At 43.4% G+C, this 115,343-nt stretch carries 73 protein-coding genes (2 of these 73 only partly in view); 26 read left to right on the top strand and 47 right to left on the bottom strand.

Annotation, left to right across the window (positions count from 1 at the left end):
• The 13 genes from K6V30_RS04645 to K6V30_RS04585 form a co-directional block, all read right to left on the bottom strand.
• Positions 1-776: the 5' portion of an undecaprenyl-diphosphate phosphatase gene (locus tag K6V30_RS04645; protein ID WP_055269311.1), read on the bottom strand. 79 nt of this gene lie to the left of the window's left edge; the window shows 776 of its 855 coding nt (coding positions 1-776); the start codon lies at positions 774-776; the stop codon falls past the left edge of the window.
• A gap of 2 nt (positions 777-778) precedes the next feature.
• Positions 779-1,021 (bottom strand): DUF3098 domain-containing protein, encoded by a 243-nt coding sequence (locus tag K6V30_RS04640; RefSeq protein WP_055269310.1) that lies wholly within the window; start codon positions 1,019-1,021, stop codon positions 779-781.
• 49 nt (positions 1,022-1,070) lie between these two features.
• Entirely contained in the window at positions 1,071-1,952 is an 882-nt protein-coding gene (locus K6V30_RS04635) for a cell division protein FtsX (RefSeq protein ID WP_010535955.1), read from the bottom strand.
• Between the two features lie 3 nt (positions 1,953-1,955).
• A complete protein-coding gene (locus tag K6V30_RS04630; RefSeq protein ID WP_010535954.1) occupies positions 1,956-2,855 on the bottom strand; it encodes a methyltransferase domain-containing protein in 900 nt (299 codons plus the stop codon).
• A gap of 1,240 nt (positions 2,856-4,095) precedes the next feature.
• On the bottom strand, positions 4,096-5,868 hold the full coding sequence (locus K6V30_RS04625) for an RHS repeat domain-containing protein (protein WP_055269309.1): 1,773 nt from the start codon (positions 5,866-5,868) through the stop codon (positions 4,096-4,098).
• Positions 5,869-6,088: 220 nt separating this feature from the next.
• Complete coding sequence (locus tag K6V30_RS04620) at positions 6,089-6,811, bottom strand: hypothetical protein (protein ID WP_109115110.1); 723 nt, start codon at positions 6,809-6,811, stop codon at positions 6,089-6,091.
• A 179-nt stretch (positions 6,812-6,990) separates the two neighbouring features.
• Positions 6,991-13,125, bottom strand: coding sequence for an FG-GAP-like repeat-containing protein (locus K6V30_RS04615; protein ID WP_081030804.1), 6,135 nt, complete (start codon positions 13,123-13,125; stop codon positions 6,991-6,993).
• Between the two features lie 2 nt (positions 13,126-13,127).
• Positions 13,128-13,817, bottom strand: coding sequence for a hypothetical protein (locus tag K6V30_RS04610; RefSeq protein ID WP_010535951.1), 690 nt, complete (start codon positions 13,815-13,817; stop codon positions 13,128-13,130).
• A 103-nt stretch (positions 13,818-13,920) separates the two neighbouring features.
• The gene (locus tag K6V30_RS04605) at positions 13,921-14,016 is read right to left on the bottom strand and encodes a smalltalk protein (protein ID WP_149931992.1); all 96 of its coding nucleotides are present in this window, start codon (positions 14,014-14,016) and stop codon (positions 13,921-13,923) included.
• A 5-nt stretch (positions 14,017-14,021) separates the two neighbouring features.
• The gene (locus tag K6V30_RS04600; RefSeq protein ID WP_010535949.1) at positions 14,022-14,537 is read right to left on the bottom strand and encodes an N-acetylmuramoyl-L-alanine amidase; all 516 of its coding nucleotides are present in this window, start codon (positions 14,535-14,537) and stop codon (positions 14,022-14,024) included.
• Positions 14,538-14,707: 170 nt separating this feature from the next.
• Positions 14,708-15,202 (bottom strand): HU family DNA-binding protein, encoded by a 495-nt coding sequence (locus tag K6V30_RS04595; RefSeq protein WP_022301302.1) that lies wholly within the window; start codon positions 15,200-15,202, stop codon positions 14,708-14,710.
• Between the two features lie 179 nt (positions 15,203-15,381).
• Positions 15,382-16,440 (bottom strand): DUF4373 domain-containing protein, encoded by a 1,059-nt coding sequence (locus tag K6V30_RS04590; protein WP_022301303.1) that lies wholly within the window; start codon positions 16,438-16,440, stop codon positions 15,382-15,384.
• A 60-nt stretch (positions 16,441-16,500) separates the two neighbouring features.
• The gene (locus K6V30_RS04585; protein ID WP_070101318.1) at positions 16,501-16,821 is read right to left on the bottom strand and encodes a hypothetical protein; all 321 of its coding nucleotides are present in this window, start codon (positions 16,819-16,821) and stop codon (positions 16,501-16,503) included.
• Between the two features lie 440 nt (positions 16,822-17,261).
• Between K6V30_RS04585 and K6V30_RS04580 the strand changes: the two genes are divergently transcribed.
• Positions 17,262-17,972, top strand: coding sequence for a helix-turn-helix domain-containing protein (locus K6V30_RS04580; protein ID WP_010535945.1), 711 nt, complete (start codon positions 17,262-17,264; stop codon positions 17,970-17,972).
• Between the two features lie 127 nt (positions 17,973-18,099).
• Here the strand turns inward: K6V30_RS04580 and miaB are convergent, their stop codons facing one another.
• Complete coding sequence (gene miaB / locus K6V30_RS04575; RefSeq protein WP_055269305.1) at positions 18,100-19,467, bottom strand: tRNA (N6-isopentenyl adenosine(37)-C2)-methylthiotransferase MiaB; 1,368 nt, start codon at positions 19,465-19,467, stop codon at positions 18,100-18,102.
• Positions 19,468-19,801: 334 nt separating this feature from the next.
• Here miaB and K6V30_RS04570 point away from each other — a divergent pair, with 334 nt between their 5' ends.
• From K6V30_RS04570 to K6V30_RS04560, 3 genes are all read left to right on the top strand, one after another.
• Entirely contained in the window at positions 19,802-20,269 is a 468-nt protein-coding gene (locus tag K6V30_RS04570) for a hypothetical protein (protein WP_055269304.1), read from the top strand.
• A gap of 103 nt (positions 20,270-20,372) precedes the next feature.
• Positions 20,373-21,872, top strand: a complete 1,500-nt coding sequence (locus K6V30_RS04565; RefSeq protein WP_010535942.1) for a butyryl-CoA:acetate CoA transferase — start codon at positions 20,373-20,375, stop codon at positions 21,870-21,872.
• 3 nt (positions 21,873-21,875) lie between these two features.
• Positions 21,876-22,601 carry an energy transducer TonB gene (locus K6V30_RS04560; RefSeq protein WP_055269303.1) on the top strand — a complete coding sequence of 242 codons (726 nt, stop codon included), beginning with the start codon at positions 21,876-21,878 and terminating at the stop codon, positions 22,599-22,601.
• 109 nt (positions 22,602-22,710) lie between these two features.
• Here K6V30_RS04560 and K6V30_RS04555 read toward each other — a convergent pair whose 3' ends face one another.
• The 7 genes from K6V30_RS04555 to K6V30_RS04525 all read right to left on the bottom strand — a co-directional run bounded on the left by K6V30_RS04555 (position 22,711) and on the right by K6V30_RS04525 (position 29,928).
• The gene (locus K6V30_RS04555) at positions 22,711-23,358 is read right to left on the bottom strand and encodes a hypothetical protein (protein WP_081030803.1); all 648 of its coding nucleotides are present in this window, start codon (positions 23,356-23,358) and stop codon (positions 22,711-22,713) included.
• Complete coding sequence (locus K6V30_RS04550; RefSeq protein ID WP_055269302.1) at positions 23,359-23,949, bottom strand: RNA polymerase sigma factor; 591 nt, start codon at positions 23,947-23,949, stop codon at positions 23,359-23,361.
• Complete coding sequence (locus K6V30_RS04545) at positions 23,946-25,286, bottom strand: hypothetical protein (RefSeq protein ID WP_055269301.1); 1,341 nt, start codon at positions 25,284-25,286, stop codon at positions 23,946-23,948. The genes K6V30_RS04550 and K6V30_RS04545 overlap by 4 nt, the downstream gene beginning before the upstream one ends.
• Positions 25,287-25,307: 21 nt before the next feature.
• Entirely contained in the window at positions 25,308-26,489 is a 1,182-nt protein-coding gene (locus K6V30_RS04540) for a hypothetical protein (RefSeq protein WP_010535937.1), read from the bottom strand.
• A gap of 148 nt (positions 26,490-26,637) precedes the next feature.
• Positions 26,638-28,038 (bottom strand): D-alanyl-D-alanine carboxypeptidase/D-alanyl-D-alanine endopeptidase, encoded by a 1,401-nt coding sequence (gene dacB, locus K6V30_RS04535; RefSeq protein WP_022301305.1) that lies wholly within the window; start codon positions 28,036-28,038, stop codon positions 26,638-26,640.
• Between the two features lie 139 nt (positions 28,039-28,177).
• A complete protein-coding gene (lpdA, locus tag K6V30_RS04530) occupies positions 28,178-29,521 on the bottom strand; it encodes a dihydrolipoyl dehydrogenase (RefSeq protein WP_010535935.1) in 1,344 nt (447 codons plus the stop codon).
• A gap of 11 nt (positions 29,522-29,532) precedes the next feature.
• Entirely contained in the window at positions 29,533-29,928 is a 396-nt protein-coding gene (locus tag K6V30_RS04525) for a PH domain-containing protein (RefSeq protein WP_010535934.1), read from the bottom strand.
• A gap of 106 nt (positions 29,929-30,034) precedes the next feature.
• On the opposite strand from K6V30_RS04525, the gene nadB reads away from it, so the two are divergent.
• Both nadB and K6V30_RS04515 read left to right on the top strand, forming a co-directional pair.
• On the top strand, positions 30,035-31,606 hold the full coding sequence (gene nadB, locus K6V30_RS04520; RefSeq protein WP_010535933.1) for an L-aspartate oxidase: 1,572 nt from the start codon (positions 30,035-30,037) through the stop codon (positions 31,604-31,606).
• 2 nt (positions 31,607-31,608) lie between these two features.
• Entirely contained in the window at positions 31,609-31,884 is a 276-nt protein-coding gene (locus K6V30_RS04515; protein WP_029425154.1) for a DUF4884 domain-containing protein, read from the top strand.
• An 81-nt stretch (positions 31,885-31,965) separates the two neighbouring features.
• On the opposite strand, the gene rbr is transcribed toward K6V30_RS04515, so the two are convergent.
• Complete coding sequence (rbr, locus tag K6V30_RS04510) at positions 31,966-32,544, bottom strand: rubrerythrin (protein WP_010535931.1); 579 nt, start codon at positions 32,542-32,544, stop codon at positions 31,966-31,968.
• 245 nt (positions 32,545-32,789) lie between these two features.
• Here rbr and K6V30_RS04505 point away from each other — a divergent pair, with 245 nt between their 5' ends.
• A complete protein-coding gene (locus K6V30_RS04505; RefSeq protein ID WP_010535930.1) occupies positions 32,790-34,469 on the top strand; it encodes a SulP family inorganic anion transporter in 1,680 nt (559 codons plus the stop codon).
• Positions 34,470-34,720: 251 nt separating this feature from the next.
• Here K6V30_RS04505 and K6V30_RS04500 read toward each other — a convergent pair whose 3' ends face one another.
• On the bottom strand, positions 34,721-35,851 hold the full coding sequence (locus K6V30_RS04500; RefSeq protein ID WP_055269300.1) for an acyltransferase family protein: 1,131 nt from the start codon (positions 35,849-35,851) through the stop codon (positions 34,721-34,723).
• A 260-nt stretch (positions 35,852-36,111) separates the two neighbouring features.
• On the opposite strand from K6V30_RS04500, the gene K6V30_RS04495 reads away from it, so the two are divergent.
• Both K6V30_RS04495 and K6V30_RS04490 read left to right on the top strand, forming a co-directional pair.
• Positions 36,112-37,545, top strand: coding sequence for a sialate O-acetylesterase (locus tag K6V30_RS04495; protein ID WP_055269299.1), 1,434 nt, complete (start codon positions 36,112-36,114; stop codon positions 37,543-37,545).
• Positions 37,546-38,406: 861 nt separating this feature from the next.
• Positions 38,407-38,739, top strand: a complete 333-nt coding sequence (locus K6V30_RS04490; RefSeq protein WP_029425153.1) for a hypothetical protein — start codon at positions 38,407-38,409, stop codon at positions 38,737-38,739.
• Between the two features lie 238 nt (positions 38,740-38,977).
• Here the strand turns inward: K6V30_RS04490 and K6V30_RS04485 are convergent, their stop codons facing one another.
• From K6V30_RS04485 to K6V30_RS04475, 3 genes are all read right to left on the bottom strand, one after another.
• The gene (locus tag K6V30_RS04485) at positions 38,978-42,862 is read right to left on the bottom strand and encodes a TIM-barrel domain-containing protein (RefSeq protein WP_055269298.1); all 3,885 of its coding nucleotides are present in this window, start codon (positions 42,860-42,862) and stop codon (positions 38,978-38,980) included.
• A 291-nt stretch (positions 42,863-43,153) separates the two neighbouring features.
• Positions 43,154-43,927, bottom strand: coding sequence for a radical SAM protein (locus K6V30_RS04480; RefSeq protein ID WP_010535925.1), 774 nt, complete (start codon positions 43,925-43,927; stop codon positions 43,154-43,156).
• Positions 43,928-44,007: 80 nt separating this feature from the next.
• A complete protein-coding gene (locus tag K6V30_RS04475; RefSeq protein WP_055269297.1) occupies positions 44,008-46,056 on the bottom strand; it encodes a helix-hairpin-helix domain-containing protein in 2,049 nt (682 codons plus the stop codon).
• A 145-nt stretch (positions 46,057-46,201) separates the two neighbouring features.
• Here K6V30_RS04475 and K6V30_RS04470 point away from each other — a divergent pair, with 145 nt between their 5' ends.
• A complete protein-coding gene (locus K6V30_RS04470) occupies positions 46,202-46,777 on the top strand; it encodes a DUF4294 domain-containing protein (protein WP_010535923.1) in 576 nt (191 codons plus the stop codon).
• A 391-nt stretch (positions 46,778-47,168) separates the two neighbouring features.
• Here the strand turns inward: K6V30_RS04470 and K6V30_RS04465 are convergent, their stop codons facing one another.
• Positions 47,169-47,696, bottom strand: a complete 528-nt coding sequence (locus tag K6V30_RS04465; RefSeq protein ID WP_055269296.1) for an RNA methyltransferase — start codon at positions 47,694-47,696, stop codon at positions 47,169-47,171.
• Positions 47,697-48,186: 490 nt separating this feature from the next.
• Here K6V30_RS04465 and nadA point away from each other — a divergent pair, with 490 nt between their 5' ends.
• Positions 48,187-49,125, top strand: a complete 939-nt coding sequence (gene nadA / locus K6V30_RS04460; RefSeq protein WP_055269295.1) for a quinolinate synthase NadA — start codon at positions 48,187-48,189, stop codon at positions 49,123-49,125.
• A 155-nt stretch (positions 49,126-49,280) separates the two neighbouring features.
• Here nadA and K6V30_RS04455 read toward each other — a convergent pair whose 3' ends face one another.
• The 9 genes from K6V30_RS04455 to K6V30_RS04415 all read right to left on the bottom strand — a co-directional run bounded on the left by K6V30_RS04455 (position 49,281) and on the right by K6V30_RS04415 (position 66,603).
• Complete coding sequence (locus tag K6V30_RS04455; protein ID WP_055269294.1) at positions 49,281-51,305, bottom strand: glycoside hydrolase family 97 protein; 2,025 nt, start codon at positions 51,303-51,305, stop codon at positions 49,281-49,283.
• Positions 51,306-51,339: 34 nt separating this feature from the next.
• Complete coding sequence (locus tag K6V30_RS04450; RefSeq protein ID WP_022301313.1) at positions 51,340-52,017, bottom strand: SGNH/GDSL hydrolase family protein; 678 nt, start codon at positions 52,015-52,017, stop codon at positions 51,340-51,342.
• Positions 52,018-52,271: 254 nt separating this feature from the next.
• Positions 52,272-54,815 (bottom strand): glycoside hydrolase family 3 C-terminal domain-containing protein, encoded by a 2,544-nt coding sequence (locus K6V30_RS04445; RefSeq protein ID WP_022301314.1) that lies wholly within the window; start codon positions 54,813-54,815, stop codon positions 52,272-52,274.
• Between the two features lie 21 nt (positions 54,816-54,836).
• On the bottom strand, positions 54,837-55,787 hold the full coding sequence (locus K6V30_RS04440) for a BT_3044 domain-containing protein (protein WP_022301315.1): 951 nt from the start codon (positions 55,785-55,787) through the stop codon (positions 54,837-54,839).
• A gap of 30 nt (positions 55,788-55,817) precedes the next feature.
• Positions 55,818-57,821, bottom strand: coding sequence for a RagB/SusD family nutrient uptake outer membrane protein (locus K6V30_RS04435; protein ID WP_055269293.1), 2,004 nt, complete (start codon positions 57,819-57,821; stop codon positions 55,818-55,820).
• Positions 57,822-57,826: 5 nt separating this feature from the next.
• Positions 57,827-60,949, bottom strand: a complete 3,123-nt coding sequence (locus tag K6V30_RS04430) for a SusC/RagA family TonB-linked outer membrane protein (protein ID WP_010535914.1) — start codon at positions 60,947-60,949, stop codon at positions 57,827-57,829.
• A gap of 29 nt (positions 60,950-60,978) precedes the next feature.
• Positions 60,979-62,352, bottom strand: a complete 1,374-nt coding sequence (locus K6V30_RS04425) for an IPT/TIG domain-containing protein (RefSeq protein WP_010535913.1) — start codon at positions 62,350-62,352, stop codon at positions 60,979-60,981.
• 19 nt (positions 62,353-62,371) lie between these two features.
• On the bottom strand, positions 62,372-63,733 hold the full coding sequence (locus K6V30_RS04420) for a DUF4998 domain-containing protein (protein ID WP_022301317.1): 1,362 nt from the start codon (positions 63,731-63,733) through the stop codon (positions 62,372-62,374).
• A 440-nt stretch (positions 63,734-64,173) separates the two neighbouring features.
• Complete coding sequence (locus K6V30_RS04415) at positions 64,174-66,603, bottom strand: glycoside hydrolase family 95 protein (RefSeq protein WP_055269292.1); 2,430 nt, start codon at positions 66,601-66,603, stop codon at positions 64,174-64,176.
• A gap of 177 nt (positions 66,604-66,780) precedes the next feature.
• On the opposite strand from K6V30_RS04415, the gene K6V30_RS04410 reads away from it, so the two are divergent.
• From K6V30_RS04410 to K6V30_RS04380, 7 genes are all read left to right on the top strand, one after another.
• Positions 66,781-70,812 (top strand): hybrid sensor histidine kinase/response regulator transcription factor, encoded by a 4,032-nt coding sequence (locus tag K6V30_RS04410; protein WP_055269291.1) that lies wholly within the window; start codon positions 66,781-66,783, stop codon positions 70,810-70,812.
• 178 nt (positions 70,813-70,990) lie between these two features.
• Complete coding sequence (locus K6V30_RS04405; RefSeq protein WP_022301320.1) at positions 70,991-73,012, top strand: alpha-galactosidase; 2,022 nt, start codon at positions 70,991-70,993, stop codon at positions 73,010-73,012.
• Between the two features lie 7 nt (positions 73,013-73,019).
• Complete coding sequence (locus tag K6V30_RS04400; RefSeq protein WP_055269322.1) at positions 73,020-74,966, top strand: sialate O-acetylesterase; 1,947 nt, start codon at positions 73,020-73,022, stop codon at positions 74,964-74,966.
• 24 nt (positions 74,967-74,990) lie between these two features.
• Positions 74,991-77,147: an alpha-galactosidase gene (locus K6V30_RS04395; RefSeq protein WP_022301322.1), complete on the top strand. Its 2,157-nt coding sequence runs from the start codon at positions 74,991-74,993 to the stop codon at positions 77,145-77,147.
• Positions 77,148-77,187: 40 nt separating this feature from the next.
• Positions 77,188-79,395 (top strand): GH92 family glycosyl hydrolase, encoded by a 2,208-nt coding sequence (locus K6V30_RS04390; protein WP_055269290.1) that lies wholly within the window; start codon positions 77,188-77,190, stop codon positions 79,393-79,395.
• A gap of 50 nt (positions 79,396-79,445) precedes the next feature.
• Positions 79,446-81,716, top strand: a complete 2,271-nt coding sequence (locus tag K6V30_RS04385) for a glycoside hydrolase family 3 N-terminal domain-containing protein (protein WP_055269289.1) — start codon at positions 79,446-79,448, stop codon at positions 81,714-81,716.
• A gap of 9 nt (positions 81,717-81,725) precedes the next feature.
• The gene (locus K6V30_RS04380) at positions 81,726-83,171 is read left to right on the top strand and encodes a glycoside hydrolase family 30 protein (protein WP_055269321.1); all 1,446 of its coding nucleotides are present in this window, start codon (positions 81,726-81,728) and stop codon (positions 83,169-83,171) included.
• Positions 83,172-83,310: 139 nt separating this feature from the next.
• On the opposite strand, the gene K6V30_RS04375 is transcribed toward K6V30_RS04380, so the two are convergent.
• From K6V30_RS04375 to leuS, 4 genes are all read right to left on the bottom strand, one after another.
• Positions 83,311-84,153, bottom strand: a complete 843-nt coding sequence (locus K6V30_RS04375; RefSeq protein ID WP_055269288.1) for an OmpA/MotB family protein — start codon at positions 84,151-84,153, stop codon at positions 83,311-83,313.
• 161 nt (positions 84,154-84,314) lie between these two features.
• Complete coding sequence (locus tag K6V30_RS04370; protein WP_010535902.1) at positions 84,315-84,896, bottom strand: non-canonical purine NTP diphosphatase; 582 nt, start codon at positions 84,894-84,896, stop codon at positions 84,315-84,317.
• 46 nt (positions 84,897-84,942) lie between these two features.
• Complete coding sequence (locus K6V30_RS04365) at positions 84,943-85,860, bottom strand: YitT family protein (RefSeq protein WP_008767390.1); 918 nt, start codon at positions 85,858-85,860, stop codon at positions 84,943-84,945.
• A 146-nt stretch (positions 85,861-86,006) separates the two neighbouring features.
• Positions 86,007-88,841 carry a leucine--tRNA ligase gene (leuS, locus tag K6V30_RS04360; RefSeq protein ID WP_055269287.1) on the bottom strand — a complete coding sequence of 945 codons (2,835 nt, stop codon included), beginning with the start codon at positions 88,839-88,841 and terminating at the stop codon, positions 86,007-86,009.
• Positions 88,842-89,769: 928 nt separating this feature from the next.
• Here leuS and K6V30_RS04355 point away from each other — a divergent pair.
• The 4 genes from K6V30_RS04355 to K6V30_RS04340 all read left to right on the top strand — a co-directional run bounded on the left by K6V30_RS04355 (position 89,770) and on the right by K6V30_RS04340 (position 95,903).
• Positions 89,770-91,518 (top strand): hypothetical protein, encoded by a 1,749-nt coding sequence (locus tag K6V30_RS04355; protein ID WP_055269286.1) that lies wholly within the window; start codon positions 89,770-89,772, stop codon positions 91,516-91,518.
• A gap of 21 nt (positions 91,519-91,539) precedes the next feature.
• A complete protein-coding gene (locus K6V30_RS04350) occupies positions 91,540-93,474 on the top strand; it encodes a heparinase II/III domain-containing protein (RefSeq protein WP_055269285.1) in 1,935 nt (644 codons plus the stop codon).
• Positions 93,475-93,505: 31 nt separating this feature from the next.
• Positions 93,506-94,945: a sialate O-acetylesterase gene (locus tag K6V30_RS04345; protein WP_055269284.1), complete on the top strand. Its 1,440-nt coding sequence runs from the start codon at positions 93,506-93,508 to the stop codon at positions 94,943-94,945.
• Between the two features lie 82 nt (positions 94,946-95,027).
• Positions 95,028-95,903: a DMT family transporter gene (locus tag K6V30_RS04340; protein WP_055269283.1), complete on the top strand. Its 876-nt coding sequence runs from the start codon at positions 95,028-95,030 to the stop codon at positions 95,901-95,903.
• Positions 95,904-96,057: 154 nt separating this feature from the next.
• Here K6V30_RS04340 and K6V30_RS04335 read toward each other — a convergent pair whose 3' ends face one another.
• A complete protein-coding gene (locus tag K6V30_RS04335) occupies positions 96,058-98,406 on the bottom strand; it encodes a glycosyl hydrolase 115 family protein (protein ID WP_055269282.1) in 2,349 nt (782 codons plus the stop codon).
• A 28-nt stretch (positions 98,407-98,434) separates the two neighbouring features.
• Positions 98,435-100,807 (bottom strand): glycoside hydrolase family 2 TIM barrel-domain containing protein, encoded by a 2,373-nt coding sequence (locus K6V30_RS04330; protein WP_081030807.1) that lies wholly within the window; start codon positions 100,805-100,807, stop codon positions 98,435-98,437.
• Between the two features lie 215 nt (positions 100,808-101,022).
• Between K6V30_RS04330 and K6V30_RS04325 the strand changes: the two genes are divergently transcribed.
• Positions 101,023-101,892, top strand: coding sequence for an AraC family transcriptional regulator (locus K6V30_RS04325; RefSeq protein ID WP_055269320.1), 870 nt, complete (start codon positions 101,023-101,025; stop codon positions 101,890-101,892).
• A 363-nt stretch (positions 101,893-102,255) separates the two neighbouring features.
• Positions 102,256-104,844 carry a DNA mismatch repair protein MutS gene (gene mutS / locus K6V30_RS04320; RefSeq protein WP_032836622.1) on the top strand — a complete coding sequence of 863 codons (2,589 nt, stop codon included), beginning with the start codon at positions 102,256-102,258 and terminating at the stop codon, positions 104,842-104,844.
• A 52-nt stretch (positions 104,845-104,896) separates the two neighbouring features.
• Here mutS and K6V30_RS04315 read toward each other — a convergent pair whose 3' ends face one another.
• The 5 genes from K6V30_RS04315 to ychF all read right to left on the bottom strand — a co-directional run bounded on the left by K6V30_RS04315 (position 104,897) and on the right by ychF (position 110,639).
• A complete protein-coding gene (locus tag K6V30_RS04315) occupies positions 104,897-106,978 on the bottom strand; it encodes a discoidin domain-containing protein (RefSeq protein WP_055269280.1) in 2,082 nt (693 codons plus the stop codon).
• A 21-nt stretch (positions 106,979-106,999) separates the two neighbouring features.
• The gene (locus K6V30_RS04310; protein ID WP_010535891.1) at positions 107,000-107,644 is read right to left on the bottom strand and encodes a chloramphenicol acetyltransferase; all 645 of its coding nucleotides are present in this window, start codon (positions 107,642-107,644) and stop codon (positions 107,000-107,002) included.
• The gene (gene lgt, locus K6V30_RS04305) at positions 107,641-108,486 is read right to left on the bottom strand and encodes a prolipoprotein diacylglyceryl transferase (RefSeq protein WP_010535890.1); all 846 of its coding nucleotides are present in this window, start codon (positions 108,484-108,486) and stop codon (positions 107,641-107,643) included. Before lgt ends, K6V30_RS04310 begins: the two co-directional genes overlap by 4 nt.
• 27 nt (positions 108,487-108,513) lie before the next feature.
• The gene (locus tag K6V30_RS04300; protein WP_055269279.1) at positions 108,514-109,425 is read right to left on the bottom strand and encodes a ketopantoate reductase family protein; all 912 of its coding nucleotides are present in this window, start codon (positions 109,423-109,425) and stop codon (positions 108,514-108,516) included.
• A 110-nt stretch (positions 109,426-109,535) separates the two neighbouring features.
• Entirely contained in the window at positions 109,536-110,639 is a 1,104-nt protein-coding gene (gene ychF / locus K6V30_RS04295; RefSeq protein ID WP_010535888.1) for a redox-regulated ATPase YchF, read from the bottom strand.
• Positions 110,640-111,005: 366 nt separating this feature from the next.
• Between ychF and K6V30_RS04290 the strand changes: the two genes are divergently transcribed.
• Both K6V30_RS04290 and K6V30_RS04285 read left to right on the top strand, forming a co-directional pair.
• On the top strand, positions 111,006-111,176 hold the full coding sequence (locus K6V30_RS04290; protein WP_155520381.1) for a hypothetical protein: 171 nt from the start codon (positions 111,006-111,008) through the stop codon (positions 111,174-111,176).
• A 206-nt stretch (positions 111,177-111,382) separates the two neighbouring features.
• On the top strand, positions 111,383-115,343 hold the 5' portion of the coding sequence (locus K6V30_RS04285; RefSeq protein WP_055269277.1) for a hybrid sensor histidine kinase/response regulator transcription factor. The gene runs 119 nt beyond the window's last position; only the first 3,961 of its 4,080 coding nucleotides appear in the window; the start codon lies at positions 111,383-111,385; its stop codon lies off the right edge, out of view.

Below are 115,343 nucleotides of genomic sequence, written 5' to 3'. Positions count from 1 at the left end.
GCCTTAAAGCCATATTTTGTCACAAAGCTTATAAAGAACTTGATAGCCAGCAAAGCCACGACAAAAGCCACGACATTGCCAATGATAAGTGCCGGCATATTATTGAACAGAATTTCCGTACCACCGTCGAGGAAGAGTTTCAGCACCTTATATCCGGTTGCCGCAAACATGGTCGGTACTGCCAGGAAGAACGAAAATTCGGCGGCATCCTTACGTGTCAGTTTCTGCGCCATACCTCCTACAATGGTAGCCATGGAGCGGGATACCCCCGGTATCATGGCTATGCACTGAAACAAACCGATGTTGAACGCTTTTCTTTCCGTCAATACCGTATCTTCCTTTCCTTGCGAAAATATCTTGTCGCAAAACAGCATGAATATGCCTCCGATAACCAGCATCACAGCCACTATCACTACACTTTCCAGCATCTCGTCTATTTTATCGCTAAATAAGAAACCCAGCACGGCAGCAGGGATGAAAGCGACCAATAACTTCCAATAGAAATCAAATTTGTGCAGAAAGCGCTTGATGGCAGGTGTATTCTCCGGCACCGGTGCATGGTTCAACCGGAAGAAACGTTTCCAATAAAGGCAAACTACCGAAAGAATCGCACCAAACTGAATGATAACCGTGAACGCCTTTACAAATTCCGTACTTTCTACGCCCAATACGTTTTGCGCTATAATCATGTGCCCGGTAGAAGAAACCGGAAGAAACTCTGTCAACCCTTCTACAATAGCAATAATAATCGTCTCAAATGTCGTTAAATCCCCCATCTTTATTCTTCTGTTTTTTGTGTTTTAGGTTTACGCAACACTGCGTATATCATTGATAAAAAACCAAACAGGCAAACCACAGGTGCCACCTTGATTCTGCGTACACTGAAAATATCCGGTTCAAAAACCGTTTCGGACGATGTAGGGCCCGTCATCAATAGAAATCCAATAATGACAATCCCCATTCCTATTGCGAGCAAGATAAAGTTCACTTTATCGAAGGCAAATTTCTGTTTGTCAGACATAAGCTTATTTTGTTACAAGTTACTAAATTCCCAACTATATGTTATTCTCCTAAATATAATACAGCGTGTTGGCTCTCATCCTCAGATATTTATTGATAGAGAGGTAAGCGCACAGCCAGGTTATGATCACCCCGAACACCAATACGCTGCCGCATACAATCAGCATGACTTCCGGAGTAATCACCTGAATCAGCTCCTGCTCATAGGTCACCGCCCAATAGGCAGTCCCCATCAATATGGCATCGGCAAGCATACCCGCCAATATCCCGCTCCACACGTTTCTACGCAGGAAGGGCCCCCGTATAAATCCCCAACTGGCACCCACCAGTTTCATGGTATGAATAAGGAATCGTTTGGAATAGATGGCAAGTCGTATTGTATTGTTGATCAAAGCGAAGGAAATGAAGGTGAGCACCACCGCCAGTGCCAGCAGCACAAGGCTGATATTCCGTATATTTTCATTAACGGCATCAATCAGCTCTTTCCGGTAGAGCACATCCTGTATATTGGAATTCTTCTTTATCAGTTTTTCTATCTTCGCAATGCTGTCGGAATTGGCATAATCGGAGTGTAGCTTGATTTCAAGTGAGGCCGTGAAAGGGTTATATCCGAGAAATTCTTCGGGGTCTGTCCCCATCGCTTCTGTCTGTTCTTTGAGCGCCTGCTTCTTGGAGATGTATTCGGACTGCTTCACAAAAGGTTCCTGATTCAGCTTCTTCTGAAGTTTCAGAATATCCGCCTCTTTCATGTCATCACTGATGAGAATGGAGAAACTGATATTCTCGCGCACGTACACAGACATGTTGTGCGCCGTGAGCACAAAGAACACGACCAGTCCCAACAGCAATAACACCAATGTCGTACTGATACTGGACGTTATAAATTGCATGTCGAACAGTGACTTCGACTTATATCTGTTTTTATTTCCCATGCGCTATCTTTTTTTCCGGAATACGTAAATCATCGAACTGCTCCGTTCTTTCCGTCCCAAAGTACTGAACCAGGCAAGCGTCCCTACATACATCCCTTTAAGGAAACTGCACGAACTGCCGCGATGTTTCTCACTCAGCATCGACACATAAAACGCATCAAACGGCATCGGATGACGCGCCGCCATTATGAAACCATGGCGGGAAGCTAATTGCTGAATAGTGCCGGGAGTGAAATGCCAGAGATGGCGGGGGACATCGTATGCCGCCCAATACTCTCCGTAACGTTCCGCATCGTAAGAGGAACAGTTGGGTACCGCCACAATGAGCATCCCTTTTTCTGTCAGCAACTCACGAAGCATCTCCCATGTCTCATTGAGATGTTCCAGATGCTCCATCACATGCCAGAGGGTGATCACATCGAAACTGCCGGGAGCAAACTCCTGCAAAGCTGATTCAGGCTTTACGTCCAAATCGAAATGCTCTTTGGCAAAAGCACGCGCCTGCGGACTTTTCTCCACTGCCTCCACTTTCCAGCCACGGCCAACCATAGCGTCGGCAAAATAACCGGTTCCCGTACCTATATCAAGCAAACGCCCTCTTTTTCGGTGTGCCTCTCTGGCTACCAGACGCGCCTTGCGGCCCAGCATATAGGAACGTACGTAATGGTAAATGGTATTCATCGCGCCCTTGCGCGTATCAGTGTGGGAGATGTAATCGGGAGTCTCATAATACTTGCCTATTTCTGCTTCTACCGGCACACCTTGCGTGAACGTAAATCCGCAGTCTTCACACGAACACAGCTCAAACTGTTCGCCCGAAGCATAAAAATCCGTACAAGTCATGACGCGTTTCAAGTGCGTACTGCCACACACCGGACAAGCATTTATAATGAGTTTCTCCATTAATTTCTAAGCAAAATTAAGTGCTGCCCCGATTCACAAGACAACACTATTCCCGAATTTGGTGCAAAGAAACAAATAAAAAGTGACGTAACGGGCTTTCGTTAAGTACTTTTAATAATATAACGTTACTCTGACACTTATTTCAAAGTGTACTCCCAAACGGGGAGATGAAATGAAATGTGAAGCAACTTCCCGCAATCAGAACAAAACTTCTTAGTACATGAAAAATGGATAGGAATCATTGTGCAGAATCAGAAATATACAACACAAGTACGGGCTGAACTGGAAAAACGGAAGGAATCACAGTCTGCATATTTTCAAATCACACATATTTTACGTTATAAGAATCAACAAGACAGAAAATAAGGATAAAACATGAAAATAGAACGCATGTGTCACGTCTCAAGTATCAATCTAACATTCTCAGTCCATCCCACAATTGACAATATCCAGAGCAAAACAAACATCCAAAGTACCTTTTATTCTGTTCCTTTAAATGAAGCGAAATGTTTCTCACCGACCAACGAGTCGTTCCTTTAAAACCAACAAGGTGTTTCTTTAAATGAAACGCCTCCTAACATTGCTAGTTATCATGCATATTTCACCTATCTATATCCAAAAACAAGATCATTTATGCATATTCTTGCAGTGTTTTATGCAGTATTTTTTCTATTAGAATGGATTCAAACAATCTTCTTTCAATGATAATCTTAAAAATAGGACATAACTCATTCATGTACATCTTCCTAATCTGCCAGCTATTTGATTGCGCATAAAATTTATTTAATTAACTCTTGTTTCAACCATATCGGCTGTATCATTATTATTGATAAGAAATTCATAAATAGATTTATTATCTCGATAAACAATCCTTTTACTCAAACTTTGAATGATTAAACTATCCATGTGATTAATGTATGCTCTTCTTACTTTTTTACTACTATGAAACCATGCGGATCGAAAAATCAATAACGAAGTATCTCTTTTATCAATATATACCGAGTCTGCATAATTATTAGCATTATAATAGCAACAAAGTTTTATAGGTTCATTTGTTGTATTGACAAGTGATATACTCGTTAATTGGATGCAACTCATTAGAGTTAAAACTAATATAAGATAAAAAAATACTTTCATTTCCAATTTGTGCTGATTATCAATAATTGTTTCGCAAATAAAGCATATATTTCTCATAAAAAAAAGGAGGAGAATAAAATTAATTTCCTTCTCCTCCTTATTCTTACTTATAATAAGAACTTCTCCAAGGAATCTTCATCATTCTATTTCTATACTCGTCAGCTTTGTATTCTAATGTCCCTTTTGTTGTGTATACATTGTCCATCGGGTCAAAGAATCCATATTGACTGTATTCTTGAATGGTGCGTCCATAAAAGTTGGCCCATCCCATTTGATTTTGTTGTTGTATATGATAATTCTCATGGAAACGAGTACCTTCTTCGTCGTTTCTAGAATTAACATACATATTCCTACCTAATGTGATTCCACCACCTTTCATGAGTAATGTTGATAATCCTCCACCTCTATATAATCCTTCGGCACCATAGGACTTTTCAACTTTATACGGAGCACCAAATATCACATCCATCGCAATGCTTCTACTAACGCCACTGATAGCTCCCCCAACAGCATCCTGCCAAATCCGATCCGGGTCTTTATATGCGATAGCATTCACCACACCGGAAGTAAGCCCCGTAGCAGTTCCTCTCATTGAATTATAGCCTATTTCAGCCAAACTGTTTGCAAGCTTACCACCATTTACCCCCTTAAAGGTAGGAATTACAATACCAATAGCAGAGCCACCTATGACAGAATAAATATCACTCCAATTCATATCATTTCCAAATATAGCATTGGTCGCCGCAGTATTGGCTACACCGCTAAGCATATTATACCCAACAGAGTTTCCAAAAGTACCTAAAGCCGACAAACTTCCAACAGCACCGAAACCGCCACCAATTGCACCACCAACTGCACCGACACCTACGGACTTCCAAAAATTTCCACTATTCCATGGCTGCCCACTTATCAAGGTTGATACTGAGTAAGTAACCGCTGATGCTCCTGCTCCGATAACAGCTCCCCAACAAATACCATCCAATATTGCTCCTACCGGACCAAGAAAAATGCTAAAGAAAAACTCACCATTCTCATCAACATAGCACAACGGACTATTCATACAGTAACTGTACCGATTGAAAGCCTGCGTGAAATCCAGTATTTGCACATAAGGGTCAGGAGTCAAGAAATGCCCTAACACCGGATCATACAACCGGGCATTCATATTAATCACCCCGAACATTTCCAAATGCTCGTGCCCTGTATAGCCTCTGCCCAACAGTAATTTCGGAGCTGTACCAATAGTGTAAGCCTTTTGCGTCGAAGGATTACGTCTACATCCCCAGGCATCGAAATTGTTTTCTTCCACAATGTTACCCTGTGCATCTGCGATTTGCAAAACACTACCTAAATAGTCACGATGAATGAAGTAAACCGATGATGTGTCACCTTTCTTCATCAACACAGCAGAAGCGTCATAATACCCCCCACCAAGATAAAGACGTTCATGCATACCTGTACTGTCAACATCCAGTTCATAGTTGCCACCAAGATAGTAACGGGTCAGCAGATTCCGGGAATTGTCAGAATATTGCATCCGTATGCGGTCATGATTGGCATTATAAGTCAAAACAGCTTTTTGCGTGCCACGTGCGATGACAGAAGGACGCTCGGCAGCGGTATATGTAATATCAATACCGTAATTAATACGATCTTCCGATAAAGGAGCCAGTCCCGTCACTGCATAAGGACGGTTAGGATTTGTATACACCAATTCTCCCGCATCACCTTTCTGACGAATATTACCACAATTGTCATATTTCACCACTTTATCCCCAAAAGTGGAAAGGCGGTTTAAGGCATCATAACCAAAGCTCTCGACCAGACTTCTTGTTACAATTGAACGAATAACTGCGCCGCATTCCTCCAGTGACATTTTTTCAACATTCAAGATGAGATCTATCCAAGGGGCGACTTTAGTCGTGCAATCGTTCTAGCCAAATAACTATTCTGTTGTCAAGCCACTACCTTTAGAAACGACAGAAAAACAAACAAAATATACAATATCATTCAGCATGAAAACAAAGTTTCTTCATGCCAAGATAATACTAAAAGCCCCCAATAGCCAACGAATACCAGAGTAAAAACACTCATTATTATTCGCTCATTGAAATTCCACTTTCATGAAGCCCTATCATTTGTCTAAAATTATCAGCAAACTCAAGATAAGACTTTAGTCCATTATTATTAACTATGTGAGCCTCTCCATTCTCTTCCGATAATTTTTTTAATATATCTATCTCATAATCTTCAAGGTAAGAAGAAGCAGAAAGTTTTTTAATGAATTCATCTATGCATTCCAAAGCGCGCTTGTTATTACCATTCAGATAATGAAATATTGGTAATAAGTAGCCATCTCCTTGACTATATTTACCTATTTCCAAACCATAAATCAATTCTGTTCTATCTGACAGTAAATCAAGATAAGGAAAACCGTAGTTAATAATGGCATCAGCCATACTGTTCGCCTCTTTTGTCACGTCTTCATTATCAGAAAAGCGCCATTCCCTATAAGAATTTTCCGGCATCAAATAGCCAAGAGCAGATCCAACCATAAGACCAACATATTCTGGATATTTTGTTTTTTCCAAATTCCTTAGATGTAATTCCAATTTGTTGACATCCTTATATATAACACCAATAGAAGGATTCAAATATCGGACATGCTTCTCTCCATACGTAGCAATGCCAAATCCTATATTTTGAATAATATCCTCATCAGCCATTCTCACAAAATAGTCATACCCCCTTTTTTTAAATCCATATTTAACTAAACGCTCATTTAATATAGATTTAATTTTTGTCATTTGTTCTTTCATATCAATTATCTAATAAAATATTACAAATATAATTATTTTTTTCAATATCATGGAAGATTATATACAAAACTTATATACTTCCATTTATTATTTACACTCAGCCAGAAGTTCTTTGCAAATAACAACAAACAAATAAGCCTTTACATTTCACAAAAAAGTATCTGACCGAGTATAGGATATTAGAAATAGTGTTTTACTATTATTACATAGTTACCTGTATATGGTATTCCTATGTTATTCTGAAAATGAGGAACTTGCAAAGCATTTCGTCCAACAGGCGTGAATTGTGGATGATTAAAAATCATTTTAGGAAGATTAATTTTCTGATTAGGAGTAAACCCTGCACTAGCACCATTTTTAACTTCAAACAAATGTAACTTACCATCTAGCTCACCAGCAAAATCAAACCTATTACGCACCATAATAGTTTTACCATTAGAAAGAGTATGAGGTAAATCCACGCTAACTTCTGTCTGATATACAGTTCCACCATCTTCTACAAACTCTTTCATAGCTTCTTTTACACCGAGTTGCCCTTTATTATAAGAACTCATAGAAGTGCCATTCATGTTATTAAGTAAAGGATCATCCGGTAATGATTGGAGTACATTACTAGGAGAAAGAGACAAAGCTTCAGGATGCTCAATCACATTTATCGGTGTATTCTTCAACGAGAATGCATTTCTTCCTTGAGCAATATCTTGTCCAGACCATACATTCTGACCTTTAACAAACGACATACCACCGCCAATCAATCCACCTGTGACGGACCCCGCTACAGCACCATTCAATGCCCCCTTAAATCCATTAGACCAAGCATCACCAATATTTCCTCCGCCCATTAATGTATTTCCGGAACCAAGGACGAAACCTGATGTCCCACCACCAACGAACCCCCCAATAGCTCCTCCGATAAATCCGCCACCAGCGAATGCACCTCCCGTAACTGCACCAATAGCACCCGCTGCACCACCAACAGCAAAATACCCAAGCCCCTGCCAAACATTATCAATACTATCCCAATGAGTAGCTACATTGATTACTCCACCAATAACAGCCGCAGCCACAACCCACCAAAACTCACCATTCTCATCAACATAGCACAACGGACTATTCATACAATAACTGTACCGATTGAAAGCCTGAGTGAAATCCAGCATTTGCACATAAGGATCAGGAGTCAAGAAACGCCCTAACACCGGATCATACAACCGGGCATTCATATTAATCACTCCGAACATTTCCAAATGCTCGTGCCCCGTATAGCCTCTGCCCAGCAGTAATTTCGGAGCTGCACCAATAGCGTAAGCCTTTAGCGTTGAAGGATTACGTCTACATCCCCAGGCATCGAAATTGTTTTCTTCCACAATGTTACCCTGTGCATCTGCGATTTGCAAAACACTACCTAAATAGTCACGATGAATGAAGTAAACCAATGATGTGTCTCCTTTCTTCATCAACACAGCAGAAGCGTCATAATACCCCCCACCAAGATAAAGACGTTCATGCACACCTGTACTGTCAACATCCAGTTCATAATTATCACCAAGATAGTAACGGGTCAACAGATTCCGAGAATTATCGGAATATTGCATACGTATACGATCATGATTGGCATTATATGTCAATACAGCTTTTTGTATGCCGTGGGTAATGATGGAAGGACGCTCAGCAGCGGTATATACGATATCAAGATGGGACTTAACAGGGCTTTCTGCCAAAGGAGTCAACCCCGTCACTGCATAAGGATGGTTAGGATTCGTATACATTAATTCTCCAGCATTACCTTTCTGACGAATATTACCAAGGTTATCATATTCCACTATTTTCCCTCCATAACTAGTAAGGCGGTTTAAGGCATCATAACCAAAGTTCTCAGCTAGATTTCTTTTTGTATCGATACGACTCTCCAAGTTACCATTCGAGGCATTGAAATGATAGCTGTAATCGAAAAGGACAGAACCGTCAGCCCGAGTAATGCTACGCTTCACAGGTAATCCCCAATCATTGAAAGTATAACTGCGTTGCATTCCTCCGGAAGTAAGCTTCGTCAGTTGACCTTGCGGATTCTCTTCATCGTGGCGATAAACTATTGTACCATCTGCCAGACGGACTTCCGTCAGGAAACCATTTCGATAGATAAGCTGTTCGGTAGCCAAAGTACCGTTTTGCGATGTATAAGAAACAGAAGCCGGCATTCCATCATCTGTATAGGCATATGTTTTCTGCAACCATTTTCCGTCGGGAGCCTCTTCACGCTGTATTTTCAACCTTCCATATTCATCGTAGGTATTGAGCAGAGCACTGCCATTATTTGATACAGCCGAAAGCAACACATTTTCTGTATCATCATAAGTATAAACAGTAGTCAAATCCAGTGTCGTTTGCTTCGTAAGGCGACCATAGCAGTCATACTCTGTCGTTATCTCACGACCGTCTGCATCCGTTTCCTTACAGATGTTTCCCGCATCGTCATAAGCTGTACGTCTGATTCCCGCACTTGGATCTTTGATAGCGATTCTGCGACCGTACTTATCATAATAGAAACGAGTCTGAACATCTCCCGGAGCCACCGCAAGCACTGGTTGTCCATCAGGACGATAATAATAGACAATACTTCCTGCAGCATCCGTAGTTTGCGTCATCAGTCCCATTACATCATACTTGCGGATACGACGAATACCATTTTCAATAACAGTATCGGTCAAAGCACCGTAAGCGCATGAGTCTACTTTTCCGGATGCATAGTGTATAGAAGTACGACGACCGAACTTATCATACGTATAATCGTTCCAACGTGAAGGCACATTGCCTGTAGTGGGCAGCGATTCTTTTTCTAGCAGACCAGTTTTGGTATTGTATACCTTATCCGTTTTCATTTCCTGACCATCAAAGCGAATCTGTGATATACGAATTTCCCGTTGTAAAAAGTCATAATACGTTTTAGACACAGGTTTTCCGGTCTCAACAGTAGTTATTACATACAATCCCGGCTCTCCTTCTTTGCTCCATGCAGCTGATGTCTGTTTTACACTGCCATCCGGATTATGGGTTCCTACAAGGTTCCCCCAATCGTCATATACATAGCGGGTAGCACGTCCTTTATGGTCAGTACTACTCTGTAAAAAACCGGTTTCCGGATCATAAACATAATCGGTAAACAGTCCCATAGAAGTACTGTCTCTCAATAAATGTCCGTCCAAACTATAAACAAATTCTTTCGACAACCAATTTGTTGATTCATAAGAACATTGCTCCTGTTTAGTCAATTGCAGACGATCGTTATACTCACAGAGTTCTTGAGAAGTAATATTCCCATTGAAAAAATTAGTCTTTCTTACAGGCAAGTACCGATCGTCGTAGTCCGTTCTTACTTCCTGAAAGATGATTGAGTCATTACGGGAACTCTTCGTATGGGCATAATACGGAAGTCCCAATAGATACAGATCACTCATATCTACATTCTGATAACCATATGACTTCTTTTCCGTATTATGAGCATCATAGGAGATAGATGCACCAACTACTTGACCATAATTATTATATTCATACGCAGTACTCTTTTCCTTCTTGTTGAGAGCATCCTTTACCGTCTCCCTCTCTAATTTCAGGAGCACTGTCTTATCTTGCGCCTTTTCTAACACATATTTGCGTACAATTGTATCGGTAGGAGTTTCTTTTCTCACTTCGGCACTCAGCAACTCCGGATCAAACACGGAAGTCATTGTGCGTTTATTCACGATGTCTTCTGTCTCTATTTTCCTAAAACCACGAAAACCTAAACCCGTCCGGTGAAATACGGCATTCGTATAATTATAATATTCCCACGAAAGCTGCTCATTCCCTTTCATCTTCTTCAGCCATCCCGACACATACAAATGGGGAGTCATTACAGTATACGGATATCTGACATATCCCAACGATGCGTCCGGAGTACTCACATAGCGACTCTCAGGCACTTTCACAATATCCATGTAATAATGATTCGAAGTAACTCCGTAGCTATCGGTCAGGTCGTGCAACATACGCGCCTCCGACTCATTATGTGTATAATCATACACATGAAGTTTCTCATTGTCCACGCAAATCAGACTTCCCGACCAGTAATAAGATTTAGCCACATTAGCCATAGCAAACTGTGCCGACAGATTATCCATTTGCAATGAGGAACGTATATTAGGAGTCTGACTAATCTTTCCATTCACATTCAGATAAAGATCTATTTTTCCACGCACGTTACGCAACAAGTCCGGCCGGCCGTCGCTGTCTACATCTATCAGCATAAAGTTATCTCCCACTGTCTCGTAGAAACTGTAGAACAACTCCTCTGTATGCACCTTGAATCCCGGATTACTATCACTGTAAAATGAATTTCCGGTAGATATCAGAAACTTCCATTGTTTGCCGTTTTCCACATTCCAGTCAAAGACAACCAAATCCCGTTCGGTCACACTTGGATCTACCATACATTCCTGTCCGGAGGAGTGTACATAATGCTTGTATCCAGCCGCACTGGTGCTTTTCAAATTGCTTTCACTATTACATGCGCCATGACAGATACCGTCTCCCAAATGCTTGAATCCTTCCTTGCAATGTACACGGCGGGGCCCCAGAATAATATCCATATTCCCGTCACCATTCATGTCCGCCACCATCAGTTCTCTATCTTTGATAGTAGGACTTTCAAAGTTGAAGTACATGATATTGATAGCACTCGAATATGCCAGTTGCCTGAACCCGTCTCCGGTAAACTCATATACATAAAGACCGTTTATGTTAATCAAACAGATATCCGTTTTGCCATCACCGTTATAATCCATAGGGATCATTCGATCGGAATACAATGCTTTGTTGTCCGTCTGATACAGTGTAAAGTCGAAACATTCTCCGTCGTAAATAGCCTTTCGGCCATTCAGGTCGACCAGTAAGGCGCGTGACAGATATTTGTTTCGATCCGAATCATGACAACTGGATATAGCCAGCAACTCCGTTTTACCATCACCATTGAAGTCACCAAAAAGCACTTGGCGTTCGTGCACATATCCACCCCATTCCGAATATACGTAGTCTGAATGACGATTGGGATCAACGTCGTTTCCATAAACAGAAGCCACCAGCCTATCCGTACCGTTTTCTTCATAATAATTCACTTTTACCGGGACTTCCAGACCATCTCCGTTTACATCAGCCGCAACTAATTGCTTAAAACCCTTTCCAGCCGTAAAAACTACGGGAGAAACTGGATAATCGGATAAATCTTTATATATAAGCAAATGCTGGTCTTCACTATACTCGCCATAAAATACCGGATACGAGATCAGTCCGTCACTCTTTGATGTCCGGCTGAACTTGCCGCGCGACAAGGCAAGAGACCTGTAAGAACTGCCTCCCTGAGCAGAGTTCGGAAAATACCGTTCCAAATAAATAGTATTTCCGCTTAAAAACTCGATGCTCCGTCCGTCACCATACTTGAAAGATAAAGGAGCAAGTTTGCGGCTTTCGGTCTCACAATCCAACTGTACGGGCAGATTCACTCCCCTGTTTTGATAAGAAAGTCGATAACGACGCCACAGCCTACCTTTATAATAAGACTCTACCTTTTCTAACAGACGGCTATATTTAAGTGGCTTTCCGTCAGCATAACGCGTGATATCATCAGTCACATTCCGATAGGTAAATATAACAGAGTCATTATATACTCCTCCAGTTTCACCATACATTATCTTGCTAATATAGGACATATTATCCACTTGCATATATTCGTATTTTATAGACTGTCCTTTGCGATTTACACAGGAAGTCATCACATAGCTGAAAGGAGCCTGCGGAAAAGTCTTGAACAGGACAGTGTTTCCATCCGGATAGCGAGTTTCCAATGCGCCATCTGCCAATTTCTTCACTTTGACAAATCCCTGTTCGGATTGCCAGGTATCCGTGCTTTTCTTCATCAGTCGCATACCATCCAGCATTAATTTATCTTCTGAAGTAGACAACGGGGTAGCTTTTCCATCATAATAAATGCTACCGCTAACATGGTTGATAGCAGACAACCCTCCAATAGTCCATCCATACCCTAGTGCGCTTTCATTCTGCTGGCTGTTATAGCTAAATGACAGTTGCGGCTGAAAACCATCCGGGGCGGAATGAACATTTATAGGTACCTGATAGGTAACGGCACCTGTCGGACTTAAAGCATACTGAACAGGGATTTTTCCCACATCCGTATTATCCTCAGACACAGATGTATGCGCTTGCATTGGTAGAGTCACTAATAGCCCTGCCACTATAATCCTTATTTTTGATATTATATTCATAATTATTTCGTTTTGATAGTTTTTATTCGATTTCCTGACTGATCGTATTGGTATTGTATCGGACAGGTATTAATTTCTTCAGGTTTCATATCCGGTTCTTCCGGGATACCTGAACTTAGATCTGCTATAATAGTCGTTTTAATCTTTCCGTTCCGCACCGACCCATTGCTTCCCTTATATCCGGCAGCTATAAGAAAATAAGTGCCTGCCGGAAGATTAGGGATATGGAGATATGCCGCTCCGTGCGAAGCATATTCGGGAATACCCGCTTCATCAAAGTCATAAGTATCTCCTCTATCAAACATAGCTACAGTGTACATTGCATCGCTATTGTAACCCCATTCGGACTCATCACCCGGGTGGAGCGGAGCTACCAAAAATAAAGTGGTAAATGCAGTTTCCGAATCCCAGTTATGAATTCTAATATCGCCACTCGCAGTCGTTTGTAGCCTATAATACACTGCACACCCATCAGTAATCTCATATGACCCCGTTCTCGGTGAAAAATACCGGTATTGCCCATAAGCAGGCTCACTCGTATTTCGCGTATCAGTAAAAGATGACTGCCCCGCAGATAAAGTCACAGGTATTGCGTCAAGAAATCCAATTCCATTCTTTGGGGGACTTTGAGCAAATAATCCGGAATAAATGAGAGATGCCATCACTATAAAGAATATAATTCGTTTCTTCATTGTTATCTATTTATTTTAATAATTAATGTATAATGATCCCCGCTACACGAGAGCGTCGCACACTTTCGTGGCGGGGAACTGAGTATCTTGACTCAAGCTATTTTCAAAGATTCATCGCATTAGCCCCCAACACGCCTGCCACAGCCGACGCTATCGCGATAACCACCTTCAGGATCATGTCCCATACAGATTTCTTCATTGCCATCATTTACCTCCTTTCTCGTTCTTTAAATAGTTTAGTTTACTCTGTGTTTCTACCGTACCTTCTGCCACAAGTTCTTTAAATTCCTCTTCAGCATCAAAGCACGGACACGCTTTCATCCACTCTTCCGGCTCTATCTCCCCGTTACCGTTCTTATCCGGCGAGAGATCCCGGTGCCCACACACCCGGCAGTCCGGAAACTTCTCAAGCAGCTGATGTACAAGTAGCCGAAGTGCAGCACGCTGTTCCGGAGTCCGGGTATCTGCCGGGCGTCCCCGGCAGTCCAGACCACCTTCATAGCAGATTCCGATACTGTTTGCATTGAAGCCTTTCACGTGTGCACCGATACGTTCGACAGGGCGGGTGAGATGCACCGTTCCGTCTTTGCGGATGTAATAGTGATAGCCTGTTCCGTTGAAACCGCGGCGGCGGTGCATCAGGTCGAGAGCCTCCGGAGAGAGCATACGATTCCCCTGCGTGGCGGAACAATGCACCACGATCAAATTGATAGTTCTCATGTGAATTGATAATTTATCAGACAGTTAAGTCATTATTTTTAGTTAAGTCGTTGTCTTAGTTAAGTCACTGCCTTAGTCTAATTGTTGTTTCTAGTTAAGTCGTTGTTTCTAAAAATTCATAATGCAGTATAGTCTAGTCATCCGTTATGTGTGTTGCGTGTGGCGGTTCGTTATACTGTCGGATCCGGTGCTTCCTCATCGCCATCGTCGGGATTCGGGTCCGGATTTACTTCTCCACCCGGAGCGGCAGCATCAGCAAGATCGAAGCGCATACATTTCACCCCTGTCACCATGGAGCGGGTGGCTACGCTATGATCCAGATTCTTGGTAGTGCAGGGTTGGAAACGAACTGTGAGCGATGCTTGGGAGGCAGACACTTCTTTAGCGGTTTCGACACCCCTGCCACCCGCTATCATCACTATCCGGAAGGTGCCGAGCCCCTCAAGTGTCACGGTCTGAGAAGATTGCAGATGCCGGGTCAGGACGGTAATCAAGTTATCGATGGTGTTCTTTACATCTCCCCGGGAAAGGGATGAGTATTCAGCAATCTCTTCGGCTATGGTCGATGTACCGACATTACCGGTACGGACCACTCTTGGGTAGAATAATTTTTTACCACTTTTACTTACCACACTCGATTGGTACGGTTTGTATAATACAGTCATAATTGTAATAGTTTTTGTTGTTAATAAAATTGTGTTATGTTGTCCTCAAGCTTAATGACACTACAAAGATAAGGGAATGGTTTTACATGAAGAAATTATTTTCAAAAACCGTCTTAAACAAATGAATATTTTTATTTAATGCATTATATATCAAATATTTAAACTCATCAACTATCGTCCTACCGATTCATCACACTTAGCAAATACCGTCCCGGCATCTTGATTTTTCCACAACTGTCACGCAACGCACAAAATCCTTTCCAGACAGGTCCTCCGATTGCCCCAAAGTTGCTTTTTCGGATGATTGCGTACTGTTCCATAGGAGGTATCCCGTAGAGGCGCATGTTGTAAAGTAATCCATCATAGTTTCGCCCGATACCATCAGTGGGAGGTTGCAGTTCGGAGAGGGTTTCGTTGGTCCATTCCCGACGTTTGGACGGAAGGGGCGCCTCCGTGTTCTTTTCGAGAAAATTTTCCTCCTTTCCTCCTTCCTTCCCTCCTCTTTCTTCTTTTTCCTTTTCTTCTTCTCCTTTCGGGTTTCCGCTTTCCGTATTCCCGCACTCCGCCTCGGGAGAGGAAGGAGAGGGGGAATCTTTTCTATTCTTTGCTACGCTATGCTCTGCTATGCTATTCTGTGCTATGCTATGTGTACCGGATGTTACATTTTCGGGGATAAACGATCCATTTTCAGCCCTGTTAACATTTACTTCCAATTCGTCCGATCCCCCTTGTTCATCGGCAGTAACGGATGATTCCATGCTTGTTTCATTAACAGAATTTACAGTTTCACGGGGTTGGCTACTCCGGTTGCCCGCTCCGTTTTTCCCGGACGGACGAGCAAGCAGTTCTTCGCTTATCAGGCAATAGGCAGGGTCGAGATGCGAAACATTTCTGCGCTTGGTGCTGAAAAGGTACTGACGCTGTATATCGGCAGAGGTCAGAATGCCATACTTGGCATGGAGCGCAGCGTCGAATATTCCGTACTCCACGGCTAAGGAGACAATGCGCCTGATATCATCACTGGTTTTCTCGTATAGATTGGACGACAGATCTTCGTAGAAAAGCGCGTCGGCACACACATAATAACCTTCGCCCGAATAGATATAGGAAAGTACCTCTATCAGTACGGAAAGCGAAGCGTCACCTTCGCGCTTCATGATACGACGCACCAGGCGGTCGTGTATAAAATCGGTATTAAGGGGAAAATAGTCTAGTCCCTGTTTTTTTATTCGTGGCATATCAGCGAGTTTTAAATTGTTATACTTGTACCTATTACTTGTTACTTATCACTTTTCTCCTCATTCTCTCATCGCTTCTTCTTCCCGTTGCTTCTTACATTTCTGCAAGACGCTCGCCCTTACTACCTGCATGGCGTGAAGAATGAGTTCAGTTCTCTTTTCAGGATCTTCCGTACGGGTGATCACCGGATAGTTGGTACGTTCATTTACATACTGTGTATCTTCTTTCTTTTGGTAGTAGATACGGCTTCTTTCCTTGCGGCAATCTTTGCAGTAGCGGTCGAAACATTGCCGGCGTTTGTTGAAGTAAAAAGCATCCAAAGGGAGCTTGCGTTTGCATTGTCCGCAGTAGTGAGCGGTGGCGTTTTCTAAGTTATTCATGTTATCCATAATCAAAATATTACATAATGTTGACGGTGTGTATGTTTGTATGTTCCCCTATAACAGCTATTTAGAATGATACCGGTCAATTTGCCGGCAAGTACCGGTCAGGCTATTGGCCGGTACCGGTCAAGCTGCCGAATGGTACCCTCCGACAGGTTGGCAAGTACCATTCATCCAGGCGATGTGTACCTTGTCTAAGAGCTATTGAAAACAGCCATTTTACAATTTTCTATAAAATTCTCCTTCATATTCATAGTTATTACCTAATTTATGCCTATTTTTGAAACATATTAAATTTTAAATCGTCACAAATATAATACATGTTTTATATATAAAACAAATAGTTTTTAAAATTAAGAATGTTAAAACAATAAATAAACTGAGGATCAATATAATATAAACATTATTCACACCACTAAAAATATAACAAGAATAATATGGATACATTTCTAGATGTTTCGGGAATAGTAAAGCGCGCCAAGCAGGCGCTCAACTTTAAAAAGGATAGTGAACTGGCCAGTTACTTAGGTGTTTCACGTGCAACATTATCCAACTGGTGCGCCAGAAACCGGATTGACTTTCATCTGCTGCTCAACAAAATGAGAGATGTAGACCTTAATTGGCTGCTGGTTGGGAAGGGTACCCCCAGACATCGAACCAAGTTCTGTGAAAGCGATTTAGTAAGCGGCGAGGTTCAGATGATTCACAATCCTAAAACAGCAGAAGCAATGGATGACCGCAGCGTTACCCTATATGATATTACAGCTGCTGCCAACCTGAAAACGTTGCTCACCAACAAGCAACAATATATGGTAGGAAAGATACAGATCCCAAGCATTCCCCTATGCGACGGAGCCGTTTATATCAGCGGCGACAGTATGTATCCGATATTGAAATCGGGAGACATTGTAGGGTTTAAAGAGATCAACAGTTTCAGCAATCTCATTTACGGTGAAATGTACCTGGTTTCGTTTACGATCGAAGGGGATGAGTACCTGGCAGTGAAATATGTGAACCGCTCGGAAAAGGAGGGATACCTCAAGCTGGTAAGCTACAACGCTCATCACGACCCAATGGATATCCCCTTCAGCACCATCAACGCAATGGCAATCGTGAAGTTCTCCATCCGCAGGCACATGATGATGTAGTTTGACAACCACTCTCCGGTTCTCCCCAAATAATATTATTTAGGCACGGATTTCACGGATTAACACGGTTTCAATAAACTAAAGCCGTGTAATCCGTGAAATCCGTGCCTAAATAGAGAATGATATACTAGACTTCTTCGCCTTTCAACGTAGCCGAACTAGCCTCGGTCACCCGTACATTGACAAAATCACCGATACGATGCGTACCTCTGTCGAACACCACCACACGATTCTGCTCCGTCCGGCCAAACAACTGATCGCGCGAACGCTTGGAAACACCTTCTACCAATACTTCATACGTCTTTCCGATACAGCGCTGGTTGGACTCTGCGGACAGACGGTTCTGCAAAGCGATAATCTCATTCAGGCGACGGACTTTCACATCTTCGGGCACATTATCTTCGAGATGCTTCGAAGCATACGTCCCCGGACGTTCAGAATATTTAAACATAAAGGCGGCATCGTAGCCACATTCTTCCATCAAAGAAAGCGAGAGCTGATGATCTTCTTCCGTTTCGGAATGGAAGCCCGAGAAGATATCGGTTGTCAGGCCGCAATCGGGAACGATACGTTTGATAGCGGCTACCCGGTCCAGATACCACTCACGGGTATATTTGCGGTTCATCAGTTTCAAGATGCGGGAGCTGCCGCTCTGCACGGGGAGGTGGATATGCTTGCACACGTTCGGTACCCGGGCAATTACTTCCAGCGTTTCGTCGCTCATATCCTTCGGATGGGAAGTCGTGAAACGGACACGTACACCCGGAGCAGCTTCAGCTACGGTACGAAGCAACATCGGGAAGGTAACGATTTCACCGGTCGGCTTCTCAAACCGGTAAGAGTTTACGTTCTGTCCCAGCAGGGTAACTTCTTTGTAGCCCTTCACCACAAGATCCGCCACCTCATTCAGAATGCTCTCTACATCACGGCTGCGTTCGCGTCCGCGGGTATAAGGCACGATACAGTAGGTGCAGAAGTTATTGCAGCCGCGCATGATGGACACAAATCCGGAAATGTGATTGCCGCAGATACGCGAAGGAATCACATCACGGTAGGTCTCAGTCGTCGAAAGGTCTACATTGATCGCTTTCTCTCCGGCTTCTACCGCCGCAATCAGTTCGGGCAGCGTCAAGTAAGCATCGGGGCCCACCACCAGGTCGACATGATGATTCGTAATCAGGTCATCCTTCACCCGTTCGGCCATACAGCCCAACACACCTACAATCAGATTCTTCTTCTTTTTCTTCAGTGAGTGGAAAAACTCCAGACGGTTCAGAATCTTCTGCTCCGCATTGTCGCGGATCGAACAGGTATTCATAAACACAGCATCGGCTTCTTCGAGCGTTTCGGCTACCGAATAGCCTGCCATCTGCATTACCGAAGCAATCACCTCACTGTCTGCCACGTTCATCTGGCAGCCATAAGTTTCGATAAACAACTTCTTGTTGTCATCAGCAGTTGCGGATTTAAAGTCCGCTCCCGTTAATTCGTTCATATTCAAATCTCGTTTTAAATTTGTCCGCAAAGATACGGCTTCGAATTCAATAAGTGGTAAAATGGTACGAAAATAACGCAAAAACTTGTAGTTCAGGCATTATTTTGGTAATTAATGTTAATGGAATAAACATTTGAGGGGCATATCCTTGCTAAATTTAATTTTATTTTTCACATTTGTGCAATGAAAGAAACATTAGATTTTTTCATAGTTAAGGTTTAGGTTAAAAAAATTAAGGGGAGCTGTGAAGCTGCCCTTTTTTCATAACAAAATGTTAGCTCGAATCAGATTTATTGCCTACCTTTGGCGGATAACTATTTAGAAGTGAAACAGAATGGAAGATTTTTTGAAATTTCTCTTGATAGCAGGTGTCATCCTCGTGGGAATATTCAAAGAGGTGAGCAAAAATAACAAGTCGAAAAAGACTCAGAATAAACGCCCCGTCCCACCCACACCATCTCCGGTCGAAGTAGATCCCGATGCTACTCCCATACCCGAATTTTGGGGGAGAGGCAGCAAGGTTTTGGACGATTTCCTCCAATCACTTCCGGTGGAACAGCCCGCTCCCAAACCGGCTCCCAAACCGACACCCAAACCGACACCCAAGAAGAAAAAAGAAGAAATATCTGTAGCCGCATCCATAGCGAACAGTTCCGCACAAGATAAACGAAACACGAAGCAAGGTTCTCATTATGATCATCCCGAAACGGACAACAGCAACCAGGAAGATTTTTCAATCCATTCTGCAGAAGAAGCCCGACGCGCTATTATCTGGGGAGAAATCCTGCAACGCAAGTATTAAGTAATGAACTTTCCAGATTACCGGTAATGAGTTTTTAAGTATTTTGAACATTGAGTATTAACTAACAAATATCAACCGCATTTAACGCGAAATTATACTATTTATGTCATTCAATCGTATTTCGGCAGCAGAAGCTGCAAGCCTGATCAAACATGGCTACAACATCGGTCTGAGCGGATTTACTCCGGCAGGAACGGCAAAGGCTGTTACAGCTGAACTCGCAAAAATTGCAGAAGCAGAACATGCCAAGGGAAACCCATTTCAAGTAGGAATTTTCACAGGTGCATCTACCGGAGAATCTTGCGACGGCGTTATGTCACGTGCAAAAGCGATCCGCTACCGCGCTCCTTATACCACCAACTCCGACTTCCGTAAAGCCGTGAACAACGGGGAGATCGCCTACAACGACATTCACCTGTCACAAATGGCACAGGAAGTACGTTATGGCTTTATGGGCAAGGTAAACGTAGCAATCATCGAAGCCTGTGAGCTGACTCCGGACGGAAAGATTTATCTGACCGCTGCCGGTGGTATCTCTCCGACTATCTGCCGCCTTGCCGACCAGATCATCGTTGAATTGAACGCCGCACACAGCAAATCCTGCATGGGTCTGCATGACGTGTACGAACCGCTCGACCCGCCTTACCGCCGCGAAATTCCTATCTACAAACCGAGTGACCGCATCGGATTGCCTTATATCCAGGTAGACCCGAAGAAGATTGTAGGTGTAGTAGAAACCAACTGGCCGGACGAAGCACGTTCATTCGCTGCCGCCGATCCGTTGACTGACAAAATCGGCCAGAACGTTGCCGACTTCCTTGCTGCCGACATGAAGCGCGGCATCATCCCGTCTACCTTCCTTCCTTTGCAATCGGGAGTGGGAAACATTGCGAACGCTGTACTCGGTGCACTGGGACGTGACAAAACGATTCCTGCTTTCGAAATGTATACGGAGGTGATCCAGAACTCTGTGATCGGTCTGATCCGTGAAGGACGTATCAAGTTTGGCAGTGCTTGTTCGCTGACTGTAACTAATGACTGTCTGGAAGGTATCTACAATGATATGGACTTCTTCCGTGACAAGCTGGTTCTCCGTCCGTCGGAAATCTCAAACAATCCGGAAGTGGTACGCCGACTCGGCATTATCTCTATCAATACGGCAATCGAAGTCGATCTGTACGGAAACGTAAACTCTACTCATATCGGCGGTACAAAGATGATGAACGGTATCGGCGGCTCGGGAGACTTCACCCGCAACGCTTATATCTCAATCTTCACTTGTCCGTCTGTGGCTAAGGAAGGAAAAATCAGTGCTATCGTACCGATGGTGTCCCACCTCGACCACAGCGAACACTCTGTGAACATCATCATCACCGAGCAAGGTGTAGCCGATCTTCGTGGCAAAAGCCCGAAAGAACGCGCACAGGCTATCATCGAAAACTGTGCACACCCGGACTACAAACAGTTACTTTGGGATTATCTCAAACTGGCAGGCGGCAAAGCACAAACTCCGCACGCTATTCAGGCTGCACTTGGCATGCACGCCGAACTGGCCAAAAGTGGGGATATGAAGAATACGAATTGGGCTGAATATGCCAGATAAAGCATGAAACGTCTGTCATTCATACTTTCATTCGTCGTTTGTATTTGCGTTGCAAATACAAACGACGTTTTTGCACAAAAAAGGGAATTTCAGCAGTTCACAGGTAAGGTAATCAATCTGAAAGGAGAACCTGTGCGCAATGTCAGTATCTATATTCCGGGAGCTGACAGAAGCACCTCTTCCGATATAAATGGAGGCTTTTCTATTGAAGCCAAACATAAAGAGACGCTCCATTTCTCACATATAGGTATGAAAGATGTGCTGTTACAATTGAATAAAGATTTTCCATCGGAACTTTTTGTGCGAATGGAGCCGGACACTTTTCAAATTCATAATATATTTATTCGAAAAAAGCAAGTTATTAAGGTGAAGCCCGAAGATATGCCTGAGCAAACGCTCATTAATGTTATAATCAACAATCCCGACTTCCCGGGAGGATTAAGCGGGCTCGATGAATTTATCAAGAAAAACATACAATACCCGGAAGAAGCTTTTCAGGCAGGAGAAGAGGGACAAGTCACCGTAGAATTTACTATCGACGTAAACGGATATGTCAGCGATGCAAAAGTTACCAAAAGCGTATCTGCCAGCTTAGATAAAGAAGCATTACGCATCATCGAATCGATGCCACGATGGAAACCGGGTATGCAACTTGGGCGTCCTGTAGCAGTCTGTATGTCTGTTCCTATAAACTTTGTCATTGAGCAAGATTACCAAGTCACTGATTGAGCAAAAGCCGGCAAACAGAAACATGGACCTATAGAGCTCCTTTTACCTCTTAAGCCATCCCCCCTCCGGACCTAAATAATATCTACATCATCCCTCCAACAGGAAAACACTATTTGCACGGAACAGTTGCCAACAAATGAAACGGATAGTTGCCTTCGGCAACCGTCATTCCGTTTGCAGCATAACATTCACTATCCGGGTCCGGCAGATTTCGTTGTTGCTGTAAGAACTCGATAGAGATAAAAGCAGGTTCTGATTCCCGTTCTATTCGATCCGACTCGACACGCTCTCCCGGAAGTTTTGTATCCTTAGATCTTGGGACAGCTTGCGAAGCGACCAAAGATTGGGAAGGCACTTTTACCTCCCGATAAACGGTATCCACCCGCTCATGCACAATGATCACCGTATCTGTTACAGCAAGCCTGTCCGTAGCGGTCTCCCGACTATCCGGGGTATTGGAAACACCATAACCAATGATACACCCCAGCAAACAGGCAGCTACCAACCACCAGGGAGAAATCCCCGAACGTTTTCCATATTTATGCTTCTCCCCGAGAACGCCCCTGCCGAATGGCTTCTGCTTCACTTCCATCTTTTCGCCTTTCTGCCTTTCTTTAAGAGTCCGTGCAAAGACAGAATAAGGAACCGGAGGCTGGGCAGACTTTTCCTGCTCATACTGCTCTTTAGCAGAGCGAATCAACTGTTGCATCTCCTGCGATTCTTCCAATCTTTCTAAATCATCACTTTTCATATTCATCTATTTTTGGGGATTATAATCTGATAAAGAACGCTGCAATACTTTCAAAGTATAATATAAGCGAGATTTTACTGTACCTTCCGGACAACACAGGACTTGGGCAATCTCCTGTACCGGAAGTTCTTCCTCATAACGGAGCGTATATGCCGCCCGTTGTTCGTCTGTCAATCCTGCAAGCGCTTTCTTCAACTGCCGGTCGAAAACCTGCCGATCATGCACAGCCTCAAACTCAGGTGAAGAGCAACTATCTTCTTCATTCGTATACGACTGTTGCAAACGGTACTCGTCTACTATGTCACGGTGGCGGTACTCATTTTTGCAAAGATTATATGCCATCGAAAAAGCCCATGTAGAAAACTGCTTTCCATGCTGATAACTACCTCTGGCTTCATAAATCCGGAGAAACAACTCTTGCAGGAAATCGTCTGCCAATGCTCTGTCCGCCGACAGCATCCGTATAAAGAAACCTTTGAAGCGGGGAGCATAGCGACAATAAAGCTCTTCGAATGCTTTCTCGTTGTCTCTGAATACAAAGCGTTCCATCAGCTGTTCATCTGTTTCGTCGCGTTTGAAAGAACTGAATAATGTCATGGTTCCACTGGATCAATTAGTTGCTGGTATTCCTCTTTAATACTGTTAACAGTAACCGTAGTAGTTCCCTGTTTTATCATATTCTTTATACGATCAGCAACTGCCTTCATTAACTTATTAAACTCAGCTCTCTCCACACTCACAATCTCGTCCTCTTCTCTTCTATCTAAAATTCCCTGTAACAAGTGCCGCAACTTTATTGCTTGATTCTTATCGCCACTTGCATCGTAAAAGCGCAAAAGCGGAGAAAGAGATACGATGTAATTTTTTGAATAATTAATGCCGGAAAAATAGACCGAGGAATTTTGAACCAAAGGTTGCCGCAAACAGTCCAACAAATATTTCTGCTCATAATTCTTCCGAATCACAGCTAAGTTATCATAAGGTTTTGTAGAATATCGAAATACTAGTCCTTCCGAGTAAAGGCTGTCTTTCAGTTCTTTCAAATACGAAGTTGAGGTAAACTGCGGATAATATACCGGACGGTTTTTCTTAACAGTCAGATACCATGCGCCCGGATTATTTCTTCCTTTCCACTTAGGAGAAGTTTCCGAATCCCATGAACATGATTTAGATTTTCCACCTGCCATTGTTTTCCAATCAGGAAGTTCTTCCGAATCCATTCCTATCTCTCTCCAAAATTCACTTTCTGAAGAAGGATGATTAAAATCGTCCGCATCTACAATCTGAACATTCTTAAAAAGTCCTGCCCCATATTGAAGCAGATAATGATAACATAAAGTAGCATAAGCACCAGAAACAAATATTGCATTTTCCTGCAATCCGACAAGTTCATTATAACAGTAAGACAAAAGATCATGAGAATATAAACCGCTAGAGTACCACTCTTTACATATTTCCTTTATTTTATCTGTCTGACCTGCACGCTGACAACGTATAATATCATTCACATAATCGAGTTCACTTGTACGCTTCAAAGAAAAAAGCTTTTGCAGAAGAACCTCTTCCTTCTTTTTATCCTTTGCTTGATCCAGCAAACGCTGGTAACAAAATCGGGTATCGGGCACACACTTCTGCATTTTTCTGAAAGCTTTGTGGCGTTCTTTATCCAGCTTCTGCTTCTGTAGTGAATCCGTTTCTTCCCAATATTCGGCATCACATGCAGACAAATAGTTTTCCCATGCCCGCACATCTTTCTTATCCTTCATCACTTCTGCTTTCCAACCTTCTTTTTGAGCTTGATACCAGTCTTTTCCTAACGGGAAAGGCATTCTTTCGAGCAAACGAACTTCTAATAGCTCTGTCTCAACAGACTGAGCAAACAAAGCCTGCCCAAAACTTACCAACAGGAATAATATATAAATGAATTGTTTCACAATCTTTTTAATGGGGATAGTTTAGAAATTAATACTTTTCAGATAACGCTCACGCACTTCATCACTATAATAATCTGCTTTCTTAACGATAGATTCCAGCAAAGAATAAAGCTTATCATAATGAGTCACATCACCAGACTCCTTATAAAACTGAAGAAGAGATTTGAAAGCCGGTACATAATAGATGCTAAGCATTTTTACTCCTTTAAGATCAAGACAAACATCTGTCAGTGTCTCCGGATAAAACGTTTCATATAAGTAATCCAATAAATAGGTATTCTCGAAATTACGACGCATGACAGCCAGATTATCATAAGGTTTGGAAGAATATCTCATTAATAGCCCTTCACCATATAAATGGTCTTTCAATAAATTCTTCACAGCTTCGTTGGTTGAAACAGAGATATAAATGGGACGTTTGGTATATTTGGCAATATGTTCTATGCGTTTTTTCATTTCATTGGCAAATGTCATTGTTGGAGTTTTACTTTTATAAAACTCCGGATCAGCATCTTTGAATTCCGGTATGCCCAGTTCCTCTGTCAGCTCATTCATTGAGAACGGAGTAAGCATCAAAGCAGAGAAGATCACTTTCTTATCGTTAAACAATCCCTTTCCATATTGAAGCAGATAACTTGCAAACAACGTCCAATTAGCATCAGTAAATATTAACGCATCTTTTTCTGCAGAAATCAATTCATTATAGGTATAATTCAAAGACTGGAGAGGGTACGTACCTGATTGATACCATCGGATAGAAACATCCTTCAACCTATTCTTATTATGAAAGGACAGAGCCATATAAGTAGGATAATGCATAACAGCATCAGGCCACTTATCCATGATTTCATCGAAACTCATATCACTTTTACTAAAAGGCAAAATCATATTTTGTATCAAAGCATAAGTAGCAGTATTAGGTATGTATTTCTTCACTTTGACCATCATTTCATTGATTTCCTTTTCGATGCTATCGCCGGGAGTAAGCGATTTGAGTGTTTGGATCGTTCGTACATAGCGCATCCATGCTTTCTCATCTTTTGGATTTTCATCGGTGTGCTGTTTCCACTCGCGGGCCTGATTCTGAATCACAGAAATTTGAGACGCAATAGAGTCTGGCACCCAGACCGCTTTTTTTTGAGAATAAATCTGTTCGCCGTAAAAACACAGCATAATAAGTAACAGATATTTGATAGCTTTCATTGTTTACTCTTTTATTTAATTCAACATTGCTTAATTAGAACCGTTCTGACAAAGCATACACGCCAATAAAGCAAACGTTCAAATAAAAGAGCATTATTTTAAGCAGGTATTCACTTTTTCTATCAACAGCCTTTTTCATTTACCGGAATTAACGCCCGATAATGACCTCGCAAACCTTATCCTGAAAAGCCCTTGCCTTAGCTGCCGAAAGCACATTCTGATTCATAATAGCAAAAGCCACTTCATGTCCGTTCTTCATCTTCAGATATCCGGCAAGCGCGTTGATAGCAGTAAATGAGCCGGTCTTTGCATGGACATTTCTGAATGCGGAAGTATTCTTCATTCTGTTTTTCAACGTTCCATCTATCCCGGCAACAGGAAGAGACTTATACAGTTTCTGAAAAACATCTGTTTGCGAATAAGCATATTTCAAGAAATCGACCAACAGGGCGGGAGAGAGGTAATTATAATTAGACAGTCCGCAACCGTCCGCAATCTTATAGTCCTTCGGATCGTGTCCAAGTTTACGGATCAGCTTCATAATTTCGACAATACCATCTTCCGCCGTCACATGTTTCTTTCCGGTGGCTTGTGACGCAATACGGCAAAGCATCGCTTCCGCATTCAGATTATCACTTTCCTTCATCAACTGGTTCAGCACTTTCTGTACCGGAGTCTCCCAACGAGCCATTTGTTCAACTCCATCCGCCGGTAATTCAGTAAAACCATACGATTCGGGGACTACGATTCCTTTCGCACGGAGACGTTCCAGAAAGGCATGCATAAAGAAACTTCCTGAATCATAGACGTTTACCAGATCCTTCCTAAACGTAGAAACATTCCCTGTTACGGTCAGATTATTCCCGTTAGTCAGCCAATCTCTCGATAACGAATACTTTCCGGCAGAAGGAGTACGTGTCTTGGTCCGATTCGTCATTGTATAATAAGAAGATGCCGGCTTGCAGGATATACTCGCCGTATCTCCTTGCTGGGAACCGGGAACTACCGTCACCTCTACAGCACCCTTACAGAACATCAATGGAGATAAATAAGGCTGATAAGCCTCCGGAGTATCATCCCATGCCCATCCATGTCCCCAATAAAGAGAGTCTTTCATCGAAACATCACCATATACCTGTCCGCTGATGACCGAAAAAGGGAAGGTGATTACTTCTTCTATCAATGAATCCATCATCAGACTATCAAATTCCGGATCGAATCCGCCGACAACGTACAGGTTGCCCTGCAACGTGTCATGTTCTATCACGCCATCATACCATACTTCCGTACAGAAAGGATTGTCCGCGTCGGAACGGGAGAGCGCCGTAACAGCAGTCAGCAACTTCATGGTAGAAGCCGGACGGGAAAGTTTCGTATCATGATAGGTATAGAGGGATTTCTTTGCCGTCAGGTCATATACGGATATGCCGACTTCGGACGCTTCGGGAAGCATTTTCCGAACCAGAGAATCTATTTGGGAAAGATTTGCCTGTCCCCACAAGGGAAGAAGGCATACTGACAAAACAGCTAATAAAAGACTTTTCTTCATGCTAAACAATTTATGGCAATAAAGGTGGTCCTTTTCCATAACCACCCCTATATGCCCTGGCTTTTGCCGTCAGGAGCTATCAGCACATAATGAAGAATCCCCCCGTGCCTGATAACTTGCGGCAAAACCGATGCAACCATTATAACGCTTCCCTGAAAATCTCCCCTACCGTAGGATGAGGGAAAACGATCTTTTTCCATGCGGCAGCAGTCAGCCCAAGCTCGATAGCTGTTCCGGCAAGTGTGATAATCTCCGAAGCAGGATTACCCAGTACGTGTGCACCAATCACCCGTTCCTGTTCGTCCAGCAGTACCTTGCAAACCCCGTTCACTCCTTCATTCTCTGCAACGAAACGACCGGAATAAGCCATCGGAAGTTTCACTACCTGATAAGTAATGCCTTTTGATGAGGCCGATTCTTCCGTCTCACCGACTCCGGCAATTTCCGGATTTGTATAGACCACTCCCGGAATAGCGCGATAACTCATAGCGTCTTCTTTACCCAGAATAGTATGCACAGCCACTTCCGCTTCACGAACAGCTGTATGAGCCAGCAAAGAGAACCCTGTCAGATCACCGCAAACATAGACACCGGGCAATGAAGTCTGCATCTTCTCATTGACCCTGATAGCACCACGCCCGGTTTTATCCGGATTCAGATTTTCAAGTCCGAAACCTTTTGTCACGGGACGACGTCCGACGCTCATCAATAGTTTCTCTGCCGTAACACTACCATTTCCTTCCGAATTCTCATACGAAACCACCGCACCTTCTTCCGTCTGTGATAAAGCGACAACTTTAGTGCTGAGCAAAAACTTAACACCCCGCTTCGCATAATCGGCACGGAGCAGGCCGGACAGTTCTTTATCCATTCCCCCCAGAATCTCATCCATCATCTCTACCACCGTCACTTGCACACCCAGGCTATTAAAGAATGACGCAAATTCCATACCGATTACTCCACCACCGACAATAACCAGAGAAGCAGGCAGTTCCTTACTATCCAGCGCATCCCGATGTGTCCAGTAATTCACCGTTTCCACACCGGGAACAGGAGGGATAAAAGTTTCGGAACCCGTACACAGTATCAGATTTTCCGTTTCATAGGTTTCTTCACCGCAGCGAACAGTGTTCTTATCTATGATCTGTGCCTCTCCCGTCACCATCGTTACATTATTGGAAGTCAGCTTCGCTTTGACACCCAATACCAACTTGCGCACTACTTTGCTTTTACGGGCAATGATTTTAGGCAAATCGAAGGAAACTTCGGAAACATTCACCGCATATTTCGAGGCATGCCGCGCACTGTCATAAGTCTTGGCCGAATACAACAATGTTTTTGTCGGGATACATCCTTCATTCAGGCAGACACCGCCCAGACTGTTTTTCTCGATCAGCAATACGCTCAAACCGGCTTTACCGGCAGTTTCGGCAGCTGTATATCCTGCGGGACCGCCACCGATGATAATAACTTGGTATTTCATAGATATAGAATTTATTGTTCCATTTTCTTTTTAATCAACTCCACAAATTCATGTTCCTTGACAGGCATTACCGAGGCAAACTTCCCGTTTCCATACTCTATCAACACATAGTTCGTCACCGAAAACTTTCCGAACTTCATGGAATGATACTTCCTGATAGCGGTAATTTCGGCAATGGGGATTACTTTTTTACGGATAAACCGTCCCATAGATATCTCCAGATTGCCATCGGCAGACACGGTATAAACCGTATGAATAATCTGTTCGATCACTACAATAAGCAGAAGCATCAACAGCACTGCCGGCAAGATATATTTACACCACAAAGCGCCGACGGCATTTACAGTAAGCACCAGCAACAGAAAATAGTGGTACCAGGCAATGCGGGCATGAAAAATTCGATTCATTTTGTCAATTTTTTGCCTGCAAGGTAGCAATTTTATGAATTAGTGACAACGAAAAGAACAACGAAGTAACTTATTTTGTAGCTTTGCGGTGAGAAATAACAAAACTATGGTAAGAAAATTCGATTTCCTCGTTATCGGCTCCGGAATTGCCGGTATGAGTTTTGCGCTCAAAGTAGCGCACAAAGGTAAAGTTGCTCTTATCTGTAAAAGCGGGCTGGAAGAAGCCAATACGTACTTCGCCCAAGGAGGGGTGGCGTCTGTCACCAACCTTCTGGTAGATAATTTCGACAAACACATTGAAGACACGATGATTGCAGGAGACTGGATCAGTGACCGTGAAGCAGTAGAAAAAGTAGTGCGCGAAGCGCCTGCGCAAATTGAAGAACTTATCAAGTGGGGGGTAGACTTCGACAAAAACGAGAAAGGCGAATTTGACTTGCACCGCGAAGGAGGGCATTCCGAATTCCGCATTCTTCACCATAAAGATAATACGGGAGCAGAAATTCAGGACAGCCTGATCAAAGCCGTACAGCGGCATCCGAACATCGAAGTGATTGAGAACCAGTTTGCCGTTGAAATCCTGACACAGCATCACTTGGGAGTGACCGTTACCCGCCAGACACCGGACATCAAATGTTACGGTGCTTACATCCTCGACCCGAAAACCGGAAAAGTAGATACATACCTCGCCAAAGTGACTTTAATGGCCACCGGTGGAGTAGGGGCCGTTTATAAAACAACCACCAACCCGCTGGTCGCTACCGGAGACGGTATCGCCATGGTCTATCGCGCCAAAGGCACGGTAAAGGACATGGAGTTCGTACAATTTCACCCTACCGCCCTCTATCATCCGGGCGACCGCCCTTCTTTCCTGATTACGGAAGCAATGCGCGGCTACGGTGGTGTACTCCGTACAATGGACGGCAAAGAATTCATGCAGAAATATGATCCACGTCTTTCACTTGCCCCGCGTGATATCGTCGCCCGTGCCATCGACAACGAAATGAAAAACCGGGGAGACGACCACGTCTATCTGGACGTTACCCACAAAGACCCGGAAGAAACAAAGAAACATTTCCCCAATATCTACGAGAAATGCCTCAGCCTGGGTATCGACATCACCAAGGACTATATCCCGGTAGCTCCGGCTGCCCATTATCTTTGCGGCGGTATCCTCGTAGACCTGAACGGGCAATCTTCCATCGAACGCCTTTATGCCGTGGGAGAATGCTCTTGCACCGGACTTCACGGCGGCAACCGTCTGGCTTCCAACTCACTGATCGAAGCTGTCGTATATGCCGATGCCGCCGCCAAACATAGCCTGGAAGTGGTAGACCAGTATGCTTACAACGAAGCTATCCCCGAATGGAACGATGAGGGAACACGCTCACCGGAAGAAATGGTCCTGATCACACAAAGCATGAAAGAAGTCAACCAGATTATGAGTACCTACGTAGGTATTGTCCGCAGTGATCTTCGTCTGAAGCGTGCCTGGGACCGACTGGATATTATCTACGAAGAGACTGAAAGTTTGTTCAAACGCAGCGTAGCTTCCAGAGAGATCTGCGAATTGCGTAATATGGTCAATGTTGGCTATCTGATTATGCGCCAGGCAATGGAACGCAAAGAAAGCCGCGGATTACATTATACGATTGATTATCCACATGCAAAAAAGTAATCGTGAAAACACTAACTAAACTATTTATTCTTTTAATCATTATGGCAGGGATATCTTCCTGCTATCCTCCCAGTATTCCTTTGAAACAAGGAAAAGCGGAAAATAATGAAACTTACAAAATCAGTTATCTGTTCGAGCATGACGGAGTCAAAGTCTATCGCTTTACGGATAGGGGAAACGATGTATACTTTACGACAAAAGGCGATGTGACCAGCATCAAAAACGATTCTACGGCTGAAAGGACTGTAACGTTCCACAAAGAAGATACTGTCAGATAAAAGACAAGTTTCTAACCATAAAAAAAATGCCGCTTGCAGAATTTCCGCAAGTGGCATTTTTTTATCTAATAAACGCTTCTATTAATAGTTTTCTTTCTTCACTTCGAAATATGCTTGCGGATGCAGACATGCCGGGCAAACTTCAGGAGCTTCCTTACCGATTTCGATATAACCGCAGTTACGGCACTGCCATACTACTTCGCCTTCTTTAGCGAATACAGTCATATTTTCGATGTTGTTCACGAAAGCCAGATATCTTTCTTCATGACCTTTCTCAGCGATTGAGATATTACGATACATAGCAGCAATCATCGGGAAACCTTCCTGTTCTGCTACATCTGCGAAGTGAGGGTAATCCAGTGACCATTCTTCGTGTTCGCCGGCAGCGGCAGCGCGAAGATTTTCGAGTGTATTGCCGATCACACCAGCCGGATAGCTGGCAGTAATTTCAACCATGCCACCTTCCAGGAACTTGAACATACGTTTTGCGTGTTCCTTTTCCTGATCAGCTGTTTCTGTGAAGATTGCTGAAATTTGTTCGTAACCTTCCTTCTTTGCAACACTTGCAAAATAAGTGTAACGCATTCTTGCCTGTGATTCTCCCGCGAATGAAGTCAACAGATTTTTCTCTGTCTGGGTTCCTTTGATACTCTTAGTCATAATTCTATTATATTTTAAAATTGGTTATTACCAAACGTAACTTGTCGTACTACTTATAACGCAAATATAAGAGATTTGTTCGTAATAAGTCTCCTTTTCTTAATGAATAAAAACTATCAACTCATAGACAAAACCTATCAACAATCAAATAGCATGTTGCTAAACATACTTATCTCGATTATTTTATGTAATTTTGCAACCTCTACTTTACAAAATAGCAAAAGCACATGTAACAATTCACAGAAATGAAGTTATTTGAATTTAAACCCAAATTGGTTTCTTGTTTAAAGAATTATTCGAAAGAAACGTTTATGGCAGACCTGATGGCAGGTGTCATCGTCGGTATCGTGGCACTTCCGTTAGCTATTGCCTTCGGTATTGCTTCGGGAGTATCGCCCGAAAAAGGTATTATCACCGCTATCATTGCCGGATTCATCATCTCTCTGATGGGAGGAAGCAAGGTCCAGATCGGCGGACCGACAGGAGCTTTTATCGTTATCATCTACGGCATCATCCAGCAATATGGTGAAGCCGGACTGATTGTAGCTACACTTATGGCAGGTATCATCCTGATACTGTTAGGTGTATTCAAACTCGGAGCGGTCATCAAGTTTATTCCGTATCCCATCATTGTCGGTTTCACCAGTGGTATCGCCGTTACTATTTTCACTACGCAGATCGCCGATATCTTCGGATTGTCCTTCGGAGGTGAAAAGGTACCGGGGGATTTTATCGGGAAATGGATGATTTATTTCCACCATTTCGACACAATAAACTGGTGGAATACAATTGTCAGCATTGTCAGTATCATTATTATAGCGATTACTCCCCGGTTCTCCAAAAAAATTCCCGGTTCGCTGATCGCCATTGTAGTGGTGACACTTGCCGTTTATCTGATGAAGACCTATGGCGGAATCGACTGCATCCAGACTATCGGTGACCGGTTTACTATCAAGTCGGAGTTGCCCGATGCTGTAGTGCCTGCCCTCAACTGGGAAGCTATCAGAGAATTGTTTCCGGTAGCTATTACCATCGCTGTGCTGGGAGCTATCGAATCTTTGTTATCCGCCACCGTAGCGGACGGTGTGATCGGCGACCGCCACGACTCCAACACGGAACTTATCGCACAGGGAGCCGCCAACATCGTAGCTCCTTTGTTCGGAGGTATTCCCGCTACCGGAGCGATTGCCCGCACAATGACCAACATCAACAACGGAGGTAAAACTCCCATTGCCGGAATTATCCATGCAGTAGTACTGTTGCTGATTCTTCTGTTCCTGATGCCGCTGGCTCAATACATTCCGATGGCATGTCTGGCCGGAGTACTGGTGATTGTATCTTATAATATGAGCGGATGGAGAGTCTTCAAGGCATTACTGAAAAATCCAAAATCGGATGTTACCGTATTGCTGATCACTTTCTTCCTTACCGTTATCTTCGATTTGACAGTCGCCATCGAAATAGGATTGATCATTGCCTGTGTCCTCTTCATGAAACGTGTCATGGAGACTACAGAAATCTCCGTAATCACAGACGAAATCGACCCGAACAAGGAATCGGATATTGCCGTGAATGAAGAGAACATCATCATCCCCAAAGGGGTGGAAGTGTATGAAATCAACGGGCCTTATTTCTTCGGCATCGCCACAAAGTTTGAAGAAACCATGTCGCAACTGGGCGACCGCCCGGATGTGCGTATCATCCGTATGCGTAAAATACCGTTCATCGATTCTACCGGTATCCACAACCTGACTACGCTATGCGAAATGTCAAAGAGGGAAAAGACGACCGTCATCCTTTCCGGAGTCAATGAAAAGGTACACAAAGTACTGGAAAAATCAGGATTCTATGAATTGCTGGGAAAAGAGAACATTTGTCCGAATATCTATGTAGCACTGGACAGAGCCAAAGAAGTGATGCAGTAAAAAACGACAGATAATAAAATAAAGAAAGAGCCATTTTAAACCTGATGACCGGGTTAAATGGCTCTTTTTATTTGAGGGGGTGTCAAGTTATAAGCTGCACAATCAGGTTCGTTTATAAGACGGACCTTCTCTAATAATACATCCCGGAATGAGAATATACTAAAATTCTATTCCATAAAAATGTATTCGCCCGATTTATCCGCTAATGCAACCCGACACCCAGCTGTCTTTTTTGTATACCCATTACTTCATCAGACTTTTAAAAACAGACCACGTTTATACATCATTCTCAACAGGAAGAAAAGAATCAGATAATTAGCAAACGTGAGCCATACGGGATAATAATCTCCTATATATTGTTTCAGCCCGTAGCTAACCGAATCAGCCATACAACGGAAGTTTACCACTTCACCCAGCAGGTAAGCCGTGATAGAGTTCATGCCGTATATTTTCAGCCAGTTCAGCCCACGGCTGTGTCCTTTATAGTCAATCCAGTAATAAAACAGGGCCATCAGCAAAAAGCAATAACCACCGGACAGCAACGTCATGCTACCTGTCCACAAACGTTTGATGACGGGCATCTGCAAACTCCAGAGCATCGCCAGCCCTATCAGAAGCACTCCAACGACCGACAATACCTGTACCACCCTTTTACGGTCCGCCTTTCCTTCTTTCATTATTTTTCCGGCAAAGGCTCCGAGCATGACAGTCACTCCGAATGTCAGGCTGCTCCATATCCATGTGTAATTGTAATAGGGTGAAAAGCTCCAGGTTCCGTCTTCATTCCAATAGACGCCATCTCTGAAGCGACCCAATACCCATCTGTCTACCTGCTCCGCAAAGTTTCCCGCCGGTGTAAAGTCACCCAAAAATGTCATAGGAATCCAGTACACGAAAAGCAACAATAAGGTTATTCCTATCTGCCACTTGAACGAAAAATGCAACTGGATGACTGCCGCAATAAGATAGCCGACAGCAATAGACTGCAAAGTGTTTGAATAGAGATAAATATGCTTGCCATCCAGTCCCAGCAGATTTCCCTGAACAATCATCCCAAATACAAACAGCAGAAATACCCGTTTCAGAATCCTCCGGTAGACAGGCCGGTAACTGCCGGAAGTCCCGATGTACTTAGACAGTGAAAACGGCATCGAAGCTCCTGTCATAAACAGGAACAACGGCATCACAAGGTCCCAGAAACGAAACCCTTCCCACACTTCATGGTCAAACTGATAAAGGATATCATTGAGAAATGGCAGATTCAACTGTCGCACCAATGCTGCAAACACCGGCTGAAAAAAGACAAGAAGAAATAAATCAAAACCGCGAAGAATATCCAGAGAAGCAAGTCTGGATGTGTTATTCTCTGATTTTTTACTCATAGTATTAATATATTATTCAAATAGTATCCCAGGAAACATGAACTGTAACGCATCTTAATACAAATGTATTCAAAACTTCTTTCTCCGGCAAGCCTATGGGGAAGGAAATTGAACCAGTGGAAGAGAAGCAAGATTTGAATAAATCGACCAAAATCTGTCAGAGAATGACTAAATAGTATTATTCCATATTCAAATTAGATTGTAATTTTGTCCCATACCTAATGAAGTATTTATCAAATTCTAATTAATGAAACAATAGTATGAAAAAACATTTCCTGATTTTTACACTTTCTCTTTTATTCTTTTCACTTGCACAAGGCAAAGTGAGGCTTCCTGCCATGATGGGAGATCACATGGTACTCCAACAAAACAGTTCTGTCAAACTATGGGGATGGGCAGACGGTAAAAAAGTGACTGTCACTACTTCCTGGAACAACCGGACTTACAAGGTAACACCAGACAAGGACGGGGCCTGGCTGGTCAAGGTCGACACTCCTGCCGGAAGTTACACGCCTTATTCCATCACGATCAGTGACGGCACTCGCACCACTCTATCAGATATATTAATAGGGGAAGTATGGATATGCTCCGGTCAGTCCAATATGGAAATGACTATGAAAGGAAATATGGGGCAACCTATCGACCATTCGTTAGAAACCCTTCTGAATGCAGGCAACTATCGCGACCGTATCCGTTTTATCACCGTTCCCAGAACAAAAGGAGTGAAAGAACGGGCAGACTTCGAAGGAGCAAAATGGGAAGTTTCTTCGCCCGAAACAACGATGGATTGTAGTGCCGCGGGTTACTTCTTCGCCAAACAATTGACTGAAACGCTCCATCTCCCTGTAGGACTGGTCATCAATAGCTGGGGAGGTTCACGGATTGAGGCATGGATGACGGAAGAAACGCTGGCTTCTGTGGAAGGTGCAAACATAGAAGCTGCCAAAAATCCCAAACTGGATACGAACAGCCGGCTACAATGCCTGTATAATATTATGTTATTGCCCGTGAAAAACTATACAGCACGTGGTTTCCTTTGGTATCAAGGAGAATCGAATATATTCAACTATCAGCTCTACGCCCCGATGATGACAGCAATGGTTCAGCTCTGGAGAAATGTATGGGAAGCACCGGATATGCCTTTTTATTATGTCCAGATTGCCCCGCACAAATACGGAAACAGCCGGAACATAAATTCCGCCTTATTGCAGGAAGCACAAATGAAAGCATTGAAGACTATTCCCAACTCCGGAATGATTCCTACAATAGATGTCGGCGACGAGTTCTGCATTCATCCTCCTCAGAAAAACGTAGTAGGACTTCGATTGGCTAATCTCGCACTGACCAAAACATACGGTCTCCATAAATTACCATCTACCGGACCGATGATGACAAAGGTAGAATATTCCGGCAATAAAGCCATTGTTACACTTGACAATGCTCCCTACGGACTTGCACCGGGCAACTGTGAATTGGAAGGTTTTGAGATTGCAGGAGCCGATAAGAAGTTTTATCCGGCAAAAGCACGAATTGCAGGCCGCACAAGAAACGTAGAGGTATGGAGTGACCAAGTTACCCAACCGGTAGCCGTTCGATATGCTTTCCGCAATTATGTTGACCATATCACCTTACGTAATACGTTGGGTATAGCTGCTTTCCCATTCCGGACGGATACATGGGATGATGTAAAATAAGAACTCTCCGGAACGCCTCCAATAACCTGTGACATTTTTGTCTTTATCTTAAGTATTATACAGGGAAAAACAAAAATGTCACAGAGCTACTAATCAATTATTTATCCCTCAAAAGTCCTCTTTTTTAAGAGAAGTTCACAAAAAACTATAGGACGTTTTTATCTTTCTCTATGAGAAAACTGCACTTTTCCTGTAACAAACAAGATATCAGCACATTAATTACTTATTCCTGGATAGTATCTATTTTTACTTAAGCAATCATTCAGACAGACTTGTGCAACTGATTGATTACACTTCTGCAACACGACAGTTACACAAGTGCATCACATGAATAGATGAAGAAGAAATGACTAAATAGATAAGGAGAAATCATTAATTCATACGGAAGAAACAAGTAAATCGTCCTCATGATTTCGCTCAATGAACCATAAAGTTTTGCCCGCTATTGCAGTAAAATTGAAATGAGAATCAATTAATTGAATGACACCGACTATCATTTCTCTTTATTATTACACCCAAATTATAAAACAATATTATTTGCTTTACAAATATTTATTACTACTTTTGTCACATGCTTACTTTCGCTTGTAGAAAGAAAGCTTTTAAATTTTGTATTGAGAACGGTTATTTATTGCACTCACCATAGAATCCACTAATTTTATCCACGAGTGACAATGAGTGACGGGTCTCGCGCACAATTGTATATAAACTTTGTTATATACCAAATTGGGCGTGGGACTATCACTTATGTCGTGGAAGGGTCGTAGTGGATACCTATGGTGGCATAAGTAGATAGTTTCCACGTCCTCTTTTTTATAAATCACGCACCAACAGGAAACTGATGCGGCAACCTGACAAAACATGCAATCAGATTTCAAAAAGGACATTATTCGGTTAATGCAATCCACTAAACTCCTTCAGTCTCCACTCTCCGAATTATCGGAAGAAGAAAAAGGAATTGCTTATAACCTGTTGAACCGTTTGGTTGACGGAGCTGTCGATGAAAATTATACCATGCTGGACTATATGCAGATGGCACGTCTTTATTATAATCTTGGGGAACTAAGTAACAATTTATTTGGAGAACAAGACAACCCGCATTATAAAAAAGCTATTCAATATTTAGCCAAAGGAGGTATTGACCTGAGTATGAATAAATGGCTGGAACTAATCAGTTTGCGTGCAATTGAATAAAGATTATTATCCAAGAGAATAGATGATGCTCACTCCCCCAAGAAGAGATGTTCAATACATTTATTAATAAAAGAGACCATTCAATAATCCTAACCAGATTAAATATGTGGAGGTAGCAGACTGAAGGACTGCTTGTGAAAGTACTCCTTCCCGTCTGTCTCTCAAAGAGGATGCCCACAGTTTCCCCACAGGCATCCTCTTTTTATTTTATATATCAATGCTTTACATGAAGCACATTTTAAAATGAATGCATCCTCAGTCGCTTATCAACCAGCATTCCGTCTTTCAAAGTCAGTTCAAACTTCACTTTCCGTTTCGCTTTCAGTTTCAGTATGAACAAATCTTCCGAACCTTCGAGTGATTCCTGTTTTCCCATATTGACGAAAGTAGGATAGAGAGATTTCACGCCATTCGTATGCAATCGGTCGTAAGTCAGGTTCTCCATGGCTTTCATGTTCAACGGTTCCACACCTACAAATTCATAGTCATTCTGGTCGTAAGGCAGAGCAAAACTAAGGGCATTCACCGACTTCAGCTCATTGCCTTTCACACGGATTTCAACGATTTCGTCCTTTTGATACAGCTTCTTCGGAGTACTGATGGACAGAGAACCCGATACTTTCTCCGTAGCTTTCCTGTCGACACCACCGTCAAGTTGAGTGGCCACGACAGAAATGTCATAGGCATCTATCAAGTCATTCAGGTTGATGTCTCCCTTGCTGATGTATCCTTCGAAGTCCGAATCTCCGCGACGCAGGCCCGTGTAGTTCATATACGAAATCAGGTCGTTGCGGTCGATCTTGCCATCATTGTTGATGTCTCCTTGCAGATAACTTGCCGTTCCCGGTACTTTGAATACATACAGCTCACGACCGGAACCATAATTGCCTACACCTGCCGTAATGCTGAGTTTGATGTAACGTGCCGTAGGATGAGCGGTAAACTCAAAGACTTTCACGTCAGCATCCCGCTTCCAGTCGAATGCTCCGGCTTCCGTCCAGTGTTCCTTGTCCATGCTGTAAGATACGGAACCTTTCAGCAGTGTACCGTTTCCGGCATCCGTACGTGGCAGATAATGGAATTTATCCAGTTGGTTAACCGTTTTGAGGTCGATAATCAAATCGAACGGAACTGCACTTACATTATACTTCGTGTGCCAGTTATCTCCGGATTCTGCAAAGTCGAACAAGCGGTTCACACCGGCTCCGCCTTGTGCAGCTGCCGTTGATTCTCCTTCAATGCCCTGAATAGCAAATTCCAACGGGTTCGTCTTTGTCTTCACCTGGAGTTCCGCCCAGTCGGAAACGCCGTCTTTATTGACTGCACGGAGTTTGAAAGAATAGGGGGTATCCGCTTCCAGATCTTCAAACAGCAATTCCGTATCACGTATGGTAGTATAAAGCATTCCGTTAAACTCGATTTCGTAGAAATCAGCATTAGCCAGTTTGTCCCAAGTAGGTTTCAAGGTATATGCTTCTCTATTTTCTTCCGTTATACGGAAATTCTGCGGGGCAGTCAGCACCCCTGTCGATACACGATGGCGGTCAGCCGGTTCGAAGCGGAAACCTTCCATGTTCAGTACCACCTGATTGGCGGTCACATCGACAGACGCTAATTTAGCATGCACCAGCGGATTCTTTGTGATGACTACTTTTTCAAATTCGCTGCCTTTGGTTGCAAACTTATTCAAGTCAGGGGCAGCTTCATACCAGTACACATTCTCACCTTTACGATAATCTTCGGGGGTGTTTACTTCTGTCAGTTTTACCGTCTTGTTATTGATCCGGGCAGAAAGTTTCTTCGGTTTCTCTGTGACGTTGATACGCAGTTCCGTCCTTTTTTCTTTCACAAAGCCGTCAAAGTTTCCGGCAGTCGGGTGAATGGTAACGGTAAGGCGGTTCTTTTTATCTACGTTGGACTCGATGATAGTGGAAACTGACTGTTCGCGTTTGTAGGCTTCGGTCACACCATCGTCATCGTATTCCACGGTTGCCATGTGTCGGTTCGGGTAAAGTTCGTAGATACGGAGGGAGGGATCTATCTCGCTGACATTATTATTGGGATGAGTCATGGGAATAATCGCTCCGCTTTTTACAAATACAGGCAACTTCCAAATAGGTGTTTCAAAATTGTTGAGGATACAGTTGCCTTCGTATTTCTCACCGGTGAAATAATCAATCCATGTACCTTCGGGCAGATAGATGCCGTTACGGATATCATTGCCTTCCTTATCGGCTTTGGTTGCCTGATAGACAGGTGCTACGAGAAAATCCGTACCGTACATATACTGGTAACAGGTAGCCGTACCATAAGTATACGGATTCGGATAGTCCAGGAACATGGCACGGATCAGCGGCATTCCGTCTACCGCTTCCTTGGCAAAGCTATAAGCGTAAGGCATCAGTTCGGATTTCAGTTTCAGATACATGCGGTTAATGGATGTAGCCGGTTCGCCTAAAGCATGGGGGTACTTTTCGTTGGCTCCCCAGCCATCCATATTCAACTGCATAGGAGTAAATGTTTTCCATTGGAAATCACGTATATTGACTACTTCGTTTTTTCCACCGAAGATACCGTCCATATCCGAACAAATGTTCGGCTGGCCGGACAGACCGGAACCGATATAGGTCGGGATGTGGAAACGGATATATTCCCAGACACCGCCTGTCTGGTCGCCCGACCAGATTCCGGCATAGCGTTGCGTGCCTGCCCAGCCATCCAGAGAGATGATAAATGGACGGGCATCACTGCCATAATAAGGCATAATATGTCCTACGTCCGCCACTCCATTCAATCCGAAGGAATAACCGGCTCCTACCCATGCCACGTCAGTTTTCAGTACACGCACGCCGGCATCACGGACTTCTTTCACGATATCACGCTGCAACAAGGCACTTACACCTTCTTTCGGATGCAAGTCCGACTGTGTCCAGAGCCCTATTTCCACACCGTTTTTGCGGGCATAATCTCCGAGACTTTTCAGATTGGCAATATTGCCGTCCAGTGTTTCCGTCTGTCCGTATCCGGCTCCGTAACCGTCATTCGGAAGTAACCATCCGAGAGGCATATCCTGATTCTTGTAACGGTCGATCACAGCACGTGCCGAAAATTGGTAATTGTTCTTTTCGCCGTTCAGAGACTCTTTGATACCGCCATTATCTTTCTGGCTTTCCTTATAACGCTTTCCGTCTTCAAAGAGAATTCCTTTTTCGTCTTCCTTCCAGTAGTCACGATTGTAGGCGTTGAGATGTCCTTCGTAAAAACCGAATTTGGGCAACAGAACGGGGTTCCCCGTCAACTGATAGAAATCATTCAACAAGGAAACGGCTCCGTCGTTGACCATATAAAAAATATCAAGGTAAGAAGAATTGTGAGATAGTTTCACTTTGTTTTTTTCTGTTGCTCCAAAGTCGTACCCGCCTTTTTTGAAAGTGTACCACATCATTCCGTAGCCATTGGTGGACCAGTAGAAAGGAGTAGGAGAGGCCACTCCGCCATCTGTCCAGCTATTCTGGTTTTCGATGGCAATGACTTTGCCTTTATGAGAGAAGCGTCCGTTTTGCACACCACCTCCATAGAAGTATTCTTCGGGATTCTCTTTCAATGTCACGGTCACTTCTTTAGGACCGAATGCTACCGGAGCGACTTCTTCGATGACGCATTTATTTGTCAACAGATTAAAGACTTTCATCAGTCCGGTCTGCTTATTCAATTCAATCCGTACTCTGGCGGTAGTCAGGGTGATATCTCCTCCTTTCTCTTCCACCGTCAGTCCGGAAACTTTGCGCCGGGGCTGGTCGACAAGTATCTGTGCTTCCGGCTTTGCCTCGGGATCACGAATGACACCGCCGGAATTGTCCTGAAAGACACGGAAAATATTTTCTCCGTAAAAGTCGATAGTCATCCGTTGCCGGTTTGAGAACAATACATCAACCGTCGTCGGATTTATTTTCTCCGCACGGAGAATGCCCGATGTCTGTTCCTGCCGGACGGCTGCCGAAGAAACGTCACTCTGATCCGAAGTTACGGATGCTTGTATAGATAAAAAGGAAAACAAAGATAAAAATAGTAAAACGGCAATATGCCTGAAATGTCGCAAATAGAAGGGGGTTTCTTTTTTCATGATTCTATTTATTAAGTATTAGACATTAAGATTGTTAATATCAGATTATAAAATATTACTCGTTCGGTGATAAATACACTTTATCTTCCAGTTACCCTAAAACGGGAGCTGTTTTATTATTATTTATTCACAAATCCCATCAGGATAAGTGGAGGGCAATAGCATGGCACTTTATTCGGGTAACAAGGTGACAGGCATTCAGGAAATACCTGCCAAGATAAAAGACTAAATTCGTGTGTTTCATAATATTAGTTGTTAGGCGTGTTAAAAAATGATTCTCAGGTTAAATTGTCAATAGGATGCCGTTGCCGGAATTCCCGTTTCTTTTATCAGATCCACAATCCGGTCCAGCTCTTCGTGAGTGGCTTTCTGCAGATCATGGTCGGGAGTTTCCCGGTCAATCGTATAGATCATTACTTGCCTCGGGGCAATCTCTTTGACTGCTTCCAGCCAAGGAAGTACAAACTCATCGGATGTGTTATTCATATCTTTTCCCAGATAACTTCCTTTCAGAAACATGGTCTGAATAATACAGTTGCCCTTGAATTCTTTCATCTTTTCGATAATCTTCCTTACGGAATATTTTCCATTGGGACGATCGAGGAGATGAATATATTCTTCGTTTACCGTATCCAGTTTCAGGATATTGTTATCTATCTTGTTCAGTGCATCGAATACGGCAGGGCGGTCGATAAATGTGGAATTACTCAATACACTTACTTTTGCTTTCGGAAAATAATGATCCCGAAGTGCCAGTGTATCTTCTATGATTTCCGGAAAATGAGGGTGAGCAGTCGGTTCACCGTTTCCGGCAAATGTCAGAACATCGGGAGCAGGACCGTTCTGCTGCATATCTTTCAGCTTTTCTTCGAGAGCGGTACGTACTTCTTCACGAGCAGGCAGATGTTTTTTCGGACGATGGTCGGCATTGAAGCCACATTCACAATAAATGCAGTCGAACGAGCAAACTTTACCATCTTCCGGCAATAAGTTGATTCCCAAAGATACGCCCAAACGGCGGGAATGAACAGGGCCGAAAATGGGGGAAGGAAAAATAATAGTCATTTTATTTACGATTTGACGATTTAGTATTAACAATTAAATGTACACTATTCAGATATTCTCCTATGCAGGGCAAAGATACTTCAAAACTTAATACGAAGTTGCATTTGTACGTCTGCTTTTTTATTTCCCTGTATTAAATCGTTGCCGGAACCTATTTCATTCCGGTCGAGATAGATCGTTTCTCCGAACTTAGTTATCAACATCCAATGTTCATTCAGTTCATATCTCAGACGGACGGCACAACGGAATCCACGCCCCTGGAAGGACGGAGTGTAAAATGTATAAAGCAATCCTTTCTCTGATACATAAACACGCGAGTCATAATCGTCTGTAGAAAAATAACTGCCTTGAACGTCAGCAAACAGCCTGGTCCAAGGCAGTTGGGAGGATATCATTTGTGTAACTTGATATCCTTTACTAGCAGCCCTGTCTTGAGAATGAAAATGGTTGTAATCTAAAGTTGTACGACTGCTAAACACATCTCCCCCAAAATAGTTCAAACGATATCGGAGTTGGTGATGAAAAATAGGAAGCGTTAGTTTTTCTTTGCTATCTGTCAAGTCACGTTCTTTCTGTTTATATCGATATTTTAAGTACATCGTCAGATGACTGTGCGGAGTAAACGTAGCCTGAAACAATCCGTCTACGCCATGGGAAGGCTGGCTGATCCGGTATTTCTTCCACGGGAAAGAAAACAGATCGAAGGAAGCAAAGAAGTGCCAGTGCCGAAAAGGAGAGGTTTCCAATCCCAGATAATACCCCTGTTCATTCTGAACCGTACTTCCTTCCCCAAAAGAATGGGCGAACATAGCCCAATAATTATATGAATAGTATCGTTGTACGATCATCAACTGAGTTCCTTCCACCGGTGAATACTGAAGACGGTTCAAAGTAGCACTGCCTTGTTTTCCCATAGCCGTCTCTCCTTGAAAAGAAAAACGATGCCAGCGACAGGCATAGTCTATCCCCAAATTGTAGAACTGATTTCCATGAATGTTGTATTGGGAATAACCTGTTAATTGCGGTTCATAAGGTCGGTTGAAAACATAGTAAATTCCGGTGATACCCAGACGGATACGGTTTTGTTGATAACTTACGTTTCCACCGGTCAGCTGCATGGTGAATAGATTCTTCTTATCGGCTTCTTTCTGACTGCGGTGTAGTCCGGTTTTGTAGATAGAAGTTATTTCGCCATCGGTCAGCACACCGTCCAGCGAACGGTGTGAGTAAAAGCCGGATACACTCCATTGTTTTGTAATGCTTACAGTTGCCGCCGCTCCCCGAAAATAATTAGTTTCGTCAGTAGAAGAATGTTTCTTGATTCCTCCGCTGCGGGTGTTGAAAGAAGAGGCATATACGGTCTTTCCCAGTAAGTAATCCGTGCTAATCACCAGCCCCTGTCCGAAACTTAACCGATAGTTACCAACAGACAATGTTTTTAACCGCCCACAATCTTTGAGTAAGAGATAAAAAGAATAATAATCATACCCTTGACGATTGTGCAGAGCAAAGAAAGGTTCTCCGGCATCCTTCTCCGCAACGAGACCTGCATAGAGCTGGTCGCGATAACGGAAAGCATACTTAACAGAGTTATAAACAGAAGGTCCCAAATAGGTATGTTCATAACCTTTCCGCTTGTAAAACGGTATATCTATGCGAGTTAGAACTTCATTCTTCCCATACTTCATAGCGCTTTTCAACATAGTTTTCCACCGAAAAGACGACTCATTGTTAATAGCTTTGATACATACGAAAGGCAATAGATACTGAATGGTCTGCCTGTCCATATCCTCTATTAACTGAAGTTCATAAAGGGTCTCCATTTGCCCGTGCACATATATATAGGCCAGCAGATGTTCAATCTGAATATCACTGAGAAAAGGAAATTGTTCCAGTTGTTGACGGGTAGCCCGGTTTAAATCTACAGGTTCGTGAAGACGGACGGACAGTTCTTCCAATTCATTCTCCCAGTTGGGTTCATTAACAGCATTATCAACACTATTATTAACAGATAAATCTTCAAAAATATCTTCTATAATACTTTGAGAAGGGTTTTGAGCACTACAAGCAGGAATAATGAACAGGCTGTTTATAATACTTATCAACCGAAATAGTTGAGTAGTTTTCATTAATAAATTATTTGTTTGTACCTTGCGTTTTTACAGACAAGGGCGCAAAGATACTTTAAATAGGTTAACGTCTAAAAGAAATATCTGAATAATAAAATTTTAATTCTATTTTTGTAATGTGAAAAGGAGGCTTAACATAGTAATAATGATGGCGTTTGCTATGGTCTGTTCATCGAAGATACAGGCACAGGACAAGCAAAGCATCAACGGATACCTGGTTCCTATGTGTATCTACAACGGAGATACCATTCCATGTATCCAGTTAAGAACTGTTTATATCTTCCGCCCACTTAAATTCAAGAATGAAAAAGAACGTCTGGAATACTATCGGCTGGTACGTAACGTAAAGAAGGTATATCCTATCTCCAAAGAAATTAACCAGGCTATCATCGAAACTTACGAATATCTTCAGACATTACCCAACGAGAAGGCACGTCAGAAACATCTGAAACGTGTGGAAAAAGGATTGAAAGAACAATATACCGCACGGATGAAGAAACTCTCTTTTGCACAGGGTAAACTCTTGATTAAATTGATAGACCGACAAAGTAATTCCACCAGTTATGAACTGGTGAAAGCCTTTATGGGACCTTTCAAAGCAGGATTCTATCAGACGTTCGCTGCACTGTTCGGTGCCAGTCTGAAAAAGGAATATGATCCGTTGGGAGAAGATAAACTGACGGAAAGAGTCGTGCTGCTGGTAGAGAACGGACAAATCTGATTCACCTTGTTATAAGTTATAAGGTTATCAACGTCCTTATTAACCATCATATTTCTATTAAATCTAATTCCACTATCACCATAGGAAAATTACCCCGCTTTATCTGACTTTCAGGGTATTAACAGTTGACTTCTCAGGTGTTAATACTTGTCATGCAGGGTATTAACACCTGAGAAGTCAACTGTTAATAGCTGTGATGCCATCTGATAACAGCTTGAAACAGGATGGTTAATAAACACTGAATCAATCAGACTCATCTAAGAGTAGGTTGCTACAATACTCTCTTATCGTCCCACACAATTATGAACAGAAAAAGAACATTAATTAATAGCAAGTTAACTACGATATCAACCACTTATTAACTAATTATTAACCGACTGATTTTATACTGTCAACGCAGCTTTTTGAACAAATCCCAGATGACAATACCCGTTGTTACAGACACGTTCAGAGAATGCTTGGTACCATATTGGGGAATCTCGATACAGCCATCCGAATGATCAATCACTTCCTGTTGCACCCCTTTCACTTCATTTCCCATTACGATAGCGTATCTTTTCGTCTTATCCAGTTCGAGTTGATCCAACATAATGCTGCCTTCCGCCTGTTCTATCGAATAGACAATATATCCTTCTTTGCGGAGGTTATCAACAGCATCAACAGCGTTATTAACATACTTCCAGTCAACAGTGAACTCTGCGCCCAAAGCCGTCTTATGCATTTCGGGGTGGGGAGGAGTAGCCGTTATTCCACACAGATAGATACACTCGATACGGAAAGCATCCGAGGTACGAAACACGGAACCTATATTATGCAGGCTACGAATATCATCCAACACTACTACCAGAGGCAGTTTTTCTGCCTGTTTAAACTCTTCGGCACTGATACGGTTCAGCTCTGTTATTTTCAGTTTTCGCATACGTTCTTCCTTCTATTACATTTCGATTGCAAAGGTAGTTCTTTTCTGTTAACAGAGGTGTTGATAACGGTTTAAAACCTGTCAAAACAATCGGGAAAGAATTTGAAAAATAATTCTTGCATTATTCAAAAGAAGGTATAAGGGACACTCCTTATGAACATTCCAAAAAACTAAGCCTAAACTTTCTATGCATCCATCAACATATTTTTCAGCACTTATCTGCCTGTTTATATCCATAAAGTTTTTAACTTTGCACTTTATCAACAGGGAGTTAATAGTATTCTCCCATTTGACAAGGCTTACATTGATAATGAAGATAATAAATAGTAAATCTTCTGCTTTACATCCGTTCATAACGGACTCATAAAACAGAAGGATAGACTAATAACTTATCCGGCAAGGAAAATCGTATTTATTTGCTAACATTATTAACAGGCTATCATCACTAACAAAGGATTTTTTTAAAAGGAAGAAATAAAAGAATATTATTATGAATGATCTCATAAAGGCTATTAAGGAGCTGAAGAAAGAAAAGAATGCAATCATTCTGGGGCACTACTACCAGAAGGGTGAAATACAGGATATCGCTGATTACGTTGGTGACAGTCTGGCGTTGGCCCAGCTGGCTGCCAAGACGGAGGCGGACATCATTGTGATGTGTGGCGTTCACTTTATGGGTGAGACGGCGAAAGTGCTTTGTCCGGATAAGAAAGTACTGGTGCCTGACATGGAAGCAGGGTGTTCGTTGGCGGACAGTTGTCCGGCGGACCAGTTTGCGCAGTTTGTCAAAGAGCACCCGGGGCATACCGTTATTTCATACGTTAACACGACAGCTGCTGTGAAAGCGGTAACGGATGTGGTGGTGACTTCCACCAATGCACGGCAGATCGTGGAAAGTTTCCCCGAAGATGAGAAAATAATCTTTGGTCCGGACCGGAATCTGGGAAATTATATCAACTCAGTTACGAACAGGAATATGTTACTTTGGGACGGAGCCTGTCATGTGCACGAACAGTTCTCGGTGGAAAAGATTGTGGAACTGAAAGCGCAGCATCCGGAAGCGTTGGTTCTGGCACATCCCGAATGCAAAAGTACTGTGTTGAAACTGGCAGATGTGGTAGGATCTACAGCTGCACTGCTGAAGTATGCAGTAAACCATCCGGAAAATACGTATATTGTGGCTACCGAATCAGGTATCTTGCATGAGATGCAGAAGAAGTGTCCCCAAACAACGTTTATCCCTGCTCCGCCGAACGATAGTACCTGCGGATGTAACGAGTGTAGCTTTATGCGGTTGAATACGTTAGAGAAGCTCTATGAGTGTCTGAAGAATGAGTCACCGGAGATTACCGTTGATCCTGAGATAGCGGAGAAGGCGGTAAAGCCTATTCAGCGGATGCTGGAGATTTCTGCAAAGTTGGGATTATGATAGGATATACAAACGGTACCTTCCAATACATCAAACGGTACCATCCAGTATGTTGGAAGGTACCGTTTAATGTATTGGAGTGTACCATTCTGTGCATCAGATGGTACCGTTCTTTGAGATGTAATTATCTCATTTAAATTTCATTCATAGCGATATTAGTTTTCTGCTTCCAGACGGATAACGAATCCACCGCCTTTTGCCATATCTATATTCAATATAGTTTTATTATCCACTGTTCTTTTCTCTACCATATATTCTTTAGGTTGCTCATAGGAATTTGGAGCGTCTTTAAAGATAGTTGCCTGATAGGAGACATTGTCTTTCAGGAAGTTGAGGTTTATTTCTGTGGAACGGGCATCCCAGTTGGTCATTCCGCCCACATACCAGTCATTGCCTTTTTGTTTGGCTGTCACGATGTATTCGCTTAATTTTGCTTGCAATGGCAAGGTCTTATCCCATACGGCAGGAACTTTAGAAAGGAAGTCGAGCACATCCGGATATTTATTGTATTCGGTCGGTGAGTCGCACAAATAAGCCATCCATTGATCGTAAATAACAAACATGGATAATTCGTGCGAACGTGTTCCCATGCTCATAGGCGGAGTATTATCTATATCCATTGGTTTGAATTCACTTTGAGTGACACTTCTCATCGATCCCGGAGTATAATCCGCCGGTCCTGCCAATAAACGGATGAACGGGAAACGGGTGTGATATTCGGGAGTTAACGTCTTTTCCCAGAAGTTACATTCCGCTCCTCTTACAGCTTCATAATTCAATATGTTGGGATATGTACGATGCAATCCGGTAGGAACGGGACAGCCATGGAAAACAGCTACCATTTTCTTTTCCGCCAGACGTTCGGCAAACTCTTTTCCCCATCGCATAGCTATCTGGTCATTTCGTTCGAAGAAGTCGATTTTTGCTCCGGATACTCCGTAACTGTGCATTTTTGCGATCCAGTCGCTGGGATTTTCTTTGGCACAACTGGCCCATGTCCAGACGATAATCTTCACATTCCTTTCTTTGGCGTATGAACATAGTTCTTTCAGATAGTCTTCGGACCATCCAGCATCTAAAGTCATATATTCGATATGATTCTTTGAAGCCCAGTCTACGTAGTATTTATATAACTGGAACGATAGCTGCTTATTTCCACTGGGGAAGTCAACCCCTTCCAGAACTGCTTTATGCCACCATTCCCATGCACTTTTGCCCGGTTGAATCCAGGAAGTATCGGTCAGACGGCAAGGGTCGGCCAGTTTATATACCAGTTCATTATTCAACAATGATTTATCTTCTTCCGAGACAATGATTACCCGCCAGGGAAAGCTACGGTTTCCGTCCGTTTTTGCAATGTAATTTTCTCTGGAGATAACCAGATGATTGGAGTACCAGTAATAAGGATTTGACGGATCGGAATCCATTGTTTCTTTCGGATAGTTAGCCCACTTTCCCCGCATGGAATTGTAGCCGTTGGATTCCATGTACAGAGCCGGATAATCATAGGTATTCGATTCTGTAATGACTACTTTATAGGGAGAATCGGGATATTCGTATAATACCGGAGAAACAGCGAAATGTTCGTAAGGAATTTCCAACGGACCTTTGTACACTTTATAGAGCCTTTCGAAGTTCCGGTATCCCTGATGTACCTGGTGGGTGCGACCGGACTGGTCTGTTTCGCCGGAATAATTAGCATCGCATTCCGGATAATAGATAGTCGGAGTAGAAGCAAAATTGAAAATGGCATCTTCACTGATAATCGTTATTTCTCCGTCCAGGCGGGTAACGAACTGATAGGCTACTCCTTCATCATAGGCACGTACCACGAGGTCGTAGTTATCAGTAAAAGAAATGGTCAGTTCATTATAAGCATCCTGTAATACTTTATTTTTCCCGACAGGTACGTCGATGGTCTGATCGACTTTTCTTTTCTTAGCCGACTTTACACTTCCGTTACCGATTACTCTGCCGTCAGCCAGATGTAAGCCGATGGAAGAGGGGAGTATAAGTTGTGTATGATCGTACCATACTTCATATTGGGTACCGTTGTCTATTTTCAGTTTAATCTTCAGTTTTCCGTCAGGAGAAACAGTTTCGTATTTCTCAGCCTGTAGTGTACAGCTCAGAGAGAATAAACAAAGGAGTATTAAATAACAGATTTTTTTCTTATCCATATGATTCGGTTTTAGTCAATGACAGATCGTTTGTTTATTTATGAGTTTGTTGTAACTTGTCTTTCAGAACGGAAACGACTTGGGCAGCTAAAGCTGAATATCCTGCATCGACCGGATGTGTTCCGTCTCCGCCTGCATAATATTCGGGATGATCGATGACCACTTTCCATAAGTCATTCACCTCTATGCCGGCACGATTGATATGTTTCAGTGCAATCTGGTTACGGACTTTCAATCGTTCGGTGATGGGAGCAAATTCTTTCATACCTTCTCCGGTGCGGACAGGAGTGGTTGTTGCCCAGATCAGTTTTGCTTTAGGGGCATATTTACGGATGACTTTGATTAATTGAGGGAAACTTTTATCATATTCTTCTTCGGTATAATCGAATCCGTGCAAGCCATTATTGAAATGGATAACATCGAACTTGGTGTTTTTGAGTATCACTGCCAGTTCGTCGATTAAAGCCGGATCTCCTACACTTTTCGAATTGGAAAGCCGTCCTACATATGCCTTTTCTTTCAGTGCTTCTTCTACTTTTCCGTAATATCCGCGTGTGATGGAATTACCGATAAGCAATACATGGGGAAGGTCTGTTTTGTTGGCTCCGGGAATCCAGATGTCAGACCATTCGATATATTCGCGTGCAATCTTTTGTTGGGCAAATACGGGGATACACAAAAACAATAGGATGAATGTAATTACGTGTTTCATGATAATTAGAATAAATGAATAAATTTGATGTGTCAAAAGTAGTCAAGAATAAGCTGGAAAGTATATATAAACAGAGCAAAAAATGAAACATTTGCAGCAAACGGTTTATTTCCGCGCTTTACAGTATCTATTTTAATCTGACTGTGATGATAAAGAAATGCGGAGAATACCGTTCTTTATTTAGAATCAGTATCTCCGCATTTACAGTATTGAGGTGACTATTAATAATATCAGCCTGCCTTCTTATGGAACAATTATAGTTCCGCTGTCTTTTGCAAACAGATATTATCAGAAGATTTGCCGACCATGAAATGGTATGTTCCCGAAGGTGTATAGAATTGTTTCTTCTGGTCATCCCACAGACGTAATTCTTCTTTCGGAATTTCTATGGATATTTGTTCGGTAGCTCCTTTCTTGATGTGCACACGTTTAAATCCTTTGAGTTGTTTCAACGGAGTCTTGATTCCCTGATCGGGGAATTTCACATATACTTGAGCTACTTCGTCACCATTGTATTTACCACTGTTCTTTATAGAGAAGTTTAAAGTAACGTTTTGAGTATCTTGCTTGATATTCAAATTGCGGTAATCAAATTTAGTATAGCTGAGTCCATAGCCGAAGGCATACAAAGGCTTGCCTTCGAAATACATATAAGTACGGTTGTTCTTGACATTGTAATCATCAAAATCAGGAAGATCTTCAATGCTGTTGTAGAAAGTCAACGGCAGGCGACCAGCCGGGTTATAGTCTCCAAACAGAACTTCAGCGATAGCCGTTCCACCTTGTTCGCCCGGATACCAGGCATCAATAATAGCCGGAATATGCTGATCCATCCATCCTATTGCCATAGAACTGCCGGCAACCAATACAACAATTGTATTCGGATTGGCTTTATAAGCTTCACGGATAAAGATTTGCTGGTCTTTGGGTAATTCAATGGAGTTTCTGTCCTGTCCTTCACGTTCGATGGATTGGTTGATACCCATTACTGCGATGACAACATCAGATTCACGGATAATTTTTGAGGCATCTCCATACATATTCAGCATGTCATACTGATCTGTGCTGGGCACACGCCAATGAAGTCTGGCAATTGCGTCTCCTCCGTTATCGAAATATTCGGCTTTCAACTGATATTTTTTTCCTTTTTCCAATTTTATAGAAGCTTTTTCTGTACGCATACTATGTACATTCCAGTCGTCTATGATTAATTGGTCATCAATATACAGCCGGCAACCGTCATCGCTGGTAAAACTGAATACATATTCACCGGATACGCTCGGAACTAATTCACCTGTCCAGCGAATAGAAAGCGGAGATTTAGGCAGGAACGGGTCCGGAGCCTGATTTTTCGGTTCGAAGTTGATTCCTTTGTCTACACGAGTTTTAGGAGTTCCCTGGAAAGTAGGATTGTCATAATATTCAGCCTTTAGTCCGTTAGGAAGATGGGTTGGAGAAATAAGCTGATAACCTTCTTCCGAAGATACCCATGGTGCATGTACTACTTTTATTTCATTGCCTACCCGGTTGCGGATACCATCCAGCACAGATACCGGAGCATTGACCGGAGTTCCGCTGTAATCACCAAATTCGCAGTTGGCGGCATTGATACCTACCACAGCTATTGACTTGATTTTCTTTGCATTCAGCGGGAGAGTATTTTGCTGGTTTTTGAGCAATACAATACTCTGACGGGCAGCTTCGAGAGCCAGGTCATGATGTTTCTTACAACCTACGATTTTAGGGGACAGGTGATTATACGGATTCTTTTCCGGATCATCAAACATGCCTAAACGCATACGTGCACGCAGTACACGGTAGGCTGCACTGTCTATTTCGGCAGCACTGACCATATATTGTTTGTAAGCGTTTAATAGTGGGTTGGCAAAAACATAGTCTCCACATTCTACATCCAGTCCGGCTTTGATAGCTATCATGGCTGCCGCTTCCGGAGTTTTCACATAACGATGGTCAGTCATTAACAGTCCGGGAGCACCGCAATCGGATACGATGTATCCGTTGAAACCCCAATCCTGTTTCAATACTTTATTCAATAACCAGTTGTTGGCAGTACATGGCACCCCATTGATGGCATTGTAAGCTGTCATGATGGATTCCGCTTTTCCTTCGCGGATACATTTTTCAAATGCCGGGAAATAATATTCCCTTAAGTCCGTTTCGGTGATAGCTGCATCGCAATAAAAACGATTATGTTCTTCGTTATTGGCGGCAAAATGCTTGGGAGTAGCTACAGCTTTCAGATAACGCGGATGGTCTCCTTGTAATCCTTTCACAAAAGCGGTACCCAATACTCCGGATAAATAGGGATCTTCTCCATACGTCTCCGGGGTACGTCCCCAACGCGGGTCACGAGCCATATTGACAGTCGGTGACCAGAATGTTAATAAGTCACTGAACTGGTCTTTTTGTTTCTTTCCCCGTTCCAGTTCATTCCAGCGGGCACGAGCTTCGTCCGAAATGACGCCGGCAATGATATGATGTAATTCGGGATTCCACATACTGGCCAGTCCGATTGCCTGCGGGAAAACTGTAAATTTTCCCGGGCGGATGATTCCGTGTAACGCTTCATTTCCCATGTAATATTTATCAATTCCCATACGCTCGATTCCCGGGGAAGTAGCACGAAGCAAAGAGACCTTTTCCTCTATTGTCAGTTTCGATAACAGATCCTGTACTCTTTCGTGTATGGGGGCATTCATATTTTTATATAAATCCTGAGCCTTTGATACTGCCGCCCCTAACTGCATGAAAATTAAAAGTAAAATTAGTTTCTTCATTCTATGTTATTTTAGTGTTATTTATTCGTTTATCAAGTCGAGTGTGACACTGCGTAAAGAACGTATATCGACAATCTCCCATTTTGATTCGCCTTTGAAACGGTATTTGTATTTGAAGTTGAAACGTTGGCGTTTCTTTCCGCCGTAAACATCCGACAATTCATAATTTCCATAATAATCGGGTTGTTCTTCATCGATGGAAGCCACTTCGATAAAGTCTGCGTTGTATGGTTTCATGGTCAGACTGTTGTCCTCGTTCACTGTAACTATGATACCGTTCTTTTTGATGACTTCTTCATTTTTCTCATATCCCTTGATACCGGCAAAGATACGGAATGAGTTTTTCGTAAGCGGGTGGAATGTCTGTGAAGCGGCTGCGTCACGTTGCGATTCCCTTTCTTTCTGTAGCTTTCCGGCAGCATTGTAGATAGTAGATTCGTCAGTACGTGCATAGAGGTTTTTCATCTGTACCTGATAAAGTACCTGAGACTTGTTCGGATTGACAGAATAAGCCGACACACTCTTGATACGCATTGGAATAAGGTAAATCGAGTCGGGTGACAGCCCTTCAGGTTTTACCTGAATCGGCATCACATTATATGTGTCAGGGCTGCTGGCTTTCAAAGTGACTCCCATCTGAGCGATGGAGTAATACTTTGAAGGAAGTTCTTTGGCATACTTTGACTGGTCAATGTCGTACTTTATTTTATTATAATTCTGCAATACTTCCGGAGCATATTCCAGTGTTACGTCCACATCCCGGTCGATTCGAAGGGAACCGCCGCAGTTGATGGAGATATATCCGGTACTTTCTGTTTCGTTGAGGTCGTGCATACCGGTATATACCAGATCGTTGTCACTGATGATACAAATTATCTTTTGTCCCATTTCCTGTTCAAAGTCGAAAGATTCGCAGGCTGTCAGGGCAAGCAATGCCAGAAAATAACCGGCTTTTTTTATCATTGTTTTCATTTGATTATCTGTTTTACTGATGATTCAAAATTAGTTGTTATATCCCGGATTCTGGTCTAGTAATTCTACTTTTCTCAATTCGGATTTGCTGATAGGCAAGAACAACAGTTTTCTGTGTACTACACGGTCACGGTAATTTTTCTCGTCCACAACAGTACGTTGGTAGAAACCACCGAATTCGTTGGCTGCGATGTTGAGGCCCATGATAGGTTCTGAATCCACATCTTCATAAATACCCCAGCGACGTACATCGTAGAACCGGCGTCCTTCACCCAGGAACTCTACCATACGTTCACGCTTGATTTGCTCGAACATTTCCGTAGGACTTTCCAGTTGGGCCTGAGTAAGTCCCGGTAATCCGGCACGGTAGCGTACCTGATTAAACGCTTTGGCCATTTCGTCCACATCACGTGACAAACTGTATGATTCGCCGGTAGGCAGTGTGATGGCATGAGTGGTGGTCAACTGGTTCAATGCTTCGGCATACGACAGCAATATTTCAGCATAACGGATGATAGGGAATCCTTTTTCGTAACGTTCGCTGCTGTTGCCACGCCATGCGTCATAAGAAGAAATGTATTTCTTGATCACATAACCTGTAGGAGTGTAGTTGTCACTACCCACTGTACCTGCATATTTGCCGGCATTACCGTCCATGCAGTATTTCACGGTTTGCAGACGGTAAGAACCGTCGGTAGTCGATGTAGCGGGCCAATAACATCCGTTGAAACCTACGCAGGCGTAGAAACGCATTTCACGGTTGGCATACATCTGCCAGATATTGCCGTTGAGATGATAGTCCGAGAAATCACGAGGTCCGGAAGTAAAGTCGTTAGGGCCTTCTTTATATTCTCCGACTGCCATGGCTTCTTCGATTGTTTTTCCGTCTTCCATACGGTAAGCATCGATCATTTTCTGTGTCAGCCCCATACCGTTGTATCCACCCATATATTGCGGGAACGATTGTTGTGTATATCCTTTTACCTCTTCGGAGATACGTCCCCAGATAACTTCATTATTGTTCTTGAACGGTTCGTCTCCTGTGAACATGTGAGAATAGGACTTGAACGGGTCGATGCCTCCGGCTCCATTCGGGAAGTTTTCTGTAGGAACACCTGCCGGCAGTTGCGGAGTGTTCTGGTCTTTGCTCACTGTGAACAGTTCGTAGACATTCATATCAATCACCCGTTTGCAGGCAGCAGCAGCTAATGCCCATTTTTCTTCGCTATAGTTTTGATTGATGTAATATGCTTTATCGTAAGTACGTTTCCAGTTGCCGAAGTAGAGACGGGCAGTGGATGTTCCGTTGAAAAGCGGTGAAGCGGCATGCAGGCGGAGACGGGCTATCAGCGCGTAAGCGGCTCCCTTTGTGGGGCGTTCAAACTGTGCGATAGAGGCTTTTAACGGAAGGTATGCCGCTGCTGTTTCCAGTTCCGAGCAGATGTATTCTACTGTCTCGTCATAAGTGGCACGATAAGTGTTGTAAGCAGGGCCGTCCAGGTTACTTTCGAATATTTCGTCGCCTACAAGAATTGCAGGGCCGCAAGTCATCAGAATATGATAATAGGCGTAACCGCGCAGGAAGTGAATATAGCCGGTATAATTACGGCGGTCGAGTGCTGTCATATCCTGACATTCGTCCATACGTGCCAGCATCAGGTTGGCTTTACGGATTACTTTGTACATGTCACTCCAGACGTTCATACCTCTCAGATTATCAGGATTCACATATCCCAGTGCAAAAGCTGATCCGCGGAAGATGTCGCTGCTCATTACAGTGAAGATATCATCGCTGGCAGTAATGCCCGGTGCATATTCGTGACCGAAGATTCTGCTTTCGTCGGGCAATTGTCCGGCTGCACCCCACAGGTATGCTTCAAAATAACGTTTCTGTGTGAATACGGAATCAAACTTCAGTGTATCGTCGAAATATTGGTCTACGTCCAGGTAATTGCAAGAGCCTAACAGGACGATAAATGCGAAGAGAAGCCCCTTCGATATAATCTGGCTTATTTTGGTTTTCATACGATTCATTATTTTTAGAAGTTAATATACATCTGAAAAGCATAGCGGGCCGGTATAGGATAGGCTCCTCCGTTGTAATATGCCTGTTCCGGATCGAAATGTTTGAATGGGCTCCATACGCAGATGTTGGAAGCTACAAACTGTAAGTCGAGTGACGAAACACCCAGTTGTTTCAGAATCTTGCCGGCACTCAGGTTGTAGTTGAGGTTGATTTCCTGCAAACGCAAGTAGCGGACATTGGCTTTCCAGAACGTAGAAGGCTGTGTACTGTTGTGGTCATTTCCGTAAGAAAGACGCGGGAACATAGCGTTCGGATTTTCGGTGGACGCATCGCCCGATATTTCGCGCGGTGTCCAGCGGTTTGCTTGATTGGCGGTGATAGCCAGTGTATTTCCTGTTTCTCCGGAAGAGAATGGGAGGAATCCGAATGCTTTGTAGCCATCCACACAGAAGTTGTCTACATTGCCTGTTCCTTTGAATAAGAATCCCAGTGTCAGTTTTTTCCAGCGTACTTCTCCACCGAATCCGTACATCAGACGCGGATAGTTCGCCTTGTAAGAAAGAGGCACCTGGTCGTCGGAGTTGATAACACCGTCACCATTCACATCTTTGTATTTGATATCACCCGGGAGTACTTTACGTCCGGCAATTCCGCTCTGGTCGGGACTGAACTTCACATCGTCTTCATCGCGGAACAATCCTAATGCGATGTAGCCGGCATAATATTCGTAAGGTTTGTCTGCTCTTTCCTGATAAGAATATTTTTGGAAAGCTTCTTCCCAGTTTTTCACCATATTGGCTGTGTACGTAAAGTTACCACGAAGGGTAAACGAGAAGTCTTTACCAATATCCTGTGTGAATGAAATGTTTCCGTCGGCTCCGTAGCTGACCATGCTACCCACGTTTCCGAAAGGTTGTTCTGCCAATCCGATATAGTCGGGTACCATCGTGCGTTGTTGGAAGATGTCGTTGCGGGTATCGCGGAAAAAGTCTACTGTAAAGTCTACCTGTTCGTTGAATAATTTTCCTTCAATACCCAAATCCAGTTTGATAGCTTTTTCCCATTGGAGGTTATCGGCACCGACTGACTGCTCCGTTACACCACTGCTTCCGTTCCATCCTTTATTAGCATTTTCATTCATAATAGTTAGATAGGGAAAACGTTTGTTGGTAATACGGTCGTTACCTACCGAACCCCATGATCCTCTGATTTTCAAAAAACTCAACCAAGGCAATGTTTCGCGTACGAAATCATAATTGGTCGGTACCCAACCAAGGGCAACGGAGGGGAAGAAGCCAAAACGACGTCCTTTCTGGAAATTCTCGGAACCGGTATAACCGAAGTTCAAATCAATCATATATGTATCACGGAATCCGTATGTTAAACGACCGGATAAGCCTTGGTAGCGTTTAGGTACATTATCTACATTTACATTACAATTATAACCGTGTATATCGCACCATGTGCTTTGATAGCTGCTCATATAATAGTAAACCAAACCGCCGACACGATGATCACCGAATGCACGGTCATAGTTTAGAGTAGATTCAAAATGCAGCTTATTCCATTGTGACTCTTCATCCTTATTATAGGTGGCAGTTTGGGCATCTACTACTTTGCGCATAATTAAAGTACCATCTACAGTACGTCCGCTGGCATAGTACATTTCCGGCAGTACTTTACGTATTTCTTTCAGATAACTTTCCGAGTCGTAAGCAATCTGTGCCCTTAACTTCAGTCCTTTGGTGATGAAAGGCAAATCCTGAGTAACAGCCAGTGTCACTTTGTTTGTGAATCTGCGCCATTTCGCTTTTCCGGTGTGGTTCAGCATGACGTAGGGAGAGTATTCGTTGTTTGCTCCCCATGCCGGCAGTTCTCCGGTAGAGTATTGCAGAGGAATCGTCAACGGAGTCAGTCTTTGCTGGGCGCTCCAGAGTGCGTCAGTCGAAACGTTTCCCGGTTCGGTCTTTTCAGACAGATAACCTTCCGTACCCAGATAGGCAGTAGTTGTCTTAGTCAGGTTGACATCGATATTACTACGATAGTTATAAGTACGATAAGCTACGTCAGTACTGTATTTAGAGTTTTTTTCCTGTTTGTAGGCAGCGTTTTCATTGGACATACCCAAGCTGAAGAAATAACGGGCCACACTACCGCCGCCACGGGCACTCATATAGTAGGTCTGTTGCAGGGAATTCTTGTTCAGAATCTGGTCGCGCCAGTTTACATTCGGGTAAAGATCGGGGTCCAGCTGATACTTGATCAGGTCGAGCGCCATCGGCGAATAAAGTGCTTCTTCGCCGCGAGCCAGTTTTGCTTCGTTGGCAAGCGTTGCATAGTCATAGGCACCGAGGTATTCGGGCATATTCTGTAAGTGGGAAACGGTCAGGTTGGCACGTCCCGTAATTTTCAGTTTGTCCACTTCACCGCGTTTGGTAGTGACCAGTACGACACCGTTGGCACCACGTGTACCGTAAACGGCTGTGGCGGAAGCATCTTTCAATACCGAGAAGCTCTCAATATCCGCCGGATCAATTTGACTTAAGCTGCCTTCCAGTCCGTCAATCAGTACCAGTGCACCTTGGTTGGCACCGAAAGTTCCGATACCACGTACCCAGAATTCAGAGATGTTTTTTCCCGGTTCACCACTGTTTTGCAGGGAAATAATACCCGGTACACGTCCGCCTAACATATTGGGAATAGAGGTAGCCGGTGTTTGCAGGTCTTTTACGTCTACATTCGTTATGGCACCTACTACGCTGACTTTTCGTTGTGAGCCGAGTCCGACAACCACCGTTTCTTCCAGTGTATTGGTCGAAGGCTTCAGTTTGAATTGTGCGTTTTTCCGGTCCAGTCTGGAGTCAATTCTCACTTCTTGTTTTTCATAGCCAAGGAATGACAGAGTGATCACATCGCCCATTTGTGCTCCTTTGATGGTAAACTTACCGTCCATGTTGGTAACGGTACCTACACCGGGACGGTCTTTCAAAAAGACGTTGGCACCCGGAATCGGGGCGTTGAATTCATCGAGTACCGTACCTGAAATGGTGATTGTACTTTCTTTTTGGGTTGGCTCTTGTGCTTTGATGCAGAGGCAGCAGAGCAGAAAAGCGGTTATAATATATAAATGTTTCATAGTGTTATTGTTTATAATGACCTACTGCGTTATTCAATAGAGAGTTTGCGGACACAACGGTTGTCCTTGTCGCCGATGTAGATAGTACCTTCGCTGTCGATGGCAAGTCCCCACGGTTCGGTGAAGAGTGCGATTTCCGGCGTTCCGTCTTTATATCCCGAACTGTTCGGGTTACCGATTACTGTGCTGACTACACCTTCGGGAGTCACTTTACGAATACAATGATTTCCGGAGTCAGCAATGTAAAGGTTTTCTTCTTCGTCCAATACTAATTGGCGGGGGCTGTTGAACTGTGCTTCTGTCTCCTGTCCGTCAGCGTGTCCTGCACGTCCTTTGTCTCCTGCATATATTCTGAAGTTTCCTTCACGGGTCGGGTCGGTGATATCTTCAAACACACCGATACAATGCTGGTTGGTAAATGCCATGTAGAGTTTCTTCGGATCTTTCCGGCTGAAAGTCATATAACAGTCAGAGGTAGCTAACAAATCATTATTGCCTACTTCTATTACCCAGGCATATCCTGTTTTTCCGTCAATCTTCAGGAAGAAGTTGGCATCTTTGGTACGGCAGTAGAAGTGATTGTCCAGTTCGCAATAAGCGAATGAGTGTTTGTAAGTAGTGTTCACTTTACTTGCATCTTCTCCATCGGCTGCCATGTAATCCCTTCTTCGGGGCGTCCAGAAGTCTATCGAGTTGACCGACCAGAATGTATTACCACCGTCAGTAGGAATCACTAATCCTAATCCGTTGTCTATGATACATGGCTGGTTCAGCGGATATTGGCCTGCATTGTCGATAATGATAGAAGACTGGTTTTCTTTTTCATTGATCAGAATCAGTTTGTTGGCTCCCCACAGTTCGCGCGGACATACAAAGAGATTATCTTCGGCATCAATAGCCAGGAAACCGACTTCAGGGAATTCCGTTTCGCCCAGTGTACCTACTTTGACGCCACTTGTGCCGGGACGTCCGCACAATGTGGTAACTACCGTCTGAATGTGATAATCGAATTTCTTATCGTATACAGCCGACTGTTCGCCTACTTTAACGGTGATTTCCACCTGATCGTGATCCGGATCACCGTCATCCGGCATACCGTCGCCCGGACGGCGCGGAGTAATGACATAAAGCTTATTTCCCAAGGAGCCGACTAATGCTGCTTTCTTATTATTAAAATAAACCTCAATGTTTTCCAAATCAGTTCCGAAGTTTTCCCCGTTCAGAATCACTTGCGTAGCGATGCCACCTGAGTCCGGATAAAAATTAGTGACTGTGATCGGTTCATTGGGATTGTGTACCTGAGCCGATGTTTTATCTTCACAGGAAGATGCGATGATGATTGTCAGGGCACATCCTCCTATGCACAATAAAAAAAGAATTTGGTGTATTAAATTTTTCTTCATAATATTGATATAACATTAATTACTCGTAAGTGAAACGTATGAATTTATAGTTGAAGTTACCTCCCTCGCCAATGACAAGTTTCACTGTGTGTTTTCCTTTCGTGAAGTGAAGTTTGGGTTGATTTTCGGGATAAGTAGCATGTTGCCATTTGAAGGCGCTCCAGTCATTGTCATTTATCATATATACGGAATTGGTTGGCACACCGTCCACTTCCAGCGAATAGTATCCGCCGTTACCGTTGTTGACAGAACGGAACAGGTCGAACGCGTATGTACCTGCGTCTTGTACGTCGAGAGTAAACATCTGCCATTCGCCTTCGCCGGTGTATCCGATGTTCATACCGAATTCCAAATCCACACCGGGGCTGTTGTCGTCACCTTTTTCCGACCGGTAGTTGTAGCCGGCCTCATTGTTAGCGCTGTCGTCATGATAACCTATGCCTTCACCTCCCAAGTCGAAATTGAAAACGGAAATCTCGCGGGTTTCAGAAGCGGAAAGGATGGAACGCAGGTCCTCATAATTGTCCAGTATGGCAGGGGCTACATAGAATGTATCTGCGGCATTACTTTCGGGAACTGCATAAGTTGCGTATGATAAGTCGGAACCGAAATCCAATAAATAAGAATTTGTTTCACCGGAAGTGATGTATTTGGTTACTTCTTTTCCTGCTTCGTCTTTGTAGTTCAGTACACAGCTTCCCGGTCTGTCTTTCCATTTCACCACCAGTCCGTTACCGAAGCGGGTAGCTACTTCTACCGTACGGTTGCTCAGCGTAGATTGGAATGATTCGCCGTACACATTGGCAGAGACGTTAATCGGTTTTGATTGATTTCCATACCGGTCTATACAAGTCACTGTAAAGTCGTACTTTTTATTTTCTTCCAGGTCGTCATAATAGAATTTGAATACGCCGCTTTTGTAGTTTACATCTTCTTCGATAGAGCTGTCGTTGTTATTGCATACGACGTTCATTTTCTGAACTTTTTCGTTGTCGATAGTCACTTCTATCAAAACACGTTTATTTCCTGCGCGTGCCAGTACTTCTTTGGATGTGGGCAAGCTTACGGTTACATCTACTGTTTGGGTCCATTCTCCTTGCGTAATGATGATCTGTGTGTTGCCGACTCCGGTAGCGGTTACCAGTCCTTCATTGTTTACTGTGGCGACAGATGGGTCTTCACTTGTCCATTCAAACGTACTTTCGGTGGGGCTTGCGGTCAGTTGCTCCGTATCTCCGAAGAACAGGTTCAATGAGTTCTGATTGACATAAACCATGTTCTCATAATTGTGATCGATTTCTCCGGTGTGACATGCCATCATGCAAAAGACTGCAAACAGCGATATACCCACTTTCGATAATTTACTTACATATTTACTCATAGTAAATTCCTCCTAATTTTTTAAGGTTAATCTATTCTTTTTTTAGTTATCTGGTGTTGCAAACGTACGATAAAGCTGGTTTAAATCTGAGTACGAATGCTGCAAACTTTAGTCAGAATGCGCCAAAATAGGGAATAATACCTGTTATTTTATGAGTCCTGCAGGTTTTAACTCGTACTATTTCCATATCGCGCTATTGTCTGCTGCAAAAGCTCTTTTTAAAGAGTAGCCGACAGGCTATTGAAATTAGTTTATAGTATGATCTTGCTTGTGCCATCCCTTTGGCACAACTGTGCCAAAGGCTTGGCATAACCGTGCCAATAGGGTGGCATAACTGTGCCAAAGGCTTGGCACAAGCAAGGCTGTTACTTTGTTCCGTTTGGTCGCATACTAGGAACGGACAACTCCGGTACTAGAAACGAATTGGTCAAGTACTCCCTTTACAGCGAAACAGTGAGTTTATCTCCCGCATTCATACTGATCTGTACCGAACCGTCCGCATTTATTTCCGGTGTAAATGTTTTCTTGTTCATTTTCCAGTTATATGCACTTGCATTTGAAATGCGGAAAGAGAATTCAGCCGGGACGGATGCCCTTAATTCTGTCTGTTCTATCTGAGCATTTTTCCAGCTTGCATCCAGTTCGATTCCACCGCGGGCGCAAAGTCCTTTGAAGCTTCCGTTTTTCCATTCTTCCGGCAGACAGGGAAGCAGTTCAATCCGGTTATCGTAGCCTTGCAGCAACATTTCTGCGATGCCTGCGGCTCCGGCTGTGTTTCCGTCGAAGGCGAAGATATCTTCACCTGCTCCGGCAATTCCGGCAGGAGAGACAGTGAACATGTTTTCGCGGGATAATGGTCCTAATAACTGCTTTACACTGTTGTATGCTTTTATCGGATCTTTCAGGCGGGCATAGAAGCAAATCATATTGGTACGACTCCATTCCGTATCTTCCCAGTCTTTGGCGGCCAGACGTCTTTCAATAGTGATGCGGGCTGCATTCGCCAGTTCGGGTGTTTTATTTAATGTAATCTGCGAATAAGGATAGAGCGATAACAAGTGTGTGGTGTGACGGTGGTTGGGATGTGCTTCTTCGTAGTCTTCGAACCATTCCTGTACTCCTCCGTTGGCACTGATGCGGAAAGGAGGGAGTTTGCTGATGGCGGTACGGAGGCTGTCGGCAAATGCAGCATCGACATTCAATATTTCCGTAGATTTCAGGCATGCGGAGAATATCTCATAAACCAGTACACGGTCGCAGGTCGGCATCATGGATGCGCAAAACTCTTGCCCCTGATAGCGGAAACTGTTCTCCGGTGAGATGCTGGGACCCGTCACGAGGTAATTGTTCCGGGGATCTGTCACCATATAATCCAGCAGAAATTCAGCGTTGCTCTTTAATAAAGGATAAGCGGTTTCTTTCAGGAAGTTTTTGTCTTGTGTATATTCGTACTGTGTCCACACGTGAGAAGTGATCCACGAAGAGGCGGTCGGGAACAGTCCCCAGAGAATACTGCCTGATACGGCTGCGTATCCCCACGGATTCGATGTAGTGTGGGCGGTCCATCCTTTGCAGCCATATAAGTCCTGAGCTATTTTTGAACCATGTACAGACAGGTCTTTGATATAGTCGAAAAGCGGGAGATGACACTCGGGCAGGTTACCTACATTGGCGATCCAGTAGTTCTGTTCCGTATTGATATCCAGATGATAATCGTTCGTCCAGCCCATGTGGCAAGCCAGATTATCATTGAAGAACCCTTGCAGTGCTACGGGTAGCGGAGAGTTGGGACGTGAAGACGAAATCAGCAGATAACGGGCATACTGGAAGAATAAAGCGTCCAGTCCCGGATCAGATTCTCCTGCTTTCACTCGTGCCCAGCGCTGGTCGTTTGGCAAATGGCTGAATTTTCCATTTTCTCCGAACGAGAGGGCTACCCGGGAGAAAAGTGGGGTATAGTCTTCTACATGTGTATTTCTCAGTGTCTTGAAACTCTTTTTGGAGGCTGCTTCAATTGTTTCCTTGCATTTTTGCTGATAGTCGTATCCTGCAAATGTCGTATTCTTATAATTGGTACGTACGTCAGACAGTAAGAGTACTTCCGTAGCCTTGTCGATGAGAAGTTTCTTTCCGTCCGCTTTGATGGTCCCTCCTTTTATCTCTGCGGCGATGCGTCCTTCAAACAATACGCCTCCTCTGCCGTGTTTTTCAAATTCGGCATTGCCGGTATAAATCAGTTGATTGCCGGAAGCTACGACTTCCGCATTCCGGAGTGGTTGCAGTTCCAGTTCCACTGTGATGGATTCCGGACGGCTGGCTTTTATATGCATCGCAATTACGTCATCCGGATTGGAGGCGATGCACTGGCGGGTATATTCTGTATCGCCTACTTTGTAGGTGACGGTATTGGTGGCGGTAGTTAAGTCCAGTTCGTGATGATAGTCCGATAATTCTCCTTCCGGGTAGGTGAAATTCAGTTTCAAGTCACCGATCGGAAGATGCGTTCCGGCGGAATGAGGACTTCCTGCCATCGTGTTTCCGGCAATGTGGTTGCCTTCGGCGAGGTTGTCTTCAAAAAACAGCTTCCGTATCTGGTCGAGTTTATCTCTTCCCAACGGGCGTTGTTGATGTTCGTCGTACTCTCCCGACCACATAGTCGATTCGTTCAGACCGATGGTTTCCGTTTCCACGCCACCATATACCATTGCTCCGAGACGACCGTTTCCTAAAGGAAGAGATTTCATCCATTCGTCGGCGGGTTTGTCATACCATAATTTCATCGTATCTTCGGTCGCCTCCGATGGCAGGCAACCACTAAACAGAAGTGCGGCCCCGATAATCAGGCCTAATGATCTCGTTATGTTTCTCATGTTATAAAATAGTTATTCAATGATGCTGCAAAGGTATCCGGGAAGGTTATTTAAAAAATGCACAAATGCGGCTATTACTGAAACAAATGCGTCAACTGCTTTCTGTGTACCATTTTTTGGCGTATATTTGCCCGCATAGCAAATATAATAGCTCTATAATATATGAAAAAACACCTGATGCGATTGTTCCTCCTGAACTATTTGTTGTTACTCTCTATCTGTGTCGTTCGTGCGCAGGAACGTTCCGATTTTTATTTCACTCATGTCAATGGAGAAAATGGATTGTCGGCAAGTAATGTAAAAGCAATCTTACAGGATAGCTATGGATTTATGTGGTTTGGGACAAAAAACGGACTCAACCGCTATGACGGAACTTCCATTCTTCAATTTGATTGTGATGATTTGGAGGAGGGTACGGGTAATCATAATATTGGTGCTCTTTTTGAGGATAAAGAAAGGAATTTATGGGTTGGTACAGACAGAGGAGTTTATATATATAATCCGGCGGTCGATGTATTTAAACGTTTCAAAATAGCTTCATCAGAAGGAATAACTCTTGATAACTGGGTAGCGGAAATCCTATCTGATTCACTAGATAATATTTGGGTGTTGATTCCTGATCAGGGACTTTTTCGTTATAAAGACGGAAAAGTTCATCATTATTCTTTGTTAGATAAAGACAATTTAAAAAATAATAATCCGGAATGTATTTGTATCAATGAGCAGGGTGAAGTATGGATAGGCACTTCAGGAGTGAGTTTATTCAAGTATAATTATCGGGATGATAAGTTTGAACAATATCTGGCAGACCGAATGGGACGTTCGTTAATTGGCAAAACAATTATAAGTATTTGTTTTCAGAAGGAGAATGCTATCTTGGGAATACATGAAGGAGATTTGCTGAAATATAATACTCGAACAGATGAATTGAGTGAAGTTTCGTTCCTTGGTGAGAAAAAGACATTTTTGCGAGATGTGATGTGTTTCGGAGATGAAATTTGGGTAGGCTCTCTTCATGGAATTTTCATTATTAATGAGAAAGAAAATAATGTTATTCATTTGAAAGAAGACTTGATGCGTTCATTTAGCCTGTCGGATAATAGTATTTATTCTATTTACAAAGATCATGAAGGAGGAATTTGGATCGGGACAATGTTTGGAGGTGTCAACTATCTGCCTAATCGTATCTTGACTTTTGATAAATACGTACCGGGGAGCGATTCACATTCTTTGAATACCAAACGTATCCGTGGATTAGCAGAGGATAATAATGGGTGTATTTGGATAGGTACTGAAGATAATGGTGTTAATGTATTGGACCCTCGAACAGGTAAAGTACATCAGATACATGATAATGTTCCAGGTCGTCTCATTACACTATCAGTAAAACATTATGAAAATCATATATATGTTGGATTATTTAAACAAGGAATGAATGATATCAGTATACCTGGTGAACATCTTAAATATATCAGTGATAAGGAATTGAATATTGAAGAAGGAAGTGTATATAGTTTTTTAAAAGATAGTAAAGGTCGTACCTGGATAGGACCTGGATGGGGATTATATGTGTCACAACCTAAGGAAAGGAAGTTTCGTCGTGTGGAAGAAGTAGGATATAACTGGGTTTTTGATATAATGGAGTCCAAAGATGGCATAATTTGGCTTGCTACTATGGGAAATGGTGTATGGAAATGTGATCCTAAAACCAATTCTTATAAGAATTATTCTTATAAAGAAGGAGTGGACAACTCTCTAAGTTCGAACTCCGTCAGCTCCATCATGCAGGACAGCAAGGGGAATATATGGTTCTCTACCGACCGTGGCGGTATATGCAGGTATAATGAAGCACAGGATGACTTTACGACTTTCAGTATCGAAGACGGACTACCGGACGATGTCGCTTATAACATCTTGGAGGACGATGCCGGAAATCTGTGGTTTGGCACCAATAAAGGATTGGTCAAGTTTAATCCCGAGAGTAAAGATATACGTGTTTTTACCAACAAAGACGGGCTGTTGGGCAACCAGTTCAATTATCAGTCGGCGTTGAAAGCTCAGGATGGACGATTCTATTTTGGCGGGGTGGACGGATTGATCGCTTTTGACCCTACGGTTCAGGAAGAAGAGAAGCCGCTCCCTCCTGTCTACATTTCCAAGTTTAGTATATATAATAAGGAGGTAACGGTTCATACTCCCGGCTCACCCTTAAAACAATGCATCGTACATACGGATGAAATTGTATTGCCTTACGACCAGTCCAATATCAGTTTTGACGTGGCTTTGCTCAGTTACTCTACTGCCGAGTCCAACCAATACTATTATCGTATGGAACCAATTGACAGGGACTGGGTACGGGCAGCCAGCAACCAGAATATTTCGTATGCCAAACTTCCGCCGGGAAAATATACCTTCCGGGTGCAGGCTACTCACGGCAATAAGTCCGAGTCGTCCACACGCTCTCTGTCTATTATCATTCTTCCTCCGTGGTGGCAGTCTGTCATTGCGTACGTTGTATATACCGTATGTATTATCCTCATTGTGGTAGGTGTCATCTTATGGTACAAACGCCGCAAGGAGAAACAACTGGAAGAGCGGCAAAAGCTGTTCGAGATTGAAAAGGAGAAAGAACTGTACGAATCCAAAGTAGACTTCTTCACAGAGATAGCGCATGAAGTACGCACTCCTTTGACCCTGATCAACGGTCCCCTTGAAGCCATTGGGGAAATGGAAATACAGGAACCCAAGATGAAGAAATATATCAGTGTGATGGTTCAGAACACCAAACGCCTGCTGGAACTTACCGGGCAACTGCTGGACTTCCAGAAGATTGGCGCCAACAAGCTGACCATGAAATTTGAGAGTGTGGACATTACCGAACTTCTTGCCGGAATCGTGGAACGCTTTGAAGTGACGTTCAGTTTGAACCGCAAAGAATTGCAGTTGAAATCGACAGAAGAGCAGGTATGGGCAGCTGTGGATAAAGAAGCGATAACCAAGATACTGAGCAACCTGCTCAATAATGCGTTGAAATATGCCAGCCGGAATGTACTTGTGGAACTGGAAAAGGGAGAGGGCAGCTTTACGATTCGTGTCACCAGTGACGGAAACAAGATTCCGGCAGAAGTCAGCCAGTATATATTCGAACCCTTCTATCAGGTGGACAGAAAAGAAAAGCCTCGCAACGGGGTGGGAATCGGATTGTCTCTGGCACGTTCGTTGGCGTCATTGCACAAAGGTACCATCTATCTGGATACCAATCAGGAGAATAATGTTTTTGTACTGACCATTCCTTTAAATATGGAAGGCATGAAACTGGAAAACCATAAAACCATACAGAAGGACATTGTCGAACTGGATGAACATACCCCCGTCACGACAGATATATATGGATATACCCTCCTGCTGGTGGAAGACAATGAAAGCATGCTGACCTTTATTCACGAACGCTTGCAGGAAAGCTTTACCGTAGAGACAGCGATGAACGGGGTAGAAGCGCTGGAAATATTGCGGAGCAGCCATATAGACTTGATCATCAGTGATATCATGATGCCTGTAATGGATGGCTACCAACTTTGCAAGGAAGTAAAATCGGACATGGAACTTTCTCATATCCCTATCATCTTCCTGACAGCTAAAAATGATATCGACAGCAAGATCAACGGTCTGAAATATGGTGCGGAAGCCTATGTGGAGAAACCTTTCTCTTTCAATTATCTGAAAGAACAAGTCCTGTCTTTGCTCGACAACAGGCGCAGGGAGAGAGAAGCTTTCGCAAAACGCCCGTTCTTCTCCGTCAACAATATGCAGATGAATAAGGCGGACGAAGAATTTATGAATAAGGTGATCAAAGTGATTGAAGATAATATAACCGATGACAACTTCGGTGTAGAACGTATGGCAGACATACTCTGTATGAGCCGTTCCAGTTTGTTAAGGAAAATCAAGACGCTGTTCAACTTGTCTCCGCTTGATTTTATCCGGTTGATCAAGCTAAAAAAGGCAGCCGAATTTATTCAGGAAGGGAAATACCGTATCGGAGATATCTGCTACATGGTCGGTATCAATTCACCGTCTTATTTCAGCAAGTTGTTCCTGAAACAATTCGGCATGACCCCCAAAGATTTTGAGAAACAATACCAATCCGGCAAGCAGATCGTTATCACGCAGGAGATAAAGAATGTCGATGCAGGAGCGGGAACAAAATAGATAAAATACCTCTCTTAGCCCGCATTGGAGCTTATTTGCCGTATTTTTATCATTTTTTGAATCGTTTGTACATAGTAAAGGAGTTGCCAATCCTTACCTTTGTGGCATACCTTAATAAGAGAAAAAAAGTTTCTTATTCGGGTATGCTTTATTTTTTTACACTAGAATATTATACCATATGAAAAACCAAAAGCTGCTACTACAAAAAATGTCCGGAGTATCCCTGATGCTTCTTCTGTTTCTTTTCTTTTCTAACTGTGCGGGTGGAGGCGGAACGTTCTCTACCGATGTATGGAATATAACTTATGACGATCAGGAAGGTGGTATATCACTCACCTATAAGTCAAAAAATATTTGTAACGGAATGTATGCTTCCTATCAATGGGAAGGGAAGGAAATAAAGACGAGTGATTATGCCCGCCATAAAATCAGTACGGGCAAAGTATCCGATTCTTTCGGGAAGGGACATATATATAAGGTAGAATACACGGATAAGGAACTTCCTGAACTGACCCAGTATTTCTATCTTTATCCGGATAAAGAATATATACTGACCGACTTCACGGTAGAAGCGAAAGAGGAAATCAGTTCCGCCAAAATGGCTCCGGTCAATGTCGATTCCATTTCCGGATTCTTGCAGGCAGGTGACAACCGTGCCCTTTTTATTCCGTTCGACAATGACAAATGGATCAGATATCAGTCTCATCCGCTTGGTTTCGATACGTTGGTTAGTTATGAAGTAACAGCCATATTCAATAATGAAAGCCGGAACGGCCTGGTAATCGGTTCCGTAGAACATGACAACTGGAAAACAGCTATTTCGATAGGCAAGGGGATGAATGATAATATAGGTTCGCTGGTATGTTATGGGGGCATGGCAGATGAGCAGACCCGTGATGTGAAAGCTCACGGTGCATTAGTAGGTAAAAAGATTAAATCCCCTAAAGTTTTTTTGGGTTTCTTTGAAAATTGGTGCGATGGACTGGAAGCGTATGCGAAAGCCAACGCTGTAATTGCCCCTCCCAAAGCATGGGAGAAAGCTGTTCCATTTGGTTGGAACAGCTGGGGGGCATTACAATTCAACCTGACGTATGAGAAAGCGATGGAAGTCTCCGACTACTTCAAGGAGAATCTGCAAAATAATCATTTCGTAAACCCCGACCAGACTGTTTATATCGGTCTGGATTCCGGTTGGGACTGTATGAATGAAGAACAGCTGAAATCCTTTATCGAAAAGTGTAAGTCGAACGGGCAGATCGGTGGTATCTACTGGACTCCGTTCACCGACTGGGCACGCGACCCGGAACGGACGGTGGATGCCGCACCGGAATATAAGTACAAAGATATCTATCTCTATGCCAACGGAAAGCCGCAGGAGCTGGATGGCGCTTATGCGGTCGACCCTACGCATCCGGCAGTAGAGGCTATGATGAAAAAGACTTCCGGTTTATTCCACCGTGCCGGATTTGAGTATGTAAAGATGGACTTCATGACACACGGTGCAATGGAAGCCGACAAATGGTATAATCCCGAAATCAAGACAGGTATACAAGGATATAATTATGGCATGAAGTTGCTCAACCAGTACTTTGGCGATATGTATATCAACCTGTCCATTTCTCCTGTCTTCCCTGCCCAGTATGCGCAATCACGCAGAATAGCCTGTGATGCCTGGAATCAGATCAAGGATACCGAATATACATTGAATGCTCTTTCATACGGCTGGTGGCAGAAGTATATCTACCAATATAATGATGCCGATCATATCGTCCTGAGAGATGCCACTGACGGGGAAAACCGTGCCCGTATTACTTCGGGTGTCATTACCGGCATTTACATTACAGGAGATGATTTCAGTGCAGGCGGGGGAAAAGACGGTAAAGAGAAGTCACAGAAATACCTGACGAATCCGGAGGTAAATGCTGTGGCAACAGGAGAAGTGTTCCGTCCGGTAGAAGGAAACGGGGAAAAGTCGGAACATATCTTTGTAAGACAGACTCCTGACGGTCGTTTCCATTGTGCGGTATTCAACTATTCGGATCAGGAACAGACTACTACGCTCTCATTGGAAAGAATAGGGCTGGATAAAGCACGCAGCTATCAGGTGAAAGAATTATGGAGCGGCAACGAGACTTCTGCCGAAGGACAGCTCGAAGTAACTGTACCCTCTAAAGATGTGCAATTATTTGAATTTAAATAACCGAAAAATGAAAAAATACCAATTAACACTCTTATCGTTATGTGTGGCGGCCTTTGCGCAGGCTAAGGTTACACTACCCTCATTTTTTACCGATAATATGGTCATTCAGCAAAACAGCCGGCTGACTTTACCGGGAAAAGCGAAGGCCGGTAAACAGGTGACCGTAAAGGTGAGCTGGAATAATGAAAAATATACGACTCAAGCGGCAGCCGACGGTCATTTTACGATAGAAGTCCCGACTCCGTCTGCCGGAGGACCTTATCAGATAACTGTCTCGGATGGGGAGAAACTGGTGTTGAACAACGTCCTGTCGGGCGAAGTATGGATCTGTTCCGGACAGTCGAATATGGAAATGCCCGTTGCCGGATGGGGAAAAGTAATGAACTACGAGCAGGAAGTGGCAGATGCTGACTATCCCTCTATCCGCCTGTTGCAAGTGAAGAAAACCGTAGCTTTCTCTCCGCAGGAAAACGTAGAAATGAATATGAACGGCTGGCAGGAATGTAGTTCCGCTACTGTGCCGGAATTTTCTTCTGTTGCTTATTTCTACGCCCGTAAATTGTGGAAAGAGCTGAATATACCTGTCGGGGTGATTGATTGTACGTGGGGTGGGACACCTGTCGAATCGTGGACAAGTCATCAGACATTGAAGCAGGTCATGGGATTCCAGAAAAAGATGGCCGAAATGGAAAGCGCAGGTTTCCGGAGAGAGAAGCTTGTCGAACTTTATCACCGGGAAATGGACGAATGGCTTCAGAAGTTTGATGTTAAGGACCCCGGATTAAAAGACGGAACTCCACAATGGATATCAGCCCTTCAGGAAGGGAATGAATGGAAACCGATGGAACTGCCCGCCTATTGGGAAACTCGCGGACTGAATTTTGACGGTACCGTCTGGTTTCAGAAAGAAGTGGAAATACCTGCTGACTGGAACGGTAAGGAGATTACCTTCCATCTGGCCATGATCGACGATGATGATATTACTTACTTTAACGGCAAGGAAATCGGAAGAACGTCGGGATGTAATACGGTGCGTGCTTATCAGATTCCCGCAGCATTGGCAAAGGCAGGCAAAGGAGTGATCACCATACGTGCCATCGATTATGGCGGCGAAGGCGGTATACACGGAGAACCCCGGCAGATGTACATGGAAGCGAACGGCAAAAAGATTTCCCTGGCAGGCAACTGGAACTATCATATCGGTGTGTCGATGACTGGTGCACCTTCCAGACCTTTGTCTCCCGAAGGAACCGGATGGCCGACATCCTGCTACCCAACTGTACTTTACAATGCAATGATACACCCTTTTACAGTCTTTCCTATCAAAGGAGCTATCTGGTATCAGGGAGAGAATAACGTAGGATTTGACGAACAATACAGAGTACTGTTCCAGTCAATGATAACAGACTGGAGAAGAGCATGGAAGCAGGATTTTCCGTTCTACTTTGTGCAGTTGGCCAATTATCTGAAACCGGAAGAAGTGCAGCCGGACTCTAAATGGGCGGCTCTCCGTGATGCGCAGGCACATGCGCTGCATTTGCCCAATACAGGTATGGCATGCGCTATCGATCTTGGTGAAGATTATGATATCCACCCGAAGAACAAGCAGGAGGTAGGAAGACGACTGGCACAAGCGGCATTGGCAAAGACTTACAACAAAGGTACGTATGAAGTTCCCGCTTATCAGGGATACCGTATTTCGGGACGTACGCTGATTCTTAGCTTCGATCAGGAAATTGTAGCTAGAGAAGGTGAGCCGAAAGGCTTTATACTGGCAGGTCCGGACGGAAAATTTGTTCCGGCACAAGCTATCATTCGCGGAAAAGAAGTCATTCTGCAGTCCGACCGGATAGAAATACCGACGGCAGCCTGCTACGCGTGGGCAGATAATCCGGTCTGCAACCTATATGGCAAGAGCGGGCTTCCCGTCCCTCCGTTCCGTACCAGAGAATAAATATAAACCATAATAATGTACACAATGAAATTAAAAGCATTCTTACTTTTTTTTCTTTTGAGTTCTTTTTCTCTTTTGCAGGCTTCTGACAAGCCGCTTATCAAAATAGAAACTGAACGGACCAGCCTTATCTATCAGGTAGCTGATAACGGACGTCTGTATCAGAAATACTTAGGCAAAAAGCTTCACCACGACTCTGATATCCAGTATCTGCCACAAGGAACCGAGGCATATCTGACTCATGGTATGGAAGATTACTTTGAACCGGCTATTCACATACGCCATAACGACTACAACTCTTCACTGCTGTTGAAATACGTAGATCATTCGAGCAATAACACCGGCAACGGAATCAACGAGACGGTGATTACCCTTAAAGATGATAAATATCCTGTTACCGTAAAGCTGCATTATGTAGCTTATGACAAAGAGAATATTATCCGTACATTCACTGAAATCAGCCACGAAGAGAAGAAGCCTGTCATACTTAGTAAGTATGCTTCTTCGATGCTTCACCTGAACAGTAGCAAGTATTTCCTGACCGAGTTTTCCGGTGACTGGGCACACGAGGCCAATGTGACTGAAAGAGAGCTTGCCTTCGGTAAGAAAGTAATCGATACCAAGTTGGGTGCACGCGCCAATATGTTTGTTTCCCCTTTCTTCCAACTGGCTCTTGACAATCCTTCGCAGGAAAATGCCGGAGAAGTATTGGTAGGAACCATCGGATGGACTGGCAACTTCCGTTTTACTTTCGAAGTAGACAACAAGAACGAACTGCGTATAATCAGCGGAATCAATCCGTATGACTCGGAATACAGTCTGCCCGCAAAGGAAGTGTTCCGCACTCCGGACTTTTATTTCACGTACAGCACGCAGGGAAAAGGAGAGGCAAGCCGTAGCTTCCATGACTGGGCGCGCAATCACCAGGTGAAGAAAGGGAACGAAACACGTATGACTTTACTTAATAACTGGGAATCTACCTATTTCGATTTTGATGAAAACAAACTGATCGGTCTGATGGATGAGGCTACCAAACTGGGGGTAGACATGTTCTTGCTGGATGATGGCTGGTTTGCCAACAAGTATCCCCGTAGCAGTGACCATCAGGGTCTGGGCGACTGGGAAGAAACTGCCGGTAAACTGCCGAACGGAGTAGGACGTCTCGTGGAAGAGGCGCATAAGAAAGGTATCAAGTTCGGTATATGGATAGAGCCGGAAATGGTGAATCCGAAAAGCGAGCTTTACGAGAAACATAAGGACTGGGTGATTCACCTGCCCAACCGTGACGAATATTACTTCCGTAACCAGATGGTACTCGACCTCAGTAACCCGAAGGTACAGGATCATGTATTTGGCGTGGTCGATAACCTGATGACTAAATATCCCGGCATCGCCTTCTTTAAGTGGGACTGCAACAGTCCGATAACCAATATCTATTCGGTGTATCTGAAAGATAAGCAGTCTCATCTGTATATCGATTATGTGCGTGGACTCTACAAGGTATTGGACAGGATCAAGGCTAAATATCCCGATCTTCCGATGATGCTGTGTGCCGGTGGCGGCGGACGCTCCGATTATGAAGCATTGAAGTATTTCACAGAGTTCTGGCCGAGCGACAATACCGATCCTATCGAGCGCCTGTTTATACAATGGGGGTACTCGCAGGTATTCCCGAGTAAGACGCTGTGTGCCCACGTCACTACCTGGAATCGTGGAACCAGCATCAAGTTCCGTACCGATGTGGCCATGATGTGCAAGTTAGGTTTCGACATCAAACTGGAGGATATGAACCAGAACGAACATCTGTACTGCGATCAGGCTGTGAAGAACTACAATCGCCTGAAACCGGTCATTCTGGAAGGCGATATGTATCGTCTCGTTTCTCCTTACGGAAGCAATCATACCTCTTCCATGTTTGTAGGAAAAGACAAGAAAACGGCTGCTGTATTTGCGTTCGACATCCATCCGCGCTATGCCGAAAAGACATTGCCTGTCCGTCTGCAAGGATTGGATATCAACAAAATGTATCGTGTGAAAGAAATCAATATGATGCCGGGCAGCAATTCTTCACTCAAAGGCAACGATCAGGTTTTCTCCGGAGAATATCTGATGAATGTCGGACTGGATCTTTTCACGACACAGCAACTGAACAGCCGTCTCATTGAAATAACAGCAGAATAAAAGCATATAGGAAACATAGCTTATAAAAACACCACGAACCATGAAGAAATTACTTTTAAGTGTATGTGCATTTTCATTGACTCTCGCTACATTGCAGGCAGGGGAAATCACTAAATATGTAAATCCATTTATTGGAACTGGGGCCATCGATGGGGGACTCTCGGGTAATAATTATCCGGGGGCAACCTCACCGTTTGGTATGATACAACTTTCTCCGGACACCAGTGAAGCGCCCAACTGGGGCGATGCTTCCGGGTATGACTATAACCGGAGTACCATTTTTGGCTTTAGCCATACCCGTCTGAGTGGTACGGGAGCTTCGGACCTGATCGACGTTACATTGATGCCGACCAGTAGCGGACGCACCTCTTCCACATTCACCCATGACGAGGAGAAAGCCAGCCCCGGTTATTATCAGGTAATGCTGAAGGATGAGAATATCAATGTAGAACTGACCACTACTCAGAGAAACGGTATTCACCGCTATCAATACCCCGCCGGTAAAGATGCGGAAGTTATACTGGATATGGATCATTCGGCAGATAAAGGTAGTTGGGGACGCCGGATTATCAATGCTCAGATCCGTATTCTGAATGATCATGCAGTGGAAGGTTACCGTATCATTACCGGATGGGCGAAACTGCGTAAAATCTATTTCTATATGGAGTTTTCAAGCCCTATCCTTACTTCTACCTTGAGAGATGGCGGACGTGTCCATGAAAACACAGCAGTGGTCAACGGCACTAATCTTCATGGCTGCTTCCGTTTCGGCAAGCTGAATGGAAAGCCGCTGACGTGTAAGGTAGCCCTTTCGTCCGTCTCTATGGAGAATGCCCGTCAGAACATGGAACAGGAAGCTCCGCACTGGGACTTCGACCGCTATATGGCTGCTGCGGATGCCGATTGGGAAAAGCAACTGGGAAAGATTGAAATAAAAGGTACGGAAGTCCAGAAAGAGATATTCTATACGGCTCTTTACCACACGATGATACAGCCTAATATCATGTCTGACGTGAATGGCGAATACATGGCTGCTGACTATACAGCCCGTAAAGTGGGCGACAATGAAACTCATTATACCACATTCTCCCTGTGGGATACTTTCCGTGCCTCCCATCCTCTCTATACCCTGCTGGAACCCGAACGGGTGACTGACTTCGTGAAGAGCATGATACGCCAGTATGAATACTACGGTTACCTGCCTATCTGGCAATTATGGGGGCAGGATAATTACTGTATGATCGGCAACCATTCCATCCCTGTGATTACTGATGCCATCCTAAAAGGCATTCCCGGGATTGATGTGGAAAAAGCCTATGAAGCGGTGTATAACAGTTCGGTAACCTCACATCCCAACTCTCCTTTTGAAGTGTGGGAGAAGTATGGCTTTATGCCTGAAAATATTCAGACTCAATCGGTTTCCATCACTTTGGAACAGGCTTTCGATGACTGGTGTGTCGCACAACTGGCTGAGAAACTGAATAAGGATGCTGATTATGAGCGATTCCATAAACGTTCTGAGTATTATCGTAACCTTTTCCATCCGAAAACGAAGTTCTTCCAGTCCAAGAATGACAAGGGAGAATGGATCGAACCTTTCGATCCTTATCAGTACGGTGGAAATGGCGGCCATCCGTTCACCGAAGGAAATGCATGGCAGTATTTCTGGTATGTCCCGCACAATATTCAGGCTTTGATGGAACTGACAGGCGGAACGAAGGCCTTTGAGCAAAAGCTGGATACGTTCTTTACTTCCAATTATAAGAGCGAACAGATGAATCATAACGCTTCGGGATTTGTGGGACAATATGCACATGGCAATGAGCCCAGCCATCACGTAGCTTATCTCTACAACTTTGCAGGTCAGCCGTGGAAGACTCAGAAGTATGTCAGCCATATTCTGAATACGTTGTATAACAATACATCCTCGGGATATGCCGGAAATGATGACTGCGGTCAGATGTCTGCATGGTACGTATTCAGTGCGATGGGATTCTATCCGGTCAATCCTGCCGACGGTCGGTATATCATCGGCTCTCCGCTTCTGGATGAGTGTACTTTGAAACTGGCAGGAAATAAGGATTTTCATATCCGGACCATCCGTAAGTCTCCCGAAGATATCTACATTCAGTCGGTAACTTTGAATGGAAAGAAACACAAAGATTTCTTCATCACTCACCAGGATATAATGAACGGTGGTACGATGGTCTTTAAGATGGGAAAGAAACCGTCCGGCTGGGGAAAGTAACCAAAGAATAAAAAGAAATCGTTTTTGTATTCAAATAAATTCAGATAAACATGCGAATCATTAAATTGACAGTTTTAGCCTTGTGTCTGGGCGTTTCGGTAGTTTGGGCCGATGACCGACCGATTTATAAAGATAAGAATGCTCCGATCGAAGATCGTGTTGAAGATTTATTGCGCCGGATGACCTTGCGCGAGAAGGTAGGGCAGTTGCAGCAGCGTTGTACTTGGGATATCAATAATATTGGAGGTACATATAATGGGGAAAGCTTCGGCACTGCTCACGAGATGAATATATCGGCTCAGCAAGCCGCCGATTTATACCAGAAGATACATGAATATATGGCAAACGAGACCCGTCTGGGTATTCCTATCCTGACTTCGGCAGAAGGTATTCATGGTATTTTGCAGAACGGATGTACTATATTCCCACAAGCTATCGCACAGGGGAGCACATGGAATCCCGACTTGATCTGCCAGATGACGAAAGCCGAAGCGGCAGAAGCACGTGTGATGGGGATTCGTCAGGTCTTGTCTCCGGTGTTGGACATTGCGCGCGAGTTGCGCTGGGGACGTGTGGAAGAGACTTTCGGAGAAGATCCTTACCTTATATCTGAAATGGGGATCGGTTTCGTTCGCGGTTTCCAGAAGAATGGAGTAGGATGTATGCCCAAGCATTTCGTTGCACACGGTACGCCTACAGGCGGACTGAACAGTGCTTTCGTAGCCGGTGGTGAGCGTGAATTGCGTAATTTGTATATGTATCCTTTCGCTCGTGTCATCAAAGAAGCCGATCCGGTTGCGGTCATGAGTTGCTATAGCGCTTATGACGGAATCCCTGTGACGGGTTCTTCCTACTTTATGACCGATATCCTGCGTGGAGAACTGGGCTTTAAAGGTTTTGCATATTCTGACTGGGGTTCTGTCGACCGTCTGAAAACATTCCATATGGCAGCTCCCAGCACCGAAGCTGCTGCTAAAATGGCTCTGACGGCTGGTATTGATATAGACGTTTGGGACGCGGCGTATGAAACCTTGCAAGGTCAGGTGGAGAAAGGTCAGCTGGATGTGATGTATATCGACCGTGCCGTTCGTCGTATTTTGACGGCTAAGTTTAAACTGGGCCTGTTTGACGATCCTTATGGTGATCCGAAGAGTGTCAGCAAGGTCGTTCGTAACAAGCAACATGTGGAACTGGCCAAGAAGGTAGCGGATGAAAGTGCCGTATTGTTAGAAAACAAGAATAATATATTGCCGTTGGACTTGTCCAAATACAAATCGATCGCTGTGGTAGGACCGAACGGAGATCATGGAGTTGCCGGAGATTATGCATGGGTGAATCCGGAAGATCGCGAATGTGTATCTTTGTATGAAGGTATCAAAAATGTATTCGGCAAGAAAGTAACGGTCAACCATGTGGACGGCTGTGACTGGTGGAGCCAGAATGAAGAGGGTATTGCCGATGCGGTGAAGATGGTGGAAAAGAGTGATCTGGCAATTGTGGCAGTGGGTACGCGCAGTTATTGGCTGGGGCGTAATGCAAAGGATCATAAAGTAACTTCGGGTGAAGGGTTTGATTTATCTTCATTGGAGCTTCCGGGCAAGCAGCTGGAACTGATGAAAGCTGTGAAGGCAACAGGTAAACCTATGATTGTAGTTCTGATTACCGGTAAACCGTTGGTTCTTTCGTGGGCAAAGGAAAATGCAGATGCTATATTGGTGCAATTCTACGCGGGTGAGCAACAAGGTAACTCAATGGCTGAGATTCTGCTGGGAAAAGTAAATCCTTCGGGACGTTTAAATATATCCTTTCCCAGAAGTACAGGTAATATTCCTTGTTATTATAACTATTATCCCACTGACCGTGAGCAATGGTTTGACCAGGGTGGTTCGCCGGATGATCCTAAGGGACACTATATCTTTGAGAAACCGTATGCCTTGTACAACTTCGGATATGGTCTGAGCTATACCGATTTCAAATATAACACCTGTACATTGAGTGATTCCATCTTCTCTGATAAAGGAAAACTGATGGTGAATGTAGAAGTGGAAAATACCGGAAAACGGGAAGGTCAGGAAGTCGTTCAGCTATATGTACGCGACATGGTCAGTTCTATTTCTACTCCTATCCAGCAATTGAAGGCATTCAAGAAAATCAACCTTAAACCGGGAGAAAAAACAATGGTTTCACTGGAACTGCCTATTTCCGAACTGGCTTTTTACAATGCATATATGAGAAAAGTGGTAGAACCGGGAGAGTTTGAGATACAGGTCGGCAGTTCGTCGGACAGGATTCATTTCAAGAATACTATTGTAGTTAAATAGTTGCTGTTTATGGAGTTAAAATACAAACATATCTTCGTGCTCATTGCCCTCTCTCTGGGGGGAATGAGTACATGGGGACAACCGAAGGTTACGTACCGGCAAATTGTGACTTCGCCTATTGACAGCTGGGTAGAGGTAACAGACCGGACAAAGGCAATGAATGGCGAAACTCAGGAGGAGGCAAGCGTATCAAATGGCAAAGGGCAGACAATCGAAGGATTCGGGGCATGTTTTAATGAACTGGGCTGGGTGTCACTTGGATTGTTGCCTTCCGCTGACCGCGAGTCAATAATGAAAGAGCTTTTTCTTCCGAATTATGGAGCCAATTTCACTATTTGCCGGATGCCGATAGGAGCAAACGATTTCTCCCGTGACTGGTATTCGTACAATGAGAATGACGGTGACTTTAAGATGAAGAATTTCTCGATACAAAACGATACAGAGACTCTGATACCGTTTATAAAGAGCGCACAACTTCAGAATGCTGATATAAAGGTTTGGGCATCACCCTGGTGCCCTCCTTCCTGGATGAAGCATAACAAACATTATGCAAGTGCCGTGTGTGATCCTTCGTTGAAGAATACGAAGTTTGACAATGGACTTCCGGCTGACCGTGCGGGAAGGGAAGGAATGGATATGTTTATTCTGAAGCCCGAATATCTGAAAGCATACGCGCTGTATTTCTCGAAGTTTATTAAGGCTTACAGAAAGGCAGGGATTGACATCTTTGGTGTAATGCCTCAGAATGAGTTCAACTCGGCACAGATTTTTCCCAGTTGCTGCTGGACGGCACAAGGATTAGCTTCCTTTGTCGGCGATTATCTGGGACCTGAGATGAAGAAGCTTAATGTGGATGTCATGTTCGGTACCATGGAGCGTGCAAACTATCTGTTGGTAGACACCATATTGCAGGATTCTAACGCGAAGAAGTACGTCAAGGCAGTCGGTTTTCAGTGGGCAGGAAAGGATGCGGTGAAGGAAGTGAGAAGGCATTATCCAAAGATGAAACTGATGCAGACTGAGCAGGAATGTGGTGACGGACACAACGACTGGAACGGCATGCTCCATTCATGGGATTTGCTTAAACACTATATGGACAATGGTATTTCGATATACAATTATTGGAATGTTTCCCTTGAAGAAGGAGGAATCAGTCGTTGGGGATGGAGGCAAAACTCATTGGTGGTGGTGAACCCTGAATCAAGAATGTTCAGATTTACTTATGAGTATTATCTGATGAAACATATCAGTCATTTTGTGTTGCCGGGTGCTGTCTATCGTCCGGTGGAAGGTTCTGCCAAAGAGATACTGGCATTCGAAAATCCTGATGGAAGTACCGTGTTGTTGTATATGGAGAAGGAAGGCAAGGATAAGACGGTGACGGTAAAGCTGAAAGGCACGTCATTCCGGTTCTTTACGAAAGCCAATTGTCTGAATACGATAAAGGTGGATTAACAGGTAAAAAAGGTATTCGTCCGCACGGGACGAACCGAATTATAAAAAAATAGGTACGGATTACACGGATGAACACGGTTTTTAGATACTCAATCTCTTAAAACCGTGTTCATCCATGTAATCCGTGCCTAAATAATATTTATTTTGCCTCTTCGGAAGTCTGTAACATCTGGAACAGCTTATCCAACTTCGGAGCCATAATGATTTCCGTACGGCGGTTCTTGCTTCTTCCTTCTGCTGTTTCATTGTCGTCAACAGGCATATATTCGCCACGGCCACTGGGCTGTATCTGCAAAGGATTTACACCGTAATTCTTAATCAGGATACGTACTACAGAAGTAGCACGGATTACACTTAAATCCCAGTTATCTTTGAACTGTACCGTGTTGATCGGCTTATTGTCGGTGTGGCCTTCAATAAATACATCAATGTCGGTTTGCTTATTCAGTACTTCCGCCAACTTGCCGAGCGCTTCTTCACCGCGTTTGTCCAAACGGGCGCTTCCTGACTGGAACAGCAGTTTATCCGACATCGCTACATACACTTTGCCGTCTTTCTCGCGAACGGTCAGCTCTTCAGTGCTAAAGCCCAGTAAGGCGTCTTTCACACTGCTCAGCAGTTGCTTCACTTTCTCGTTCTGGGCATTAATCATGTCTTGTAGCTCGTTGATGGTGCGTTCTCTTTCGCTGAGTTCGTTTTTCTTCTGACTCAACAAGGCATTCAGTTTTTCCTGTTCGGTCATGTTAGTGCTGAGCATGCTCTGATACTGGCGGATACTGTTTCCCATCTGTGTCGTATCACGCAGGAGCTTCTTGATCTGTGCCGACATCTGGTCGCCTGTATTACGGCAATCGGTCAGCAGGCTCTGCAAGCTATCGATACTTGCCATACGTGCGGCTTCTGTCATCATGAACTTCTTTTTCGTTACACACGAAGTACACAATAATAAGGTAAGGAGAGCAAATAATGCAATTTTCTTCATGACGCTTTATTTTTTTTGCAAAGAAATAATATTCTTGCGAAGATTACAAAAAATCTTTTATTAAACTCTGTATCATATGGTAAAGAAATACTTTGGATGCTGTTACTTGTTGAAAGTTACTTCATGCCAAGTTATGCAGCCTCCCGGATAATGCAGGGAAATCAGCGTTGCAGAAACTCACAAAGTTTCTGTACAGCCAGTGCACGGTGACTGATCTTATTCTTTATTTCGTTTCCCAGCTCGGCAAAAGTCTGTTGGTAGCCTTCGGGTTTGAATATCGGATCATAACCAAAGCCGGAATCCCCACGTTTTTCTTGGATGATTTCTCCTTTTATCACTCCTTCAAAGAGATATTCCTTTCCATCTAAAATCAGCGAAATGGCAGTACGGAATTGTGCTTTCCGGTTCTCTTTTCCTTCCAGTTCGTGAAGCAGCTTGCGCATATTCGCCTGAGCATCGTGTCCCTCGCCTTCGGCATAACGGGCAGAGTATACCCCGGGTGCCCCGTTCAGTGCTTCCACTTCCAGTCCGGTGTCATCGGCAAAGCAATCCAGATGATAGTTTTTGTAGATAAAAGAGGATTTCAGTAAGGCATTTCCTTCCAGTGTTTCGGCTGTTTCGGGAATGTCCGTGTGACAGTCGATATCATTCAGGCTGAGCAGTTCTATCTGATTCCCGAGGATAGCGGCTACTTCTTCGAGTTTATGAGCATTGTTAGTAGCAAATACAAGCTTGCGTTTCATTGTCTTATTCTTGTTTTAGCGGAATTATCCGGATTCATTCACCTGTTTATTTCACTTTCAACTGATCGAATCCTTCGCCATATACACCAATGACAGAACTCTGTGAGATGAAAGCGTTCGGGTCGATACGTTTTACCAGTCGGAAGATATCCAGCGACTGACGCCTTTTGGCCAGTACGACCAGTACTTTTACGTCGTTTTTGCTATACCATCCGGTGCCGTTGAGTACCGTTACTCCGCGGTCTGTATCTTTGATGATACGGTCGGCTATTTCGTCATACTTCTTGGAGAAGATAAAGAACTGGACGGATTGGCGGGCACTGTTGATAATCCAGTCGAGCACGACACCGATGATGAACAGGGTGACGAAACCGAAGATTACCCGGCGCCAGTCATGGAATACAAAGTAACAGGAGCTGATGATGAATACATCACAAATCATGATCATTCTTCCCAGCGATACGTCTTTGTATTTATTGACAATAGCGGCGATAATATCCGTTCCTCCGGTACTTCCGTTATAATTGAAAGTAATGCCCAGGCCTACACCGCACATAGCCGCACCGATGATACAGGCCATAAAGTCCTGTCCGCTGCCAAGCAGCAGAGGTTTCCCGTCAGCAGACATATCAGGTGTCTGTATGTAGTTATTTACCAGCACTTGGAATATCCACAGCAAGAAGGTCAGCATGAAAATAGCGTAAGTAGTCTTTATGCTGAATCGCGGACCTAATATCTTGATAGCGAATGTCATCAGAACTGCATTGATAATAAAGTACGACCACTGGATAGGAAATCCTGTTGCGTAATAAATGATAGCCCCGATACCGGTAGTACCTCCTGTCGTTATCTGGTAGGGTAGCAAGAACGCCGCCCATCCCAAAGCATAACTTATCAATCCGAGAGTAATGTAGATATAATCTTTCACCTCTCTCATTATTTCCGCCTTTGCTGGTTTGCGCATTTTGGTTTATTATTGGTTAAATCTGTATAGTGCGAACTTGTATTAAGATTCTCTTATACTATTTTCAGGCACGGATTACACGGATTAACGCGGCCTTTTCAATAACTCAAAACCGTGAAATCCGCGTAATCCGTGCCTAAAATCTATTATACTACTACGTTTACAATCTTTTTCGGCACGACGATGATCTTCTTCGGTGTTTTGCCTTCGATCCATTTCTGCGAACGTTCGTCGGCTAATACGGCAGCCTGAATGGTGTCCGAAGCGGCATCAGCGTCAAACTCCATGTTGAAGCGTGCTTTTCCGTTGAAGGAGATGGTATAGTTGATCGTATCTTCTTTCAGATATTCTTCGTTGAATGCGGGCCATGCGGCATCGCATACGGAAGTTTCGTGTCCCAGTGTATCCCACAACTCTTCGCATACATGCGGAGCGAAAGGAGCGAGAACGATAATGAGCTGTTCCAGTATCTCTTTCTTGCTGCATTTCAGATTGGAGAGTTCGTTGACACAAATCATGAATGCGCTGACAGAGGTATTGTATGAGAACTGTTCGATATCTCCCGTTACCTTCTTGATCAGCTTGTGAAGACTCTTCAATTCTTCTTTCGTTGCAGGTTCGTCTTTCACCAGATACTCGTCCGTACGACTGTAGAACAACGACCAGAACTTACGGATAAAGCGGTGTACACCGTCGATACCGTTCGTATCCCAAGGCTTGGATTGCTCCACCGGACCGAGGAACATTTCATACATACGAAGTGTATCCGCGCCGTATTTATCTACAATCATATCCGGGTTGACCACGTTGAACATTGATTTGCTCATCTTCTCAACTGCCCATCCGCAGATGTATTTTCCGTCTTCGAGGATGAACTCAGCTTCCGCATATTCGGGACGCCATGCCTTGAATGCTTCCAGATCGAGAATATCATTGGATACGATGTTTACATCCACATGAAGCGGAGTAACTTCGTATTGGTCTTTCAGGTTCAGTGAAACGAAGGTGTGAGTATTTTTGATACGATATACAAAGTTACTGCGGCCTTGGATCATCCCTTGATTTACTAACTTTTGGAACGGTTCTTCTACTACGGATGCGCCTACATCGTGCAGGAACTTATTCCAGAAACGAGAGTAGATCAAGTGTCCGGTAGCGTGTTCCGTTCCTCCAACATAGAGGTCTACGTTCTTCCAGTATTCGTCCACTTTCGGGTCCACTAATGCTTGGTGGTTGTGCGGGTCCATGTAGCGCAGATAGTATGCGGAGGAACCGGCAAATCCCGGCATGGTGTTCAGTTCCAACGGGAAGATGGTGATGTTGTCGATCTTCTCATTTTCTACTGTGCACTTGTTTACCGTGTCCCATGCCCACTTAGTGGCATGTCCCAATGGGGGCTCGCCTGTTTCGGTCGGCAGGAATTTGTCTACTTCCGGAAGTTCCAGTGGCAGACAGTCTTCTTCGATTACGTAAGGCATTCCGTTTTTGTAGTAAACCGGGAATGGTTCTCCCCAGTAACGTTGACGTGAGAAAATGGCATCACGCAGACGGTAGTTCACCTTTACACGTCCCAAGTTATGCTCTTTCACATATTGCTTGGTCTTTTCGATGGCTTCTTTGATGGTCAGTCCGTTCAGGGAAAGATCGCAGTAAGGAGTTACATCCGGGCGGGGAGAGTTGCAGACGATTCCTTCTTTGGCGTCGAAACTTTCTTCACTTACGTCACAACCTTCTACCAACGGGCGGATTTCCAGTCCGAAATGCTTGGCAAAAGCATAGTCGCGGCTATCGTGGGCGGGTACGGCCATGATGGCTCCTGTTCCGTATCCTGCCAATACGTAATCGCTGATCCAGATGGGCACTGCTTCACCTGTAAACGGATTGATGGCATACGAACCGCTGAATACACCGGTAACGCTGCGGTCGGCGATACGTTCGCGTTCCGTACGCTTCTTGGTGCGGTCCAGATAGGCGTCTACTTCTGCTTTCTGTTCAGGAGTAGTCAACTGGGCTACCAGTTCACTTTCCGGAGCCAGTACCATGAAGGTCACGCCGAACATGGTATCTGCACGGGTGGTAAAGATGGTAAATTCGAGATCGCTGTCTTTTACTTTAAACTGCACTTCAGCACCTTCGGAGCGTCCGATCCAGTTCTTCTGAGTTTCTTTCAGTGATTCGGTCCAGTCGATGGTATCCAGTCCGTCGAGCAGGCGTTGTGCGTAAGCGGATACACGCAGACACCACTGGCGCATCTTTTTCTGAACTACAGGGAAGCCGCCGCGTTCGCTGACGCCGTCTATTACTTCGTCGTTTGCTAATACGGTTCCCAGTGCCTGACACCAGTTCACCATTGTTTCACCCAGGTAAGCGATGCGGTAGTTCATCAGGATTTCCTGCTGTTCCTTTTCGCTTTTCGCTTTCCATTCTTCGGCGGTAAAGCTGAGTTCTTCGCTGCAGGCAGCGTTGAGTCCTTTGTTTCCGTAGATTGCGAATGCGTCGATCAGTTCTTGGATAGGGCGTGCCTGCTGTTCGTCGTTGCAGTAGTAGCTGTTGAACATTTTGAGGAAAGCCCATTGAGTCCAGTGATAATATTCGGGTTCGCAGGTACGGATTTCACGGCTCCAGTCGAAAGAGAAGCCTATTTTATCGAGTTGCTCGCGATAACGGTCGATGTTGTTGACGGTTGTGATAGCGGGATGCTGTCCGGTCTGGATGGCGTACTGCTCTGCCGGCAAACCGTAAGCGTCGTATCCCATCGGATTGAGTACATTGAAGCCACGCAGTCGTTTGTAACGGGCGTAAATGTCCGAAGCGATGTATCCCAGCGGATGCCCTACGTGCAATCCGGCTCCCGACGGGTAAGGGAACATATTCAATACATAGAATTTCTGCTTCGATTCGTCTTCCGTAACCTGGTAGGTTTTCTCTTCCACCCACCTTTGCTGCCACTTCTTTTCAATCTCCCTGAAATTGTACTCCATAGTGATAAAGTTTTTATTTATAGTGATTTATACTGTTATTTCAATTTGAGCTAGCAAATTTACGTGTTTATTTTCAGATAACCACGTAGTGAGTGAAAAAAACCTTTTTTATGATAAGGTATTGCGTGACAAATGGAGAAATGTCACGGAAAACATCGTCTTGCTATTGACTTTTTTGTTTTTATTTCGTATATTTGGAGGAATATAAAAAGGAAAAGTAATGATAGAATATATAAAAAATATAACATAAGCTCAATAGGTGGATGTGCAAAATTGCATAGCCAGGATAACGAATGGGCAAGAAACTGTGAAGGTTCTTGCCCATTTCTGTTATAATAATTTTATTGAGGCTGCTGGAAACTCCTAAAAATAGTTTATAATAAACTTGGGTACCGTTTATAATAAACTCTCTCGTTATTTATTAAAAAAGCGTAGGGAGTTTATTCGATTTTGGAGGAATAGTGTAAGAAAGGAAGATATACGAATTTGGGGTGTCTGATGGTGGTGATTTGTTTGTAAATTAGAACTTCTTTCTGTAAGGTTGTTTTTTCTATTTAGTTTTTGGATACTGTCTAAATATATTAGGCTTAGTTTTAAAACAAAAAAGAGACAAGAGAAAAATAACACTTAGAGATTTAGAAGGGGGAATAAAGAAAATAGTTTGATATTATCCTATTGGACTTGTCTGCGCTAATGTATATTGTAACATTCTATTTCTCGTTTTACTTTGCTGAAAATGAAATTCTATCATTTTTAGGGTTTGAACTGACAAACCTTTTAAATAAACGTTAAATTAGACCGTATATTCCCCTAAAAACGATCTTTCCCAGCCTATACCTTCATTTTTCTCCTCGAATTAATTGCAAATTAATTACTAAATTAACTAGCGGGACTTACATTTGTGCCAGTTATCATAAAATTCTAAGAAATGAAAAGGCTACTGGTACTATTAACATTGGTTCTCGCATTCTTCTCTGCCAAGGCACAGGAAAACAAAAACTACTGGAATAACAAGCTCAAAATTGTGTCATTCCGGTTACCTCCTCCTCCGGTAGGATATACACCCAAAATCGTAGATTTGAATGGTGGTGGAAAGCCGGACGCTATCTATTCGATTACCCGTGACAGTATTCCGATATTATGGCTGGACGATGACGGAGACATGAGATGGGATGATCTGGAAGGAGATACAAAAAATGACTGTCTTTTGATAGACAGAAACCGTGATGGCATTTACGGTGGACATGGTGATCTTATTATCGACTGGATAGATACCGATAATGACGGAAAAGCCGATATGCAGATTGTCGCCGAGTATCCTCCCCGGAAAGCGGACGAAGTATGGCCAAACGGACACTATATGATCGTGCTGGATACTGACAAGGATAATATCTTCAACTATATTGATTGGAACACCATGCAGATTAAAAGCTGGGACAAGACAGGTATCTGCGATTTCTATATGGATTATAGCGGGCAGTCAGCTTTTCTTAAGATTCATGCCGCTACTTACAATATGCAGGATGTAAGGCTGAACTGGGAAAATCCATTTCTTTTCTACGATGAAGACGGTGACGGACTGAGTGAAATGGCAATCAGACTGGTAGATTCTCCAAAGAAAGTAGATGCCAGTGCACCCGCCAACAGCTTCGTTAACAAGCAGCTGACCGGAAACATCGACTGGGTTTCTATTGCCGTCGATATGGATAATGATAATCGTCCGGGTGATGAATTTGACTTTGACTTCACGCTTTCTTTCAGAGGAAAAGGGTTTGATTACAGAGATCAGGTTCATAAGTTCCGGAATCCCCGATTGGCTGGGACGGATTCTTTCTTTGTAGATCCCCGTTTCAGGAGGATGACTGAGTTGATTTATCCGGACCATGACAGTGCATGGGACCTTATATTCAACAGAGGAAAATGGGATCAGGTTTATTTTGGATATGATGAAGATGATGATTGCCATCGTTGGGAACGTGTAGAGTTATACGACCCGCGCGACCCTTTCAAGGTGGGATGGAACAAAGGTGGAATTGATCATAACAAACAATCGGATGCAGCGGGTGACCGTGGGGAATGGGACCTGGATAATTCAGGAAACGGCCAACTTTATATGGGTAAGTTTGACGGCAGACTTCATCTGTATGGTGCGGAATGGGGATGCTGGCGAATCGATCAGAACACAGACTACTATCAGGGATGGGACAGGATGTGGTTCGGGTTGGACAAGAATCCTTCCCGTTTTGCAACGGTGAAGTACACTGACAAAGATGGCAACGGCTTCTTTGATTATCTGGAGTATGACCTCGATGGTGACCAGACTTTTGAAACAATTGTGGATTTAAAGGAAATGGGAGTAGACGACCGTTGCGAACTCATTGATGTTTCATCTTTTAAGTATAAAGACTTCATAAATTTGATGGATAAGATGGCAGACGGTATGTGGAACAATGCTATGCAGGCATGCAAGGTAGCCGAGCATTTTCGGGTAAATACAGGTTGGTATGCCAAGTTGAAACAGGCATTATCCATCCGTGAGAAGTATGATAAAGGATACTGGTTGCAATTGTACTTGTACAAGGATCTGGAATATCTTTTTACCCGCAACCAAGATGTCCGTTCATTGGAGAAACTAAATAAAGCCTACTATACAGGCGATTGGTCAATCCTGTTATAACTAGCTAAAGAAATAGAGATTATGACGACTAAAAAATATATTCTGATTGCTTGCGGACTTCTATGCCTGCTTTCTGTTGCCTACGGGCAGAAGCGCGAAACTTATTTCTTCTCGGCAGAGGACATGGCTAATATCCGGTCATCTGCGCAAACCCCTTGGGGAAAGACCATTGTAGATACACTAAAATCGCATATCGACGAACGGTTGAAATATCCGCTGGCTGTCCCTAAAGAAGAAGCCGGGCATCTGCACGACTATTTCTGTCCGGTACATAATGTGTTCTTTGAGTTCGACTGGAATAGTCCTGACAAGCAGTATTGTTCCTTCTGCAAGAAAACGTGGAGTTCCGACCGTATCAACTGGGCATGGATAACGATTGCCCAAGACAGGAACAAGCAGTTTCTTACTGATTGCATGTATGTGTATCTGGCTACCGGAGATAAAAAGTATGCCCGCTATATGAAAGACATGTTGCTGGATTACGCCGATAAATACCCGCATTATAAAATTCATGATAAAGGGCGTAACACTCCCGAACCTGCCAATTATAGTGCAAAGATATATGCGCAAAGTCTGGATGAGGCGGGATGGTTCAGTGATGTATGCCGTGTCTACTCTGTTGTTAAGCCTTTGCTCAAAAAGGGAGAGGTGGAAAAAATAGAGAAAGGATTGCTGAAAGAAGGTGCCGGTCTGCTTTTGAAAAGAGGTGGTGGAGGCAACTGGCAGGTCTGGAATAATAGCGGACTGGCCGCTATAGGAGTTGCCCTCAATAATGACAGTATCGTGAAAGTCGCTGTTGAACACACGAAAGTGGGTTACCGGCAGATGATGAAAACACACGTCAACAGAGACGGCTGGTGGAACGAGGGTTCTGCCAATTATCATTTCTTTCCGTTGAGGGCGATGCTGCTGACGGCTGGTGCAGTCCGTTCGATGGGATATGATTTGTGGGACAAACAACTGGAGATGATGTTCGTGGCTCCTATAAAGAGCATTTATAGTGACTTGACTTTTCCTTCCCACAACGACGGATGGTATGGAGTTTCACTGCCGACACAGATCAGACTGTATGAAGTGGCCTATGCCCGCTATAAGAATCCCCTATTGCTGAATACTCTACAGGATTGCTATCGGCTGGAAGACAGACTTTCGCCGGAAGCGCTTCTGACCAATACTACTATCCATCCCGACAAGGAACTGAAGGAATCGGAAAGCTACCTGTTTGGTCAGACGGGCTATGGGGTATTGCGGAGCGGTAAGAAGTCGGTAGTACTGAAGTACGGTCCGTCCGGTGGTGGTCATGGGCATCCGGATAAACTTTCTATCTCCATCCATAACGGTGAAAAGGAGATATTGCCTGATTTGGGCACCTGCGCCTACGGAATCCCCGATTACCTGAACTGGTATAAACGGACGCTTTCTCACAACACAGTAACTGTCGATTGTAAAGACCAGCGTCCTGCGACGGGGCAGATGGTATATTTCGATAATCATTCCATAGAAGCCTTTTGTGACAAGGCTTATCCGGGAGTCGAAATGAAGAGAAAACTTCTGTTGAAAGGAGACACCCTTTGCGACGAGTTCGATTGCATCTCAGACACGATTCATCAGTATGACTATGTGCTGTTACTGACAGAGCAGCCACAGATAGAAGGAGAGTTTACAGGTGCAAAGCTTGATGAGGCGGTTGCTTATAAACAGATCCGAAATGTGAAAAGGAGTGTGATGAATCATCCGTTTACAGTCAGTACGCCAACCGGAAAGATTACTTTTCGGGTAGATGGCGTGCCGTCCTTTGAATTGTTTGTGGGCGAAGCTTCCGGCATACCGCCTACCAATCCGGATATTGTAACAAAAACCGGGACTGAACGACGTCCTGTAGAAACCTGTTACCCGTTGATGATCCGTGTGAAAGACAAAAATATGACTGTAAGGGCACAATGGGATATTTTCTGATGTCGAGTATTTATCTTTATAATTAATATATATGAAATATCTGATAAGCTTTTTGTTTTTAGTCCTATCTTTTTCAATGAAGAGTGAGGCAAAAGTGACATTACCTTCCATACTTGGAGATAATATGGTATTACAGCAGCAAACAGAAGTCGAACTATGGGGAAAGGCCCGTCCCAATGCTGTTGTGACGGTGAAAACTTCGTGGAACAACCGGGTATATAAATCGTCGTCGGATGGAAAAGGAAACTGGTCTTTGAAGGTATCTACCCCTGTTGCGGGAGGGTCTTACAAGATTACTTTCAATGACGGCGAATTGCTCACATTGCAGAATATACTGATCGGTGAAGTCTGGTTCTGTTCGGGCCAGTCGAACATGGAGATGCCTATGGGCGGCTTCGACCGGCAACCGGTCAGAGGGACGAACGATCTCATCGCCAAAGCCAAGCCATCCACACCTATCCGAATGTACACTACAGATTCAAAGGATGGGAGATGGGTACGTCAGTTTAGTAAAACGCCTCAGGAAGACTGCCAGGGCGAATGGCTCGAAAATACCCCGGTGAATGTTTCCCACATCAGTGCCGTGTCTTATTATTTTGCACGTTATATACAGGAAGTGCTGGAAGTACCCGTAGGCATTGTTGTATCTACCTGGGGAGGATCGAAAGTGGAGGCATGGATGAGCAGGGAATCCATAAAGTCTTTTGACAGTATCGACCTTTCCATACTCGACAACGATGCTGAAGTGAAGAATCCCACCGCTACTCCGTGTGTGCTTTATAATGCGAAGATAGCTCCCTTGACTCATTTTGCTGTGAAAGGATTCTTGTGGTACCAGGGAGAAAGCAACCGTGACAATGCCGGTCTTTATCAGAGCCTTATGCCTGCCTTTGTTACTGACCTGCGTGCGAAATGGGGCAGAGGAGAGCTTCCTTTCTACTTTGTGCAGATAGCTCCTTTCAACTATGAAGGAGCCGACGGTACTTCGGCTGCCCGCCTGCGTGAAGTGCAGTTGCAGAATATGAAGGATATACCGAATAGTGGCATGGTGACGACAATGGATGTCGGCCATCCGGTTTTCATTCATCCCGTAGACAAGGAGACGGTAGGAAACAGGCTGGCCTATTGGGCATTGGCACAGACCTACGGTATGAAAGGATTTGGATATGCTCCCCCTGTTTATAAATCAATGGAGATACAGGAGAATAAAATCTATATCAATTTCGATCATGCCCAACGCGGACTGAGCCCAATGTGGACATCGCTCAAAGGATTTGAGATAGCAGGTGAAGATAAAGTGTTCCACCCGGCTTTTGCCGAAATAGAAACCAAGACTGCCCGGCTGGCTGTTTCGAGTGACAAAGTTCCTCATCCTGTGGCCGTGCGGTATGCGTATAAGAATTATGTAGAAGCAAGCATTTTCAGCATTCATGGTATCCCTGCGGCGCCTTTCCGGACTGATAACTGGTAATTCCGTATGAAATATATCCGTGAAAGTCAGTGCGTATATCCATGATTCCCTGTATCTTTGTGTCCTCATTAAAACCATCATTATGGAACTAAAGCATGGATACTATCATCTGATTGCCATACTAACAGTAGCTATCTGGGGACTGACATTCATTTCGACTAAAGTATTGATAAATCACGGGTTGACACCTCAGGAAATATTCTTTTACCGCTTTCTGATTGCATATACAGGCATTTGGGTCATTTCTCCCAAACGTTTGTTCACCGGTAACTGGAAAGATGAATTGTGGCTGGTAGCCGGAGGTATATTCGGCGGCTCGCTTTATTTCTTTACAGAGAATACCGCTTTAGGGATTACGCAGGCTTCGAATGTATCGTTTATCATTTGCACGGCTCCCTTGCTGACCACTATCTTGTCTCTGCTTTTTTATAAGAGCGAAAAGGCATCGAAAGGACTGATATACGGTTCTTTACTGGCATTGATGGGGGTAGGGTTGATTGTTTTTAACGGTAGTTTCGTACTCAAAATATCTCCGATAGGCGATTTGCTGACTTTGCTTGCCGCATTGTCCTGGGCATTCTATAGTTTGATTATTAAAAAAATGGCCGGACGCTATCCTACTGTATTTATCACCCGTAAGATTTTCTTTTATGGAGTGCTGACTATTTTGCCTGCTTTTCTCCTGCATCCGTTGCAGCCCGATACTGCCGTACTTTTGCAACCGGGCGTATTATTCAATTTGCTATTCCTCGCCGTGCTGGCTTCCCTGATTTGCTATGTACTGTGGAATGTAGTGTTGAAACAGTTGGGAACAGTTCGGGCATCCAATTATATCTATCTCAATCCTTTGGTTACAATGATTGCATCGTCCCTTATTCTGGATGAGAAGATTACTCTGGTAGCTTTGGGCGGTGCTGCTTGTATTGTCTGCGGAGTATATTGGGCGGAAAAGAAATAAAGTTCAGGGAGAACTCTTTATTTTAGGCTATATATTATTTATAAATGAATAAGACCGTCTCTGATAAGAAAGAGGGGCGGTCTTATTTTAGCTGTTTACATCTTATTTATCGAATAGGTAGTTGTTTACCTTTAGGAATTATCCGTCGCTGCTTTTATTTCTTTCGGATTTTAATTTGGTCAATCATAACTCCTTCGTCTAAAGCAGTGATTTTCAGACTCTGTTTCTTTGATGAACTTATTTTATGCGAAGTCGTTCGTTTTGCCTGATTGCTGAGGACATTCAGTTTCCATTCTTCACTTCGTCCTTCGGTGTGAAAGTCGACAATTTGTTCCGGTTCGTTACCGATAGAAATAGCATATCTGATTTGTTTACCTTCAACCGGATGGTTAGGAGTTAAAGCAACCTCTATCAGGATTGAATCAGTATCATTAGCTTTAAAGTTATATATGACATCGCTTCCTTTAGATAGACTGATGGCTCCACGTTGATAACCCAGACCATGGGTAACGGGGCTTTCTCCGTTAAATTGGGAATAATCTTTTCCATTGAATAGGTAAAGAGGATGATCATCTTCCGGTAGCGGGGTGGTGGATCGGGTATGTGGAACTTTCTTGAACACCGGTAGGCTTTGTGGATAGCTCATCATTTTTTTCCATTTGCCGTTATTAAGGGAGTTATATCTCTCCATTAAGGAGGCCATGTTGTTGTATGCCGTATCGCTCAGTCGCCAGTCTGCTAATTCGTGGCGTGCCAGCTGTCCGTAAAGATGCTTTTTGTTCATTTCGTGGGCTGCACGAACAGGAAACTCGATCAACTGAAACCATACAAATTGTTTATCCGGAGCAACCTTTTGAGACATTGAGGTAACTTTAGCTGCAATTGTTTCGTATTCTTTAATGCGTTGTTTAATGTATTTTTCGCTCCATGGAAGATCGGAGATGATTTTGTATTTAGGGTCTTTTTCCTCTATACGTGTGTTGCCCATAAATTCCGGTTTACGTATGTAGGCAAGGCGGTAATATTCATTCATTACCGGAAGCAGTTCTTTGGCATTTTTTTCTCCGAACTCTCTGCTGAGCCAGGAGTATAAGTGCTTGTCCAGCCCGTTTATATTGTTTTCAATAGCATTGATATCCCATGCCATATCCAGGAACAATTCCGTAAGGTATTCACCGGGCTTGATATCGCCTACATTCAGTATCCACATATCTTGGGCTCCTTTGTCGTAGGCTAATTTCATTTGTGTATAAAGTTGGGCGGGATGGTTAGTTGCCAGCCAAAGGTAACTGTGCGGGCGTCCCCAGTATGAAATGTGATAATAAATACCATTTCCGCCTTTGCGTGCACGCTCTTTGCTGTCAGGGAAATGGCGGATGTACCCATAGTTATCGTCGCACCATAGCAAAGAAACATCTTCTGGCACTTCCAGACCCATTTTGTAAACGTCCAGTACTTCTTTATAAGGGATGAATACTTGCGATACTTGCTCTACATTCGGATTTACATACTTTGCTATCATTTCCCGCTGGTCTTTGAGTACATTAGTCAGGGCTGCTTTCTGTTCTTGTAAGGTGTTTGCACCCTGCATCTTACCATCATGTACTCCACGGATGCCCAAAGTGTAAATATTATCGGAACCGGCGAGCTCTTTGACGCGTTCTTCCCAAAATCTGAGCACATTTTCGCGGTTGTTCACGTAGTCGTACTTTCCGGTTCCGGCTGTTTTCCATTCAGCATTGGTATTTCGCATCATTGGTTCGCAATGGGCAGTACCAATAAATATTCCATATTTGTCTGCAGTCTCCTTGTTGCCCGGTGTCAGGTAGAAAGCGACGGAGCAGGTATGCATGGCAGGCCAGAATGTGTTGGCTCGCAGACGTAACAATAGTTCGAATATCCTTGCATGTGTTTTAGGGCCGATTTGTCCTTTTGTATCAGACGGTTCGTGGGTTAGGTAGCTCCATGGGGTTAGTCCCCAGTCTTCGTCGTTGATAAAGATGCCACGACGGGCAACCGAGGGATATTGGAGTGTTTTGAATCCTTCTTTCAGTTTGAATGATTGCTTTTTCTCTACAGGAGAATCTGCCCACCATTCCCAAGGAGATACACCGATCATTCGTGACAGTTCCAGAATGCCATAAGCAGTTCCGCGCTTGTCACTACCCAGTATGATCAGGTGGTTGTCTTTGACACTAACCAGAAAAGCTTCCTCATGCTGCTTTAGTTCCTGAATATCCTTGATAGCGATGAATTGTTCCGCTTTCTTATTCAGTCCGATTGTGCCTATGTATATATTTCCCTGTTGGTTACTTGTTTTCAACTCTCTGTCGAAAACATTGACATAATCTTTCTGAAACATCTCAAAGGCGGTGTGGACCACTTGTTCTTCACTATCGTTGATGACCACTGTTACATCTTTATCATTCCGAAAGACAAAACCAGCTGAAGCATAAAGTGGAAAAATAACTCCGATTAAAATGCTGATGATTAATTTTCTCATGGATATTTTATGGGAATAAATGGTTAATTCATTTTGTTTTTAGAGCGATTGTTGCTGGTTGTACTCCTCCTGCACTCACTGTCAATTTCATTTCTCCGGGCTCGTAGCCGGAGCGGACAATTACCATTGCTCTTCCTTTGAAAAGCATCGGTTGAAGTGAGCCGAAACTTGCCATATCTGTTGGAGAAGCATTTCCGGAGCCGATGATCTTGCCGGTTCCTTTATGACTAATCTGTATTTTACGGTCATTGTGAGAGATGATATTTCCTTTTTTATCAACAAGTTCTATTAGTACATAGGAGAGGTCCTGCCCATGAGCTTTCATCTTTGTCTTATCGGCTGTTAATCTGAGGGCGACAGGTTCTCCGGTAGTTTCCAGTATGACGGAATCCCCTTTTCCATTCTCGTTTACTTCCACTGCTGTTAGTTTCCCTGCCTGATAGGGCACTCTAAAGGAAGCTTTATATAGCTCGTTTGTTTCTTTCTCACCTACAAGAGAATCATTCAGGTATAATCTCACTTTAGAAGCACGCGTATATACATTAACTTTCATCATTTTATTTTCCATTCCGGGAAAGGTCCATGATAAGGATTCTTCAGGCCATCCCCAGAAACTTACTTTACGGATCTTACCTTCTGGGACAGGTGTTTCGACTGCCATGCTTATCTTTCTGTTGTGCCATAAAATATCACGATAGTAGGATTGAGCTTTTTTTACGCCTAAAAGGTCAATATCTCCACACCAGCCATTAAACCAGGGCCAACCCATGAACTGGTGTACGTTTTCTTCCGGATCTACTTCGATGGAATTGCCCAGTCCCGATTCGCCGAGATAATCAATTGCTGTCCATATAAAATCTCCTATGACGTAGGGAAGCTTTTCTACTTTATCCCAGTTTTGAGATGCTTCGTTGGCCACACTTTCACTGCTGTACATGATGCGTTCGGGATATTTGGCATGGTCTTCCTCATAAAAACGCCACATATAATTGTAACCGGCTACATCAAGATGCCTGAAAGCCTTTTCAAGAGAAAGCATATTCTTCCTGTCTTTATCCCAGTACTTATTTACTCCGGCGGTGACAGGACGGGTATTATCATGCTTAAGTATTTCTTTTTTCAAATCTTCTGCAATCTTGAGTCCATTGTCCGAAATACGTTCCCTGATTTCATTTCCGATGCTCCACATGATTACCGAAGGATGATTACGGTCTCTTAGCACTAAAGACCGGATGTCACGTGCGCTCCACTCGTTAAAATAAAGATGATAATCTTCCGGATTCTTTTTTATTTTCCATTGGTCGAATGCTTCGTCAATAACCAACATGCCTAATCGGTCGCAAGCCGACATAAAACTTTCGGACATTGGGTTGTGGGAGGTACGTACTGCATTGAATCCATTCTGTTTCAGCAATTGTATTTTTCTTTCTTCTGCTCTGTCGAAGGCGGCTGATCCTAAAAGACCGTTGTCATGGTGAACACAGCCACCTTTTAATTTCATTGGTACTCCGTTGAGTTCAAATCCTTTTCCGGTAGAGAAATGTATGGTACGAATACCGAATGGGATGGATAGTTCGTCTTTCTTTTCTTTATTTTTCCAAAGACTGATGTTAGCTATATACAGCTCCGGTGTATCGGTAGACCATAACCGGGGTTTCTTCACTGTGATGGTAAAAGGAATTTCATGTTTATTTCCTGATGTCATTTTTACAGTGCTATTGGTGGTAGATACAACTTTTCCCCTGGGGGAAGTAAGGTTGATATTTACGGTATATTCTCCTTCTTCTGTATCTCCGTTAACAATGGTTGTGTTCAGTATGACGACGGCTTGTTCCTTATCAATGCTGTTGGTGCTTATGAAAGTGCCCCAATCCTCAATATAGGACGGTGAAGTACGGATCATCCATACATGACGATAAATACCCGATCCTGTATACCAGCGGGAGTTTTTGCCTTCATTTATAACTTTAACGGCTATTATGTTTTTCTCTCCTGCTGGCTTACAGTAAGGTGTTATGTCTACTCTGAAAGAGGTGTATCCGTAGACATTATAATACGCCTTCTGTCCATTGATCCATATTTCCGATTGGTTATAAATTCCTTCGAAGTATAACTCATGTCTTTTCCCGGCATCTTCCGGTGAGATAATGAAAGTTTTACGATACCACCCTTTGCCACCTACGGTTTGTCCGGTAGCAAAACCACCTACACTCTCACGGCTGAATGGTCCTACTACTTTATCAGGCTCCTGATTCTCGAGTGGCTCGATGCTCCAGTCATGGGGAAGATCCACTTTTCTCCAGGCAGAATCGTTGTAAACAGGTGATTCTGCATTCCTAACGTCTCCCCGGTAAAAGTACCAGTTTCTGTCGAAAAGAGACTTTCTTTCAGATGCTTTCATGTTTAGGGATGGAAGCATACTCAATAAAAGTAAGTACAAGAAATATTTAAAAAGTCTTGTCTCATAATGGCTGATATTACTCATAGATAGCTTATAGATTGATTATTTTAGAGTTAACCTTTTTAATTTGTTGCAAAAGTAGCGATATGTATAATAAATGTTTTTTCCTATATTTGCATATAGTTATTTCAAATTTGCAATTAACAGAGCTGGTTATGAGAAAGATAATGAACGAGCAGCTTCCTATATCGAAGTCATCCCCTTTGAAGGCTCGTTTTTATGACTACCCTTACTTCACTTATCCGTGGCATTTCCATACGGAGTATGAAGTTATCTATGTAAAAGAAGGTACGGGGATGCGGTTTGTCGGAAATAATGCGGAGAAATATGTGGATGGTGATATCATTCTGCTAGGCTCTGATCTGCCCCATTATATGAAAAGTGATGATGTATATCAAAAAGAAGGCAGTACACTCCGGACAACAGGTACTATCATCCAGTTTGAAAAAGACTTCATGCACCATGCCTTTAATTACTATCCCCATTTCATTAAGATCAAAAATCTGCTTGAAGAGGCACAACGGGGGATTTACTTTCCCGCAGGCTGTTCTTCAAGACTGGTTGAGCTGCTCGAATCCATTCCGTTGGAGACAGGGGTTGACCAGATCACTTCTTTCCTGCAACTTTTGAAAGAGATGGCAAACGTTACTTCCCGGTCTGTAATATCGACTTCTGACTTCGAGAATGATATTATATATGATGGATCGAGAATCGATAAAATCATAGCTTACCTGAATAAAAACTATACGCGACAGATCGACCTGAATGAAATATCCTCTCTGGCTGCCATGAATCCTGCTGCATTCTGCCGCTTCTTTAAGAGTAAAACGGGCAAATCGTTTAAGAATTATATATTGGAGATGCGGATAGGATATGCATGTAAACTGCTGCTTATGGGCGATATGAATATCTCGCAGATTAGTGTGGAGTGCGGATTTGATACTATTTCCCATTTTAACAAGTCATTTAAGAAGCATACCGGATTCAGTCCGTCTTACTATAAAAAGATGATGCTGGCTGAATAAGAAAAAGAGGCGAACGAGACGTATGGACATAAAAAAAGGGTCAACGCCTTGACCCAACCTTTGTTAACCTTAAATCTAATACTATGAAAAACACATTGCAAAGATACGGACTCTTGGGAAATTAGCAAATAATCCAAGTAAAATAGCATGTTTTATAACACGTTTTAAGATTTTCTTCCTGCTTGTTAAGAAATTGGACCTGCTTTTTTAAAAGGATGCAACACTAATTGTGAAAATTGAAACAGGAAATTCCGTTGATTCTCTGACGAAAAACTGTTATCTTTGCTCCGATAATCTCATTATTCACTCAACAAAAAAGAAAAGGAGCGAACCGTGAACGAAGAAGAAATCGTGCTTACCCCCATGATGAAACAGTTTCTGGACTTGAAAGCCAAACATCCGGATGCAGTGATGCTGTTTCGTTGCGGTGACTTTTACGAAACATATTCTACAGACGCCATTGTTGCATCTGAGATTTTAGGAATTACACTGACAAAACGCGCTAATGGGAAAGGAAAGACCGTTGAAATGGCAGGATTTCCCCATCATGCGCTCGATACATATCTTCCGAAGTTGATTCGTGCCGGAAAGCGTGTAGCTATCTGCGACCAGTTGGAAGACCCGAAACTGACGAAGAAACTGGTGAAAAGAGGTATCACCGAACTGGTTACTCCCGGTGTCTCTATCAATGACAATGTACTGAATTATAAAGAAAATAACTTCCTGGCTGCCGTTCACTTCGGAAAGGCTTCCTGTGGAGTTGCTTTTCTGGATATATCTACCGGTGAGTTTCTCACTGCGGAAGGTCCCTTCGACTATGTAGACAAATTGTTGAATAATTTCGGACCGAAAGAGATTCTTTTTGAACGGGGCAAACGCCTGATGTTCGAAGGTAACTTCGGCAGCAAGTTCTTTACTTTCGAACTGGATGACTGGGTCTTTACTGAAACTACTGCCCGCGAGAAACTGCTGAAGCACTTTGAGACCAAAAACCTGAAAGGCTTCGGGGTGGAGCATCTGAAGAATGGTATTATCGCTTCCGGCGCTATCCTGCAATATCTGACGATGACACAGCATACACAGATCGGGCATATCACTTCGCTGGCCCGTATCGAGGAAGATAAGTATGTGCGTCTGGATAAGTTTACTGTCCGCAGCCTCGAGTTGATCGGCAGTATGAATGATGGCGGCAGCAGTTTGCTCAATGTGATCGACCGGACAATCAGCCCGATGGGGGCCCGTCTGCTGAAACGCTGGATGGTTTTCCCGTTGAAAGATGAGAAGCCCATCAACGACCGTCTGAATGTGGTGGAATACTTTTTCCGTCAGCCGGACTTTAAGGAGCTGATTGAAGAGCAGTTGCACCTGATAGGAGACCTGGAACGTATTATCTCCAAAGTAGCCGTAGGACGGGTGTCGCCACGTGAGGTAGTTCAGCTGAAAGTTGCTCTGCAGGCTATTGAGCCCATTAAGCAGGCTTGTCTCGAAGCGGATAATGCCAGTCTGAACCGGATAGGCGAACAACTGAATCTTTGCATTTCTATTCGTGACCGGATTGCTAAAGAGATCAATAATGATCCTCCTTTGCTGATCAACAAAGGTGGAGTGATTAAAGACGGTGTGAATGAGGAACTGGATGATTTGCGCCGTATCTCCTACTCCGGGAAAGATTACTTGCTGCAGATACAGCAGCGTGAGAGTGAGCAGACGGGTATTCCGAGCTTGAAGGTAGCTTACAATAATGTATTCGGTTATTATATAGAAGTCCGCAACATACATAAGGATAAGGTTCCGCAGGAATGGATTCGTAAGCAGACGTTGGTCAATGCAGAACGCTATATCACACAGGAACTGAAGGTATACGAAGAAAAGATTCTGGGAGCGGAAGATAAGATTCTCGTCCTGGAAACCCAGCTTTATACTGACTTGGTGCAGGCATTGACGGAGTTCATCCCGCAGATACAGATTAATGCGAATCAGATAGCCCGTCTGGACTGCCTGTTGTCTTTCGCTAATGTGGCGCGTGAGAATAATTATATTCGACCGATTATTGAGGATAATGATGTGCTGGATATCCGCCAGGGACGTCACCCTGTGATTGAAAAGCAGCTTCCGATTGGTGAGAAGTACATTGCCAATGACGTAATGCTGGATAGTACCACACAGCAGATCATCATTATCACAGGTCCGAACATGGCAGGTAAGTCTGCGCTCTTGCGCCAGACTGCACTGATTACGCTGTTGGCGCAAATCGGTTCGTTTGTACCTGCGGAACGTGCTCATATCGGCTTGGTGGATAAGATTTTCACCCGTGTGGGTGCCAGTGATAATATTTCGGTAGGCGAGTCTACTTTTATGGTGGAAATGAATGAGGCTGCGGATATTTTAAATAATGTCTCTTCCCGGAGTCTGGTGCTATTCGATGAGTTGGGGCGCGGTACGTCTACTTATGACGGTATTTCTATTGCCTGGGCCATCGTAGAGTATATCCACGAACATCCGAAAGCGAAAGCACGCACCTTGTTTGCCACCCATTATCATGAACTGAACGAGATGGAGAAATCCTTCAAGCGTATCAAGAACTACAATGTGTCTGTGAAGGAAGTGGACAATAAAGTGATTTTCCTCCGTAAGCTGGAACGTGGAGGAAGCGAGCACTCCTTCGGTATCCATGTAGCAAAAATGGCGGGTATGCCGAAGAGTATTGTGAAGCGTGCCAATGCCATTTTGAAACAATTGGAATCGGATAACCGTCAGCAAGGTATCTCCGGCAAACCATTGGCGGAAGTCAGTGAGAACAGAAGCGGTATGCAACTCAGCTTCTTCCAGTTGGATGACCCGATACTTTGCCAGATTCGCGATGAGATACTCAATCTGGATGTGAATAATCTTACTCCGATTGAGGCGTTGAATAAGCTGAATGATATTAAGAAGATAGTCAGGGGCAAATAATGATGAACTGCACTCCTAAAGTTCTGTGTCCAACTTTTGGGGTGCAGTTCAGTTATTTCCTGCACCCGTAGATTTCCACATCCCCAATGCGGGCTATACCATCTTCCCCTGCATCCTGTATCAGCAGGCGTACATATCTTCCGCTTGTCGGAGTGATATCTACGTCCGTCACAGATACTGTATTTCCTTTTTGGATATCTACACGAGTCCATTTCTTACCGTCCTGACTGACTTCTATTGAAAAAGACCGTGTATTTAGTCGTTCCGGCAGTCCTGCGTTTCCGGCATGACGTACTACATAACGACTGATCAGGTATTCATTTTTAAAATCGAATTGTATCCAAGCGCGATTCCCTTCTTTCTTAGATATCCACAGGTGTCCTTCGCAGGGCGTGCCGTCTGCTGCAAACTTCGTTTCTGTGGAAGTCGGACTGGAAGTTATCTTCATTTTGGGTAAGAGTGTCAGATTGAAAGGCAGGTAATTGGCCTGATTGTGAAGATTGAAGAAATGGTCGCCCCGGCAGATTACAATATTGCCCGGTGATAGTTCTTCCAGACGCTTCTTCAAGGCAACGATATTGTCCGGTCCCATTTTCCAGGATTCACCTTGTGCGGAAAGGAATATGGGATGCGAACCGTCAAATTTGGCTATGGTGTCTCTCCAGAAGGAGTAGATTACATCCACTCCGTTGGCATAACAAGGAAGATTCGGAACGAAGGCGAGTTTATGGTCCTGTATGTAAGTCGGCACTTTATACGGGCGTCGTTCCCAGTCTTGTTGTGTCAGGCCGTACAGGTAACGGCAGTTACGGACATAAGCTCCCATTTGCTCCTGATTTACTTCGTCCCAGATGGTGATGACACGCAGTCCGCTTTTCTCCAGGTATTGCTGGGTCAGTTTTGCATAAGGGGTGAAGTCTGTTCCGGAGGTTGCATTCCAAAGATAATTGTGAGCGTCGTAAATCAACGAATATCCCATACCGGAGGGGCCGGATGCAAAGAAGTCGTTGGGGGTGGCTGTCGTGTAATAATGATTAAGCAGTCCCGGTCCGAAGTCCACTAATCCCGGGCTGATCGTCCAGTTGATAGGTATCACGCCTCTTCCTTTCTTGTCCCATAGTTCGGACATGGCATGCTGGCAGTATTGCACGTTGTCGCCGTCGCTCATATATAGTGCCAGATAAATTTTGTTTTCCAGTGCGGGCATTTTGGGTATTTCCGGATACTGAATCTGCTGTTGCATGCCTGCATACACTGTTGTATTTTCATAGAAATCGGAAGGGATGGTTGAGAGCCCATATTCTGTGGCAAGGCCTATACCGGAGCGTTCTTCGGCATACCAACCGGTAATGATGCTTTCTCCCGGCTGCATGGTTTTCATAAACTTGCGTAATACTGTATTTTCTTTCCAGTCACGTGCGTCCAGCCACACGATAGCTGCTCCTGATGCAACTGCCAAGTCGCGTACAAAGCCGCGTTGGGGCGGAAGGCTGATGAGCAGACGGTGCGTGCACTTTTTCCAGTACTGGTCGTACATGTATTCGTAGATTTCCGTGGCTTTGGTGTAAGGCAGCTTTCTGAGGTCTGCCAATACGGGAAGCTGGATATTTTGTTGCTTTAAAAGCTCGTATAGTTGGGAAGTTACGGGAATTGCATCTTCCAGTCCGGCAACTGTTGAGGCCAGGTTCAGGTAATGGACGCTCTTTTCCGGATCGTATAGAATCACTCCTTTCAGTTCATTCTTGTATTTGCTTACTAACCGCATGTATTGGGTAGCTTCGAGTTCGTTGACGGATAAATTCAGCAAGCGGGGCCATTTATGTTTACCTTCGCTGAAATGCTCGTACAAGAAGATGCGTGGTTGCCGCTTGTTGATTATACCCTGTACAGCCAGCAGCATCGTCTTTTCTTCCGAAGATAGCTTACCCTGTTTCATATCTATTCCGTCCAGCTGTGATGCAGGAGTGGCAAAATGAGGCAGCATCTGACCTGCCGGCCAGTAAGTTCCGCTTTCTATGGTTTGGTGTTGGCTGACAGGAATGTATTGGTTGGTTCCCTGTTGAGCATATAATACAGAGACTGGCAGGGATATAAAGCATGTCAATATAAGAAGTTGTCTATAGAATAGTTTCATTGCTATGTGTATTAGTGTGTTTCATTTCAGAAACTCTTCCACCTTTTTGTAAAATAAAGAAAGATGATGACCGTCAATAAACCCGTGATGAATAGTCATGGCGATAGGCATCACCAGCTTGCCTTCCCTTACGACGGCTTTTCCGGCATTCAGCAGCGGATAGTTGTTACCGCTTTTCTTTTCCTGTGTGCCGGTGATGGAAGTAAAATATAAGTCGGGAGTTGCGCTAAGCAGAATCAGCCCGTAATCTCCGTCGGCTACTTCTCCGTTTTCTGCTGCATACGGATCACCGTCTTCGGGGATGGCTTCAATAATCATTTTGGCTTCCCGATAGAAAGTGTCGAAATCGTTGTGGTAAGGAAAACGAGTGGTGAAGAACTTGCCGTTCTCTTTTATCTTGATGGGAGAAAGCATATCTATGGCGTCATAGAGCACCACACGCCCCTCCGTATCGATGCGGTAACGAAACTCCGGAATCTCGTTGGCTGCACGCAGCACTGCGTACAGATAGTGGAGAAAGAAAGACTGTCCCGCCGCTTTGGCTCGCTGTTTGGCGCCTCCGCATTCTACTTCCGAGGTAATGGATAATTGGGGATTCTGGAAATGGCGGAAGAAGTTGAAATTCTCCTTCCGCTCCCAGTTTTCTATATCTATAATCCGTTTCATTTCTTAGCCACTTTCTTCCGGTCATAGAAGAACATGAAGTAGATACCTATGATGATGAATGGAACGCTTAGCCATTGTCCCATGTTGAACATCATGTGATCTTCGAAGGCTTCCTGATTCTCCTTCACAAATTCGATGAAGAAACGGAAGGTGAAGATATAAGCCAGGCAGAGACCGAAGAAGAATCCACGGTGTAGTTTCTTGCTATAATTCTTGTAAAGATAGAACATGATGAAGAACAGAATCAGGTAGGCAATCGCTTCGTAAAGCTGTCCCGGATGGCGGGGCAACATGTCTACCCGTTCGAACACGAATGCCCAGGGCACGTCGGTCGGTTTACCGATAATTTCGGAGTTCATCAAGTTTGCCAGACGGATGAAGCAGGCAGTGACAGGCGTAGCGACAGCAATCATGTCCACTACATCCATATAATGAAGCTTCGTCTTACGGCAATACAGCCAGAGAGCGATCATCAATCCAAGTGTACCTCCGTGGCTGGCAAGTCCTTCGTAACCGGTGAATTTCCATCCTCCGCCGGGCAGGAACTTGATTGGCAGAAGCATTTCCACAAATCCTTTTCCGCTTGTCAGATACTGTCCCGGATCGTAGAACAGGCAGTGTCCCAGACGCGCGCCAATCAGAATTCCGAAGAAACAATAAAAGAAGAGGGGATCAAATTTCTTCTCGTCTATTTTTTTGTCACGATATTGGTAGTGGACGATGATGTAGGCAAAGAAGATTCCTACTGCCCACAATAATCCGTAGTAACGGATAGAAATGCCGAACAGGTTGAATAGTTCGGGGTTCGGATTCCAATTGATAGATAATAAGAGGCTATTCATGTTGGATAACGGTTTACGGTTTGATAATTAGTGTTTTGTGAATTTTTCGGCAACCATCCGGTAAGTTGGTATGTCGATACCTTGCTCCTCGGCTGCTGCAATCATGTCAAACAGCAAACCTTGTATTTCCGATTCATGTCCCCGTGCCAGATCCTTTTGCATGGAAGCGGTACTGTCGGGATCGAGTTTATCAATGACTTTCAAATTGTAGCTGACCGGATCTTCGGGAAATTCGACTCCTAGTTTACGTCCCAGTGCAGCACTCTCGGTAGAAAGCCCGATGAATGTATCCCGTACTTTTCCCTGTTTCTGCACCTCGCCCATCGGTACGTCGTAGTAGGCTCCGGTGACAGCCATTGCCGAGATAAACGACCATTTGACAAATGTATCCCGATTGATGTCCGGAGAGATTTCAGCCTTGATTCCACTTTCCTGAAGATCTTTCTGAATAGCTTCCAGAATGCCCGGAGCTACCTGTGTCCCTTTGTGGGCACCATACACCAGCCGGAAGATTTTTCCCATCTGGGTTATTTCTCCCGCACCGGAAACAAAGCCTACAATGTAGATACATCCATCCAGTACGGTTACCTCCGGAACCAGGCGCTGAATGCGCGGACCGGTTCCGTAAACATTCAGGATAGGGATAACGACCGTCTTGTCGTGTGATGCCCTTTTGATGAGTTCGGTAATCGAATCGACGGAATATCCTTTCACGCAGACAAAGATCACGTCTGCTTTTCCATTGAATTCTTCTGCATTCATAGCAGGGATAGCCAGCGCATGCTCTCCCTTTAAATCTGATTTCAGTTTCAGGCCGTTTGTCTGTATGGCCTGCAGATGAGCTCCGCGGGCAATACAAGTAACATCTTTTCCGGCAAGTGACAAGAATCCTGCGATACTGCCACCGACGCCTCCGGTTCCTGCAATGAGATATTTCATAATTTAATGAAGAATTAAGAATGAAGAATTATGAATGAAGAAAAGTGACCGGTGGAGTTTCTGCCTGATACTAAATTCATCATTTTTAGTTCTTCATTCTTCATTTATTATTATACGTTGAAGCGGAAGTGCATGATGTCGCCATCCTGTACTACATATTCTTTTCCTTCCACACCCAGTTTCCCGGCTTCCTTGACGGCTGCTTCCGAACCGTATTGGATATAATCATCGTATTTGATTACTTCTGCACGGATAAATCCTTTTTCGAAGTCAGTATGGATTACACCTGCACATTGCGGAGCTTTCCATCCTTTCTCATAAGTCCATGCACGTACTTCCTGTACGCCCGCTGTGAAGTAGGTTTCGAGGTTCAGCAGCTTGTAAGCTGATTTGATAAGACGTGCAACACCCGATTCTTCCAGGCCTACTTCGGCAAGGAACATCTGGCGGTCTTCGTATGTTTCCAGTTCTGCGATGTCTGCTTCGGTTTTTGCAGCGACAACGAGGATTTCTGCGTTTTCATCCTTTACAGCTTCACGAACCATGTCTACGTATTTGTTGCCGTTTACGGCACTTGCTTCGTCTACGTTGCAGACGTACATTACCGGTTTGCTGGTCAACAGGAAAAGTTCGTGAGCGATTTTCTGCTCGTCTTTTGTTTCAAAGGTCACGGTACGTGCGGATTTTCCTTGTTCCAGAGCATCCTTGTATTGCACGAGTACGTCATAAGCTTGTTTGGCAGCTTTGTCTCCACCTGTCTGAGCCTGTTTTTGTACTTTCTGTATACGGCTTTCGATTGTTTCCAGGTCTTTCAGCTGAAGTTCATAGTCGATAATTTCCTTATCGCGGACGGGGTTTACGCTTCCGTCTACGTGTGTCACGTTATCATCGTCGAAGCAACGAAGTACATGGATGATTGCGTCTGTTTCGCGGATATTGGCAAGGAACTTGTTTCCCAGTCCTTCGCCTTTGCTTGCACCTTTCACCAGTCCGGCGATGTCTACGATTTCTACTGTTGTAGGAACAATTCGTTGGGGGTGTACCAACTCTGCCAGTGCGTTCAGACGTTCATCGGGAACAGTGATAACACCTACATTCGGTTCGATTGTACAGAAGGGGAAGTTTGCCGCTTGCGCTTTTGCGTTTGACAAACAGTTGAAAAGTGTCGATTTACCTACATTCGGAAGTCCGACAATACCACATTGCAATGCCATATTAATCTATTATTTCTTTTATTATGATCCATACATGTGAGCAATGGGTTGGCACTAATCTCCCGATAAAAACAGTCCTGATTGCCAACTTGCTCATTTTAGTTTGCAAAGATAATCATTTTTTGAGTTAATGAGGGAAACTTGGTATACTTTCTGTCTTTTTCTGATAATTGTGCAGGCTTGGAAAAAGGTCTGGAGCAAATTGACAAAATGAATTTTTAATCTCTTTAGAAGGTCCTTTTTCTGCCTGGCGGCAGGAACGGATGGAAATAAAGGAATGAAAATCTGTATTTCGTTCATAATTTTCTTTCGTATCACCTGTGTGTAACAATTGAATCACTAAGGTTAGATAACTGTATCACCAAAGTGATACGAAAGAAAATTGCTAATAGGAATGAAGGTTTCCCGCAACTCGTCGGACTCTATCAGAAGGCTATTGATTTCCCATATACTGATGAAAATGGTGCACGTCGCCCTCAATTCATTAATCTGGATATGGAAGAATACAAAGGTGTCCAATCTTATTTATTTTCCTAAGTAGATGCTCATAATAATTAAAATTATCTTATCTTCGCCTCATATTACTCATATTAAAAGTACAAGCAAATGCAAATTAAAACGTTAATATTGAACCGAACAATAAGAATTGAGAATCAATTACACGCATAATATTGCTTGGCTAGAAAAAATACTTATGAAACATCTATAATTCACTATTATAACCAGTCTAAATTTCAATCTATATGATGAAAAACTACGAACATAATCAACTTGAACCCGGAGTACTGACAAGAAGTCTGTTAATATTGTTCTTACTCATCCATTTACCAGTTGGGGTTATTCACGCATCTTATACCACATTAGGTAATAAGTTTCGTAATTTTACGACACAAGATGGTCTGGCAGATAATATGATTTTTTGTATTCATAAGGATCAGAAGAGCTTTATGTGGTTTGGAACTAATTATGGATTAAGTAGATATGATGGCAAAAGCTTTTATAACTATTCGATATGGGATGATTTTAATATTTCGGTTTCGAAAATAGAAGAAACGAATGAAGATTTATTGTACCTTTTGAGCAATGATTGGATCACTTTATTTGACAGTAAGAAAGAATGTGTGAAACCTTTGAACATTCGGATAAATAATAAGAATTGTCAAATTATGGATTTCTCACTAATGAATGATTCTGTATTGTTAGCCTGTGATACTCAATTTTTTCTGAAGATAAATGTATTGCAGAGGACTACTAAGCCGCAAGCGCAAATAATTGGAACTTATAAATATCCTTTAAAAGAAGAGGAAATGTTTGTTCATTTTTGTTTTTCGTCTGATAAAAAGGACTTTTATGTCGTCACTAATTTTGGACGCGTGTTGATGATAGAATGGAGTACGATGAATATAAAGGAAATGGTGCAATTGCCAATTACGAATGAAAAAATAGGGATATCGTCAATTTCATATTATGATCAGAGTCTTTGGATTACTTCGATGGTTGATGGCATTTTTATTTGTGACAGGTTTTTGCAGCATGTAGACCATTTGGTCAACGGTAGTACTTATTCTAGTCTATCACACAATGATGTATATTCGGTATGTTGCTTATCTGAAAATTCATATGTAGCCGCTACTTGGTTTGGTTACACTATCATACATCGAGATACTTATAAAAAGAATGCATGGGTCTCTGAGGTTTTTCAGCAAATGTCATGTGATGTAAATCAGAATATAGAAACGCGTATGATTTCTTCTTATTATGATCCTGTAGGTGTGTTATGGATTGGGACACATGGAGGAGGAGTGATTATGATTGATTTACGTTGGAACTTCTATAAACGCTTTGAACAGGGGTGTGATAATGAAACAGAAAGTATTGTAGCTGATAATAAAGATAATATTTATCTTGCTACTTATCATTTGGGTATCATGCGAAGTGTGGAGCCTTATAGTGAAAAAGGACAGAATTTAGATTTTAAACCTATTTCTATACCCAATGTCAGTCCTACATTTTTATGTTCTGTAAAGGACAAGGAAGGTAATTTGTGGTTTGGTAATAAAGATGGTAATCTTGTTTGTTATGATTCTTTTCGTGCATCATATAGAATATATGATGCATTGTCTCATTTGAATGTGTCTGTTCATTCATTGTTTATAGATGCCCAAAATCATTTTTGGGTAGGAACATCAAATGGGTTATTTCTTCTTGATAAGCAATTTCATATTGAAAAACATATTATGTTGGATAACGAGCATCCTAAAGTGTTCGATATAAAAGAAGATAGGGAACATAATTTGTGGGTTGCGACTGGAATAGGCGTCTTTTACTTACAGACGAAAGAAAATGACTGGAAAGTAACTAAATGTGTGCAGTCACAACCAGCTAATACGGCTCAATGTGTATTGGTAGCGTCTGATGGCAATGTATATGTTGGCTTTAAAAACGGGCTTGGTATTATTCGTAATAAGACAATGCGTTTTTCAAAGTTTCTCACGGTTGCGGATGGACTGATTAGTAATTGGATTAATTGTATAACTGAAGGAGAAGAAGGGGATATTTGGATTGGCACTAATTCCGGAATAACAAGGTATGACCAGAAATCGAAGTGTTATAATTATTATATTTCAGGAAGTAATCGGTCGGTTGCTAAGATTGGTAATGTTTTATTTTTTGGAGGAAGCAAACAGGTGCTATGTTTTAATCCAGAAAAAGCAGTTTTTTCATTTGAGTCCAATTATAAAAATAAAGTCTTTATCACTAATCTTGAAGTAGATGGAAAACGTATAAACATAGGGGAAAAATATAATAAACAAACTATTTTGAATCAACAAATCACTTATACAAATGAAATAAAATTGAATTATGAAAATCGAAATTTAGCACTTGCATTTAGTAATTGCTCCTATTCCTATGGCATGCAAAAGTATGAATACAGATTGTATCCTTATCAAAAAGAATGGAATATTTGTAATGATGGTGAAGGAGTTTCATATGCTAACTTGTATGCCGGCAAGTATTCTTTCCAAGTGAGAGCCATTTATCCGGGGAAATACAATGGAGAAATAACAACTTTAAAAATAAAGATTCTGCCACATTGGTCGCAAACCTGGATATTCAGAATCGGTGTAGTTCTTTGCGTTATAACAATTTTACTTTATTTATTTCAGAAGATAAAAAATCAGCAATGCAGAAGGGAGCGAATGCTGTGTTTGGAACATGACCTTGACACGGCAAATATGTTAAAGGAACAAGAACATAACATGAGTAAGGAGAGAGAGCAATTCTTTGTTCAAGTAGCTCATGATCTCAGGACTCCTTTGACTTTAATATTTGCCCCCCTTGGCGAGCTTCTACTGTCGACTGACAAGAATAGCGCTTCTTATACGAAGTTGCAATATATTCTCAAAAGTGCTAACTCAATCCAATATCTTATCAATCAATTACTTCAAGTTCAAAAGATGAAAGCGGGTATGTTGAAGTTAAGTATATGTAAAACTGCAATTCAGGATTTAGTGGAGCGAAGCGCTTTTTCTTTTAAAGAATTTGCTGTTCAACAAGGATTTGAATTCAATATTGATATAGATTACAATACAGATATATATATAGATGTGGAGAAGATGGAATCGGTAATAAAAAATTTGTTGTCCAATGCCTTTAAATACACATCAGCCGGAGGAAAAATATCCTTAACAGTTTTTTACAATGAACAGGATGGCGATGGATACTGTTGTGTACAAGTCAGAGATACAGGAGTAGGAATTGCTTTAGAACATCAATCCCGCATTTTTAGCTCATTTGCAACAGGAGACCAATTCCCTAAATACTCTACAGCCGTAGGAATAGGATTATATATTGTGAGAAGTACGTTGGAATTACATCACGGCTTTGTCAAATTGGCCAGCAAGGTTGGCGAGGGAAGTTCATTTACTCTTTTTATTCCCGAAGGAAAATCGCATTTTGCAGATGATAATTATAAGATATTGGAATCTTCAGAGAATGCGGAAGTAGATCTTTTATCTGAACAGGCGCCAACAATGTCTTCTATTAAGAATTTGAATGAGTGGTCTTTACTAATCGTAGAAGATAATATGGAGGTCAGAAATTATATTGTAAGTTTGTTTAGTGATAAATACCGCATTTATGAAGCTTGCAATGGCGAAGAGGGAATTCAAATGGCTGGGCAATTATTACCGGATTTGGTTATAACTGATGTAATGATGCCAATAAAAGATGGTTTTGAATTTAGTAAAAAGCTTAAAAGTGATAGTCCTACATTTCATATACCAATCATAATGTTGACGGCAAAAGCTGAGGATGTTGATATCATTAAGGCAACTCAGCTAGGAATTGACGACTATCTTACCAAACCATTTAATGCAGGAGTTCTGAAGGCTAAAGTTGAAAATTTACTTCTGCAACGGCAGTTGCTGAAGAACTTTTACTCGAAGTCCTTGAATTTAAAGTTCTCAGACAGTGCTCCGGAGGTTGGCGGAGAAGAGGCATTTATGCAGAAAGTGATTAACATTATTGAAGCGAACCTAACCAATGACGTCTTTAGTGCCAAAATGTTGGCCGGTCTGCTCAATGTGAGCCAGCCAACGTTGTATCGCAAAATAAAAGATATTTGTCAGCTATCCATTATTGAGGTGATACGTAATGTAAGAATCAGCAAAGCTGCGTCCTTGTTGCTGCTGAAGAAGTATT

It is taken from the genome of Bacteroides faecis (assembly GCF_020091505.1).
GTDB lineage: Bacteria > Bacteroidota > Bacteroidia > Bacteroidales > Bacteroidaceae > Bacteroides > Bacteroides faecis.
The sequence above is the reverse complement of the archived record's forward strand: the minus strand, read 5'-3'. Positions and strand labels throughout refer to the sequence as shown.

Coding starts and splice junctions, on each gene's coding strand:
- K6V30_RS04640 (WP_055269310.1), bottom strand. CDS start 1,021: ATGTCTGACAAACAGAAATTTGCCTTCGATAAAGTGAACTTTATCTTG.
- K6V30_RS04635 (WP_010535955.1), bottom strand. CDS start 1,952: ATGGGAAATAAAAACAGATATAAGTCGAAGTCACTGTTCGACATGCAA.
- K6V30_RS04630 (WP_010535954.1), bottom strand. CDS start 2,855: ATGGAGAAACTCATTATAAATGCTTGTCCGGTGTGTGGCAGTACGCAC.
- K6V30_RS04625 (WP_055269309.1), bottom strand. CDS start 5,868: ATGTCACTGGAGGAATGCGGCGCAGTTATTCGTTCAATTGTAACAAGA.
- K6V30_RS04620 (WP_109115110.1), bottom strand. CDS start 6,811: ATGAAAGAACAAATGACAAAAATTAAATCTATATTAAATGAGCGTTTA.
- K6V30_RS04615 (WP_081030804.1), bottom strand. CDS start 13,125: ATGAATATAATATCAAAAATAAGGATTATAGTGGCAGGGCTATTAGTG.
- K6V30_RS04610 (WP_010535951.1), bottom strand. CDS start 13,817: ATGAAGAAACGAATTATATTCTTTATAGTGATGGCATCTCTCATTTAT.
- K6V30_RS04605 (WP_149931992.1), bottom strand. CDS start 14,016: ATGAAGAAATCTGTATGGGACATGATCCTGAAGGTGGTTATCGCGATA.
- K6V30_RS04600 (WP_010535949.1), bottom strand. CDS start 14,537: ATGAGAACTATCAATTTGATCGTGGTGCATTGTTCCGCCACGCAGGGG.
- K6V30_RS04595 (WP_022301302.1), bottom strand. CDS start 15,202: ATGACTGTATTATACAAACCGTACCAATCGAGTGTGGTAAGTAAAAGT.
- K6V30_RS04590 (WP_022301303.1), bottom strand. CDS start 16,440: ATGCCACGAATAAAAAAACAGGGACTAGACTATTTTCCCCTTAATACC.
- K6V30_RS04585 (WP_070101318.1), bottom strand. CDS start 16,821: ATGAATAACTTAGAAAACGCCACCGCTCACTACTGCGGACAATGCAAA.
- K6V30_RS04580 (WP_010535945.1), top strand. CDS start 17,262: ATGGATACATTTCTAGATGTTTCGGGAATAGTAAAGCGCGCCAAGCAG.
- miaB (WP_055269305.1), bottom strand. CDS start 19,467: ATGAACGAATTAACGGGAGCGGACTTTAAATCCGCAACTGCTGATGAC.
- K6V30_RS04570 (WP_055269304.1), top strand. CDS start 19,802: ATGGAAGATTTTTTGAAATTTCTCTTGATAGCAGGTGTCATCCTCGTG.
- K6V30_RS04565 (WP_010535942.1), top strand. CDS start 20,373: ATGTCATTCAATCGTATTTCGGCAGCAGAAGCTGCAAGCCTGATCAAA.
- K6V30_RS04560 (WP_055269303.1), top strand. CDS start 21,876: ATGAAACGTCTGTCATTCATACTTTCATTCGTCGTTTGTATTTGCGTT.
- K6V30_RS04555 (WP_081030803.1), bottom strand. CDS start 23,358: ATGAATATGAAAAGTGATGATTTAGAAAGATTGGAAGAATCGCAGGAG.
- K6V30_RS04550 (WP_055269302.1), bottom strand. CDS start 23,949: ATGACATTATTCAGTTCTTTCAAACGCGACGAAACAGATGAACAGCTG.
- K6V30_RS04540 (WP_010535937.1), bottom strand. CDS start 26,489: ATGAAAGCTATCAAATATCTGTTACTTATTATGCTGTGTTTTTACGGC.
- dacB (WP_022301305.1), bottom strand. CDS start 28,038: ATGAAGAAAAGTCTTTTATTAGCTGTTTTGTCAGTATGCCTTCTTCCC.
- lpdA (WP_010535935.1), bottom strand. CDS start 29,521: ATGAAATACCAAGTTATTATCATCGGTGGCGGTCCCGCAGGATATACA.
- K6V30_RS04525 (WP_010535934.1), bottom strand. CDS start 29,928: ATGAATCGAATTTTTCATGCCCGCATTGCCTGGTACCACTATTTTCTG.
- nadB (WP_010535933.1), top strand. CDS start 30,035: ATGGTAAGAAAATTCGATTTCCTCGTTATCGGCTCCGGAATTGCCGGT.
- rbr (WP_010535931.1), bottom strand. CDS start 32,544: ATGACTAAGAGTATCAAAGGAACCCAGACAGAGAAAAATCTGTTGACT.
- K6V30_RS04505 (WP_010535930.1), top strand. CDS start 32,790: ATGAAGTTATTTGAATTTAAACCCAAATTGGTTTCTTGTTTAAAGAAT.
- K6V30_RS04500 (WP_055269300.1), bottom strand. CDS start 35,851: ATGAGTAAAAAATCAGAGAATAACACATCCAGACTTGCTTCTCTGGAT.
- K6V30_RS04495 (WP_055269299.1), top strand. CDS start 36,112: ATGAAAAAACATTTCCTGATTTTTACACTTTCTCTTTTATTCTTTTCA.
- K6V30_RS04490 (WP_029425153.1), top strand. CDS start 38,407: ATGCAATCAGATTTCAAAAAGGACATTATTCGGTTAATGCAATCCACT.
- K6V30_RS04485 (WP_055269298.1), bottom strand. CDS start 42,862: ATGAAAAAAGAAACCCCCTTCTATTTGCGACATTTCAGGCATATTGCC.
- K6V30_RS04480 (WP_010535925.1), bottom strand. CDS start 43,927: ATGACTATTATTTTTCCTTCCCCCATTTTCGGCCCTGTTCATTCCCGC.
- K6V30_RS04475 (WP_055269297.1), bottom strand. CDS start 46,056: ATGAAAACTACTCAACTATTTCGGTTGATAAGTATTATAAACAGCCTG.
- K6V30_RS04470 (WP_010535923.1), top strand. CDS start 46,202: ATGATGGCGTTTGCTATGGTCTGTTCATCGAAGATACAGGCACAGGAC.
- K6V30_RS04465 (WP_055269296.1), bottom strand. CDS start 47,696: ATGCGAAAACTGAAAATAACAGAGCTGAACCGTATCAGTGCCGAAGAG.
- nadA (WP_055269295.1), top strand. CDS start 48,187: ATGAATGATCTCATAAAGGCTATTAAGGAGCTGAAGAAAGAAAAGAAT.
- K6V30_RS04455 (WP_055269294.1), bottom strand. CDS start 51,305: ATGGATAAGAAAAAAATCTGTTATTTAATACTCCTTTGTTTATTCTCT.
- K6V30_RS04450 (WP_022301313.1), bottom strand. CDS start 52,017: ATGAAACACGTAATTACATTCATCCTATTGTTTTTGTGTATCCCCGTA.
- K6V30_RS04445 (WP_022301314.1), bottom strand. CDS start 54,815: ATGAAGAAACTAATTTTACTTTTAATTTTCATGCAGTTAGGGGCGGCA.
- K6V30_RS04440 (WP_022301315.1), bottom strand. CDS start 55,787: ATGAAAACAATGATAAAAAAAGCCGGTTATTTTCTGGCATTGCTTGCC.
- K6V30_RS04435 (WP_055269293.1), bottom strand. CDS start 57,821: ATGAATCGTATGAAAACCAAAATAAGCCAGATTATATCGAAGGGGCTT.
- K6V30_RS04430 (WP_010535914.1), bottom strand. CDS start 60,949: ATGAAACATTTATATATTATAACCGCTTTTCTGCTCTGCTGCCTCTGC.
- K6V30_RS04425 (WP_010535913.1), bottom strand. CDS start 62,352: ATGAAGAAAAATTTAATACACCAAATTCTTTTTTTATTGTGCATAGGA.
- K6V30_RS04420 (WP_022301317.1), bottom strand. CDS start 63,733: ATGAGTAAATATGTAAGTAAATTATCGAAAGTGGGTATATCGCTGTTT.
- K6V30_RS04415 (WP_055269292.1), bottom strand. CDS start 66,603: ATGAGAAACATAACGAGATCATTAGGCCTGATTATCGGGGCCGCACTT.
- K6V30_RS04410 (WP_055269291.1), top strand. CDS start 66,781: ATGCGATTGTTCCTCCTGAACTATTTGTTGTTACTCTCTATCTGTGTC.
- K6V30_RS04405 (WP_022301320.1), top strand. CDS start 70,991: ATGAAAAACCAAAAGCTGCTACTACAAAAAATGTCCGGAGTATCCCTG.
- K6V30_RS04400 (WP_055269322.1), top strand. CDS start 73,020: ATGAAAAAATACCAATTAACACTCTTATCGTTATGTGTGGCGGCCTTT.
- K6V30_RS04395 (WP_022301322.1), top strand. CDS start 74,991: ATGAAATTAAAAGCATTCTTACTTTTTTTTCTTTTGAGTTCTTTTTCT.
- K6V30_RS04390 (WP_055269290.1), top strand. CDS start 77,188: ATGAAGAAATTACTTTTAAGTGTATGTGCATTTTCATTGACTCTCGCT.
- K6V30_RS04385 (WP_055269289.1), top strand. CDS start 79,446: ATGCGAATCATTAAATTGACAGTTTTAGCCTTGTGTCTGGGCGTTTCG.
- K6V30_RS04380 (WP_055269321.1), top strand. CDS start 81,726: ATGGAGTTAAAATACAAACATATCTTCGTGCTCATTGCCCTCTCTCTG.
- K6V30_RS04375 (WP_055269288.1), bottom strand. CDS start 84,153: ATGAAGAAAATTGCATTATTTGCTCTCCTTACCTTATTATTGTGTACT.
- K6V30_RS04370 (WP_010535902.1), bottom strand. CDS start 84,896: ATGAAACGCAAGCTTGTATTTGCTACTAACAATGCTCATAAACTCGAA.
- K6V30_RS04365 (WP_008767390.1), bottom strand. CDS start 85,860: ATGCGCAAACCAGCAAAGGCGGAAATAATGAGAGAGGTGAAAGATTAT.
- leuS (WP_055269287.1), bottom strand. CDS start 88,841: ATGGAGTACAATTTCAGGGAGATTGAAAAGAAGTGGCAGCAAAGGTGG.
- K6V30_RS04355 (WP_055269286.1), top strand. CDS start 89,770: ATGAAAAGGCTACTGGTACTATTAACATTGGTTCTCGCATTCTTCTCT.
- K6V30_RS04350 (WP_055269285.1), top strand. CDS start 91,540: ATGACGACTAAAAAATATATTCTGATTGCTTGCGGACTTCTATGCCTG.
- K6V30_RS04345 (WP_055269284.1), top strand. CDS start 93,506: ATGAAATATCTGATAAGCTTTTTGTTTTTAGTCCTATCTTTTTCAATG.
- K6V30_RS04340 (WP_055269283.1), top strand. CDS start 95,028: ATGGAACTAAAGCATGGATACTATCATCTGATTGCCATACTAACAGTA.
- K6V30_RS04335 (WP_055269282.1), bottom strand. CDS start 98,406: ATGAGAAAATTAATCATCAGCATTTTAATCGGAGTTATTTTTCCACTT.
- K6V30_RS04330 (WP_081030807.1), bottom strand. CDS start 100,807: ATGAAAGCATCTGAAAGAAAGTCTCTTTTCGACAGAAACTGGTACTTT.
- K6V30_RS04325 (WP_055269320.1), top strand. CDS start 101,023: ATGAGAAAGATAATGAACGAGCAGCTTCCTATATCGAAGTCATCCCCT.
- mutS (WP_032836622.1), top strand. CDS start 102,256: ATGATGAAACAGTTTCTGGACTTGAAAGCCAAACATCCGGATGCAGTG.
- K6V30_RS04315 (WP_055269280.1), bottom strand. CDS start 106,978: ATGAAACTATTCTATAGACAACTTCTTATATTGACATGCTTTATATCC.
- K6V30_RS04310 (WP_010535891.1), bottom strand. CDS start 107,644: ATGAAACGGATTATAGATATAGAAAACTGGGAGCGGAAGGAGAATTTC.
- lgt (WP_010535890.1), bottom strand. CDS start 108,486: ATGAATAGCCTCTTATTATCTATCAATTGGAATCCGAACCCCGAACTA.
- K6V30_RS04300 (WP_055269279.1), bottom strand. CDS start 109,425: ATGAAATATCTCATTGCAGGAACCGGAGGCGTCGGTGGCAGTATCGCA.
- ychF (WP_010535888.1), bottom strand. CDS start 110,639: ATGGCATTGCAATGTGGTATTGTCGGACTTCCGAATGTAGGTAAATCG.